The organism is Burkholderia sp. BE17 (genome assembly GCF_009362305.1).
Taxonomy (GTDB): domain Bacteria; phylum Pseudomonadota; class Gammaproteobacteria; order Burkholderiales; family Burkholderiaceae; genus Burkholderia; species Burkholderia pyrrocinia_C.
The window spans coordinates 1-115,343 of sequence record NZ_WHNU01000001.1; the positions used below are offsets into that span (position 1 = coordinate 1).

The 115,343-nt window shown below is 59.9% G+C and carries 104 protein-coding genes and 2 tRNA genes (1 of these 106 running past the window's edge); 46 read left to right on the plus strand and 60 right to left on the minus strand.

Annotated elements, in window-relative coordinates; genetic code table 11:
• Positions 1–142 precede the first annotated feature (142 nt).
• Complete coding sequence (locus tag GD429_RS00005; RefSeq protein ID WP_193727027.1) at positions 143–940, minus strand: DUF2971 domain-containing protein; 798 nt, start codon at positions 938–940, stop codon at positions 143–145.
• Between the two features lie 635 nt (positions 941–1,575).
• Between GD429_RS00005 and GD429_RS00010 the strand changes: the two genes are divergently transcribed.
• Positions 1,576–2,961 (plus strand): tyrosine-type recombinase/integrase, encoded by a 1,386-nt coding sequence (locus GD429_RS00010; RefSeq protein ID WP_152855140.1) that lies wholly within the window; start codon positions 1,576–1,578, stop codon positions 2,959–2,961.
• Between the two features lie 380 nt (positions 2,962–3,341).
• Here GD429_RS00010 and GD429_RS00015 read toward each other — a convergent pair whose 3' ends face one another.
• From GD429_RS00015 to GD429_RS00100, 19 genes are all read right to left on the minus strand, one after another.
• Positions 3,342–4,037 (minus strand): hypothetical protein, encoded by a 696-nt coding sequence (locus GD429_RS00015; protein WP_152855141.1) that lies wholly within the window; start codon positions 4,035–4,037, stop codon positions 3,342–3,344.
• Positions 4,038–4,116: 79 nt separating this feature from the next.
• Positions 4,117–5,094, minus strand: coding sequence for a hypothetical protein (locus tag GD429_RS00020; protein ID WP_152855142.1), 978 nt, complete (start codon positions 5,092–5,094; stop codon positions 4,117–4,119).
• 205 nt (positions 5,095–5,299) lie between these two features.
• On the minus strand, positions 5,300–6,013 hold the full coding sequence (locus GD429_RS00025) for a TIGR02391 family protein (RefSeq protein WP_152855143.1): 714 nt from the start codon (positions 6,011–6,013) through the stop codon (positions 5,300–5,302).
• A gap of 106 nt (positions 6,014–6,119) precedes the next feature.
• Positions 6,120–7,025: an AbiJ-NTD4 domain-containing protein gene (locus GD429_RS00030; protein WP_152855144.1), complete on the minus strand. Its 906-nt coding sequence runs from the start codon at positions 7,023–7,025 to the stop codon at positions 6,120–6,122.
• Between the two features lie 85 nt (positions 7,026–7,110).
• The gene (locus GD429_RS00035; RefSeq protein WP_321574293.1) at positions 7,111–10,110 is read right to left on the minus strand and encodes a DEAD/DEAH box helicase; all 3,000 of its coding nucleotides are present in this window, start codon (positions 10,108–10,110) and stop codon (positions 7,111–7,113) included.
• A 51-nt stretch (positions 10,111–10,161) separates the two neighbouring features.
• Entirely contained in the window at positions 10,162–11,061 is a 900-nt protein-coding gene (locus GD429_RS00040; protein ID WP_152855145.1) for a hypothetical protein, read from the minus strand.
• Between the two features lie 145 nt (positions 11,062–11,206).
• The gene (locus GD429_RS00045; RefSeq protein WP_152855146.1) at positions 11,207–11,401 is read right to left on the minus strand and encodes a DUF2274 domain-containing protein; all 195 of its coding nucleotides are present in this window, start codon (positions 11,399–11,401) and stop codon (positions 11,207–11,209) included.
• A gap of 2 nt (positions 11,402–11,403) precedes the next feature.
• Positions 11,404–12,981 carry a tetratricopeptide repeat protein gene (locus GD429_RS00050; protein ID WP_321574294.1) on the minus strand — a complete coding sequence of 526 codons (1,578 nt, stop codon included), beginning with the start codon at positions 12,979–12,981 and terminating at the stop codon, positions 11,404–11,406.
• A complete protein-coding gene (locus tag GD429_RS00055; protein WP_152855147.1) occupies positions 12,956–13,840 on the minus strand; it encodes a hypothetical protein in 885 nt (294 codons plus the stop codon). Before GD429_RS00055 ends, GD429_RS00050 begins: the two co-directional genes overlap by 26 nt.
• Positions 13,841–14,008: 168 nt before the next feature.
• A complete protein-coding gene (locus GD429_RS00060; protein ID WP_227791507.1) occupies positions 14,009–15,298 on the minus strand; it encodes a DUF746 domain-containing protein in 1,290 nt (429 codons plus the stop codon).
• Between the two features lie 259 nt (positions 15,299–15,557).
• Positions 15,558–15,824 (minus strand): hypothetical protein, encoded by a 267-nt coding sequence (locus tag GD429_RS00065; protein WP_152855149.1) that lies wholly within the window; start codon positions 15,822–15,824, stop codon positions 15,558–15,560.
• A 128-nt stretch (positions 15,825–15,952) separates the two neighbouring features.
• Positions 15,953–16,456, minus strand: a complete 504-nt coding sequence (locus GD429_RS00070) for a hypothetical protein (protein WP_152855150.1) — start codon at positions 16,454–16,456, stop codon at positions 15,953–15,955.
• Between the two features lie 83 nt (positions 16,457–16,539).
• Complete coding sequence (locus tag GD429_RS00075; RefSeq protein WP_152855151.1) at positions 16,540–17,394, minus strand: peptidyl-prolyl cis-trans isomerase; 855 nt, start codon at positions 17,392–17,394, stop codon at positions 16,540–16,542.
• 101 nt (positions 17,395–17,495) lie between these two features.
• The gene (locus GD429_RS00080) at positions 17,496–19,298 is read right to left on the minus strand and encodes a ShlB/FhaC/HecB family hemolysin secretion/activation protein (protein WP_152855152.1); all 1,803 of its coding nucleotides are present in this window, start codon (positions 19,296–19,298) and stop codon (positions 17,496–17,498) included.
• A 2-nt stretch (positions 19,299–19,300) separates the two neighbouring features.
• Positions 19,301–19,438 carry a hypothetical protein gene (locus GD429_RS40195; RefSeq protein WP_193727028.1) on the minus strand — a complete coding sequence of 46 codons (138 nt, stop codon included), beginning with the start codon at positions 19,436–19,438 and terminating at the stop codon, positions 19,301–19,303.
• 1 nt (position 19,439) lies between these two features.
• Complete coding sequence (locus GD429_RS00085) at positions 19,440–21,476, minus strand: filamentous hemagglutinin N-terminal domain-containing protein (protein WP_152855153.1); 2,037 nt, start codon at positions 21,474–21,476, stop codon at positions 19,440–19,442.
• Positions 21,477–21,495: 19 nt separating this feature from the next.
• Positions 21,496–22,065, minus strand: coding sequence for a hypothetical protein (locus tag GD429_RS00090; RefSeq protein ID WP_152855154.1), 570 nt, complete (start codon positions 22,063–22,065; stop codon positions 21,496–21,498).
• Positions 22,066–22,320: 255 nt separating this feature from the next.
• A complete protein-coding gene (locus GD429_RS00095) occupies positions 22,321–22,566 on the minus strand; it encodes a hypothetical protein (RefSeq protein WP_152855155.1) in 246 nt (81 codons plus the stop codon).
• On the minus strand, positions 22,556–30,622 hold the full coding sequence (locus GD429_RS00100; protein ID WP_227791509.1) for a beta strand repeat-containing protein: 8,067 nt from the start codon (positions 30,620–30,622) through the stop codon (positions 22,556–22,558). Before GD429_RS00100 ends, GD429_RS00095 begins: the two co-directional genes overlap by 11 nt.
• A gap of 574 nt (positions 30,623–31,196) precedes the next feature.
• On the opposite strand from GD429_RS00100, the gene GD429_RS00105 reads away from it, so the two are divergent.
• On the plus strand, positions 31,197–31,661 hold the full coding sequence (locus GD429_RS00105) for an H-NS family nucleoid-associated regulatory protein (RefSeq protein WP_152855157.1): 465 nt from the start codon (positions 31,197–31,199) through the stop codon (positions 31,659–31,661).
• Between the two features lie 353 nt (positions 31,662–32,014).
• Here GD429_RS00105 and GD429_RS00110 read toward each other — a convergent pair whose 3' ends face one another.
• Positions 32,015–33,364, minus strand: coding sequence for an alpha/beta hydrolase (locus tag GD429_RS00110; RefSeq protein WP_227791510.1), 1,350 nt, complete (start codon positions 33,362–33,364; stop codon positions 32,015–32,017).
• 464 nt (positions 33,365–33,828) lie between these two features.
• On the opposite strand from GD429_RS00110, the gene GD429_RS40200 reads away from it, so the two are divergent.
• The 11 genes from GD429_RS40200 to GD429_RS00160 all read left to right on the plus strand — a co-directional run bounded on the left by GD429_RS40200 (position 33,829) and on the right by GD429_RS00160 (position 40,979).
• A complete protein-coding gene (locus GD429_RS40200; protein ID WP_193727029.1) occupies positions 33,829–33,978 on the plus strand; it encodes a hypothetical protein in 150 nt (49 codons plus the stop codon).
• Entirely contained in the window at positions 33,971–34,441 is a 471-nt protein-coding gene (locus GD429_RS00115; protein ID WP_152855158.1) for a hypothetical protein, read from the plus strand. The genes GD429_RS40200 and GD429_RS00115 overlap by 8 nt, the downstream gene beginning before the upstream one ends.
• A 95-nt stretch (positions 34,442–34,536) precedes the next feature.
• On the plus strand, positions 34,537–35,505 hold the full coding sequence (locus GD429_RS00120; RefSeq protein WP_152855159.1) for a DUF932 domain-containing protein: 969 nt from the start codon (positions 34,537–34,539) through the stop codon (positions 35,503–35,505).
• Positions 35,502–35,702: a hypothetical protein gene (locus GD429_RS00125; RefSeq protein WP_152855160.1), complete on the plus strand. Its 201-nt coding sequence runs from the start codon at positions 35,502–35,504 to the stop codon at positions 35,700–35,702. The genes GD429_RS00120 and GD429_RS00125 overlap by 4 nt, the downstream gene beginning before the upstream one ends.
• 72 nt (positions 35,703–35,774) lie before the next feature.
• Complete coding sequence (locus GD429_RS00130; protein ID WP_321574296.1) at positions 35,775–36,770, plus strand: lambda-exonuclease family protein; 996 nt, start codon at positions 35,775–35,777, stop codon at positions 36,768–36,770.
• A gap of 11 nt (positions 36,771–36,781) precedes the next feature.
• Positions 36,782–37,009, plus strand: a complete 228-nt coding sequence (locus tag GD429_RS00135; RefSeq protein ID WP_152855161.1) for a hypothetical protein — start codon at positions 36,782–36,784, stop codon at positions 37,007–37,009.
• A 48-nt stretch (positions 37,010–37,057) separates the two neighbouring features.
• Complete coding sequence (locus GD429_RS00140; protein WP_152855162.1) at positions 37,058–37,978, plus strand: phage capsid protein; 921 nt, start codon at positions 37,058–37,060, stop codon at positions 37,976–37,978.
• Positions 37,975–39,057: a hypothetical protein gene (locus tag GD429_RS00145; protein WP_152855163.1), complete on the plus strand. Its 1,083-nt coding sequence runs from the start codon at positions 37,975–37,977 to the stop codon at positions 39,055–39,057. Before GD429_RS00140 ends, GD429_RS00145 begins: the two co-directional genes overlap by 4 nt.
• A 61-nt stretch (positions 39,058–39,118) precedes the next feature.
• Entirely contained in the window at positions 39,119–39,925 is an 807-nt protein-coding gene (locus GD429_RS00150) for a DUF4942 domain-containing protein (RefSeq protein ID WP_152855164.1), read from the plus strand.
• Between the two features lie 102 nt (positions 39,926–40,027).
• The gene (locus GD429_RS00155; protein WP_321574298.1) at positions 40,028–40,327 is read left to right on the plus strand and encodes a hypothetical protein; all 300 of its coding nucleotides are present in this window, start codon (positions 40,028–40,030) and stop codon (positions 40,325–40,327) included.
• A gap of 1 nt (position 40,328) precedes the next feature.
• Complete coding sequence (locus GD429_RS00160) at positions 40,329–40,979, plus strand: hypothetical protein (RefSeq protein ID WP_152855165.1); 651 nt, start codon at positions 40,329–40,331, stop codon at positions 40,977–40,979.
• 199 nt (positions 40,980–41,178) lie between these two features.
• Here the strand turns inward: GD429_RS00160 and GD429_RS00165 are convergent, their stop codons facing one another.
• The 9 genes from GD429_RS00165 to GD429_RS00205 form a co-directional block, all read right to left on the minus strand.
• On the minus strand, positions 41,179–41,832 hold the full coding sequence (locus GD429_RS00165; protein ID WP_193727030.1) for a tetratricopeptide repeat protein: 654 nt from the start codon (positions 41,830–41,832) through the stop codon (positions 41,179–41,181).
• Between the two features lie 412 nt (positions 41,833–42,244).
• Positions 42,245–42,691, minus strand: coding sequence for a hypothetical protein (locus GD429_RS00170; protein ID WP_152855167.1), 447 nt, complete (start codon positions 42,689–42,691; stop codon positions 42,245–42,247).
• Between the two features lie 209 nt (positions 42,692–42,900).
• Positions 42,901–43,305: a hypothetical protein gene (locus tag GD429_RS00175; protein ID WP_227791511.1), complete on the minus strand. Its 405-nt coding sequence runs from the start codon at positions 43,303–43,305 to the stop codon at positions 42,901–42,903.
• A 161-nt stretch (positions 43,306–43,466) separates the two neighbouring features.
• Positions 43,467–43,697: a hypothetical protein gene (locus GD429_RS00180; RefSeq protein WP_152855168.1), complete on the minus strand. Its 231-nt coding sequence runs from the start codon at positions 43,695–43,697 to the stop codon at positions 43,467–43,469.
• A 355-nt stretch (positions 43,698–44,052) separates the two neighbouring features.
• Positions 44,053–44,688, minus strand: a complete 636-nt coding sequence (locus GD429_RS00185) for a hypothetical protein (protein ID WP_152855169.1) — start codon at positions 44,686–44,688, stop codon at positions 44,053–44,055.
• 181 nt (positions 44,689–44,869) lie between these two features.
• Positions 44,870–45,211: a hypothetical protein gene (locus GD429_RS00190; RefSeq protein WP_152855170.1), complete on the minus strand. Its 342-nt coding sequence runs from the start codon at positions 45,209–45,211 to the stop codon at positions 44,870–44,872.
• A 103-nt stretch (positions 45,212–45,314) separates the two neighbouring features.
• The gene (locus GD429_RS00195; RefSeq protein ID WP_152855171.1) at positions 45,315–45,860 is read right to left on the minus strand and encodes a hypothetical protein; all 546 of its coding nucleotides are present in this window, start codon (positions 45,858–45,860) and stop codon (positions 45,315–45,317) included.
• A 794-nt stretch (positions 45,861–46,654) separates the two neighbouring features.
• Positions 46,655–46,960 (minus strand): DUF6881 domain-containing protein, encoded by a 306-nt coding sequence (locus GD429_RS00200; protein WP_152855172.1) that lies wholly within the window; start codon positions 46,958–46,960, stop codon positions 46,655–46,657.
• 118 nt (positions 46,961–47,078) lie between these two features.
• The gene (locus tag GD429_RS00205) at positions 47,079–47,681 is read right to left on the minus strand and encodes a hypothetical protein (RefSeq protein WP_152855173.1); all 603 of its coding nucleotides are present in this window, start codon (positions 47,679–47,681) and stop codon (positions 47,079–47,081) included.
• A gap of 463 nt (positions 47,682–48,144) precedes the next feature.
• Between GD429_RS00205 and GD429_RS00210 the strand changes: the two genes are divergently transcribed.
• Positions 48,145–48,471: a hypothetical protein gene (locus GD429_RS00210; protein ID WP_121862498.1), complete on the plus strand. Its 327-nt coding sequence runs from the start codon at positions 48,145–48,147 to the stop codon at positions 48,469–48,471.
• Positions 48,472–48,894: 423 nt separating this feature from the next.
• On the opposite strand, the gene GD429_RS00215 is transcribed toward GD429_RS00210, so the two are convergent.
• Entirely contained in the window at positions 48,895–49,236 is a 342-nt protein-coding gene (locus GD429_RS00215) for a helix-turn-helix domain-containing protein (protein WP_152855174.1), read from the minus strand.
• A gap of 249 nt (positions 49,237–49,485) precedes the next feature.
• On the opposite strand from GD429_RS00215, the gene GD429_RS40205 reads away from it, so the two are divergent.
• The 4 genes from GD429_RS40205 (at position 49,486) to GD429_RS00230 (ending at position 51,048) form a co-directional block, all read left to right on the plus strand.
• On the plus strand, positions 49,486–49,647 hold the full coding sequence (locus GD429_RS40205; protein ID WP_193727031.1) for a hypothetical protein: 162 nt from the start codon (positions 49,486–49,488) through the stop codon (positions 49,645–49,647).
• A gap of 88 nt (positions 49,648–49,735) precedes the next feature.
• The gene (locus tag GD429_RS00220) at positions 49,736–50,104 is read left to right on the plus strand and encodes a hypothetical protein (protein ID WP_152855175.1); all 369 of its coding nucleotides are present in this window, start codon (positions 49,736–49,738) and stop codon (positions 50,102–50,104) included.
• Between the two features lie 42 nt (positions 50,105–50,146).
• The gene (locus GD429_RS00225) at positions 50,147–50,506 is read left to right on the plus strand and encodes a hypothetical protein (RefSeq protein ID WP_152855176.1); all 360 of its coding nucleotides are present in this window, start codon (positions 50,147–50,149) and stop codon (positions 50,504–50,506) included.
• A gap of 209 nt (positions 50,507–50,715) precedes the next feature.
• The gene (locus GD429_RS00230) at positions 50,716–51,048 is read left to right on the plus strand and encodes a hypothetical protein (RefSeq protein ID WP_152855177.1); all 333 of its coding nucleotides are present in this window, start codon (positions 50,716–50,718) and stop codon (positions 51,046–51,048) included.
• A gap of 55 nt (positions 51,049–51,103) precedes the next feature.
• On the opposite strand, the gene GD429_RS00235 is transcribed toward GD429_RS00230, so the two are convergent.
• Positions 51,104–52,090, minus strand: coding sequence for a restriction endonuclease (locus GD429_RS00235; protein WP_152855178.1), 987 nt, complete (start codon positions 52,088–52,090; stop codon positions 51,104–51,106).
• Positions 52,091–52,752: 662 nt separating this feature from the next.
• Here GD429_RS00235 and GD429_RS00240 point away from each other — a divergent pair.
• The 4 genes from GD429_RS00240 to GD429_RS00255 all read left to right on the plus strand — a co-directional run bounded on the left by GD429_RS00240 (position 52,753) and on the right by GD429_RS00255 (position 56,851).
• Complete coding sequence (locus GD429_RS00240) at positions 52,753–54,486, plus strand: ATP-dependent nuclease (protein ID WP_152855179.1); 1,734 nt, start codon at positions 52,753–52,755, stop codon at positions 54,484–54,486.
• Positions 54,473–55,897, plus strand: a complete 1,425-nt coding sequence (locus tag GD429_RS00245) for a UvrD-helicase domain-containing protein (protein ID WP_321574300.1) — start codon at positions 54,473–54,475, stop codon at positions 55,895–55,897. The genes GD429_RS00240 and GD429_RS00245 overlap by 14 nt, the downstream gene beginning before the upstream one ends.
• A gap of 396 nt (positions 55,898–56,293) precedes the next feature.
• On the plus strand, positions 56,294–56,485 hold the full coding sequence (locus tag GD429_RS00250; protein WP_152855180.1) for a hypothetical protein: 192 nt from the start codon (positions 56,294–56,296) through the stop codon (positions 56,483–56,485).
• 39 nt (positions 56,486–56,524) lie between these two features.
• A complete protein-coding gene (locus tag GD429_RS00255) occupies positions 56,525–56,851 on the plus strand; it encodes an H-NS family nucleoid-associated regulatory protein (RefSeq protein WP_152855181.1) in 327 nt (108 codons plus the stop codon).
• 4 nt (positions 56,852–56,855) lie between these two features.
• On the opposite strand, the gene GD429_RS00260 is transcribed toward GD429_RS00255, so the two are convergent.
• Positions 56,856–57,584 (minus strand): hypothetical protein, encoded by a 729-nt coding sequence (locus GD429_RS00260; protein WP_152855182.1) that lies wholly within the window; start codon positions 57,582–57,584, stop codon positions 56,856–56,858.
• Positions 57,585–57,732: 148 nt separating this feature from the next.
• Between GD429_RS00260 and GD429_RS00265 the strand changes: the two genes are divergently transcribed.
• From GD429_RS00265 to GD429_RS00275, 3 genes are all read left to right on the plus strand, one after another.
• Complete coding sequence (locus GD429_RS00265) at positions 57,733–58,482, plus strand: DNA/RNA non-specific endonuclease (protein WP_152855183.1); 750 nt, start codon at positions 57,733–57,735, stop codon at positions 58,480–58,482.
• Positions 58,472–58,738: a hypothetical protein gene (locus GD429_RS00270; protein ID WP_152855184.1), complete on the plus strand. Its 267-nt coding sequence runs from the start codon at positions 58,472–58,474 to the stop codon at positions 58,736–58,738. Before GD429_RS00265 ends, GD429_RS00270 begins: the two co-directional genes overlap by 11 nt.
• 546 nt (positions 58,739–59,284) lie before the next feature.
• A complete protein-coding gene (locus GD429_RS00275) occupies positions 59,285–59,701 on the plus strand; it encodes a hypothetical protein (protein ID WP_152855185.1) in 417 nt (138 codons plus the stop codon).
• 269 nt (positions 59,702–59,970) lie between these two features.
• Here GD429_RS00275 and GD429_RS00280 read toward each other — a convergent pair whose 3' ends face one another.
• Positions 59,971–62,514, minus strand: a complete 2,544-nt coding sequence (locus GD429_RS00280; RefSeq protein ID WP_152855186.1) for a UvrD-helicase domain-containing protein — start codon at positions 62,512–62,514, stop codon at positions 59,971–59,973.
• A gap of 470 nt (positions 62,515–62,984) precedes the next feature.
• On the minus strand, positions 62,985–64,157 hold the full coding sequence (locus GD429_RS00285; RefSeq protein WP_152855187.1) for an inovirus-type Gp2 protein: 1,173 nt from the start codon (positions 64,155–64,157) through the stop codon (positions 62,985–62,987).
• 735 nt (positions 64,158–64,892) lie between these two features.
• Between GD429_RS00285 and GD429_RS00290 the strand changes: the two genes are divergently transcribed.
• Positions 64,893–65,822: a hypothetical protein gene (locus GD429_RS00290; protein WP_152855188.1), complete on the plus strand. Its 930-nt coding sequence runs from the start codon at positions 64,893–64,895 to the stop codon at positions 65,820–65,822.
• Positions 65,823–66,034: 212 nt separating this feature from the next.
• Here the strand turns inward: GD429_RS00290 and GD429_RS00295 are convergent, their stop codons facing one another.
• The 3 genes from GD429_RS00295 to GD429_RS00305 all read right to left on the minus strand — a co-directional run bounded on the left by GD429_RS00295 (position 66,035) and on the right by GD429_RS00305 (position 68,140).
• Positions 66,035–66,811 carry a hypothetical protein gene (locus GD429_RS00295; RefSeq protein WP_152855189.1) on the minus strand — a complete coding sequence of 259 codons (777 nt, stop codon included), beginning with the start codon at positions 66,809–66,811 and terminating at the stop codon, positions 66,035–66,037.
• Between the two features lie 230 nt (positions 66,812–67,041).
• Positions 67,042–67,118: transfer RNA gene (locus tag GD429_RS00300), tRNA-Arg, on the minus strand.
• Between the two features lie 191 nt (positions 67,119–67,309).
• Positions 67,310–68,140, minus strand: a complete 831-nt coding sequence (locus tag GD429_RS00305) for an undecaprenyl-diphosphate phosphatase (protein ID WP_321574301.1) — start codon at positions 68,138–68,140, stop codon at positions 67,310–67,312.
• Positions 68,141–68,619: 479 nt separating this feature from the next.
• Between GD429_RS00305 and GD429_RS00310 the strand changes: the two genes are divergently transcribed.
• The 5 genes from GD429_RS00310 (at position 68,620) to GD429_RS00330 (ending at position 74,140) form a co-directional block, all read left to right on the plus strand.
• Positions 68,620–69,531, plus strand: coding sequence for an aldose epimerase (locus GD429_RS00310; protein WP_152855190.1), 912 nt, complete (start codon positions 68,620–68,622; stop codon positions 69,529–69,531).
• Positions 69,532–69,663: 132 nt separating this feature from the next.
• Positions 69,664–70,365 (plus strand): peptidoglycan DD-metalloendopeptidase family protein, encoded by a 702-nt coding sequence (locus GD429_RS00315; protein WP_152855191.1) that lies wholly within the window; start codon positions 69,664–69,666, stop codon positions 70,363–70,365.
• A 368-nt stretch (positions 70,366–70,733) separates the two neighbouring features.
• The gene (locus GD429_RS00320; protein WP_152855192.1) at positions 70,734–72,353 is read left to right on the plus strand and encodes an acyl-CoA synthetase; all 1,620 of its coding nucleotides are present in this window, start codon (positions 70,734–70,736) and stop codon (positions 72,351–72,353) included.
• Between the two features lie 73 nt (positions 72,354–72,426).
• Complete coding sequence (locus GD429_RS00325) at positions 72,427–72,750, plus strand: DUF2288 domain-containing protein (RefSeq protein WP_034183291.1); 324 nt, start codon at positions 72,427–72,429, stop codon at positions 72,748–72,750.
• A gap of 10 nt (positions 72,751–72,760) precedes the next feature.
• The gene (locus GD429_RS00330) at positions 72,761–74,140 is read left to right on the plus strand and encodes an MATE family efflux transporter (protein ID WP_152855193.1); all 1,380 of its coding nucleotides are present in this window, start codon (positions 72,761–72,763) and stop codon (positions 74,138–74,140) included.
• A 19-nt stretch (positions 74,141–74,159) separates the two neighbouring features.
• Here the strand turns inward: GD429_RS00330 and GD429_RS40210 are convergent, their stop codons facing one another.
• Positions 74,160–74,336 carry a hypothetical protein gene (locus GD429_RS40210; RefSeq protein WP_174419116.1) on the minus strand — a complete coding sequence of 59 codons (177 nt, stop codon included), beginning with the start codon at positions 74,334–74,336 and terminating at the stop codon, positions 74,160–74,162.
• Between the two features lie 136 nt (positions 74,337–74,472).
• Between GD429_RS40210 and GD429_RS40215 the strand changes: the two genes are divergently transcribed.
• Positions 74,473–74,643 carry a hypothetical protein gene (locus tag GD429_RS40215; protein WP_174419115.1) on the plus strand — a complete coding sequence of 57 codons (171 nt, stop codon included), beginning with the start codon at positions 74,473–74,475 and terminating at the stop codon, positions 74,641–74,643.
• Positions 74,644–74,853: 210 nt separating this feature from the next.
• Here GD429_RS40215 and GD429_RS00335 read toward each other — a convergent pair whose 3' ends face one another.
• Positions 74,854–75,660 carry a GNAT family N-acetyltransferase gene (locus tag GD429_RS00335; protein WP_152855194.1) on the minus strand — a complete coding sequence of 269 codons (807 nt, stop codon included), beginning with the start codon at positions 75,658–75,660 and terminating at the stop codon, positions 74,854–74,856.
• Between the two features lie 170 nt (positions 75,661–75,830).
• Complete coding sequence (sixA, locus tag GD429_RS00340) at positions 75,831–76,292, minus strand: phosphohistidine phosphatase SixA (protein ID WP_152855195.1); 462 nt, start codon at positions 76,290–76,292, stop codon at positions 75,831–75,833.
• A 161-nt stretch (positions 76,293–76,453) separates the two neighbouring features.
• Here sixA and GD429_RS00345 point away from each other — a divergent pair.
• The 9 genes from GD429_RS00345 (at position 76,454) to GD429_RS00385 (ending at position 89,589) form a co-directional block, all read left to right on the plus strand.
• A tRNA-Pro gene (locus tag GD429_RS00345) sits at positions 76,454–76,530 on the plus strand.
• A 428-nt stretch (positions 76,531–76,958) separates the two neighbouring features.
• Entirely contained in the window at positions 76,959–78,527 is a 1,569-nt protein-coding gene (locus GD429_RS00350) for an AAA family ATPase (protein WP_152855196.1), read from the plus strand.
• A gap of 246 nt (positions 78,528–78,773) precedes the next feature.
• A complete protein-coding gene (locus tag GD429_RS00355) occupies positions 78,774–79,349 on the plus strand; it encodes a recombinase family protein (protein WP_152855197.1) in 576 nt (191 codons plus the stop codon).
• Between the two features lie 384 nt (positions 79,350–79,733).
• Positions 79,734–80,858 carry a DNA methyltransferase gene (locus tag GD429_RS00360; RefSeq protein ID WP_152855198.1) on the plus strand — a complete coding sequence of 375 codons (1,125 nt, stop codon included), beginning with the start codon at positions 79,734–79,736 and terminating at the stop codon, positions 80,856–80,858.
• Between the two features lie 10 nt (positions 80,859–80,868).
• On the plus strand, positions 80,869–85,113 hold the full coding sequence (locus GD429_RS00365) for an AAA domain-containing protein (RefSeq protein ID WP_152855199.1): 4,245 nt from the start codon (positions 80,869–80,871) through the stop codon (positions 85,111–85,113).
• Between the two features lie 148 nt (positions 85,114–85,261).
• A complete protein-coding gene (locus GD429_RS00370) occupies positions 85,262–87,142 on the plus strand; it encodes an ATP-dependent nuclease (RefSeq protein WP_152855200.1) in 1,881 nt (626 codons plus the stop codon).
• 121 nt (positions 87,143–87,263) lie between these two features.
• On the plus strand, positions 87,264–87,902 hold the full coding sequence (locus GD429_RS00375) for a hypothetical protein (RefSeq protein ID WP_152855201.1): 639 nt from the start codon (positions 87,264–87,266) through the stop codon (positions 87,900–87,902).
• A gap of 725 nt (positions 87,903–88,627) precedes the next feature.
• Positions 88,628–88,921, plus strand: coding sequence for a hypothetical protein (locus tag GD429_RS00380; RefSeq protein ID WP_152855202.1), 294 nt, complete (start codon positions 88,628–88,630; stop codon positions 88,919–88,921).
• Positions 88,918–89,589, plus strand: a complete 672-nt coding sequence (locus GD429_RS00385; RefSeq protein WP_152855203.1) for a hypothetical protein — start codon at positions 88,918–88,920, stop codon at positions 89,587–89,589. Before GD429_RS00380 ends, GD429_RS00385 begins: the two co-directional genes overlap by 4 nt.
• Positions 89,590–89,622: 33 nt before the next feature.
• Here the strand turns inward: GD429_RS00385 and GD429_RS00390 are convergent, their stop codons facing one another.
• Positions 89,623–89,874, minus strand: a complete 252-nt coding sequence (locus GD429_RS00390; protein ID WP_152855204.1) for a helix-turn-helix domain-containing protein — start codon at positions 89,872–89,874, stop codon at positions 89,623–89,625.
• 211 nt (positions 89,875–90,085) lie between these two features.
• On the opposite strand from GD429_RS00390, the gene GD429_RS00395 reads away from it, so the two are divergent.
• Complete coding sequence (locus GD429_RS00395; RefSeq protein ID WP_152855205.1) at positions 90,086–90,754, plus strand: hypothetical protein; 669 nt, start codon at positions 90,086–90,088, stop codon at positions 90,752–90,754.
• Between the two features lie 288 nt (positions 90,755–91,042).
• Here the strand turns inward: GD429_RS00395 and GD429_RS00400 are convergent, their stop codons facing one another.
• The 4 genes from GD429_RS00400 to GD429_RS00415 all read right to left on the minus strand — a co-directional run bounded on the left by GD429_RS00400 (position 91,043) and on the right by GD429_RS00415 (position 94,689).
• The gene (locus tag GD429_RS00400) at positions 91,043–92,695 is read right to left on the minus strand and encodes a DUF927 domain-containing protein (RefSeq protein ID WP_152855206.1); all 1,653 of its coding nucleotides are present in this window, start codon (positions 92,693–92,695) and stop codon (positions 91,043–91,045) included.
• A gap of 89 nt (positions 92,696–92,784) precedes the next feature.
• Entirely contained in the window at positions 92,785–93,960 is a 1,176-nt protein-coding gene (locus GD429_RS00405) for a phage/plasmid replication protein, II/X family (RefSeq protein ID WP_152855207.1), read from the minus strand.
• A 157-nt stretch (positions 93,961–94,117) separates the two neighbouring features.
• The gene (locus GD429_RS00410) at positions 94,118–94,390 is read right to left on the minus strand and encodes a hypothetical protein (RefSeq protein ID WP_152855208.1); all 273 of its coding nucleotides are present in this window, start codon (positions 94,388–94,390) and stop codon (positions 94,118–94,120) included.
• A gap of 38 nt (positions 94,391–94,428) precedes the next feature.
• The gene (locus tag GD429_RS00415) at positions 94,429–94,689 is read right to left on the minus strand and encodes a helix-turn-helix transcriptional regulator (RefSeq protein ID WP_193727032.1); all 261 of its coding nucleotides are present in this window, start codon (positions 94,687–94,689) and stop codon (positions 94,429–94,431) included.
• Between the two features lie 180 nt (positions 94,690–94,869).
• On the opposite strand from GD429_RS00415, the gene GD429_RS00420 reads away from it, so the two are divergent.
• Positions 94,870–95,631: a hypothetical protein gene (locus tag GD429_RS00420; protein WP_152855210.1), complete on the plus strand. Its 762-nt coding sequence runs from the start codon at positions 94,870–94,872 to the stop codon at positions 95,629–95,631.
• Positions 95,632–95,707: 76 nt separating this feature from the next.
• Here the strand turns inward: GD429_RS00420 and GD429_RS00425 are convergent, their stop codons facing one another.
• The gene (locus tag GD429_RS00425) at positions 95,708–97,078 is read right to left on the minus strand and encodes a tyrosine-type recombinase/integrase (RefSeq protein WP_152855211.1); all 1,371 of its coding nucleotides are present in this window, start codon (positions 97,076–97,078) and stop codon (positions 95,708–95,710) included.
• Between the two features lie 510 nt (positions 97,079–97,588).
• On the opposite strand from GD429_RS00425, the gene GD429_RS00430 reads away from it, so the two are divergent.
• A complete protein-coding gene (locus GD429_RS00430; RefSeq protein ID WP_152855212.1) occupies positions 97,589–98,023 on the plus strand; it encodes a hypothetical protein in 435 nt (144 codons plus the stop codon).
• Between the two features lie 89 nt (positions 98,024–98,112).
• Here the strand turns inward: GD429_RS00430 and ppx are convergent, their stop codons facing one another.
• A complete protein-coding gene (gene ppx, locus GD429_RS00435) occupies positions 98,113–99,627 on the minus strand; it encodes an exopolyphosphatase (protein ID WP_152855213.1) in 1,515 nt (504 codons plus the stop codon).
• A gap of 279 nt (positions 99,628–99,906) precedes the next feature.
• Here ppx and ppk1 point away from each other — a divergent pair, with 279 nt between their 5' ends.
• Positions 99,907–101,970 carry a polyphosphate kinase 1 gene (gene ppk1 / locus GD429_RS00440; RefSeq protein WP_152855214.1) on the plus strand — a complete coding sequence of 688 codons (2,064 nt, stop codon included), beginning with the start codon at positions 99,907–99,909 and terminating at the stop codon, positions 101,968–101,970.
• 126 nt (positions 101,971–102,096) lie between these two features.
• Here ppk1 and phoR read toward each other — a convergent pair whose 3' ends face one another.
• From phoR to GD429_RS00495, 11 genes are all read right to left on the minus strand, one after another.
• Complete coding sequence (gene phoR / locus GD429_RS00445; RefSeq protein WP_152855215.1) at positions 102,097–103,416, minus strand: phosphate regulon sensor histidine kinase PhoR; 1,320 nt, start codon at positions 103,414–103,416, stop codon at positions 102,097–102,099.
• Between the two features lie 57 nt (positions 103,417–103,473).
• Positions 103,474–104,175 (minus strand): phosphate regulon transcriptional regulator PhoB, encoded by a 702-nt coding sequence (gene phoB, locus GD429_RS00450; protein WP_027787869.1) that lies wholly within the window; start codon positions 104,173–104,175, stop codon positions 103,474–103,476.
• Positions 104,176–104,207: 32 nt separating this feature from the next.
• On the minus strand, positions 104,208–104,912 hold the full coding sequence (gene phoU / locus GD429_RS00455; RefSeq protein WP_006758671.1) for a phosphate signaling complex protein PhoU: 705 nt from the start codon (positions 104,910–104,912) through the stop codon (positions 104,208–104,210).
• A gap of 18 nt (positions 104,913–104,930) precedes the next feature.
• A complete protein-coding gene (pstB, locus tag GD429_RS00460; RefSeq protein WP_072435860.1) occupies positions 104,931–105,779 on the minus strand; it encodes a phosphate ABC transporter ATP-binding protein PstB in 849 nt (282 codons plus the stop codon).
• Between the two features lie 15 nt (positions 105,780–105,794).
• Entirely contained in the window at positions 105,795–106,688 is an 894-nt protein-coding gene (gene pstA / locus GD429_RS00465; RefSeq protein WP_034183283.1) for a phosphate ABC transporter permease PstA, read from the minus strand.
• Positions 106,685–107,671, minus strand: a complete 987-nt coding sequence (pstC, locus tag GD429_RS00470; protein WP_152855216.1) for a phosphate ABC transporter permease PstC — start codon at positions 107,669–107,671, stop codon at positions 106,685–106,687. The genes pstA and pstC overlap by 4 nt, the downstream gene beginning before the upstream one ends.
• A 94-nt stretch (positions 107,672–107,765) precedes the next feature.
• A complete protein-coding gene (gene pstS / locus GD429_RS00475) occupies positions 107,766–108,800 on the minus strand; it encodes a phosphate ABC transporter substrate-binding protein PstS (protein ID WP_111017388.1) in 1,035 nt (344 codons plus the stop codon).
• A 453-nt stretch (positions 108,801–109,253) separates the two neighbouring features.
• Positions 109,254–110,609 (minus strand): phosphoglucosamine mutase, encoded by a 1,356-nt coding sequence (gene glmM, locus GD429_RS00480; protein WP_152855217.1) that lies wholly within the window; start codon positions 110,607–110,609, stop codon positions 109,254–109,256.
• A 28-nt stretch (positions 110,610–110,637) separates the two neighbouring features.
• A complete protein-coding gene (folP, locus tag GD429_RS00485) occupies positions 110,638–111,579 on the minus strand; it encodes a dihydropteroate synthase (protein ID WP_321574304.1) in 942 nt (313 codons plus the stop codon).
• Positions 111,580–111,607: 28 nt separating this feature from the next.
• The gene (gene ftsH, locus GD429_RS00490) at positions 111,608–113,506 is read right to left on the minus strand and encodes an ATP-dependent zinc metalloprotease FtsH (RefSeq protein ID WP_034183278.1); all 1,899 of its coding nucleotides are present in this window, start codon (positions 113,504–113,506) and stop codon (positions 111,608–111,610) included.
• A 166-nt stretch (positions 113,507–113,672) separates the two neighbouring features.
• Entirely contained in the window at positions 113,673–114,335 is a 663-nt protein-coding gene (locus GD429_RS00495) for an RlmE family RNA methyltransferase (protein ID WP_111017392.1), read from the minus strand.
• Positions 114,336–114,528: 193 nt separating this feature from the next.
• On the opposite strand from GD429_RS00495, the gene GD429_RS00500 reads away from it, so the two are divergent.
• On the plus strand, positions 114,529–115,056 hold the full coding sequence (locus GD429_RS00500) for a YhbY family RNA-binding protein (RefSeq protein ID WP_069745677.1): 528 nt from the start codon (positions 114,529–114,531) through the stop codon (positions 115,054–115,056).
• Positions 115,057–115,090: 34 nt separating this feature from the next.
• Here GD429_RS00500 and GD429_RS00505 read toward each other — a convergent pair whose 3' ends face one another.
• Positions 115,091–115,343 carry the 3' portion of a DUF4149 domain-containing protein gene (locus GD429_RS00505; protein ID WP_152855494.1) on the minus strand. It continues 206 nt past the right edge of the window, so the window shows 253 of its 459 coding nt (coding positions 207–459); its start codon lies off the right edge, out of view; its stop codon occupies positions 115,091–115,093.

Here is a 115,343-nt window from a genome sequence, read left to right on the forward strand (position 1 = left end):
TATCGCCAAATTGATGAATGGCCGTCCTCGCCAAACCCTGAATTGGAAAACGCCGGAAGAGGCTATGGCCATGGAACTGGCCGCAGCCGGCTTAGCTAAACGTTGCACTTGATTCTTGAGACCGCCAAGTGCCCCAGCACACTTAGCGGAGCGTCTCCAGCCGTAGCTCGTACTTATCCATTACACGCACCGCACGCCGTACCCGCAAATCAGACGCATGTCGGTCCACAATGTCAAGCACGTGGTCTGCGTCACACTGGCAACCGATCACCAGCCCTATCAATGCGCCCGGTTCGAGCCGCAGAATCGAGTCCGCCGTGCGCAGCATGTCCCGCAGGGGGTGAATGCTCTCCTCGGCAATAAGCCGGTACTCGTTCTCGTACGCCCATACGTCAGATTTCGTGAAGATCGGCACGAGCGCGGCGTTCTCCTCCGCGTCGTACACTCGGACGGTCGGGTAGTCGCTGCTGTAATCCACACGGAATGCTGACAACATTTGACCGGCCCGCGCATCGAACTCTAGGGCCACGCCCCGATGATTGTCCCCGTAGTGTGCCCACATGAGCTGGATCAGCGGATCAGGCGAGAGGCAGTACACACGGTAATTTTCGTCAATGGCCCGAAGGTTCCCGTCTCTTACAAGCTCCACCGTCGCACGCAGCAACTCCGGATTAGCGCGCATTTCGTCGGCGTCGGCTGGTTGCACGCTCGCAGCAGCGATCAGCCATTGAAGGTGACGCTCTCGCTCGTCCGGATCATCAAGAATGCTACTGTTGAACCACGGTTTGCTGTCCCACGGATCGTTGAAGCCCGACGGCTTCGACATGCGGATCGTCCGTTCCCGCAGAGTTTGCGTCAGGTAGCCGACGCTCTCGTCCTTGAAGGACTGGTAGTGATATAGGGACCTATGACGTTCAGCCGCCGCGTTAATAACCCGCATGTGTCCTCCGCCGTTCATTGCCCTGTACCCATCAAGTCGGTGCGTGCACGTACGTCTCCACTAGACTAGCAGTTCGGCGCATCTCCTGTTTCTACACAACTGCCCGCAGGGGCAGCGAAATCCGGCAGTGCCTTGGTGGTCGGGGCTTTGACGGATTCGATGATCCTCTTCCCGTGCCACGCCCAAAGTTCGGGGGAAGGACGCTCGGGGACTCAGGCAGTTCACGGCGCGCTGTAGGGTCGTGCAGAAATCTCTATTGAATTTCGGTTCGGCAGTTTGCGCCGGATGTCTTCGAAGGAAGTAGAATCTCGCCACACTCTCGCCACAATGGGAGTGCAGCAGACCTGCATACAATCCTAACCAAGCGGTTAACGCGAAATTGTAAGTGCTTGAATAAGCGAGGAATTCTGGCCCGCCCTACACGATTCGAACGTGTGACCTACGGCTTAGAAGGCAGAAGGACTGGACGTTCTTTGAAGTTGATCAATGTTGACCGACAGCAGTAATCAATTGAATATACTTATATTTTACAAAACCATCGACATCTTCATGTTGACCAAGATTGATCCACTTCCCTAGAATAGGGTTACATGGCGGTTACATGAACCAACCGTCCCCGAACAAGATGGATCGCAATGTCAAAGGTCAACTTCACAGTAGCACGCGTGGACGCACATCAATGCCAGCCCGGAAAATCCCAAGCTTTCATGTGGGACAGCCGGGCACCGGGCCTTGGACTGCGGGCCACCGCTAACGGCGCCAAGTCCTATATCTTTCAGGCCAAAGTTCACGGAAACACGATCCGAGTGACGATCGGCGATCCCCGCAGCCTCACAATCGAAAAGGCACAAGCCGAGGCGAGACGGCTGCAGACACTCGTCAGCGAAGGAAAGGATCCCCGAGAAGTCGCCGCCGAAGAGAAGGAGGAGCGTGCCCGTGCGCGGGCGGAGCGATTGGCGCGCGAAGCGAACGAACAACGACTCGCCGAAGCGGAGCGCTTGCGCACAACACTCCAGGCGCGAACCGCTTGGGACGTCTATCTCGCCGCGCCCCACGAAAAATGGGGCGACCGACATCGTGCAGACCATATCCAAGCTGCGGCACCTGGTGGAGAGCCAAAGAAGCGGGGACCCGGGCTCACCGTCGCCGGACCGCTCGCCACCCTCCTTGACATGCCCCTCTCTCAGATTGATGCGGCGACCGTAAAAGCATGGTTCGTTAGCCAACAAGCCACTCGTGAAACGATGGCCACGAATGCATATCGAAAATTCCGGGCATTCATTCGGTGGTGCGCTGCGTCCGATCAGTTTCGCGCCGCGACAAACGCGGACTGCTGCACTGATCCATCGGTCATGGACGCGATTCCGCGTCAGCGAGCAAAGGAGGGAGATTGCCTTCAGCGAGAGCAATTGCCCGCTTGGTTCGGGACGGTACGCAGCATTCCCAATCCGGTGATTTCCGCATACCTTCAAGGCCTCTTAATCACAGGTGCTCGGCGGGAGGAGCTCGCCTCGTTGCAATGGACTGACGTCGATTTCCGCTGGCGAAGCCTCACTTTGAATGACAAGATCGAAGGGACTGGCGGCCGCACAATCCCTCTCACCCCGTATTTGGCGAGCCTTCTGTTAAACCTCAAGCAGATAAACGAGACCCCACCGAACAGACGACAACTGGCTGATCTGATCGAAAAAGGGAAGTCGTGGGCGCCTTCCGCGTGGGTATTCACCAGCAACAGGTCGGAAGACGGAAAACTTGCCGAGCCCCGAAAAGCCCATAACAGCGCACTGACGGCTGTTGACCTACCTCACCTTACCTTGCACGGTCTGCGGCGGTCGTTTGGCACGCTTTCCGAGTGGGTCGAAGTGCCAACCGGCGTCGTAGCACAAATCCAAGGTCACCGACCGTCTGCAATTGCCGAAAAGCACTATCGCAGGCGCCCGATCGATCTTCTGCGCAAGTGGCACGACTTGAAAGAAGCATGGCTCCTTGAGCAAGCAGGCATCGATATGTGTGGCACATAACGCATTTCGTGCGGCTGTCGATCAAGCCAATGGTCGACGCCCCCCCCACTCGATCATCAACAAGTCTCGCAAACCCACATGATTAAAGGGTTTCGCTGTGATCGACATAGGTCTTTACTGTCGCTTTTACCATCAACGCCACACCTCTTTTGCTGGCGAGAGAGATGGGACTGTTTGGGGGCCGCGACGTTTTCGACTACATGGTCAATCGTCCCAAACCATACCGAGCAAATCACCACGATTCAGCCACATCTCTGACCTGCCTCGGCTGCTTGCGTTCAAACATCACGCAGCACGATGAGTCCGCACTCTGCCCCTTAACCGCGACAAGGTTCTTGAAGGCTGCTCGATGGGACGACAGCTGTCATATCTTCCAGACCTCAAAGCCAGAACTTAGCGCTGAAATTGTTCAATCGGCGCGTGTGTGCATCTAGTTTTACCTGGAAGACTTTCGGAATCTCTCCGCCGTCGCCACCGTCCCTGAAAAAGTCCCTGACCGAGTGGAGCGCCAGGCTCTTGAGGTGCTCCCATTCGCGGTACAGCGTCTCCTGTCGTTCCTGGGCTTGTCGCGCAGCGCTTGGCTTGCGCTTCGGCGGAGCCAGGGTGAAGTCGGGCCGAATATCTACATCATGGAAAATAGTGATGTCGCCATAGGCCCATGGGTCCGCGGCCGAAGGGCGCCACCGATAGTTCACCCGCACGGATATCCTCTCGCCGAACCGATGGGGTGGCATGATCAGGTCATCGACATGGAAGCGCTGCCCCTCTTCCTCTTCCGTAGCCATCCGCTGCTTCATTAGCAGCACCGCGTGTAACAGATCCCTGCCAGCGGAAAGAGCATCGTACCTCGTCTCGGCACGCTTCTTTTCGGCTTTCGCCTTGCTGTACGTATCCAGTGCCTTTTCTAACTCGCGAACTTTCGAGGCGATGTAGGGGCCGCAGTTGTCGAGCCGCAGCGGTCGCAATGCAGAGAGCCGCTCCTCTTGCAGGCACTGGTCGATGAGCTCGTTCAGCACATCGCGCTCAACCGCTCTCAGAGCCTCCTGGTCAGCGCGGGGAATGTTTATCTCACCCATGTAGTTCGACTCTTCAATAAGCTAGCAGCTGTGTCATCGATCGGCCTCCACGAACATCCGACGACGGAATATAGAGAAATCACGCCGGCAGTTGACCAGGAGCGCCGGGAATGCCCAGCAAGATCCTCTGCATCTGCTCATTGAGCTCGTAGGCAATTGTCTGCCCAACCGAATCCTCTCGATCGAGAGGATTTGCCAGTTTAGCCATCTTCAGGATGGTCGGTACTTCATTGCCATTGGGCAGATGTAGCCTGACCACCGCCTGACCAAAATAGAATACCAGCGGCGAGGCCCGGTGCGCGAACAGCGGCTCCCACTCCGAGGCAGGTCTACCGGTCTCGACCGCAGCGATCAGCTCGTCCATTTGCGTGCCCAGCGCTGCTTGCGCTCGGTTCAGCGAGGCGTAGGTGCTTTTCCAGAGCTGTTCGTGCTGCAGTGAGTTCGCGAGACTGATGACAACCATACCTCGATCCGCAGGGCACGCGGCTGCGTCGATCTGCTTCGCAGCCTTCTGGATGTTTTCGAAGATGGTCTGCCCCGCATGCGAGCTCACTGTCTTGATTGCCAAGGCCCAACGAGATGCAGGAAAGCCCTCCGGCTCCACTCTGAACATCACGTCCGGGTTGTCACCCCTGGACGTCACCGGATGATCCAGTTGGACATCGTATGCGAAGTGGATGGCGAGCGAGCCCAGGTATAGCTCGGCCAGCTTTCGGTTGACGTCATCTCGGATGTCGCCGTTCTTCGGCTGTATGGCTGTCGCGAACTCGGCACCTGCCTCGAACAACCTCAAGTGCGGGACGAACGACTTGAATTCAGGCTGGGTCTCGACAGCCAGTAGCTTCGCCGCGAAGTCGTACATACCGCCGGCATCTGCCAGCAACTGGGGATTGCCAGCCAACGCACCGAGATTGCGGGTGGACTCGAGCAACTGCAGCGGCGAGAGGAACTCATCTTCGATTCTGGAGCCGACCGCTGGATCAATGCCGAACGAGTGCAACAGATTGATAAATCGGTCGACGATGTCGTCGGCATCTTCAAAGCTCGTAAAACTCATTCTCCCTCCGTGGTTGATTCGCCAAACGATGGACCTTCGTCACACACCGAGGCCATCGATACCCTGTTCCGCTTTAAAGAGCACTGAGGCGGAAGCACACTCCGAAGTGTTCGACCTTGCACGCCAGCTGCATTCTTTCGCAGGTCATCTCCGAGCCCTGGCCCCTCGCAATCGTAGCGAGAAGCAACAGTCCAACTAGCGCGACTCAGGTCTTCTGAGCATCTTTCGCCTCGTAGATTCTTCGAGCAAGAAGGCTGGCGAAGATCAGATACTGCGCGGCCTTCTGCGAGTCTAGATCATGATTTAGCGAATGAGCCTTGGGATTGCGAATGCCAAGGTAAGCACCGGCCAAAATTTGCATGAACCCTTTCTGGTCATTTCTGCCCGACTCCGTTGCGAGTTCGCTGAGGATCAATTGCGGCTTCTCCAAGCTCAACACTTGTGTTGCCAACGCCGCACCGTCAAGATCCAAGCCGGTGCGCTCTCGCATCAGATCAAAGATTGCAACGACCGAGTTCAACACAGCATCGCGGTAGTGTCCGTCCACATAGTGCTGGAAGGCATGCGCGACGATAACCGGATGCAGCAGTTCCTCGAAGCCCATGTTCGGTTTGGTGCCTGTCGCGTCGCGCACATGCGCTTCTGCCCTCACCTCCACTTGGGGCAGATCGCGCGCAAGAATGTCGTCGTAGTCGTTGGCGTCACCAAATCCGATATGCCTCCCAAGATTTCCCATATCTTGTTCAGGGAATCCTGCGCCGGTCCACAGCGTACGTAGCAGTTGATAGTCAGCTTTCAAATAGCCATTGATCAATTTGGCCCCTGCTTTATCGCCGCTCGCAAGGAGGCCTTGCGCGTCGATCGTTTTCTGACGCATTGCCCGAAACACGGCATTTACCTCCAAGTACCATTCCAGCATCGCGTCTTTCCCCGTTGATCTTTTCCATTTAACAAGGCATCACAGATGCGGCATGACGCCAGGGCGGCCGTCGGCAGCGTCGCGTAACGCACTAGCATTTGTACTTCTACTTTTTTCTCAGCAGCAACTGAATCATGGCGAACAGTCGGTGGAACAGGTAGTCGACCTGATCCACATCGATCACCGGTACCTGACTGATCTCCGAATGTCGAATAAGGTGACTGTTTCCAATCGAGTTCAGCTCTGTCGCTTCTGCTTCCAGTCTCTCCCGCAGCGACGGCACGGAAGTCACCGCGTCGAGGATGATCTTGACCGAGCGCTTCTTGTCGGTCGGGTCAGCCAGTGATTTGAGCCGCTCCCATGCGTCCCATAGCCGCTCCAGCGCTTCGCGCCGCACCAAGGGATTGCGGTCAGAAAACTTAGCTCGGCACTCGTCGAGCATGTTGTCGAGCGTGCGATCCCCGGTATTGAAGAACGTTCGTTTCAGTTCTTCTCCAAGCACCGGCGGAAGCACTCGTTCAATTCGACCATTGAGCAGCATCTCGAACGCAACTCCGTTGCGCGCGAATATGCGATTGACAGTCACGCGGAAATCCTCCTGCCCCGCCTCCTGGTCGAAGCTCAGGTGGTGATGACTGAAGAAGTCGTGATACTTCCCCGAGATCGGCTTTGCTACTGATGCGTGAACGAACTCGATGAAGTCCAAGACAAGCAAAGTGTCCGGCGCAAACGGCTGGCGCTCAGCAAAGTAGCCCTCCCCATCAATGGAGACGGTCTCCAACGGCCAAGCCAGGCCCGGCATTTCTGCTCTTACGGAAGCAGCCAAGGCGTCCGCATCGCCTCCGCAAGTGGCTTGTCCATCCGGACAGCGTTCGGGAAAGCGCAGGCCGAATGCGCCGCTATTGATCAACGCCTGCACCGTTGCCACCAGCCCCGCCCAGACTGTGGGCGAGATTACCTGCTCAGTGCGTGCACGTGGACCGTTCTGACGATCGCTGAAGTAGTCGCTCATCGCGTTGACTCCGTTTCCTGCCGCGACGCGATGGTGGCGAGCTGTCTATCCAAAATTCTCGTTCCCCTGAGCAAGACCATGGTGTTCATCCTTGTTGCCTCAGCAGCGACGTGCTAATTGGACCAATGCATGCTTCTAGCTGCTCTCTGCCCAAATCGTTTACGGCTTCCGGCGTCACGCATCCGACGTTGAAAAGCCCAAGGTATTGCCCCCTAGTCAGAGAGAGCGGCAAGTTTGTGAGCGGCAGCGCACCAGCCGGGAGGCCGAATTCGAGTCGCTGCAAGACCTCGTCGAGTCCCGCCAGGAATGCGGGCTGATCCGGGAAGAGCACCGACAGGATTTGGTGCGCCGAGCGCAGGTGAAATCGGGTTGCGTCGGCGATACCGATGATGTTCCCGTATCCGACGGCGCCACCGAAGGGCGTGGTCGAGAACCGCTTCTCCAACACATCGACGGGGGTGCCCTCGATCCAGTCGTACAAGAGCGCCGCGCGCTTGCATCGGCACCAGAACTTAATCTCGTCCCGGCAGTATCGCTGCAGCGCCTGCGCCATCGCATGACCATAACGCTGCGCCACATCATTAGCGCGCACGCTCTCCGACCTGCCCCGCTTCATGACCGGCGTGTAGATCGCATCCATCTCGTCGAGGACCTGCACCATTGCCAGCACCTGCGTGGGCGACGTCTGTGCAGCGTTCAGTTGTTTCATCAACTCGACCAGCCGCAGGCTCGATTCGAACGACAAAGACGAAGCGCCGCAGGCGCGTCCGAGCAGGGTCAGGTGGATTAACTCAGCCTCGCGCTCGGCCAGCCCCGCCTGCAACAGACGCTCGACCAAAGCGGTGACTTCATGCTCCACCATCGCGATCCATTGCGGGTTTGCGCGTGATGCAGAGTAGCCGCCGAACGTGTTGACCAGGAGGCCAGGAATTTCGGTGGTGCGCAAGCCCCGAACCTGGCTAAGCAAGCGCAATGTCCAGGTTGGCAGGTCGCGATGTTGGAAAGATGACTTCACGTCTTCTGGCACGCCGAGCACGTACTTCTGGAATAGCTGGGCACGTTCCATCGGGGTGTCGGCGAGGATGATGGCCTTGCCGGTCTCGTTGTATCCGAGCCGTCCCGCCCGTCCTGCCATGTTCTTGTACTCGGCGACGGTGAATGGCCGGCCATCCTCACCGACGAACTCATTCTCGGCCAGGATCACCGTAGATGCCGGGGTGTTGATACCGGCCGCCAGCGTCGTGGTGGCCACCAGCGCATGGATACCGCCGCAGGCTTCGCGATAACCTTTCTCGACGGCTTCACGCTCCGCGCGCAAGAGATTGGTGTTGTGGAACGCAGTGCCACCCGCAAGGCATTCGCGCAGATCTTGCGAGGCACCGGTCAAATCCTGAGTCGGCAGCGCGCCCAAGACGGTAGTCGCAGGACCCAGGCCCAATTCCTTGGACAAGTATTTGGCGCAGCCCTGTGCCGGACCGCGCATGTTGCGGAAGACCAGCAACTTTTCGCCATGCGCGACAAGTTGCTGAACCAGCGGCACGATCACGTCTTGCGAGCTGGGTTTGTCGCGACGCTGCACGATGTGATGCGCAGGCAACAGGATTTCCGTTTTGGTGGTGCCGTCCGTATCGACGAACTGGAACGTCCCGCGCCGATCAAGCACGCCCTCGACCAGGGGCACAGGCCGCTCGCGGGACATCAGCAACGGCAGGTCGAGCCAACGATCGAAGCTGTTGAGGTTGCCAATGACCGCCGACAGGATCACCAATTGCGGTTCGATGCCACGCTGACGCGCCCGCAGCAGAAGCGCGAAGATCAACTCGACCGTAATGCCTCGATGCGGGTCCGTGATGAACTGCCCCTCGTCAAATACGACGAGGCCGACCTGGTTGAGTAGGAGCGGCGAGCCGAGCGCCAGATTGAGAAAAGTTTCGTAAGTGAAGAAGCCCAGGTCATAGCGGCCGCCCAACACGGGGCCCGTGCCATCCGTTGCATCACCGCTGCAACGAACCACGCGCAGCCCCGCGGGTCCGTATCGCTCGCTGAACTCCTCGAACTTCTCGTTGACCAGCGCCCGATACGGCAGCAGAAACGCCGCTTTCTTGCCGGCTGTGACTGCCTGAATTGCAGCTAGTTCGCCGATCATGGTCTTACCCGAGCTGGTCGGCGCGACCACCAGCAGCGATCTGCCGGCCAGTACGCCGTGTTCGTTGACTGCCTTGAGTTGCAGCGCGTTGAGGCCTTGCGGGAAGTCCATCGTCCACTGATCAACGATTTCCGGCGGAAAGCCGTGCGCGGAAAATTCCGCAAACGACCCCGACATTTGCTGGACCGCTCTGGCCGGGAACGCAGCCGCGTAGTTGTCGCCGCGCTTGAGAGTCGGAAACACGAGACCGCCCTGGACGTTACCTAGGAATACAGGCGTCTGTGTCACGCTGATACGCTCGGCCTCGACACGCGCCAGCCGGATGATCTCGCCGGCGATTTCCGGAAAGCTGACCGAGTCGCCGACCGCGCCCGTCAACGCTTCGATCACGGCATGCGTGAGCAGTCCGTGTCCGGTCCCCGGCTGCTCCCAGGCGGATTCGTTGGTTGCACAGGCGGCAAGCAGAATTCGCCCTTCGCCGTAAATCCCAGTCAACGCAAATGCGCTTCGCGGGCGCGCTGCGGCCTCCAGCACGCGCGCAGGCGCCTGCCCGCTGAAACAGCAGTCAAGCACGCACAGCACCGCACGCGCCTTCGTCGCCTTGAAAGCATCAGCCAAGCCCGCCATCGACAGCCCAGTACTCGAAAGATCGGCTGCGTTGGTATCGAACAGCACCAGGTTTCCATCGGGAGAACCGTGTCCAGCGAATGTGATGACGACCACGTCGTCCTGGCCCGCAGCCGACAGCGTTCCGAGGATGGCCTGCGACACCTCTGCATGCGTGGCGGCCTCATCGACAAGCAGTCGGCCAGCCAGGCCGTCGACGGTGTCGGTGAACAGCGCCCACAACGCCGTCGCATCGCGGCGGGCCCCGCCCAGTTCGGGGATCGTCGCGTCGAGGTGTTTGTTAATGCCCACGAAAATTGCTTTGATCGCCACGCCGCCCCCAAGATTCGTCGTATCCGCAAATAACGTTCGAACGTCTTTCTATTAGCTCAGTCCATAGAACTTGCTTAAGGCCGCTGCGAGAACCCCTCCAGCAGTCGACACGCTAACTTCCCACCCGCCGGACGCAGCCAGAGAAACCATCTTGCCAATCCACGTGCTTACTTTCGGGCCGAATCCCTTCCCATGAACCGGCTCAGGATCATCCCGCACCGCCAACTCCAGTTCTCGAATCTCGGTATCGCCAACACCTTGATTAGCCAGATAGCGCGCAAGCGAAGAAAAATCCGAAGCCGTGATGTGCTGAGTATTGGTCTGAGTGACCGAACTGCCTTCCACGTTACCCAAGATGCCTTGAAAGTTCTCAATGCGAATGTTTTGACTCTGCATGGCGGTTTGTTTCTCTTTCGAGGAAAATGAAAGTCCATCTCCGAGAATGCCCTCTGACTCGAGGGAAAGTGACCACTCCAAAATGCGCGTACGGACGGTGTTGATGATGGCGATTAGCTTGTTGGAACCAATCGCGCGCAACGGTCGAAGCGGCGCGATGCTGTCTTGCATTGACATCAAAATGCGCTCTTGCTCAGGCGAAAAATAAAACACGAGATACGCATTTTTCGAGCCTTCGATCAACTGCTGAATGGAGGCCACAGATTCCGTTACGTGAGCCAGGGTAATGGAATCATGTATGTCCTGTGGCACGAAGAAAGGCTGCAAACCATGAAAAGGGTTTTGAACTCGCAAATCCCCTTGGATAAGGCGGTAGCCAGGAAGCGGTTCACTGGCAACGCCTGCGTAACCATTCAGCTCAGCGAGAATCCATTCACGAAAAGTCGAGAGATTGAGTTTGGTCGCAACCATCAGCGCCTTACGAAGGAGGTCGCTTATATCGTGATTGCTGTCCGAGGCCAGCTCTTGGAGCTGGATGACAATAGGCTGTGCCATGAAAGCGCGCTATCTCCCAAGTTGATTGGCGGCCCTACAATTCCTTGTCTCCGCCGACGTCTAAGAATACCAGCACCTAGCCACAAACACGGCACTCGAAATATACAAAACTCCTGTCTTCGCCCCATCCAAAGAATGGCGAAGGTCATTTCTCTTGCTCGCGCCGAAATCCCTGATCTCCGGCCATGAGCGCTTCCAGCATGAGTGGGATCAGGCTCGCAGCATCGATTGCCTCTCGGTCGACAGCGGCAACAACATTTCCTTCGTCAACGCCGCGCGACCGCCCCGCTGAATCTCCATTCTTGCCATTCGCATTCCATTGCTCACCGAAATAGTCCATCGTCAATCGCCAGGTGCAAACGGCGCATTGAGATTGAACAGCCTCGTCGCCATGCCGCCAGGCTGTTCCGGTAAAATCACAACGTCCTGATCAATTTGCCACTGAGCCGCAGCCGCGGCCCCGCGCTCAATCTGATCGTGTGACAGCATGAACTTGATTCCGTCCAGATTCGATTTCGCGCTCTCGTTTCCTTGCCTCGCCGCAATGCTCATCCAAACATAGCCACGCACCGGATCTGCCCTCACTTTCCTGCCGTCCACGTATGCGTCAGCCAACCAGAATTGACCATCGGTATTTCCCGCACGCGCGGCCATCGTGAGCCATCGCAACCCTTCCACCTCATTGCGCTCGAATGGCGGCGTACCCCACAAGTAGAAGCGCCCCAACCAGGTTTGGGCGTCGGTATCGCCCGCACCCGCAGCACGAAGCATCCAACCCTTCCCCGTCTCGCCATCCTTAGCGACACCCCGCCCAGTGAGATACAGGCGCGCCACCATGACCTGTGCTGGCGCGAATCCAGCGCGTGCCGCCTTGAGGTACCAGCCGAACGCGCTCGTCGCGTCCTTTGCAACACCGTTACCGTAGAGATACATCCAACCGAGAGCGTTCCAGCCTGCAGGCAGTCCAGCGTTCGCCGCCTTTCGGTAAAAAAAGGCGGCGCGTTCGCCATCTAGCTTACGGCCACCTTTTCCGAGCGCATATAGTGTTCCAAGATCGATCAACGCACTCGCATCACCTGCCGCCGCACCCTTATTCAACCAGTCTTCCGCAAGCGCCGCATCAACAGGTACACCAAGGCCATTGGCATACAAACGACCTATCGCCGACATCGCCAACGCAAACTTCACGTTCGCCGCTCGCTTGTACCACGCCATCGCTTCAGGATAGTCGATCGATACGCCACGCCCCTTCTCGTAAGCGTTGCCGATCGCGAACTCCGCAGCGGACAACTTTGTCTTCGCCGCTTCACGATACAACGCCAGTGCACGCAATCCGTCCCGAGGAACGCCGATCCCGTTGTCATACAACGTCCCAAATAAGTAGAGCCCGAAGTCGTTGTGCTGACCGGCAGACAATCTGATCCAATGCACTGCCTGCTCGAGATCGCGGGGCACACCAATTCCGGTCGTCAAAATCTGGCCAAGTTGCGCTTGCGCTTGTGCATTACCCTGTTCAGCGTACTTGCGCAAAATTTGCGCTGCCTTGGCATAGCTCTCTGGACGAGGATCGACTGAAAGCAACGTAGCAGCCAAGATCACCTGCGCGTCGCTGTTGCCCGTCGCAGCAGCCTGCTCAACCAATTGTCGGCCTTTCGTCAATTCACGTGGCACACCAAGTCCGACGAGATACATCCATCCCAAGTCGGCCTTAGCGTGCGCGTCTCCGGTCGCCGTGAGCCGTTGCAGCTCAACGATGGCATCTTGATAACGACCGGCTTTCACTGCCGATTCGGCGTCTTCGACAGACGCATGGACCAACATAGCGCAACTGACGGTGCTGGCAAGCACAGTCAGTTGCAAGGCTCTAATGATTCTTCTATTCCGGATCATGTCGTCAATCAATTGCCCAGCGATCTGCACGCGTGTTTCGTTTACCTGGTCGAAACACCAAAATCAACGTGCCACCAAGGAGCAGCAAGCACCCTACCCACATCGTTGCTCCGGCCCACGGCACCGCATACCCCACGTAACCGGGACCAAGCGCGCCCACTAGTGCTCGACTATATGGAACGTAGCCTAGCAGCACAAAAAATGCGGACAACCCTGATACGAACAGGAATAAGCCCAGACACCATTGCCGAGCGCCCTTGCGAGTCGCCCGAACGGCAATGAGCGGAATTGCCGGCATCGCGAGGACGACCCATAAGCGTTGCGGACCGTTCGTAATATCAGCTAACCACCCTTTGTTGGTCAACTGCAGAAAGAAGACCGCGTAGAAGTACACTGCAGCAAAGATCCATAGCGCGCCGGCGATAGTGCCACGCTTCGTGGTATCCCTCTCGCACGCCAACACCACACCGTCCTTTAGATACTGCCGGGTACCACGACCATACAACATCGACAACACCAACAACGGCAAGATGGTGCCGCTTAACGCAAGCGGCCACGGCGCTAACACGAATATCGACAGCCCCCAGACAGTCGCTCCGCACGTATACAAGCTACGCCCTACTCGATGTCCCATCGAGATCAAGCTGACCGAAATCAGCGATACCATCGACCACACAATCGTTGTCGACCACAGAGCGACACGAGAAGGAGAATCAAATATCACGCTCCATCTCCCGTAGCTATGTAATAGCCACGTGAGAAAATGGATCATTGCGAAGCCTGACTGTAGCAATACTAAGCAGACGACAATCCAAACAGCTGTATACCGCTGCATACTAGCCTGCTGACAATCCCCATCAACTTCGACTTCCGGTCGTTGGTCCTTCATTCATTTCCCTCGTATTCCTAGCGTCTGTGCGAAGCTAGATCGTGCGTTACTCGCACCCGTAGACAAGTTTCGGCGCCACACCCCTCATCTCACCACAGTGTCCGGCGTTGACGGCGACCATCACTATTCAGGGCAATGTACGTTTTCGAAGCCACCTCTGTTTCTGGTCTACGACGCTACGCCACGCTCAACAAGCGACAACCACGTGCGGCTACAACGCGAACAATTGCCACATCGGAATTTGTATTGGCGCTCGCCGTTTGCCTCCGGCGGCCGATGCGTCGGCCCCAACGGCTGAACCGGTCCAGCACTGCCACATTTCTCGCATGTTCGCACGATAGGTTCGCGACCGATCCCCAGCTTCACGCGCGCTTCCATGTACCCGCTCGGATCGAGCACCAGCAACCATTGACGTAAGCCATACACCCAACGATTGGCAACCGCCGAATCAACGCCGAGCTCAAGGGCAGCAGCCTTACCGGTCTCTCGCCATCCCAACATCCGCGCCAGTTGCAGAGCATGCTTGCGCATGTGCGGGCCATTCAACGGTGTGTTCGATATTCGCGTGAAGTAGGACAAACATGCACGACATCGAAAACCCGGCAGGCCGTTCGGTCGCTGCTGCGGATGATATTCCGTGCATTCACTGCTACACCAGGGACATTCCGGCGGTATCGGATCGTGGCTCAACGCCGTTTCGATCCGTTCGAGCAAGAACTTCGACAGCACCACGTCCTCAACTCTCTCCACGGGCAGCCCGGCGGGCAATCGGCGCTCCGACGGTTTCCGGTCATTCCACAGCGCGCGATCCTGAACCTTCGCCTCGAGAGATGCATCACTGACGCTCGCAATACGGACCACGACTGGCACCGGCATCTTTGGATGCACCTTACGGCGCGCGCGAATCGCCGTGTCGATCGCGTCGTGCATTACTTCGCCTTCAACTGCCTCCCCGTGGCCCTGCAACACATCCAATAGCCGACTGCGCCCGCACTTCGGGCACCGAATACGTCGTCGCCGCTGAGGATCAAACCCGCCCGCCAAGAACCCGCCCACGAAGTCGCATTTTGTACAGCGTGCACGCGGGGCAACCCGCACACCGAGCCGAACATGTGCCTCCCATCGCCCCGACGGGTCGAGTTCGAGAAGGTAGCGCCGAAACGCCAGCAACCACGATAGCACCGCCTTTTGACTGCGCCCCAGCCGTTCGCCCGCCTGCATGAGCGACATCTGTCGCGACAGCAGCGGAATCATTTCCGTGCCCTTTGCCAGGTTCTTGAGGTTCGCAAACGGAGTCCCTGTCAAACGGTTGAAGCTCTTCTTGCACGCGTGGCAAAAATAGACCGGCAGTTTGCTTTTGCCGGAAGGTCGATCGGGACGGATGCGCAGCCCGTCACAATGCGGGCATCGCGGCACCGGCGTCGATGAAAGATGAATCAGATCGTACCAAGCCCGCATTAGGTAGTCCGTCAGGTCCCCGTCCTCGGTCTGCGCGTCATCGACGGGTTCCTTTGCGGTGATCGCGCCAACCGTGGCATCGAAGCGTCGTACTGGTATCGTCTCGCGATTCGCCCGACGCGTACTGCGTGGCTGCGGCTTGTCAGTTCTAGACATGGAGCATTAAGACTCTAGATGTGCACGGCAACGAGCGAATGGCAGTGCGGAACGGGAGCACCCGGTCGTCGCTCACGATCCATCAGCCTATCAACGCGTTGCATCAGCGCCTCGTCCATTTAGCGTCAACCGCTCCCCGGAGCGAGACCGGCAACCCGAGAACGATCAAATGCAGCACAAGCGGTACGAGTACACCGTCATCGACAATGCCAAGTATCGGTATCGCAAGATTGAATGGTTCGATCGCGTACAACGTGACAAGGCCGAGCACCGGGATCAGCCAACTGGGGCGGTCCGGATGACCAAGTGCGAGCCGTAGCACGCGCAAATCGTGTCGCGCAGTCTTCCAGAGCACGAGCAAGTGTTTCATTCAGCGTTTCTCCGATACGGGAAATCGTGCATAAGCGGCAGCCCCTCTCGCGACATTTGCGTCACTATCAGCAATACCAGCTGCGGCGGACGTAGCGTTACCATCGAGCGGTCGTCATGAACATGACATCATTCGAAATGGATGTCGACGGACAGAAGACTGGTCTCGTCAATACGGACAATGCAGTGCCGACCCGTCTCCAGCGTGTTGAGCAGCATGTAGTGCTGCTTCAACTGATCCCGCGAAGCCGTGGGATACGAGTTTCGCATCGCCTCGATCTGCGAATCAGTGACACTGTCAGGTGCAGATAAAACCGGACTGCACTTCAAGCTAATCGGTCGCCCGCTGTATGAGCCATTCACTCCGTCCGTTGTCTCATCGTCGATACCCTTCAAAACGACCGCCCCGTCGGCCTTCACGTCGTACTGGTCATGAGCAAAAAGCCCCTTCTTGACACACAGCGTGAGCGAACCGCTGGGCGTATTTGGCACACCGACGCCCGCAGTGCATGCTTCCTTGCCCGCAACCGGATCGAGTCGAATTGCACCCGGTGCGTCCGCAACCGCAAGTTGCGGCGCCAGCGCGATAGAGACCACGACGGAGATTGCGGAGGCAATTGAAATTGGCTTCATTTTTTCTTACGGGCTAGGTTACTGATGGCACGAGCGTACTCGATCTTCGGTAGATCAGACTTTGTGCGCCCACTCCACATCACTCATTGCTGGATCGCCGCGCTCTTCAGCATCCGGCCAACGAGGTCCGCACTTGCCCTTTCGACGGCGAGCGCCTGCAGTTGCTGCTGAATCACTGGCTTCGCGGCCTCGAACGTCGGCACTTGCGTCGGCCGCTTCGCATCCACCTTGACGATCGCGCGCGGCCCGTTGACGTCGTTGCTAAGCGGAATCGACTCCGGTGTCACGCCGCCAGCCGGCAATTTCGTCATCGCCTGTGCAACCGAAAGCTGCAATCCCTGCGTTTTGCCCTCCATCACCGGCGTCTTGAAGCTGACCCACGGCAGTTCGCCACCGGTGGCGGCAGTCGGTGCCTGGCTGTACTGCCTTGCAATTGCTTCGAACGAGTGACCGGACTTCAGTTGCGCCAGCGCAGTCGCGGCCGTGGCGGCATCCTTCGCGACGATGATGCGCGGCTTGAGCTCTTCCTTGCCCAGGGACGCGACGATTTCGTCGTAGCGCGCCTTGACTTGCGCATCGGTCACCGGCTCGGGTTTCACATTGTCCTTCAGATACAGTTGCGTCTCTGCGCCCGATTTCGCGATCTGCATCGCCTGCTTGACTTCCGGTTTGTCGCCATAGTTGGCCTTCTCGGCCGCTTGCTGGATCAGCACGCGCGCAATCAGCTGATTCTTGATCGCCTGACGGATCTGGGGCGTGTCCGGTTGCTTCGAAGCTTGCAGCACGGCGCGGACCTCAGCCTGCGTGATCGCCGTACCGTTGACCGTTGCGACGGTACCCGCCGGCAAGGATGAGGCCGCGCTTTGTGCGTGGGCGATCCCGCTCAGGGCTCCGGCGACGGCTGCAGCAATCAGCGCGTGGTTTAGCGTCGTTTTCATGATCTTTTCTCGCTACATCGAATAAAAGGGCGCGGCGATCCAATGCCGCGCAAAGGTGCCCCGATTCTCGGAGGGATGAAATCAAGACACGGGGGAAATACTCAGTACAGCCAGTTTGCCGTGCCCAGGACGAGCGTCGCCTTCGAACCCAGTGCGGCGGGTTGAGTCAATGCCCGGCCGACCAGCAGTTCGCCCGATAGCGCCTGCTTGTGCCACTGCCATTGGGCGCGCAGCCCAGCTCCGGCACCCGCGAGCGTCGGGAAACCGGGTACTGCGATCAGGTTCGCTTTGCCGGCGTCAAGGAACAGGTACGGCTCGATCCGCCCATCTTTCCAGGCTGGCGCGTTGACCCACGCGAGCTCGTTGCGCGAATAAAAGCCGCGGTCGCCCGCAATTTCACCCGATCGGAAGCCGCGGATCGTGTCCATGCCACCCAGATACAGTTGCTCTGAACCGAACAGCGCCATGTTCGTGTATTGCCCACCCAGCATTCCGCGATAGGCAAACAGCGCACGGCCGATTTTCGGTAGCGGGAGCGTGAAGGCTGCCGTCGCGTCCACCTTGGTGAACTGGCTGTGCGCGTCCTCGCGCGTGATGCCGTGCGGATCGTGGTTCGCACCAAGCCACGGCAAGCCTTGGGACACGCCGCCGTTAAGTGTGACGTTGCCTTGAGCGTCGTTCATCACGAACTTGTGCAACCAGTTGCCGCCGAGCCGGAACACCGCGAGGCGCTGCGGATCGAGATCGATCCCGTTCACCTCGCGGTCGGTGCGGCGCCACGATAACGTTGCATCGACACTGGTAATGTCGCTCGGCGTTCGGCTCACCAGATAGTTCCAGCCGAAGATGTGCGATAGCGTACGACCGTATTCGAGCGCCGTCGTGCCGATTACCTGCTGATACTCTGAGTCCGAGATCGTGTAACTGAACGTGTTCCGGCCGAACGGCACGGCAAACGAGCCTACGAGCGCATTGCTGTCGAGGCTATCGAGGAAATTCAGGCTGAGCGATTCCTGCAAACCAAGCAGGTTGTCGGCTTCGACGCCAGCACGGTAACGCGTGACGCCCGTCGCCGAACTGCCGTAGTTGTCGACACCCAGGTTGTAGTACAGCCGGTCTCCGGGCGGATTATTGATGGCGACAATCGAATCACCGGCGCTCTGACCCGGCAGGATCTGGATCGTCGCCTGATTGCGCCGCAGCCGGTTGATCTGTGCGACACCCTGATCGATGTCCGTCAGGCGCAACGGATCGCCAGACGCCGCGGGAAACGCATTCTCGTACCCCGCGTCAGTCAACCATCCGCCACCTGCCGAGGACTCCCCCGCCTTCAGACGATGGATCGGCTGGCCATTGACCATGAAGCTCGCAATACGGCCGACCTGAACCGTGACGCTCAGGGTTCTGGTGGCCAGGTTTTGCGGACCAAGCAATGCGCGCGTCGTTACAAAACCGCCCTCAACGAAGACATCGGTGAGCCGCTTCAGCAGCACATTGATGCGGTGCGAACCGAGATCGTGGTTGACGAACGGTCCGATCACCTCAGTGAGCTTCTTTCGCGAGATGCCCCCGGGCGGATCGAACGGTTTGCCATCGGCCCCCTGCAACACGATTCGCTGCACCGAAAAAGTCGGTCCGGATTCGACGATCTCATCGATCGGCGTGCCGAGAGGAATATCCAGCGTGGTTTCGGATGTCGGCGCAATCGTGATCGACGCAGGCGGCTGCTCCAGTTGCCGCTGCCGCGCCTGCTCACGCTGCTGCTCGATAATTAGTTGCGCAGGGTCCTGGACAGGTCGCGCGCCCGGCGGCGCGGTTTGGGCGTGGACAGGGTGAGAGGCAAGCCATCCCACGCAGGCAACCAGAACCGACGTTCCCAACCAGAGCTTCAGCAATACTCGCATCCTCACCTCGCCTTTACCGTCTTTGCTGCCGCGAGGGCTGCCTTTTCCTGCGGGCTCGGCCCCGTCTCCAGGACAATCACCAGTGTCACGATCAATCCGAAGATCACCAGCCCGAACACGCTCAACAGTGTTTTATTCATTTCAGTGCCACCACCACGTCGTCAGGCCCAAATGCTGGTCGATCTGGACAGGTGTGCGCGAAGGGGCGCGTACAGTCGTGATGCCGCCGGCCGCCGTGACGCCCTTCCCACCGCTGAACGAACCGCCGTCGATCACGCCGTCGCCGGTCAGCGTCACGCTGCCGTTCGCGGTGAAACCGCCGCCGACGTCCATCGCGATGATCTGCGCCCATGTGCTGCCGAAGAATGCCTTGAAGCCACGGTGCTGGTTGATCGCCGAGTAGCCGGTCACGCCTTGTGCATATGTGATCGGTGCATCAACCTTGATGTCGCCGGTCGCGAAGACGTTGCCCCCGACGTTGCGGGCGACCGTGCCGGCCTTGATGCCGATGTTGCCGCCCGCCTGGATCGTGCCGCCATATGGCGTGACATTGCTCGACGCGTCGGCGTGGCAGAAGATCCAGCAGCTGCGCGTATAGCTCGCCTGGCCCGTGAAGACGGCGGCGTTGGTGAACGCGTTTTGTGCGGCGATATTGACGTCACCATCGTTCGATTGAACGATCCCACCGGCATTCGTGAAGTTGCGGCTCGTGATCCTCACCGGGCCGTGCACGGCGGCGATATAGGCGAGCTGTTCCGGGTTGCCGACCGTGCCGTAATCGACGTTGACGCCACTCGTCGTATGCGTGAAGAACAGGAAGCTGCCGCCGCGGTCGCTATACGCGGTGGGCTGGCCGCCGTTCGTGCCGCCGGTATGGTCGATGATGTTCTGCACGTCGCCGGCCGCAGTGAGGCTCACTGCGCCATTCGACAGGATGCGCGCGTTGTCGTTGACGATGTTGCCGCCCGCCGTCAGCTTCGTCTGGCCGTTGGCGGCAAACATGATGCCGAGGTTGTTCACGCTCGAGCGGTTCGTGATGTCGCCTGCAGCGGTGAGGATCACATCGCCGCCCGTCGTGGTGCCGTCGCTCGCCGTGGTTCCGGCCTGAATCAGGCTGCCGGTGTTGGTGATCGAGCCGCTACTTGTCAGATAGACCGTATTGCCTGCGCTCAGCGTCGCTGGACCGGTGCTGTCGTCGGTCAATGCGATATTGTCGGCCCGAACGTTCACGTTGTTCGCGGCAGTTACCTGTCCGCCCTGGAACGACACCGTACCGGTGGTCGTGAGTGCTACGTCGCGCTCGGCCTTCAGACTGCCGTCCACGGTCGCGATGTCGCCGCTCGCCGTGACGACAACGTCGCCTGCATTCGCGTAGACCTTGCCGAGACTGTGCACGCCCGCGCCTTGATCGGTGACGATCAATTGGACGCGGCCGGCCGTCAAACCGCCCGCTGCCGTGATATCGACCGCAACGGCGTTGCTTTTCGTACCCGGCGCGGAGATACCGATCAACCAGTCGTGGCCGTTGTCGGAGGGTGAGAAACTGGTGTCGTAGGTCGTCGTGCTGTCACCGGCGATCGCGCGGATGCCGCTCGTCGAGCTGGTGAAATCGTTGGTCACCGGACCGTTGATGCTGAGTTGCTTTGCGATCAGATCGAGGTTGACCAGCGTACCGGACAGACCACCAGGCCCTATTGCGATGCCGCCGCGGTTCGTTGTCAGCATAACGTTGCGTTGCGTCACTCCCGGCGCGATCGTTACGTCGTTGAAGCTAACCTGTCCGGTCGACAACACTACGTGACCCGTGTTCGTGAAGCTGCCTCCATCGACCGTAACCCCGTTCGGATTGGCCAGAATCACGTTCGCGCGCGGACCAAGCACGTTGATGTTGCCCTGGATCAGCGACGGATTCGTGCTCGTGACCTGGTTGACGATCGTGCGCGCATTGATGCCAATGTTGTTTAAATCCGCGCCAGCCTTCGAGACGTTGAACGATGAGTAGGTATTGTTCGAGACGCCGCCAATCGCAGGGGCGATGTTGACAGTCTGACGGCCGCTAGCGCCGCTTATAACAGACGTAGCTGTTCCGCCATCAGGAGTAATGCCAGCCGCAAGCGCTGAACAAGAAACACCTGCCCATGCAGCCCAAAGGCTGCCTCGTAACAATTTGATACGCATATCCGAACTCCGGAGCGTCTTATTCTGGAATCTTCAAATCGAATTCTGGCCCGGCCGCAACATTGAGAGTCAAGCGACCACCCTGCCTCAATAGTTCATAAGCCTCAGGGCCGACCCAGTAGATACCAATCTTTTCTTTAAAAACCTTCTTCATAGCTGATGCGAATTGCCGCATCAATTTCTGCGCAGCAGGATCATCCGACCAAGTTTGAATCAACCCATTTATCAGCGTTCCATCTGACCAAATGCCACCCGATTTGAATTCGATTCCTTTGGTGCAATTTCCGGGTTCATACGCCGTATACCACTTCCCGCCTTCTGGCAAGTTCCTCCCGATAAATCGAGACATCGGGACGACTTCCACTGAACGCTCGACAAGAATGTAATTCTTACATCGCGCCGTATCTCCTTGAGTCCCCAAGCCGATATCTGGAATATCTCGCGCGGTGTTAAACACTGGGGCCTCGGCCCCGCATTCCTGATAAAAGTGATGATGCGACAAAATATATTTTACTTCCTGTCGCCCCTCCACAAAATCAGTCAACGAGAGGCTATCGTCTTTTGTGGCGTAAAAATGAATTCTTTTCATCTCCCGAGTGCAACCTTAATCTCTTATTTAAATTGCCCGGGCGTAGCGCCTTTCGGAATATTGGTCATTCATTTCTAGGTCGGACGCCCTCGTTGGCAATCAATCCATCAAATGCCAATCAAAAAAAATCATCTGCAAAGACTCAAATCGAACTCTCTTCGACTGCGAGCCATCCCAGCCTTTGAAAGGACGAATTTGATAAACAATCGAAGTCCGGGGTCATTGCTCCGATACCCGACTGACGTGTTATCTGCCTCACGAATCAATGCCGAGGGCTACCGGCAAGTCTCTGACAAACTGCTCCCTATTACCATAACTCGGAGCTAAATCAGCACAGCACTGAGCAAATACCTTCCTTTCTCCCATGGACATTTCAAGGAGTTCGCCAGATAGCTGCTCCATCGCCCCAAGTGCGACATCAGCGTCCAAAAGACGCTCATCGGTATACTCCAGAAAAATTGCAAAATCGACAATTGCCTTTACTAAATGCTTATTTTCCATTTGGAACCACCTTTACCGTAATATTTGAAATGCCAAGTTTATTCAGCATATTTTGCGCTCTGGTAGCTTGCTGAGCCGTCGGAACCTCCCATCGAGCGGTAAGACCATTTTGCGTCAATGCATCCGACTGACGTTGAGCTTGATCCATCGACTTACTCGTAGTAACGACGGATACTTTTCGATCAACCATCACGTCACCATCCACACCATCGAATTTAACGAGCCTCGTTGTGCCATCTGGCATGGTTCGCTCGAGGGCAGGGGCCAGACCACTTTGTGTCGCGGAGTCTGATCGTGCGCCAGTCGCGGAATCATTGTAATCGCGAGCTCGTTGATTCATTGCTGCGTTCTCATTTATCCAGCGAATCTTCGAGTCGGCTGCGCCGTTTGACGTACTCCAGCCGCCCGAACTTCCCATGTCAACAGCATCGCTTGCCGTCGACGACGTTGTAGGTGCTGGCTCAACGATCGCCCGCCCACCTGACGACATCGGAACTTCCCCGTCTGCAATACTACCTGCGGGGCCACCAATTCCCGCACCGCCGGGAGTACCGCCCTCCGGAATCAGATCCTTGCCATGAGCAATGTCCTCTGGGTCCTTGACTGCATTGTTCAGCGCCTCGTTCTGTGCGCCCGTTACGCCGCCCGTCGAATTGAAGCCCAACAGGCCCGACAAGCCACCGCCAGCGAGCGTCGCAATCGCTGTCACTGCCGCAGTCTGGCTTGCATCGAGTTGAGTGTGGGTCGGATCGATCTGATCGATCACCAATGGCGACACTACCGCACTCGCAAGACCGCCTACGGCGCCACCTGCGCACCCGTTACCGAGCGCTGCCCCCGCCGCACATCCAAGCGCTGCGTGGGCAAGGTCGTAGCCGATAGACCCCTTCGCAAGTATCGAATCCTTATTCAGACTGGCTGCGCCGATCGCATTTGCGCCAACCGCTGCAATATCGGTGATGACGTTGTTCTTCAGCGCCGTCCCGAAGCTTCCGCCCTGGATCGTCGTCGAGATCGCTGCATTCACCACGCTCTGCTCGCCGATCTGCAACGCGGTGTTGCCGAGATTCGATAACGTCACGGCAGGATCGGACGACACCAGATTGGTGCCAACCGATTGAAAGTCGTTCAGTCCTAATCCTTCATCAATCCCCTGCGTCAAGTAGGCTACCGCCATGTCCTTGGCAAAAGTCCCAAAGCTGAAGTTATCGCTGTCCGCCATGTTCATCAGCGAACCCATCGCGGCGGCAACCATCGGGAAGCCCACCAACGATACGGCGATCTCCATCATCGCCTGTACGACTAGGATCGGCCCCATACCGCCGTCCTCGATGACGTCGGTGTGCAGATTGTTGCTAACCGTGGACTGCGTGAACTGGTTGCCAAGCTGGCCCTTCAGGTTCGCCAGCATCTGCTGCGTTGCAGCCTGATTGACACTGCCGTCGGCGCTGATTTGCTGCAAGGCGCCGCCGATCTGGTTCAGGCTTTGCACGTTCATGTCGTAGTTCATCGCCGACATGAAGCCGCCTTGCTGCGTCACGGTGCCCGTCGTAACCGCGACCCCACCGTCGACCTCCTGATAGATCGTGCCGACATTGGTCGAACGTTGCTCGTTCGTGAGGCTCTGCGTGTTAACCGTCAGATTCTGCGCAGACACAGCCCCGGTATTCAGGATGCTGTTCGCGTAATTGAGCGCAACGTTGGTGCCGGTAATTTCACCATCGGCGTTGACGACTGCATAATTCTTCGGCAACAGCACTTCAGGCATCAGCGCCTGCACCGTCGGACATGCTGCGCCGCCAATCGCCGAGCATCCCGGCTCCGGCACCGTCTGCTCGACGTACCAGAGCATCGGCGCATTGATCTGCGCGAGTTGCGCGTCACTCAACTGCGTGCCGAGCGCAATGTTGTTCTGCTTCGCATACTCGAGCGCGGCACCGTACAACGCCGCCTTGTCGGCATTGTTGATTGACGCCTGGCTCGTGCTGTCCGTCGCGTTCGGCGTACTGTAGAAACTGCTCTTGCCGGTCGCTTGCAGCGCAGCCTGTTCGATCTGCTGGTTCTCGGTATACGGATCGTAGTAGAACGGCACGCTACCCGGCCGCAGGTTGGCTGGCAGGGCGGCGATCAGCGACGCCGATGAAATGGAGTTGACGACCTGCGCAGCCGGGTTGTTGGTCAGATAAGTCGCCGTGACCGTGTCACCGGCGATTGTCTGAACCGTCTTGATGGTTGGCGTAATCGTCTGCGCGACGCTCGGTGCCTTGGGCTTGCCGATCGTCTCTACGCCAACCGGCGTATTCGGCGGCAACCCGGCGGCACCCGTAACCGACGTGCGTTGGCCGTTGAGGTTCGTAACGAAGCCCGCTGCGTTGACCGTCGTCGCCACGCTGCCAGGGACAGCCTGCGGACCGAGTGACACGACCTGGCCAGATACAACCGGGGGCGGGGTATAGACGTTCGGGTTCGTGATCCCGTTCACCAGCTGCGAACCCGTCAGGGCGACGCGCTGACCAATCACATTCCCGGTGTTGGTCAGCGTCGGCGAATTGACCGACAGCGTATTGCCGGCCTGAATCGTGCCCGGCACGAAGTCCGACATTCCGACCGATGACGGCAGCCCGGCCGGATCTTGCGCCGCGCCGCTGCTGTACGCACTCCCGTACAGTTGCTGGCACAGCGCCGGATTGTTCGCGCAGCCCCATGCCGGATAGGACGCGTTGTAGTGCGTCAGATTGCTGGCCCAATACGCGGACAGGTACTGATTGTCGGAGTGTGCCGAGTTCGTCGCATTGATCGTGACGTTGTTCAAGGCAGTCACCAGGCTGCCGGTATTGCTGAACGTGCCCGCACTCAGGTTGACGTTGTGATTGGCGGTGATGGTTGCGGGGCTCGCCGATTGCACATCGACATACGCTTCACAGTTGCTCGTGCAGCCCGTGAACGGTGTTGCGGTTCCGTAGTTCTCGTGGACCTGCGCCGGCGCGGCAATCGTATTCGTGAGCGTCGCTGCATTGATCGTGACGTCGTTCCCCTCAATCGCGCCCGAGGTATTCGTCACGCTGGCAGCCTGCGTCGGGCTGGTCACCGTCGTACCTGCGCCCCCGATGACGACCGTGTTTTTAGCGACCAGGTTCCCGTAGGTGTTGGCGACTTGATCAGCGGCGATGACGAGATTGTTGCCCGCCGTCACGTTGCTGTTGGTCTGCTGGTAACTGTAGGTTTCCGAATTCGGATTGGTCGTGGTCGACCCATTACATCCCGAGAAGCCGGACGCGCACCCCGCCGTGACGGTTTTCGAACCGGTATTCGTGCCTTGGTTCGTGAAACCGGCCGACCGGATCGTTACATCGTTACCCGCGGCAAGCGTCCCGGCATTGGTCAGATTGCCGCCGCCCAGATTCAGGTCATGGCCCGCGATGATCTGGCCTGCTCCGCCCTGCACCGTCACCGATGACGACGTTGACAGCGGCGTCACACCGCCCACGGGGCTGAGCTTGATGCCCGACGGATCGAGGTAGTCGCCCGGATACGGTCCAAGCGTCAACGCGCCAACCGGGCCAAAAAAGTCATTCCAGATCGAAATCGTCGACGGCGCCTGCGACAGGAAACGATTGATCGATGCGAGATCAACCGTGTCCGTCACGGTCGACGTGTAGGTCGATCCTCCATTCGACAGCGACTGAAGGTTCAGATTGGCATCGTTGCCCGCGCTCACGTTGCCGCCCTGGTTCTGGAGCGCATTGGCCGTCAGATTCAAGTTATGTCCGGCGGCAATGGTCGACGCCGCGCCGGCAACGCCCCCCGTGGTCGTCGTTGTTTCCGTGACCGTCGGCAAGGCCACGGTCTTGGTGGCAACCGCCGCGCTTTTATTTGTCGGCGTTTGGACAAACCACAGATTTGCGGTGGTGGGGTTCCCCGTGCCGCTGTTTCCAGTCGGCGCGTTCACCTGCACAAACGTCACCGAACCACTGGTCGCCACCGGCGTGCTATTCGGGACGTTGGGGTCATTGGTGGCCCCCGTCGGCGACAACGCATCGGCCAGTGTAACGGTCTGCGGCGTTTGATATACCTGACAGCAATAGCCGCCTTCGGACCCGTAGAACTCGCTGTGATCCCAAATATCATTCCCGACCACCAACGACATGACGAGCGGCGAATTCGTCACCGTGGTGCTGGTCGTAGTGGTCGTGCCTGCGCCCGTCGCAGCCGAGTTGATGATGTTGTTTGCGGTGATCGATAAGTCGTTGACAGCGGTCAGTTTGCCGCCGGCGTTGATGAGGTCCCCTGACAACGAGATCGTCGCATTGCCGCTACCAGCCGGACCATTGCTCGTTCCAACCTGAGTCGTCCCGTTCGAATTGTCGTAACTCGTACCCGAAATCGTCAGCGCGTTGTTCGCTTGTACCAGACCGGCATTTGTTCCCGATCCATTGAGCGTCAGTGCGTTGGCCGCAACCGTGCCGCTCGCTTGGTTCGCCAGTGAGCCATTGATCGTCAGGTCATTACCATTGATGGCACCGGTGTTGCCGACTGCGCCATTCAGAGCCAGCGACCCGGTACCCTGATTAATGGTGCCGGCGTTATTGAAGCCTTGCGCCGCCGTGACCGTCACGGCCCGTGCGGGCAGCGTCCACGTGCCCGTGTTGTTCACGGCAAGCGCAGACAGATTGACGCCATTGGTACCATCGATCGTCCCCAACGTCCCGGCCGACGGATCAAGCGTCTGGTTCGGCAGATTCAGCGTCGCAACGTTCTGCGCGAGAATCTTGCCGTTGGTGTTGTCGAACGAGCCATTGCCGCCCGTGACCGTCACTGTCGTGTTGCCGATCGCAGCGGTCGGATTGTTGACGTCGCCCGAGAAAATGAGGCCGTTCGCGTTGCTCAAGCTCCCCGTCGTCAGGTTCAGCGCGTTCGTCGCAAGCAAACCACCCGAGTTGACCGTCGCGCCCGACACGTTGAAATTCGCCGTCGGCCCGTAGATCGTCCCCGCGTTATTGAGGTTCGTCGCAGTGACGCTCGCCGTCTGCAGCGACGAGAGGCTGCCCGAGTTCGAGACGGTCGTGCCCGACACGTTCAGATTGCCGGCCGCCATCTGCGTACCGACGTTACTGACCGTGCCGCCTGCCAGCGTCGCATCGCCCTTGAACGCAGCGGTGCCGCCCGTCGTGACGCTCTGCGTGCCGGTGATCTTCGTCGTGCCGCCGACCACCGCGTTTGCCGTTGTGACGTTCGCGCCCGACAGGGTCGCGTTGCCGCCCACCGACAGCGCCGGCGCGGTTGCGCTGAAAGGCTGGTTGAGCTGGCCCGCCGACGTGTCGAGGTTATTCGTTGCCGTCGCAGTCAGATTGCCGCCGGCCGCCACGCCCTGCGTCGTGATGTTGGTCGCCGTGAGGCTCGCGTTCTTCGATGCGGTCGTCTGGCCGTTGAGCGTCAGATTCTGACCCGCGTTCAATGTCGCGCTGCCGGCCGTCGACACCGGACCGGCGGCCGTCAGATTGCCGGACTTCGCGCTCGCGCTCAGATCGCCCAGACTCTTGACGCTGCCTTGCGCGTTCACGTCGGTGCCAGCCGTGATCGTCGTCGCGCCGCCCGAAAGGGCGTCTCCGGCGAGCGTCGCGCTGCCGTTGGTCGCCGTCAGCGTGCTGGTACCGACAGCAGTCGTCGCGCCAACCGACAGGTTCTGGCCAGCCGTCGCGCTGAGATTGTTGCCGGTCTGAATCGCGCCGGAGATGGCAATGTTGTTGCCGGCATTGAGCGTCGTGTCGTTCGCGACGCTGAGCCCGCCCGTCCCGTTGATGTCGCGGCCCGCCGTCACGCTGGCGTTGCCGGTATTGCTGACCGCGAGACCACCGTTCAGGTTCGCATCGCGCGCGGCGGCGATCGTCGTGTTCTGACCGCTCTGGATGCTGCCGGCGACGGTCGCGTCCTGCCCGGCATTGATGTTCACTGCGCCCGGCGTCGACACCGCACCCGCGACCGAAACACTGCCTGCGCTCGATCCGATCGTTGCGTTGCCACCGCTATAGACCGTTCCGCCCAGGTTGGCGCCCTGCCGTCCGCTGGCGTTCAACGCACCGAGCGACACCACGTTGCCGGTCGTCGTCAACGCGCCGCCGTTGGCCGCGAGTGTCATGTCTCCAACCGACGCGGCCGTTCCCTGCACGTTCGTATTGCCGCCCGACGCCACGCTCAGGTTTCCGCCGCTCGTGACATTGCCGCCGAGCGTCGTGTCCTGCCCCGCCCGAATCGTCACCGCGCCTGGCGCGGAAACCGTGCCACCGAAACTCGCGTTCGTGCCCGCCGTCGCATTGACGGTGCTGCCGCTCTGCACGGCGCCATTCAGCGCAATGGCCTGCCCGGCATTCAGGTTCACCGCCCCTTGCGCGGATGAGACGCTCCCCTGGCCTGAGATCGAACCGTTTTGCGCGGCAATCGTCACCGGCCCCTGGGCCTGCACCGTGCCGCCGACAGCAGCGTCCTGGCCTGCCGTCACCGACAGTGCACCGTTCGATTGCGCGTTGCCGTTGACGGTCGCCGACCCCGTCTGCGCGGTGATCGTCGTATCGCCGACGCCCGACACCTGACCGTTCACGGTCGCGTTGCGCGCGCCGCCGAGCGCGATCGCGCTGCCGCCCTGCACGGACCCGTTGACGGTCAGATCCCGCCCTGCCGTGGCCGATACCGTACCCGGTGCGCTCAGACCGCCGACGGTCAGATCGCCGTTGATCGTTTGCAGTGCGATATCGTGCGCCGTCAGGGAACCGATCGTCATCGACTGGCCGGCCGTCAAGCTAGCCGCACCATTGGCCGCAACGGAGGCCGCATTCAGATTGCCGCCCGCGGTCATCGCCACGTTCTGGCCGGCCGATACCGAGCCCGGCGCGTTGATATCGCCGTTCGCAGCGACCGTGTAGTTCTGGTTTGCCAGCCCCGTGCCATTGATCGCCGTATTGCCACCGCTTGTCAGATTGACGTCCTGACTGGCAAAAGTTTGTCCGACCGACACATCGCCGTTCGAATTGACGATCACGTTACCCGCCGTGGCGGACAACTGTCCCTGCGTGTTCACGCCCATTCCAGCCGCGGTGGACACGATATACACGGTCCCTGATGTGACGGAACCATACTGGTTCGCATCTACCGCCACTGTCTTGCCGATCGCACTGGCGGTATTCGTCGCGCCGTTGGCGGAAGTACCATAGGTCGTCCCGCTTGTGCCGCTGGCCGTCGGCATGACGAGTTGACTACCCGTAATGATGTTCACGCGCTGATCGGCACGCAGCGGCGCCGACACGCTCACGCTTTGGCCGATAAGATCGATATTCCCGACCGTACCTTCGATACCTGCACCAGAGCCGTTCACGCCAGCCGGTCCGTCGATCGAGATGTTGCCGGAGCGAACGTCGTATGCGACTGCCCCGGCGTGCGTAAAGTCCGTCGCGGCACCACCAACGCCGGTCAGAAACTGCGGCGTGCCTGTCGTCAACGTCAGCCCCGGAATATTCGTCAGGGCCATTCCGTTCACCGAGATGCCGCCGGGTGCGCTTACGATGACCGTCGCCGGAACGCCGAAAGTCTCCAACGGCCCATTCATCACCGCGACATTGTTGGACGTGACCTGGTTGATGATGGTCGACGCAGAGCGACCGTTCAGGTTCGGGTTCGCGCCCAATGTACCGCCCAGCAACGGAGTCCCCGGAATGGTGCTGTTATTGAGCACGAGGCCTTCGGGGCCTACTCCGAACGTCTGATACTGATTGAGACTGATGCCGTTTGAATTTGGAGCCGCGATATTGACGGCGGGGACGCCCGTGCTGGTCGCGGTCACCGTCGGTTGAAACGCAATCGGTGCGCGCGGATCGACGATGGGCGCCGCGTGTGCTGTTTGATCCGCGAGGAACACTGCCGGACTGAAATACATCACACCCGCCATCACCCAGGCGGTTGCCTTGATCCACAGCGCATGTCCTTCGCTTTTCAGCGAACTGACTTCGAAAGCGATTGCTTGTTTGGCCGCATCTCGTTGAACGAGGCGTTGCTCAATCTCGCGCATGACGCGGCTCATAATTTGGTCTCACTCAGTGCGTTTCGCCGCGATAGTCGCATAGTCGAGACTGAAAGATGGTCAACAAGTGTCAGGACTCCACTCACGAAAATAAATTATTCTTTCAAATACCAAACAAATAAAATATCCATTTGTCAATTAAGACAATTAAACATTCCAGCCAAATTCCATCACTTCAATAACACTGAAAAACAAAGCAAAACCTTTGAAATAAGCTTTACGTCCATCGCGACCGAGCAGGCCTAGTGCCAGCCCTCCTTTACCCATCGACCTCGCCCGCCCTGCGCCCCTCCACACACCTCGATACACCGCAAAATGGAGGGTTTAATTTTTTAAATATTAAAAGTGTCAAACATCTTCACTCCGCATCTCCGAAGCGGCCACCAATTCCGATCGAATGAGCATCAATTCACTCAAAAACACACCGATTCATTACTGGGCGATCGGATGTTCAGCATCCAGGCGACATTGAATGGCTGTTGTATTACGTACACGAGCACTTGACTACACACCAAGCGATCTATGTCATTGAAGAGAATTTCAAGCTTACTTACACCAGCCCATGAAAACGTACAAAGAGCTACTCGAACAGCGTGATTCTCTCGATGGTCTGATCTCCGAAGCCAAATCCAAAGTGCGCACGACCGTCGTCATAGAGGTCCAGCGCTTGGTCGAGGAGTTCGATATTGCTTCCCGGGAGATCTTCGGGGCTATGCCGTCTCAGAGGCCGCGCCCCCAGAAGCGGGCGAAACCGTCGGCGAAATACCGAAATCCGGCGACAGGTGAAACATGGAGCGGTCGCGGACGCCCACCGGCATGGATTGTGGGCCGCGACCGGCTGCAATTCGAGATCGTCGGCACGAACAAACAGCACCCAAGGTGCCATCCCCCGGCTTCAACCACATCAACTAGCGGCGAGCACCAGTCTCTCAATGCGCGACATTCTCTTGACTTACCGATTCCCCGTGATCTCGAGCACCTTGATGCTGCTCGCATGCAGCAATCTCGCCTGCGGCGAATACCGTGAGCAATGGCTCGGTGCAGCCGAAATGCGACAAGAGGCGGACGCTCATCGCGGGGCGGCGTCAAAACCTGCGCGCGCCAGCGGTATTCACGCGCAAGCAAGAAAACAGCGGGCCCAAACGAGCGTACGACATGCTCTCCCCGCTACTGAGGACGATCCGATTGCTGCATTCGCCGGAGCGGGTGCAAAACCCAGTGCCGCAGAACGCCGTAAGCCGAGTGCCAAGCGCGTCGCGTCTTGACCGCCGTTACTAGCGCGACATTGCCACTGCGCTGAAGCGTGCGGCTGTCAATAGCAACTTGGAAGTGCCATCGACGTCGCACGCGTCCGCCGATATTGCTCTGCGGCAATCGCTCTCACTTCGTAAAGACCCAGTAAGATTGGCTACTACCCCACGGGACCTCATGAAGACAGCATCGCTGATTGGCACGCATGTCTTTGCCGACCAGATAAAACATATCGTCAAGCACCGTGCGCTGCCCGTAATACGAGTGTCCCAACAAGTCCGACTGCGCCGCGGATGCGTCAATGGTTTCCATGCCCTTGAGCACGACAAGGTGCGCTGATTCACCCAACCTTGCACCGTTGTGCCAGGCGTTCGAAACCACCAGTGCCTCGTCATGAGAGGACGCATACAGCGTGACAGGTGCATCGAGCTTGAGCAGCCCCGGGGCCACCTGTTCGGTAAACTCGGTCGCCCCGATGTCGGGCGCAGCGAGAATCACCTCCTTGATTAGGCCGACACTGTTGGGATCGGACACGGCCAGCGACGCAAGCGCCCGCGTCAAGCCCCGGTTGCCCATGCTGTGTGCGATCAAGTAAACACTGTCAGCGCCGGACTGCGCGAGGACATCCCGCAGAAACTGCTGGAGATGCGGCTGGGCGTCGATGATTGCCTGCTCGTCCGCCGAGTAAGCGAGCTGGCTCAGTTTTCCTCTGGACGGCCAACTGAAAAATATCGTTGCCCCACGAAATTGCAGGTCATATGCCATTTGCGCAGTCCGGCGAGCGGCATCGTTAAAACTCACGTTAAAACCGTGCACGAACACCAATACGCTTCGCCTGGGGGACGCCTGCAGGTTTTGCCGCAACGCCGACCAGAAAGCGTCGCCCGCGAGCATTGCGGTGCGAAGGACCGTGACGTGCTTTCCCGGGTCGGCGTGTAACTGCAGCAGCCAGACCGCGGGCGATTCCAGTTCGCCCTGTTTATGATTCCGCGGAATGCTGACGTCAACCTCGCCGTAGGTCAGGTGATCCGCGCGTGTCGAGCTAAAAACGGGCGCAGAGGTCGGGCCAGTGGCCAACCGATCGGTGCCAAAATAGACTTTTTGCACCACGTACGCGGGGTAAGAGGACGACATCGCGCCTCCTGCTGGCGCTGCCGCGAGTCCGCCGGGGCTATGCTCATGGGCAGACGCAGGCACAGGAGCGGGAGCCGGCATAGCAACTGGGAAGCTGTTTCCTGGCGCGGCGACAGGTGCGGGACTCGTCACGGTGCCCGACTCGGCGGTTGCTTCGGCATCGGCGCTAACCAAAGTGTCAAGGTTGCCTATCGCGAGCGGCGGCGATAGCGCCAACGGTATATCGCTGGAAATCGGCGCCGACGCGCCGTGATCGCGAACGCCCGTAGCGGAAGGCAAACTACAACCGCTCAGCAGCACCAGCGCAGCGCACAGTCCAACGACGGGAAGCGGAATCTTATTCATTTTCTAGCTCCGGGACACAACGTGAATCCGGACCGCAGACTGTCTCCAGTCGCGGCGCCCGTCCGGGCGCAGGCGAGGCCACCCCAACGCATGCCGGCCGGCGGCTCCGCAACGCGTACCCCACCTGCCCCTGCAGGTGTTGCTGGTACGCGGGCTCACCGGGGCGGGCACTGCACGCCGGCAAACCACTGATATTCAATCAACATAGGAAAGAACTGCCGGATATTCAAACAGATCCGTCTCTTTTACCGAACCATACTGCTGAGCCCCGGCAATTTGCCCGCGCGTCCCAAGCATCCGTCGTGCGCACACGCCCAGCGTAATAGACGCGTGACGTTGTTCGTCCTATCCGCTGGATTCAAAAGAATTTCACGCACATATGACTGCTGCGAGCCCAGGGCCCTCCTGCGGCTTCGCCAGTACGGTCGCGTGCTGGCGTCGTCATCCCTCCCCGGAGTCAAGCGATGCTAACCCCTTCTCCTCTCGACTATCTCGCCGCCTTCGCGCTCACCTTCCTCTGCGGCGCGTTGCTCGCCGCGTGCCACTGCAAGTACGTGGGCAAAATTCGACGCAACGCCCGCGCCCGTGAACGCGAGGCGCCCGTCCATGCCTGAGCGCCCTTCCTTCTTTCCGGATGGTGATGAGGACGAAGACGACGCTTGGCAGCGCAACTGGCACGAGCCGCATTCGCCGCACCAACAGGACACCGGTGAATCACCGCGCTACCGACCGGGTATCGGAGACGTTGCATATCCGTGCCCGTCTTGTGAGTCGTTCCGCACCGAGCAACGCCACATTGCGCGGCGAATCTGCAGCGCCGTCGGTGCCGTGGCGGGCGCAACGAGCACGGTCGCCGCAGCGCTGTCCGGTGCGGAGACCGGCGCGGTCATTGGCGCGCTCGGCGGTCCTCTTGGCGCTGTATGCGGCGGTATCGCTGGCGCGGTCCTCGCCGGGCTCCTGGCTGGCGCAGCCGGCTGCACCACTGGCGCGGCGCTGGGCGAAGCGCTGGACCTCAAGGTTCTGAACAACTGGCGATGCCTCGCGTGCGGACGCACCTTCACCGTCCATCCGGACTGACCCGCCTCGCGTCTTTCCTTCCACTGTTTTTCCCCTCGTCCCGCCCGGCTTCGGCCGGGCTGTATGCCCTCGTCTATTTTCTACAAGGATTTCCCATGCATCTCGTTCAAACCATGGCCTATGTCGGCCAGGAGCCGTGGCACGGTCTCGGCAACCGTCTTACCCCCAATCAATCGATCGAAGACTGGAAGCGCGCCGCCGGCATGGACTGGAGCATCGAAGAAGCCGAAGTGCGCTTCGTCGCTGCCGGCAATCGGAATCTCGGCTCGATCCACGCGTTTCCCGAACAGAAGGTGCTGTACCGCTCCGATACCAAAGCGCCCCTGTCCGTTGTCTCATCGCGCTATGCAGTCGTGCAGCCTACGGAGATTTTGGAGTTTTATCGTGATGTGACTGAGATCGGCGGGTTCGAGCTCGAAACGGCGGGCGTGTTGAAGGAAGGCCGCAAGCTCTGGGCACTCGCCAAGACCGGTCATTCCGGCCTGCTCAAAGGCAAGGACAAAATCGGCGGCTATCTGTTGTTGGCAACCGCCTGCGACGGCACGCTCGCCACCACCGCACAGTTCACGTCCGTCCGTGTGGTCTGCAATAACACCCTGCAAATCGCGCTGGGCGACAGCACGGGCGTTGTGAAAGTCCCGCATCGCTCGCAGTTCGACGCAGCAGCCGTAAAGCGCCAGCTGGGTATCGCCGTGTCGTCGTGGGATGCGTTCATGGTGCGGACCAAGGCGCTCGCCGAACGCAAGATCACTGACTCCACGGCCGAAGCGTTCCTGCGGCGCGTGCTGACGTACTCGACGGCGAACCTGCCGGACCGCGAGACCGTGGCCGTCAACGAGCGCGCGATCAAGGCAGTCGGTCAGCTTTATGCCGGGCGTGGCAAGGGTGCGGATCTGCCTTCCGCAGCGGGTACGGCCTGGGGTTTGTTGAACGCCGTAACGGAATACGTCGATCACCATCGTCGTGCCCGTACCGATAATCACCGGATCGACGCCGCCTGGTTTGGCGCTGGCGCAACGCTCAAGCAGCGTGCCTGGGACGAGGCCATGAAACTTGTGGCATGACCAAGCCCATCCCTCCTCTGGCCGTCGACATGCGGATTCAGATCCCACGCGAAGTCGGATTACGGTTCGGCGGCCGTTTCGCCACGATCCTGCAAATCAAACCCCAGGGTACGACCGTCCACCTCGGAAACGGCAAGCTCGTGACCTTCGCCGGCGACGCGCTGCAAGACGCATTCCGGCGCGCCAACTCAACGTAGCACCGTCCCTGTATTTACTCACCTTCGGCCCGGTCAGATTCGTCTGCCGGGCTTCTTCGTTTTGGAGGTCCCGTGAACGCCCCTCACCCTGAGCCACCGCGCCCGCGAAAGCCAGCGCTGAAGCTCGTCAAGACCCACGATCTGTCGCGCGACGACTGGCTCGCGGTGCGCCGTACCGGCATTGGCGGATCGGATGCCGCCGCTGCGGTCGGCCTCAATCCGTACATGAGCGCGCTGGAATTGTGGCTAGACAAGACAGGACGCGCGGAAGGTCTTCCCCGCCCCGATCCGGCCGACACAACATCGCCGACGTATTGGGGCACGCTGTTGGAGCCCATCATCGCGGCCGTCTACACCCAGCAGACCGGCAACAAGGTCCGCAAGGTCAATGCCGTGCTGCGACACGCGTCGATCCCCTGGATGCTCGCCAACATCGACCGGGAAGTCGTCGGTGTGCCCGATGTCCAAATCCTCGAATGCAAGACGGCCGGCGAGTATGGCGCCCGCCTCTGGCGCGAAGGCGTGCCGGAGTATGTACAGATCCAGGTTCAGCATCAGTTGGCCGTCACCGGCAAGACAGCTGCGCATGTCGCCGTGCTGTTGTGCGGGCAGGCGCTGGAAGTGCATCGGATCGAGCGTGACGACGCATTGATCGGTCGGCTCATCGAGCTGGAGGCACGTTTCTGGCGGTTCGTGGAAACCGATACGCCGCCACCCGCCGATGGATCGGAATCAGCCGATCGCGCGTTGCGCCATCTGTATCCAGGCAACGGCGGGACGATCGATTTTACCGACGACCACGGCCTGTCATCCGTGTTTGCCGATCTGATCGCCGTGCGGGCCGAGATCGAAACGCGCCAGCAGCTCGAAGCGCAGTTCAAGCAGACGATCCAGCAGGCAATGGGTGACGCAATCCGGGCTATATTCGAAACCGGCTCCGTGTCTTTCAAGCGCAGCAAGGATTCGTCGTCGGTCGATCTGGAGCGCCTGTTGGCCGATCACCCATCGTTCGAACAGCAGTACGCCATCTCGAAGCCGGGTTCCCGGCGCTTCCTTGTTTCCACCTGATCCGACCGACCATGACGAACCTCGAATGTCTGACGGACATCATGACCTTCTCGCGGTACGGCGCGCTCGCCCAAGCGTTCGTGATGGACGCACTGAGCAAGCACGCCGAGCGCGTTGCCACCGTACCCCTCGACAAATTGCAGCAGCAATTCGGCGTTCATCCGATGGTCAGCGCTCGCGCTTGGCACGGCGTCGCCCAGGAAATCCACACCAAGCTCGAAGCGCACTTCTCCCGGTAGTCGGCGCATCGCTCGCAGTGCCTCCCCATTTCTATTTTGAGGACCATCATGCTCAAAGGTCTCGCAATCACGCCGCCGGTCGTCGGGCGCATTACTATCGGAAAAATTGTCGAGAAGAACGGCAAACGCCTCCCAGAGAAAGACGATCAGTTCACGCTCACGACGCAAGTACAGCAGCACGGCGAATGGATGCTACACCCGCTGAACGAAGCGCTGCGCAAGGCGACGGCTGGCAAGCTGCGCGCGATTCCAGTCCGTGTGCTGTTCAATGATCCGGACCTGAACCTCCGGTCGGAATATTCCTTGTTCGACCGCGACACCGGACGGCCCGTGTGCGTCGGCAATGGCGAAACGTGTCGTCGTGTAACGGACGCCGGCATCGAGGCCCTGCCCTGCCCCTCGCCGGATGGCTGCACGTTCGGCCGTCAGGGCAATTGCAAGCCGTATGGTCGGCTGAACGTGATCATCGGTGACGACGACGAGATGGGGTCGTTCATCCTGAGAACGACATCCTACAATTCGATTCGAACACTGGCCGCCCGTCTACACTACTTCCGTGCCGTATCGGGCAATCTGCTCGCCTGCCTCCCGCTGGAACTGAAGCTGCGTGGGAAGTCGACCACACAAAGCTTTCGGTCCGCCATCTACTACGTCGACCTAGGTGTACGTTCAGGGAGCAAGCTCGAACAAGCGTTGATCGAGGCAAAGGAACTGGATGCACGCCGTCGGGCAGCCGGATTCGATCAAGCAGCGCTCGACGCCGCAGCGCGACTCGGGTTCGCCAACGGGGCATTTGAGGATAGTCCCGATGAACAAGCGGCCGTCGCAGAGGAGTTCTATCCCGAGCCGATGCCAAATCGTCAGCGTGCTGAGGATGGAGGCGCCGGTGAGACGACCGGAACGCCTCCGTCAACACTGCGGGACAAGCTCGAACGCAAGGCCGTGCTGCTCGGCGGCAAAGCGGCATGAGTTCGCGTCGCTTGGCGCTCGCCCTGGCGACCGGCGCGACCTCCACTGCGCTCTGCCTGTCGGTGCTCGCCGGCTGGCAGCGCGGCGGATCGCTCCCCGAGCGGCTCGTCTGGGTCGCGATTGGCCTGGTGCTCGTCTCGAGCGCGCACCTGTTACCCGCACTCCTCCGGGACACGCCGATCGTTGTCCGCTGTATAGGTAGCGTGTTATGGGGCGCGTGTCTGGCGACGGCTTGTTTCGGTCACGCGCAGTTCTTCGTAATGGCACAGCAGCATGCCGGGGAACATCGCGCGGCGGCGGTGACAGTCCCGACACCGACGCCGTCGCGTAGCCTGACGGCTGTCATGGCAGAGCGCGCGAGTATCTCGGCGCAACTTGCCACGGCGAACGCTCGTTACTGCGTCGGCAATTGCGCAACGCTGGACGCGCGCCGAACGGCGCTCGGTGCGCGACTCGATGCGCGGAACGCCGAAGCCGATGAGGTGCGGCGCCAGCAGGCCGCTGCGGATCGAGTCGCGGTACAACGCGACGCGTTACGCGTCGATCCAGTCACGTCGCGACTCGCCGCGTTACTCAGTACGACCGCGACCAAGATCGATCTGCTGACCGGGCTTGCATTCGCCGCTGTGCTCGAAGGCGTCGCCTGTCTGTTGTGGACCGTCGCGCTTCGGTTGCCGTTACCGAAGCCGTTACCCGTCGTAACTACCGTTTCGCCGTCAGCAGCCACGGCAACGCCAGCCGTGACTCCGTTTGCCGTCGCGCCAGTCACGGAAACGGCTGACATGACTCAGCCGGTAGTCATGCCCGTCACGGCGAGTCACGACGACGAGACCGTTAGTCGCAATTCCGTAACGCCGAGTCACGACCGGACGACCGGCGGTCATGCGCCACGCGACGCCCCGGTCACGTCGTTACCGGCGACGGCTCCCGCCGACGACCACCTCTCTCGACTCATCCGAGATGTCGCGGCCGGCCTCGTCCGCCCCACAGTCGCGGATATACGCCGCCATTTTGGCTGTTCGCAATCACGCGCGGCGGAGCTGCGCCGTCAGCTCACCGAACACATCTCAGTGGCATAGAGCCGGGCCTCGCGCCCGGCTTTTGCTTGTCACTCATTCCACTTCATTTCTGTCATGCGCCATGGACTCGACCGAACTCGTTCCAAGCATCAGCATCGTGAACCTCGCCAACCAGCGCGTCGCCGTCATCGAACGCGTGCGCGCCGCGCTCGACCTGCTCGGCGAAGCCCAACAGCTGGCCAAAGCTGCACATCTCGGCTTCCCCCGGCTCGTCCTTGATGAAAGCTACGGCTGTCGTGGTCGACCGACCGTGACCGGGGACTACGCGAAACGCGACGAAGCCGAAGCCGCGATCGTCCGCATAGTCGACATACGCGGCTGGGATTACCTGCTGTCGGAATCGGGCTTACGTACCTTCATGGACGCGAAAGCCCGCGAACAATGGAGCAATCAGATTGCCGAAGGCGACGTGCCTGAATTGACCACCGCCAACATCGAAGCAACCTTCGCACAGCTCTACGGCGCGCGCGGCGACATGTTCGAGCGCGGCGTGTTGCAGTGCTTCCGGCGACTGTCGTGGGACTACAAGACCAATCAGCCGTTCAAGTTCGGTAAACGCATCATCGTGCGATACCTGCTCAGTTCCGGTTCCCCGAATTTCCGCGTCACCAACGAACTGGACGACCTGATTCGGGTCTTTTGCATCCTCGATGGCAAGCCCGAGCCGGACCATCGGCTCGGCGCGTACAGCCTCGTTTCTGGCACCAGGCAGGATCGTCGCAGCGAAGCTGAGCACGACTACTTCCACCTGCGCTGGTTCAAAAACGGGAACGGCCATCTCACCTTCAAGCGCGCCGATCTGGTCGACCAAATGAACAAGATCCTCGCGAAGCATTACCCGCACGCGCTCGCATCCGAGGCGCGGTAGTGCCGGGACGCGTCCTGCGTCTCGTCTTTCCCCCTTCAATTCAGCGAAATCGGTATCCGGTTCATCCGGAGGCCCGTGCTCGTCCATTACCCGGAGTCTGTTGTGAATCTAACCTCCACCCACCACGCCGGTCCGCGCTTCAAGCTCGGCCAGATCTTCGCGACGCCGGCTGCACTGGAAGCCCTTGACGACGCGCGTGTCTCGATTATCGATCTGCTGATCCGTCACGTTCGTGGCGACTGGGGCGACCTCTCCGAATCCGATCGCCAGCAAAACGAGTTGTCGATCGACGCAGGGCTACGCCTGCTGTCCTGCTACGTTCTTCCCGGCGGGCAAACCGTCTGGGTCATCACCGAGTGGGACCGCTCCTCGACCACATTCCTGTTGCCAGGCGACTACTGACATGTTGATCCAGAAATTTCATCCAGGCATCCGGCTCGGCCAGCAACCTGCTCTCGCCGAATCGGGCAATCCTCTCTTCAGCCGACAAGGGCATTGGGACGGTGGAAGTACGCTCCATTGCGTTGCGATGGCGCTCGGACTGCTCGGCAAGCTGGCTGATCCGGTCTATCTGCCATATCACCCATTCGGCCCCGAACAGATTGTGTGGGATGACGCGTGGCCGCATTACCTGACAGGGCTGGCGCTCGAGGAGTTGGCGGATTTTGTCGCCAACCTGAATCTCGGTTTGCGACCGGCGACCTGCACGGCGTCCGGCATGGGGCTGTTGCGATTTGCGGAACGCGAGCTGCAAGGGGGTTGGCCCGTCGTCGTCGGTTGGAAACAGCGCCACCTAGTGAAGCGGCGAGCCGCGCTGGTCGTAGGGATCGAGGGGCGCCAGAGCGGGCGAGCCTTCGAACCCGATGCACTGCTGTTGCTCGATCCGTCTGGCGATACGCCAGGACTGGCAGGATTCAACGCCCGTCTCGATATACACGACAGCGACCTGTTCTGCCATCGATCACCGTCCGCCGCACGGGCTGTCAGCCTCGTGGGAGCCTTGTCCATCCGCATCGTCAATCCTTCTGCCATCCGCACAGCTGCTGGAACTTGATTCTGGGGTGGCGTCGCCGTGTTCACGCGACGCTCTCCGTTCAACGACGACAAAACGCCTGCACTCAGTCGGAAAGCCGATCTGAAAGTCGGTCGAATTTCTGAAATCGACCCGCTTGGGTCATTCAGCGTCCCGCACAACGGACCTTCAAACGAGCAATTCTGCCCAACTTCAAAAAGCGACGTTGGGAGGCGTTCAACTACGGCCTCGTTGGCCTCACGTCCTCCGGCACCAACGTTCCGACTCTCCAGTTCCGTGCGATTTCCTCGGCAGTCGACAGTGAGTCGTCGGACAGTTCCGGACGATAGCCCAGAAGCCCGACTACCGATCCAGGATGCGTAGTTTCAGCAATCTTTAGCCAGGCATATGCCGCAATCAGATTTTGCGGAACGCCGAAGCCATTTTTTAGCATCAAACCCAGCTTTGTTTGAGCACTCTCATCGCCTTGTATGGCCGCTTTGCGAAGCCATGTCGCCGCCTGAGCGTCGTCTTCGTGCACACCGATTCCGAGGAAGTACAGATTGCCTAGTTCCGACTGGGCCATAGCCTGACCTTGATCGGCCGCTTTGCGGAGCCAGTACGTAGCCGTTACCTCGTCACGTTGGACGCCGTATCCATGGAGGTACATCTCGGCCAGATTGAACTGCGAGTGTCCATAGCCCTGTTCGGCCGCCTTGTGGTACCAAGCTGCGGCTTCGACAAAGTCGCGCTTCACGCCAATTCCGCACCAGTAGATGACACCGAGGTTGTGTTGCGCTGTCGGATCACCTTTCATAGCGACGTCTTTGACGTTCTCGAAACTGGCAATCGTCGCTGTGCTTGCCGCACAAACTGGGTCGACTCGCTGCTTCACCGCAACCGAACCAGAGTCTCGGCCTCCATCAGAAGAACTGACGGAAACTGTCTGAGCTGATGCAGATGGGCATTGAGCTGCGAGGAGGCAAGAGGTCCACACGGCAATGAGGTTAATACAGGTTTTAGTCACGCGAAATTGCATACCGTATCTGCCAAGCGGAGGAACCGGGTCTATGTAAGTCGTATCGATACAAGCACTCAAATCAAGGCGTTCCAGTTCGTGAACGCACTCGACGATGAGCGTGATTGTCGACCATCTTAGCCTCGACGTCGAACGTCCGAAAGTGGCCGACTACTGCCCAACGCGGTTGGCCGTAGCGTACCCATTTCGGTCCTCCACGAAACCTTAGCGCTGACGTTCGGCGGGAGCAGGTGGAATTTGCGGCCACTGATTGTTCGGCACGGCAAAATCAATCTGAGCTGGCTCCGATGAAAATCGTGGCTTTCGAAGCCGCTCGGAACAGGAAAGCAAAGTCCCAGAAAACCGGATAGAAGGGGTGCCCCTCTTCTAGCGTGAACGCCTCGACCTTTATCGTCTGCGATATTGTAAGTCGTAAGTCGGACACCAGCTTTTCGAGCATTCCCGCCAGAACATCCGATTCGATCGCTTCCTTCGATGGCCCAGCAGCATGGTCTCCTGCGTAAAGGAGACTGGATTTTACCGTTTCAATGACTGACTCAACACCTTTCTCGACAAAATCAATTGCAATTACACCCTTTCCGAGCGCTGCCGAGACTATATCGGCAGTTTGAGTCGGTTCGGTAAGCGCAACGGTACAGACCTTGAGAAACACGCAGTAATTTAAACTGCCACCGAATAGCTCGTCGGAAATATCATCGAGCAATAATTGATTCATAGTTATCCTGTTCGCAGGTCGCCACAATTCATCAAGGGCCAGAACAGCCCCCGAACCGATTGTCGACGATCTAGCCTGAGATGTCGAATGATCGAAAGTGGCCGGATGCCGCCCGACGCGTTCGGCGGTAGCCGACCCGAAGCGGACAACTACGATAACCCCGAACGGCGCTTCAAATCAGGGCTCGTCGCCGCACGTCGAATGTATGACTACTGGAGCGCTCGGTAGCCTTGATTCAACAATCGCTGATGTACCCAGGCGCTGCCATGGCGAGCACTGTAGATGTTCTTTGCCATGAAGAGTATCAAAGCCGCAATCAAAAAGGTTGGACGGCCGGAGGAACAGAGAAGACCGGAGGCAGCATCGACAGCGGCCATCCGCCCTCCTTGAACAACCAACCCTTCGGAGTATGCCCAGATTGTGCCGAATATCAGGGCGGACCAGTTGAAACCGCGCTTCACGCGCCGCTCCGGTATTGTCGGATGGATCATTAAGGTTGACGGCATCGTAGGTAGGGAATTGATTACGGCGATATGTCGATTATCGCACTGGAAACGATGTTCTTTAAACGTCCAGTAGCGAATGATCCAATACTGGACGGACAGTGTGGGCAATCCTGACCTCGCCGTCGACTGGCCGCTCATGGCCGGCTAGCGCCCGATGAAAGAGCGCGACGAACACGTCGGGCAGCCGCGCGATGCGACACGACCCAAAGCATACTCTAGCGGGTTGGCCCCGGCGAGTGCCTTTCAGTCTGAAGACTCCGAACAAGAGATCAGCAGAGGAGCGGGCCAAGCTCGACTATGTCTCCGCTTTCAAGGGCGAAATCGAGATTTTGCTTAGGACACAGCTCCGCGCTCCCCCGAAACACGTGGATATCGACCAACTTGTCCTCGCCGCTCGCTTCGTCGATGTAGTGGAAGTATTTGTCACCGAATTTTTCTGCTGCGTCTTGAGCGTCAATGTGAGCTGTGATTCGAACACCAAAATGAATTTCATATTGCATGAGTGCATCGCCAAGGGTCGACGCATCGACCTTTAGTGCCAAGTCGGTATGTGGACATAAGCTACCAGTATATGCATAGCGCGAGTTCTTAGGACCACACAAAAGAGGCATCTCTTTCCTTTTTTCTCGGAATTATCCGGGCGACCACGACGGGTCGGACCGCGCGGGTTGGCGACGAATGCAACCGGCCGCTCCCGGAGCGGTCCTTTAGCGTTCTCGAAAGCGGTCATTTGAGGTGCGCCGACGACACTCTCGCCAGGAGAACTTGTGGGGGAGTTTAGTCCCTTGACTTCCCGCTGGCGCCGGAACGCTGCGCGGAATCGGCCCGCCACGTTCATCAAGACGTAACGGGACACTATGCTGGCGATACTCTGAAGAAAAACGTTTCTGGAGAGCGATCGGTTTCCCAAGGGCAAATGCCAAAGTTCGCGACCAATGCTTCATAGAGCAAGCGCTCGGTCAGATAGTATTCTGGCACGCGCAATTTGCCATTGTCTCCGATATAAATCTTTTGCCACTCATCGCGCGGACAATCGTCTTCTTCGAAGTACGTGGGAGCGGAAAGCCAACGCACCTCAAAGTCCATCGGCGCGCCTACCTCAAGTATCGGCGGCAAACTGGGGACGTCGGTGGTTTGAAGTCTGGAGCGCGTCCGCGTCCCGTGCTCAAAAAACGCATAGCCATAGCTACCTCCCGATTCATACTGACAAAACGCGAGGAGAAGGTCAGGTTTTCCAATCGCTGAAATCAGCGGCTCGACGTTAATTGAGGTATCTGCCAAGATTCCCCAAGCAAGCTCGTCGCTATAGACAAAGCAGATGTCGCCAAAAAACTGGACCATGACATCGCCTCGATTTCTTATGTCGAATTCGCCGACATCCGGCGCCTCTATTTTTTCAAAATTTCGAGTAAACAATTGGGAAACAAGTTTCGTGGTCTCGTCACTCGGAATCTCAGTACGATAAGCAATTCCGGAAAGCGCTACGCCCATTTGCAGATCCTAAAATTTTTTGTTGAAAGTTCACATCGACAACGACTTCTTTCCAACCATCTTTATTAGTCGATATGGCGCGACTGATGCCCCAAGCTTTAGTGGCAGCACATATTGTCGAAAATCTTGGCGGTGACGTCGACCGTCCGCTTCTGGCCGTTAGCAGCACTACATCCAGTGGCTAGGGAGCCAGCCGTGAGTTGTCCGACACCGCAAAAGCGACGCTGCCAAGATTGCGGCAGAGTCTCGTGAGATGTTCGATAAACAGAGCATAGGTCTCATCAGACCAAGCTGTACCAAACCGCAGCGCCACGTGGACAGACGTCACTGGGTCCCCTGCAGTCGAAAATTCCAATGCGAAATTTTCGCCCTTCAAATGGACGCCCCCGGTAGCACCGGGAAAGACGCTGTCGCACTCGCGAAGAACGGTTTCAAGAGTGCCAATAGGGCTTACGTCGTGGACGCTGGTCAAACCGTTCACATCGCTTTCCGTCGGCTTCAAGATAACGATGTCGAAACTCATGTGGGTCTCACGGCTCCCCTCATTGAACGTGGTCGGTACGTTTGAAAGGACTGCAGCAGCAAAGTCGCTATCGGTGCTCGGTTCGCATGGCGTTTAGGGCACGCTATTTCTTCGCACACACGAAGTCGAACACGCATTTTGGCGAGATGGACAGGTGGTAGACGTACTCCCCAGTGCCAGCGTCTTCCTTGAAGTACGAAGAGGGCAGTTGGTCCAGCTCTATTGCGTCCTCGCCAATCTGCCAGCGGAATTCGATGTATCGAAAATCTCCGTTTCTTGTTTCGCCTTTTTTTACCGTGACTATCGGGTTGCCATACCGTTGGAGCAACGCAGCCACCGTGGCCGGATAGATGCGCAGGGGTTCAAGGCCGAAGCCGTAGTAGGCCACCTTGCCTTTACGTTCAGTGATTGACCCCGTGTAAGTGCGGCTATCGGTGGTGTACGAGACATCAAAGCTTGCGGAGTCCTGCGGGTGAACCGATACCTTGACACCCTTCTCTTCCAGAGCACGGAGAAATGCCTGCGTCGGTTCACCAATCGGCATGGTGGCAGGTAACGGGTCAAAAGCGATAGCCGCATGTGCGAATGAACTGGAGGACACAGCGGCAAGTGCGATTACAGTCGTCCCTCGGACCAACATTTTTCTCATCTCTAGTCTCTGCATATAGTTTCCGCACTTTTTTTGGCACCACTGCCTGCGGGCTCCCAAAATTAAACGCCCGCAGCGACAGCGAAACTTTTATCAATTTTGCCCCAAGGGGGCGACTGGCCGGTTTTGGCCGATCTGCGGCGGACGTGACCGAACCAAAAGTCAACTCGACATCAATCCTCGTCCTCGTGCCAGAACCCGACCGATTGCAGCCGGTCAAATTGCCGCAAAAGACTGCGACATGTCACGATCAATGGTTGCACTTGGGCGACATGAGCGCGCGATTAATCAATAACTGTGCGCCGTCGAGCCATTGATCCGGATGAGCATCAAGGTAAGCGCGGACCGCTCTCAGCTCGTCATTCGGTGAACGCAGCCTGGACTCGTCACAGACGAGCCCTAGCGTACGTCCATATTCAGCGCCTCCATGGATGTAGCCAGTGACGTAGGCAGCAAGTTGTGTAGTAGAAGACGTTTTGCTCGTAAGTGCTTGGTCCAGGCCACGCGTCAGTTCGTCAACGGTAAGTGCAGAACAACTCTGCATTACGATCAGTGCCGCGGCAAAAAACCATACTGACTTTCCATGCATCCTCGACATCCCCTCTTAAATCAAGCCCGACGCTGCGGCAATTGCCAAAGAGTCGTTTCGAGCGACAATGGATTTATCGTCGATGATCCCAACGCGCCGAACGATCACACCTCAAGCATCCCTGTGGGGCTGGCCGGCATACCGGGCCAGCTCATGGGTGTTAACGATCTACGGCACTCCGTTGCTTGTCTCAAGATGGCCGAATTCAGTCGAGGTGGTCGATACGTGTCACATGGCGTATCCATAACGCTTCGAATATTTCCAACGTTATCTCTTGCGCCTCGAACTCCGGATCGACGTTGATCTCGACCAACGGGGGCACCGGAACTGTTCCAAGCTCCGTTCCTAGCGACGACCTCGTTTCGTCGGCAAACCCCACTCGGCCATCGCGGAAAAATTCGAGCTTGCGCACCTCATTGCGATCCCGATCAAGCACGGAAACCAAGCGGATTGGCTCCGCGGCGAAAGCGTGCTTCCATAGGACGTCGATTGCGATCCAGTCAATTCTCATCGATCCTTTTCCATGCGCGCCAAAGCAGCCGGATGGCGGTAGTCGACCCGACTCGGCCGGCCACACCTGCTGTAAGCGGATAGTCGCACTTCGTTCAGATGGCTTGCATGCGCTTTCTTTAGCGGCAACTCCCTTCTATCTCGCGCACCACCTCGCACCAGTCTGGGACGCTATGCAATTCGCTCACAATTGCGGCGACTTCCGGTTCGAACTTCGCGCGATGCAATAGTGGGCCTACGGCATACCGCTTTGCTTCATCGGAAACACGGCTGAATTCACGATGGAGATCCGCGATCGTGTGCCCCCGTCCGACCCCCTTCGCTGCCAAGCGAACCAATATCTCGAGGGCGTTACCTTGCGTCCAGTCGTATTCGCCCCAAGCGATTTCACGAAGGACGCCAAGCGCAGACTCTCGGAACTGGAGCAGAATCTCGAAGACGGCGAATTGCCAAGCGGTCAGCCATGCACCAAGACCTCGCACATTGGGTTCGAACGCTTCCGGTATCGGGGTCGTCGGCGTGTGGAGTCGGGAGACCAGCATGTCAATAGCGCCCGGAGTTACCTGCCGGCCGACCACGGTCGCCCGCATGTCAAACGCCACCCGGTCGTCGACAAGTATTGCGACCGAACAGATTGCAGCATTCAGAACATCAGCCTCGACGTTTGCAGTCGCGTGATCGATTCCGCGTCGAGAGGAGAGCATATTGAGTATTTTTCGCACACAACCGTCGCCGAACAGAACACCGAATCCTACACTTGGACCGACCGAAGCGCTCGTCAGGGAATGTCAAAACAAACCTGCACCGGGCAGATTCTAGTGTGTTGCATCGACCGGTTGAATCCGCAGCCGCCAACCGACGGATGCGGCCGGCGGTTGCCGACCCACTGCCGCCGGTCGCCGGGTCGGGCTTTCAGGGGCACCTAACCGAGCGGTCCGGCCATCCAAACAGGCATCTAAAGGACAGCAGCTCAGCTGGAACAGACGTTCGGCACCGTGCCTGCGTGATGAGCGGCAACGCCTATACTGGAAGTCTGCCACCCTTCGACCGGCGCCAGAGCACCGACGCTGCATGCCGGCTGGCTCAAGCGCACGGAGGTGGCAACATTGGCGCCAGAGCAGTACACCGCAAGTGCGCCAGGCTCGTTTTAGAATGTCAGACACGCTTTCACAAAGGAGTGTCACCATGATGCAAGCCAGCGAAATCCAGAAGCGTTTCACGCACCTGCAGCAATCCATCGAGCAGGCTTCGCAAACCTGCCATGCAGACGCCACTCTCCCCAAGGACCTCGTCGAGTGCGTTGATCAGCTAGATCAACAGTCCGCGTCGGCAAAGAAAGTGATGGCTTCGAAAGATCAGGATCGCATGCGCCAATGGGTGGACGATCTTGAGCGGATCGGCAACAGCGCGGAAAAAGCGTGCGAACGCGGTGCCAATATCAATGCCAAGATCAAGAAGGCAGTCAGTTCGGTCCACGCTGAACTGCAAGATCTAAAGAAGCAGCTACATTAATTTCATTTCGCGTCATGTGAGTGGTCACCGCGCGCGTGAGCGACCTGCGGCGGGGACATTCGCGCTGATCTCCGCCGCCCTCGATCCATATTTCAAGCGGTTCTTCCCCCGCTTCGAACCCGATGTAAGTCAAGACGTTTGGCGGGTGCGAGCAGGAGTACTCGTGGAACGACGAGCTGCAAGTCTGCCCAACTCTGGGGCGCCGCGCTCCTGCAAGCGCATACATGCAATTCCCGACCTTCTTTGGCGGAAGACCGCCTAGGGGTAACAGGTCTGCGCACGACCGCAGTTTTATGCCAATCGGCCGTTTGAATGTCCGTTCGAGCATGAAGGCGAATGACTGCACTTGGCCGGCAAGCGACCGATCTGCGCATGACGCATCGAAATGCGATCCGACAGGGACTGTAAACGTTCCCCTCTTAATCAGCGCAATCGCTGACGCTTAATCTCAGGCGGTGTCGCCGCGTTCGCACGACGTTCGCCGGTCGGCTTCAGCGACACACCGTCCAGCGGCGCGAACAGCTCGGCCAACGTCACGTTCAGCGAATAGCAGATGTTCGCCAGTGTCTCGACAGATGGATTGGCAATGCCCCGTTCGATCGATGAGACGTACGTCCGGTCAACGTGCGCCTCGAACGCGAGCGTTTCCTGAGATTTCTCGGCTGCATGACGGCACTCCTTGATCCGCTTGCCTAGGGCAATCGAGATCGGGGCCGGTCGTGCAGCAGGGGTGGTAGAGCGCCTCGTAGTCATGGCGTGCAGCATGCCCGCCCGTCGACTGATTAACGACGCTGTAAACTCATCAAGTATAGTCGTATATACTCTACATTCCAGTCGGCCTGATGGCCCTCGATATGGGGGGCTGGACCGGCCATACCCGATCAGGGTGGACCTTGTTGCATCCCCTATTGTCGAGTAAACACTACATTCCGACAGTGGTCACCAAGAAGCTCGACAGACGATGTTGTGCCCGGTTCTGGCAAGGCACGATAGCCCTCGGATAGCCAGGACCTTTTGCTGACCGGTTCGCCGGTCGGCTTTTTTATTCGCAAGGCCCGGCAACACTCGCTGCTGGATTCACCCAAGCAAGCGTCACTTAAAGAGGAACAGGCCAACGTGAAGGATACGTTTGATGCGGGATTTCGAGGCTGGCGCAACGATCTGAAGATCCCCTGATTCCCACAACCCGCACAACCCAATTCACAACCTTACAGAGAGAGGTTTAAACCGCGCTCTCTGTGGCGCTTTTTCAAGGAGGACTCTCATGCGCGCCTATATTCTCACCATTGCTCTCGCTCTCTCGACTTCCAGCTCTTTTGCAGTCTCCACTTGCGACTCCATGCCGACTAAAAACCAGCGGATGGACTGCTGGTCGAATTTGATTGGCGATTACCAACGCGAAGCCGAAGAGTACGCTTTCGCGGTGCAGGAGTCGAAGAAGGTTCCGGCCAATGTGAAGCATGCTGTAGAAGAAAAGCATCAAGCCATTTCGAACGATGCCAATGCGCGCTGCCGCAAGGACGAACTCGGCTATCCGGAAAACACTTGCTACATCCAGCAGATCCAGATGTTCAAGGATTTCACCTACAAGCAAACGTCGAAATTTGGTGTTCCCGACAAACGACTGAATTGAAGCACCGGGCTATCTGCCGTCACTTCTAAAGGAAACAACACCATGCGTAAATTCCTCTTCTCGGTCACCGCCCTCGCGTTCACGATGTTCGCCACCCAGGCCCAAACCCAGTTTCGAGCCAGCGATATCTGCAACATGAAGCGCAGCCAGTATGAGCGAGACCAGTGTCTCGAATACGGAATGCGAGGCAGTATGTTGCGCGTGAAAGGCAACACCGAACGCCTGCTGGCATCCGACCGTGTTTCCGATTCGGAAAAGGAGAGCATCTTGAAAGCCCACAAAAAGTGGGTCGCTGAGGTCAAGAGCGAATGTTCGGAAACCGAGTGCTTTTGGAACATGTCCAGCAACCGCAACAACGAGATCGAGAAAATCATGGCGAAGTACAACATCGCGCCGATGTAATCCATAGCAAGACATAACCGAGGAGAACGAGCATTACGCTCGCTCTCCTCTATGTCGATTTTTTTTGCCAAAGCAGGTGAGTTTCGTCAGTCCCGCTAGCCTCTTCCAGAGGCCGCATCCGAAACGTGTCCCAACGTGAGCCACCTAATTCTTGAATGCACAAATCTCGGCGACGACGTTGCCGTAATCCAGGCACAACGATACCTACAATGCCCGAATCAATGGATTCACAACGAAGCGATCTGTCTTCCGATGGACCTCTCCATGTCGCTGCTGCTACGCTGCTCTTACTGACAGGTAAAACGGCGTGCGCGAGCGAGGTACCACCATGGGGGCGCGAAAACGCACTCGAACTGCTCGATGCGCTGCTCGCGCTCGCCACGCAGCACGGATTTATGCAGTCAGCGGCGTTGCGCGGAAAGCTGACCACCGGCACCCGCACCCAACGTACGCGACTGCTAGCTGAAGTTGCGTTCGATGCAGTACCGGCATCAGCACTGCTTGACGTCATCCGACAGTCAGGTTTCTATATCGGCGAATAGCGTTGGAGCTCAGCGGCGTGCCAAGGCCGTACTGAAACATTGCGTGGTACCAGTTTTAGGGTGCCAACCGCAGAAAGAATTCCTGCAATTGGGCATCTAGAACGTCGGTCAGCTTCTCTCCATATGACTTTGCACGAACCAGATCCTTGAGTTCCTCATCAGATAACAACAATATAAGCTTGTCCGTCTCCACCCATGCGCGTCGACGGGCCAGGAGCGCCGATTCAGACGGTTGATTTCTGCTGCACAACACTCCGAATGTGCGCATGGCCTTTGAGTACAGATACTGCTGAAGAGATTCAACTTCGCGCTGGCGAACGCTCTCGCTGTGATTTTTGAACTCCGCAACCATGAAACGGGTTGAGCAAATTCGCTTAATCTCTTGCCAGAAGGCATGATCGCTATTGATGGGAAAAACCGCATCTCGAATATCGAGGCCATCCTCACTCCTGCTCTGCACGGAGGGAACACTCAGTTGAGGAATGAACGCGTAGTTTAGAATTTCAACACAAAGATCCTCATATTCCCGGAATACCTCTCTTCCTGGCGGCAAGGACTCCAATCGTTCTATTAACTCCTGCGCTCGCGGATCAAGCGGCGCGGGCTGCTCCAGTCCACGCCGAAAAACGGCTTGAGCGTCCAAAAGTAAACGGAAGTCTTGCTCAATTTCCGGACGAGCGGCTAGCAATTCATTCAGGTGGTGCGCGTCCCAAACGGATATACCCTCACGCGCCTCAATATCATTCTTAAGATTCTGCGGCAGCAGCATTGAAACGATCAGAAGCCCGTTTTGCGCACCTGTCAATTGTTTAGCGGCGTTGAGTTGCACAGCTGCTTGCCGAAGCACCGTTGTTCCGGTTCTCGGTCGTGTAAAGTGCTTGACCTCAGCGATCCACGAGTCCCCCGATGAATCTATGAACGTGAAATCGACTCCAATGTCTTGGCTCCGGGCATTTTGCCGCTGGAGCGTATAGCCGGAGCCTTGTAGCAGGCGCGCACAAAGCATCTCGAACTCTTGCCAGCCAAGCTTTGAGTAATCCATATTTGCCTAGCTCCCCGCGCCTGATAACGCTAGTGTTTTGCGCACTGTGATAGCGCAGCATACTACAACACCCCTCAACGCAGGCCGAGACTTCCTTTCCAACAACTTTGAAACGAAGACCGGCGCTACACTCGTTTACGTCAGTTTCGGCTCAACTAGTCGACTCACCACTTCTGGCTTGATACAGTGCGCCTGCGCGCATGGAAGTGTCTCGACCCCTAACGTACCATCCGCCTGTACATCGTCGTCAATGGCGGCTGAAGGGCTATATACGGTAAGCAGCCGGGACGCTGGAGATTACGTACTGCATCGAAGGCCCTTGCGCGCCCCCTCGGGGCTCTCAAATGCCGCAGTCAGAACGCCGGTTGAGCCCCAGCTGGATCGAAGAAGACTAACGAATCCAGAATGGTCTAAACGGGTGCTAGCCGCCCACCAGCCCGATTGATGGACGACCACTTAGGAACCGTTTGACAGTCGCCACCGCCATGAAGAACATCTAATACAACATCCGTTGTTCTGGCATGCGGTCGGTTAGCGTCTAGACTCTCGGTGACCGTTTGCCACGGAGAGCTAACGTTAGGGAATGCATGGCGAGTAACCGTGCATCCAGCGGGGCAGCTTCTGTCGCGTTGGGATATTTGCCCGACCACCTGAGAGGAAACATGACGCGCGTCCGTCACCTTGAAATTCGAAATTTCCGCTCGATACAGACGCTCGATTGGACACCGTCCAACGGCGTGAACTGCCTTATTGGCCCAGGTGACAGCGGCAAGTCGACTATCGTCGATGCCATCGACCTGTGCCTTGGAGCGCGGAGGAGCGCACCTTTCGGCGACACTGACTTCTTCGGCCTGGACGTCACCCGGACCATCGTGATTGCGGTCACGCTCGGCGCACTACCCGACGCGCTGAAGAACATCGACACCTACGGAGAGTTCCTTCGCGGATTTGACCTCGGCACCGGGCTGCTTGAAGACGAGCCGCGCGCAGGTCTAGAAACGGTTCTGACGCTAAAGCTCGAGGTCAAGGACGACCTCGAGCCGAGTTGGACGCTCTATTCCGACCGGGCCGCTCACCAGCAATTGGAACGGTCTCTGGCTTGGAAGGACCGCAGCCTCCTAGCACCAGCCCGAATCGGCACCTACGCAAACACGAACCTTTCCTGGGCTAGGGGCTCGGTGTTGAACCGGCTCACGGAAGAACGCGCGAACCTTGGCTCGGAACTCGCCGGCGCGGCTCGCGCCGCCCGGGCCACCTTCGGCGCACAGGCTGGCCCTCAACTCGCCCAGACCCTGCAAGTGGTCACCCAGACAGCTACCGGCCTGGGCGTAGCCGTCGGTGCGAGCGCTCAGGCGCTACTTGATGCTCACTCGGTGTCGATTGGCGACGGTGCTATCGCGCTCCACAGCGAGACTGGCATTCCTCTGCGGTCGCTGGGCACCGGTTCGGGCCGGCTCCTTGTCGCGGGGTTGCAAAGGGCCGCAGCGGCGGCCGCCACCGTCGCCCTGGTAGACGAAGTCGAGTACGGACTTGAGCCACACCGGCTCATGCGACTGCTCGACTCACTTGGAGCGAAGGACGCGACTCAGCCGCTGCAGGTCTTTATGACAACCCATTCACCGGTGACGCTCAGGGAGCTCGCTGGCAACCAGCTTTTCGCCGTGCGCCAGCGTTCTGGCATCCACACGGCCACATGCGCCGGTACGGACGACGGCATTCAGGGCACATTGCGCAAGGCGGCCGAGGCCTTCCTGTCCAAGTCCGTCATCGTCTGCGAAGGCGCCAGCGAGGTCGGATTCGCTCGCGGGATGGACCAGTGGTGGGTCCACTGTGGCGCGACGTCATTCCTGGCCCACGGAGGCTCATACGTGGACGCAGGCGGAGGAAGCCCCGACCAATGCTTCACACGAGGAGAGGCGTTCCTCAAGTTGGGCTATCGCGTCCTCGTCTTCGTCGACGCGGACAAGCCTGTTTCAACTGTCGGACTCGTCGAGAGATTCATTGCGGCTGGCGGTCAGTACCTCACGTGGCGGCCCGGCTTGGCACTCGAGGACGAGCTATTCCGCCATTCAAGTAATGACGCGGTGCACGCGCTGCTGAATAAGGCGGACGAGATGGTCGGCCGCGAGCTCATGGCCGAGCACATCAAGTCGAAGTCAAACGGACAAGTTACCTTGGATGCCATAGAGGCCGAACGGCTGAATGGCGGCTACACACCTGCGAGCCGAGCATTGCTCGGACTTGCCGCTCGCAACAACAAGAACGGCTGGTTCAAGTCAGTGAGCGGTTTCAAGGAAATCGCCAAGGACGTCGTCGGCCCCCATTTAGCGAATGCAGAGCCGGGCTTTGTCCAAATAACGAACCAGCTCTGGGGGTGGACAAGTGCCGCCGCCTGAAATCGACATCTTTCAGGCGCGCCTAGGCTCAGTTACCGCCCCAGCCGGATGCGGCAAGACCCAGCTCATTGCGGACGCGCTGAGTCAGCACACCGACAACAAGCCAGTCTTGGTGCTGACGCACACCAACGCTGGAGTCGCAGCTCTACGGGCTAGGCTCCAGCGCGGCGGCGTCCCGAGTTCAGCGTACAGAGTGTCGACCATCGACGGTTTCGCGATGCGGCTGGCGGGCAAGTTTCCGCTCCGTGCGGGCCTCGACGCGCGCATTCTCGAACTGGCCGACCCGAACGCCGATTACCCTGTTATCCGGGGTGCCGTGCAAGGCCTCCTCCAGGCCGGTCACATCAGTGACCCCATAACCTCGACATATTCGCGCTTGCTGGTCGACGAGTATCAGGATTGCAACACCGCGCAGCACGCCATCGTCTGTTCCATCGCGCAGACACTGCCCACTTGCATCCTTGGTGACCCGATGCAGGCGATATTCGGCTTCCGCGACCCACTGGTCCACTGGGAGCATGAGGCTCAGGTTGCGTTCCCACCCATCGGCGCACTGCAGAACCCCTGGCGATGGCAACTCGCAGGCATGGACGCGCTGGGTGCCTGGCTACTTCAAGCCCGCGCATCATTGCAGGCTGGTCAACCTGTGGACCTGCGTGGAGCGCCGGAGGGAGTCCAGTGGGTTCAACTAAACCACGGCACGGAACTGCAGCAGCGTCTGGTGGCCGCCCGCACAGAAGCGCCAAACCGAGACGGCCACGTTCTCGTCATTGGCGACTCCATCAATGTCAATGGTCGCCATCAACTCACCATGCAGACGCCGGGCGCCACTTCCGTCGAGGCGGTTGAACTGAAAGACCTGGTCAACTTCGCCCGCCGGTTCGATTTGGCGAGTCCCAACGCGCTGCGACAAATCGCCGAGTTCGCGACTTCACTGATGACCGGGGTGGGTGCTGCAAACCTCCTCACGCGAGTCGAAACGATACGAGGCGGCCGAGCCCGCACGCCCGCGACGCCTGCAGAAGCCGCAGCAGTGGAGTTCATGGCGGCTCCCAGCCACACGACCTCAATTGACCTGCTCCAGTCCCTCGCGGACCAACGCGATGCGCGCGTCTATCGACCAGAAGTGCTGCACTGCTGTATCTCAGCGCTGAGAGCAGCCGGGGGCGAAGGTGGGTTCATTGGCGCGGCGATTCAGGCCCGCGAGCGAAACCGCCAACTGGGTCGGCCGCTGGGTCGGCGCGCCGTTGGAAGCACGCTTCTTCTGAAAGGGCTGGAGGCTGACGTCGCGGTCATTCTTGAGCCCGAGCGCATGACTGCGCAACACCTCTACGTGGCTCTCACGCGAGGCGCAAGGCGAGTCGTGGTTTGCTCGTCGACGCCTTTGCTTACGCCCGCCGCAGGTCGCTAACGAACGCTCATTCAACAACTGAATTCACGCTATCAATGGTGGCATTCGTGCCCTCGACAGCCGCTCGGCGCGCCAAATCAGACGCCCCCTCCGAACACCGAGCTTCTGCTCTCGCGCTACCAAGCAGATAATGGAGGTCGAGACTCGAGCGGCTGCAGTGGGTGGCGGATTCGCCCGGTCGATACGCTGCGTAAGCAGTGGAGGGGCTGCGGCGTTCCGATTGCGGCAATTGCGCTACAGCATAGTCGGGTGCGCGCACGTGCCCCGTCACCGGAACATCTCTCTCCTTTTTTCCTGTTCGAACGCCAAGCGTGAATGTGGAGTCCTGCCGACCTCCTCCTTTCACACACAGGTAAAATGCCACACGATGCGACCACGTGCCATGTCGGGAGAATTATGGACTACCGCATCAGCTACGAACACAGCCTGAAGAACGATCCGGACGATTACATTGTTCATGTTCCATCGCAACTCGTTGAGGGAGTACCAGCCAATGTACCCCGCGCACTCTTGCCGGAGTACATCACCGAACTGATCCTGAAGCGGTCGCCACAGATCGGAAAAATTCGGCACTTGCGGATTCTTTGATAACGCCAACTCAACTCATCGGACATCCCATTCCACGAAATGACCGACACCAATATTCGTGAACTGCAACAGCAGCTCGGCCATCTCAATCTACTCGTCGAAGAAGCCAAGCAGCGCGAAAAACAGGCCGCACTCGCCGAAATCGGCAACCAGGTCAAGGAGTACGGCATCACAGAGATCGAGTTGCTACGCGCGGCAGGTTTCCTCAAAGCCAAGCGACAGAAAGCACCAGCCAAGTACTACGATCCGGACTCCGGAAACTCCTGGTCGGGCAAAGGCGCTCGACCGAGGTGGCTTGAAGGCAAGAACCTCGACGACTACCTGATTCGTGAGGCGCCTCAGCCGTGGTGGCCGGAACGCAGCTGACCGGTCACCCGATCTTGACGATCGACATGTAGCCTTGCAATGCGAGCGGTGTCTGGCTCTGCGAACCGAGTACTTTCGCGAAGCCCATCCAGAGCGGACTGCCACTGCCCCAACTCTGGACGCCGCTCATCCGTAACGAACCAAGCACCCCGGAAATCGAAGCGCTGCCTACCGGCGCATCTGGGTACTGCTGCACGGCGTACTGGTAGATACCCGGGAATGCATAGTTCTGCCCGACTGCCAAAGCCATCTGCGCCGGCAGCTGATACGTGTCCGTTGCCGGCGCGAGAATCTTGGCGCTACCAGCTACGAGGTAGACACCGGACGGGATGGAGATCGTGCCGTCGGCATTGGCGGTGTATTGAAAGCCGTTGCTCGCACCCACACCTACGCGAAAATCAAGCTGATACCAGTTCCCCATGTCGATGCCGCGACCGCCATTCGCTTGTGCGGAGTGGCCCAGCTCAATCGTCAGCACCGGCAGGATTCCGTGCGGCGCCACCAGATTGGTAAGCTGACTCCCGTCGACCGCGGGCAACCGGCCGTTCGCGTCGAGCACGACTACGTTCCCTGGCCCCGTACCTGCCTGTGATTTGGGGATCGCGGCATCTGCAGTTTCCTGAGCGCTCGTTGCTTTGCTCGAGACGGCTTGCAAACCAGCGCGGAGATTGGCGATCGCCATCGCCAAGTTGTTGTTGAGAAGAGGAATCGGTTGTTGTTGAGAACTCGACATGACACACCTTGAGGAAAACGGCTGAAGGACTATAGGATGTGTCGATCCGCTGCTCTTCGGCTGCCGGTCCTCCTGTGTCGCAATCGACCTGTCTGGGATGCGGCAAATCCAGCCCTATACTTGTCTCCCAACTTTCTTTGTAGGTTCTATGCGGAAATATCTCGCTAGCGCGCTGATTGCGCTTGCAACGCACGCGTTTGCCTCCAATCCCTGCCCGCAGTTCAGCCCGAGCGGCAAAGCGCCGATTCTGACCAACCCCCGGATTGCCGTGACAGCTCGTCTCGTCTGCTATTCGGATTTTGCAGTGCTGCACTCCGGCATCAGCCACGGCCCGCTCTGGTCTGCTGAACATTTGACACGAACCCACTTGGCGGCAGCGAAGAACGAGATTCGCACCAACCGATTCTTCGAAGAAACCCACCTGCCCGCAAGCGAACGCGCGCGACTGTCGGATTACCGCAAGAGCGGCTACGATCGTGGCCATATGAGTCCAGCGGGTGACCGTTGGAACGACCGCGCGATGGCCGAATCGTTTTCGCTCGCGAACATGATTCCGCAAAACCCGGCAAACAATCGTCACCTGTGGGCGCACGTTGAAGAGGCAGTCCGACGGATCAGCATGCGCGCGCCGGACACCTACGTCGTCACGGGACCGATGTTCAAGGGCGCCCAACTGACGACGATTGGCAAATCTGGCGTCATCGTCCCGACTCAGATTTTCAAGGTAGTCTATGTTCCTCAGAAGCGGCTCGCGTTCGCCGTCATCGCGGACAACACCGCAACCAAGCGCTACACGATCACGACAGTACACGAGGTCGAAGCGCAAAGCGGCCTGCGATTTCCCGGCATTCCGGAATCGCTGAAGAACACACGCACTGGAGGTCTGAATGGAGTTTAAAGCGTTTGCAGACGACTCGACCGTCGTGAACATTCACGGTGACGCATTCACCGTGACCAACGATCTCGACCACGTCGTATTGTCAGGCACGTTGGAACTGACGCGAGACAAGGCAGGCCTCACCGCCGCACTTGCACTACAGCACGCCATCGCGAGCGTCGTTGATGTACTTCAGCACGATCCGGCGCTTCCCGAACGTGTCAGCGAGGAGCCTCCTGCACCGACGGGCAAGATCAAGAATCCCTTCACCGGCTAATCGCCTCCCACGCAGCAGCTTCGTCTTCGCTCCACTGCCACTTATCGAGAGATGACCGCATTCAACCTTTCAGACTATCTCGCTTCGGCAGCACTCGTAGCATCAGCGATAAGCGCGCTTTACGCAAAAAGGCAGAGTGAATGGGCGAAGATTTCTTCGACCAATGACTACCGCACTCAGCTCTCTGAGCAACACGCGCGCTATCGACATTTACTTGCTGAGGTCCGGAGAAGGCATAAACCAGACCTATCGCAGCTAAGCGAGTCCGCGGCAGGTGCTTTGACGAGAATTATTAATCGCGCGGACGATCACGACAATCGCGTGGAGAGTTCGGGCGGCCATTTACGCCACGTCCTTCACGAGTGCTCTGAAATGGCATTCTACGCATTCAGGGGGCAGCTTGCTTGGTAAACTGGGCTTAACATTTCGTGGCGCATTTATCACCTAACCTCAGTCGAAGACAACCTTGAACCGGATACCGACTACTTTTCGAAAGGTGACGCTCAAGCATCATTCAGACGTCGCTACTGGGAAGACCCCAATGCAATGCTCGAGATAGATCTAAAACATGATAGACGCTTCTGCAACCTTGTGTCGCAGTTAAAATCCCGCATTGATCCAGAATCACGAATCGATTTTCTCGTTGGAATTCAGGAAGACCTCGCCTCATTTAGAACAACGCACGAGGCAAGTCGAGCTGGGTTTTGCGAAAGTGTTGAGCAGCTCGATGAGATGCTTGAGGAAGGAAAAATTGAACACTTCCCTCTCGAAGAATCGCCCCAGCTCTATAACGCGATACAACGCCAGAAGACTGTGCTCGATACATTGAGCAATCTCAGCATTCCTCTGATTGAACCGGAGGACGCCGTCCACTACCGTAACTACGTTTCGATAGCCGTACATGCCTGCGCGGTTCTACATGCAATCTCACGCGTCCATTCGTGGGGCTGGGATCGCGCATAACGACTGCAACTGCAACATGTCCGGCGACCGAAATAACGAGCTTGGACGGATTGTGGGCAGGTACAGCATCGGTCCGGATGTAAAGCGCGGCATCAAACGAGAAGAGCGGGCGTAACGTTCGCTCTTCTCGTTTATGGTGCTTGTTTTTTCCTTCAGCGGCAAAGGCCATGACGAGTCCGGCAACTATCAGGAACTGCTCTCATTTTTCCTGCTCCGGTCACCACAGCCAATTACTTCGGTACCGCACCTTCCCGACAGCAATCAATCGCCTATGAGGAGCGGGCGACCCGGTTGCGCCTCGTTCCGTCAGCTTCACAAGGCGCCACGAAAGATCGCCCAAATGGAATGGTCCCGAATGCTCCGCCCTCCGTCTTCTTGGCGAACCAGTAGCAGCGCTCCATCGCACGCGTAATCCCGACGTACGCCAGTCGCCTGGACTCTGCACGCTGAGCCTCGTCAAAGCTACCCAGACCGGCCTTGTGATACAGGAAATTCTTCAAGGGATTCACCCCGGAATAGACACAGTCCTCCAACAGCACAACAGATCGAGCCTCCAATCCTTTCGCGGCATGGAAGGTCATGAACTTTACCGACTTCCCCCAGGCAGGTCGCTTCAACTTGCTCAACTTGTGATGGCCTTTTGCCGAGCGTGAAAGCACTAGCATAGGTTCGTCCTCCGTCGCGCCAGTACGCTCCACTTCGGCCATAAGGAGGTGTTGTAGGCGGTCATACGGAAGCTCGCCCTTGGCCTCATGTAGCAAAACGGGCGTCTGCTCGTCCGCCCATCGGCTCATCGGCACGCACGTCTTTGCTTCCATGCCGTCGACATCGGTCAGCACTGACTCCGCACATCGCAATATGTGATTGCTGCTGCGGAAGTTTTCCTCCAGCTTGATGCAACCATGCGTGACCGCCGGAAAGTGCTCCTTGAACCGGACAAAAAACTCCGGTGAGCTACCTCGCCAGCCATAGATGGACTGCCAGTCGTCCCCCACGCACGTGAGCGACCCGGGTAGCCCGCGCTTGACCAACTCACGCTGACAGCCCCGGATCCACTTGACGATCTGCGGCGAAATGTCCTGAAATTCGTCGATCAACAAGTGCTGCATGGCGCCAAGCACGAATGTCGGCACGCTGTCGAAGTTCCCGGGATGCTCCTCCGAAAAATACGAGAATAGTTGATTGAAGGTCCAAATGTCCCGTTCGCGCAGCACCTCTTCGAAGACAGGCCAGAACCTCGCGACAGCCTCTGCAAGCAAGCGCTCAGGCGCCGTCAACCCGCATGCAGCGTCCTTCGACAAAGCCGCGTTCATGGTTGCCGCTACTGGCAACCCAAGGTTCTCTACAAACTGGGCGGCATCGTAGAAGGTTCGAAGCAATGGCTTTCGGCCAAGATCTCCCGGCGCTCTCCATTCAAACATCGGAACTGTTGCGCGCTTCTCTTCGTATGCCTGATACCAGGCAAGCATCGTCGTCAGCTCCGTTAGCTGCTCCACCGTATCAATCCAGACGACGGGCTTCTCGCTGCGGGCGGCCAGTAGCTTGCGCTTGCTGTAGATGAACAGCCGCACGTCATCCCCCTCGGCCTTGTCGGGGAAGTATGTTGCTCCACCCAGGACAATATACGCATCCATCGCGGGTAGAAAGCCATGTACTCGGTACAGATCGCGCATCGAGGTCGAGAGCTGAATCGGCTCTACGACTTGCACAACACCATCAGGAGGCCACATGCCTGGAGCAATCCGGTTTCTCCATGCATCTTCCACCAGCGGGGACATCGCCGCGTCGCGCTCAGCGACCTTCACTTCAAGCGCCCGGGGCCCGTCCTCCTTATGACGCTTTACTTGGAGAAGACTGTACCGGTAGATAGCCGCGACGACAGCCGAAAAATCGGTATCTTTCGTGAATGCCCTCTCGTATGCCAAACGAAGGAGCTTGTCGCGCTCTGGAGTTGTGTCGGATTTCTGCTCACCGCCCGACGCGGGATCAGCCGCGTCAGTGTGCCCGGAATCGTTTCGCAACTCCCGACCTGCATTGGCCGCATCAATACCGGCTTCAAGAAGGTTGTCGATATCGATGTCACGTATCGCCTTGCCTTTCTCCATGTCCATCAGCTCCAGCACCTGCACCGACGGGCTGATGGATCGCGCCATTTTGAACACCATGGAATGAAATGTGCGAACCAGCGAACGCGCCTCATCGAGCGACAGCTCAACGTCCCACTGCTCCATGCACTTTCGCAGTTTTTGCACGAAGTCCTTCCGGCTTTCTCTCGTGAACGTGAAGACGGAAATGCGGCTGCGGTCAATGGCCCGATACAGATTCAGTGCGATCACGCGCAGCACCAGCGACGTTGATTTACCCGACCCTGCTCCCGCGATTACGTACGTCGCGGGATCATTGGACAAGATCATCTCCCACTGCCGCGGTCTTGGATCCTGGCCGGTGCGAGCCTTGACGTCCCGCCGGATTTCCTCTTTCATCCGCGCATCGAGTCCAATAGGCTGATCGCTGACCAGCCATCTGGCGCGCTCCTCGGCCTCCTTCCGTTTGCGCCGTGCCTCATCCTCGGCCTGGATGCGAGCGGCTTCTTCACGCTCCTGACGCTCTAGTAAGCGGCCGGCCTTGACCCCTCGCTCATACCCCTCTCCGTCGCCTTCCGTCTTTCCCGATGCGAAGCTGTCACGCTCGGCCCGGCGCACCGCATGATCGAGCTGTGCCGCGTGGTTCTCTGACAGCGTCGAAACCGCCTGTAAATGCCGTTGCACTGACATCCAGGGAAGGTTTCCCAGCCATCGATCAATCCAACTCATCAGAAATACTCTCCATGATTAAGCTCGCGATTCCTTTCGCCTCGATCTGACGATGACATTCGGATGCGCGATTGCCACTCAGAAGTCGGCCTGGTCGACCTCTCGCTCGAGCGCCTCCGGCAGATATGAGGCCGGCGGGACATGTCGTCATCCGATCAGATCAGGGGGGCGGCACTGTGTATCTGAGCCCGTGCTGGATCGCCTAGCCTCGCGGATCAGCCCGACGGCGATCCAAGCTCTTGTCACGCGGTCAGCAATCGGCCCAATGGCTCCTTTCGCGCATCGCACCGAGCGCTCCATTTGGGGACAGTAACAGGAAATTCGAGATAAGAGAGCCGGTTTCCGCTCAATCAAGGGGCAGCCAGTCCTGGATGGACGCACCGCGGCTATGAAGGCAACTTACAACGGGAGGATTCGAACGCGCTGGCCATACAGCCGAGGCCTCCCGCTCGGCCCGGGTGGAAGATCTGTCAACACGAACGCTTTACCGTCCCCCGGCCCACCGCCATCGTCAAAGCCCTTGATCTGACCGCTGGCTTGACGTGAATGGACTGGTCCTTGTCGCGAGCGAAATAGCTGACCAGATAGTCTGTCAATCGCGTCACCTGACGCTCGTTATGACCGGCAAGCGTATCCAATGCCCATCGCCCCTGCCTTTTCAGTTGTTGTTGGTAATCCGGCGAGTGACAGCTAAACACGAGGCCCCTACCCTGGGTTGCGCGTAACCACCGGCGGCAGATGACGTCAATCACCGCACTCGTCGTGACGCGCGCTGGCCGGTCGGCGTCGAGGAAAAAGCAGCAATGAAAGTGGTTTGCGCCGCGTACTCCCCGCTCCATCTTGCTGATATAGCCGTGCATATACTGAAAGGTTTGTTTGTCCACGTCACGGTAGATGTTGGCGAAAAATCGCGCCCTGTCCTGCATGGCGACCCGGGTGTCAATTCGTGCACGTGACTCTGGTTTGCCTTCTGGGCAGTCAGATTGCACGAATACGTACGCCCACTCGCTGGTATCCGCCACCCATCGTCCGTATGGAAGGGCATCAGCGAGCGCGAAAACGCTCTCCTGGTACTGGAAATCCACCCGGATCGGTTCCAGTCTATCCCCGCGACTTAGCAGTTTCGGCACGTATTCTTCGATCGACTCGGCTTGGCTGCGCTCCGTGTCGCTCTTCCACCTCCGCGTTTGCAGCCATGTGTCCTGCAGTCGCGCACGGGTACGAAGCATTTGAACGAAGTCGTTGAACACCTCCGCTTCAAGCAGTGGCACAACCGGCAGAGGCGAGCTTGGATTTCGGAAGGAGCAATGACGCAACCACGGATGCTGCTGGAAACTTGCTTGAAACAATCGCAAGAGCGGACTGTAGGCATATCCCGGCATCACAATGCTCATGAAATCTTGCATTCCATGAAAATAATAATCCAGCGAATTGAGGCCATGAACAATCAAAGTGTTGGGTGACGCATATTTGGTTGCACCAGCGTGATGAAGCTCGAAAGGTACGTGCTCGGTTGACAGGACAGCCCTTAGAAACGACAACAGCTCGTCGATGACAAAGCCATATTCACCAACCTCCCAGAACCGTGGACTGACAGCAGCCGGTTGCCGCCCACCACATTGGACTGAATTTTTCGCTTGCATGATTCACCTGTGTTTGATCTCTCAGGTGATTCAGTGTCAATGTAATAAACAGCAACGTTGACCATCTCATCTACGGCCAACAATTAAAGCACGTCGCTTGACTCACTCCCTCAATGCAACAGGCATAGGTACTCATTCCAATTCTTCCATATCTTAAATTAGAGATGTAACGAGGAACCCCACGAGAACCAAAACGAATCTCGGTGCAAAGCCGTATGCGTGACGTGTGGTTTTCCGAGGAAATACAGCCTTCCAAGCGATTACCGGAATACCGAGTTATCCCGATTAGCATCTAGTTGGGTGAGTCTCCCGGTGACGGTTACCCGTGCTGCCACTTGGCCCTGGCGCTAGTTCTCCTACCAACCGACGCGGTCGCTCCGAGCAGAATCCAGTCGAAGAATTTGCCGTTGTAGACGCAGCGATCGCCCACGCTCAATCGCGGCGCGTGGTGGCGTGTTGACTTCGGACCCGGCGACCTGACGCTGGGGGACATGCCTAGAGGGCTCTCACAACATGCATTGGATAAGACAACGTCTGGATTCTGACCGTTACCTGGTACCTAATCCGCGAGAAGCCCGAAAACTTGGGGCATCGAGCCACAATCAATACTCTATTGAACATCTAGAGATCCCCTAGGATCAATCCTGTCAGACTCTTGCAGGATTCTTGCAAAAATCCCAAACGATTCCTGTGTAGATTGAGTATGATTCCCTAGTCTACGTTGCGAGATAGAACATGACTATCAAACTGAATGGAGCATTAGGCCGAGTCGCCGAACTGTGGGGTGAGCCGCCCTCGCAGCGAGAGATGAAATGGCTGTGGATGTGGCTGAAGTATTTTTTTCCGCACCGACCGACCCCATCTATACAGCGAGGCGCGCAGCTTGTTGAATCGATAGTTGAGGTCAAATCACTTATTTTGGACGGAGATATTGACGCAGAACTCGAGCAATTACTGAGACAGCAAGCCACATCTATCTCAAGGTTACAGACGGAACGACTATTCAATCAAACGGACGATTTCAACTGGATAGATTCCGACGATCGTCAACTTTACTGGCTGATCGACCACATCCATAATTTTCTTGGAATTCGAGTACCAGATGCTGAAGCCCGCCTCAGCAGACGCGACTATTTTATTTGCTTGATGGACGTTACTCTATTGCCAGTACTTGATAAGCGAAATTATCTTTCACGGCTTCATCAAGCATGGCTTATGCACTTGAAGGATACGCCATATCTGAATTGGTTTAGCGGCGACGACGAGATAGCCCGATGCGATTTCGCATGGCAGATTATCGATTCCCGATTGGGATCTATGATCGGTCAGGAATTCAAGAAATATCAGGGCGGCGCGGGGGTGAAATGTTATTTCGATTCACTCCAGGCATCGGAGTATGAAAAGAGGAGCCACGTCGATCACATCAAAAAACTCTGGGGCCAGCGCAAATATCGTGAAAAATTGGAAAAGAACAAGGTCCGTCAGAGGAATTTTGTCCTGTCCGATGTAACCATAAAGAACTTGGACAAGCTAGCCAAGGAGCTTCACGTATCTCGTACCGAGGCGCTGGAGCGGCTAATTGAACTCGCTGCCAAGCATGGGATGCCCAGTGCACCGGCGTGGTCTAGCGCGACACTCGACTCGCCCGGCGCCGGAAATTATTGACTGCGCGGTCTCGCGCATACCGCGCTGAGCTTGTGGAGGCAATTAGCCCACGTCCGCATTATTTGCCGACGTGGCACCAAGGATTCTGTTCGGTTGTAGGTATCTGCGTGGCGGGGCAAGTGTCGCCGGACATTGTCTCCGCAACGCGCATACACAATGGACTAGGCAACCTGCCCTCTAGGCGACTCAGCTTACCCGCTGACGCGAACCAGCTACTCGTTGCCCAGCTTTTCAAGATTCCGGCCGCCACCGCCCAGTAACCTTCTGACATCTGCTACCGGCCATAGCAACCGACGATTTGGGAGCTTCGTAGGCCTGATACCGAGGTAGCTGCCATCCAGGGAATGACGCTTGCGGATCGATTGAGGATCGATAGCCAGAATAGCCGCCAACTCTTCCGTGGATACGTGATCCCGATTTGCCGGAATCGGCATCGGGACACGAGACGCACTCTTTTCCACCTTGTTCGGCATCGGAGCGCTCACCGATGAATCGCTGGACAACTGTCCTGCAAGGACGTGGATTGCGCGGATCGTCTCTGCCGACTGAGCAGCGTACTCAGCAACAGCAAGCGGAATCAAATCGGGTTGATCGGTTTGCGCCTTGCCGCCACTAATGACGTCGAAAATGAGATGCATCCAATCCGTCTCAATGTCAACGTCCTGACACCAGGCGATGAACTCGTGGGGGGCAAGCTGAGTCGGCGTAATCGTGCCGTCTTCCTCGTCACCTTGGCAGCGCCATTCCCACAGCCTCATGATTTCGCGAGCCTTGACCCACCGGTCGATCACCTCTCCCTCGAACGGCTTGCCGTCGAGTCCGGCTCCAGTGCGCGGGAATTCAGCACATTCCGCCGGCGGCTGAATGCCCGACAAAATCAGCGCACCTTCGACCGGCGTCCACGTTGGTCGGTGGAGATGCTCCTTTAACACGGCATAAAGCTGCCGTGCAGCATCGATGCGCTCTTGAGGTGATTTTGCGTCTTTCATTGCCCCGAGCCGGTAGTCAAAATTGGGGGGCGGCCGCTATCGCCGCCCTGCCTGGCGATTGTAACGTGAGCACCAGCATCTCCCGCCAACAAATGCCCTGATCACTCGCGCCGAAAATCAGCGGGATCCATATTGATCGAGATACCGGCAAAGTGGTTACACAGCGGTTACACGGCGACCACCGAACATACGCTACACGATCAAGGAAATTTGTAAGCACTTGATTTCATTGGCCCGCCCTACTGGATTCGAACCAGTGACCTACGGCTTAGAAGGCCGTTGCTCTATCCAACTGAGCTAAGGGCGGTCGAGGAGAAAAGACACGGCCTGACGCGGACCGCATTCGGCACGGGGGCTTTGAGTAACGGCAACGGCAACGGCTGCGGCAACAGCACCACCCAACTCAACGCCCCGAAACAAAATGGGCCCGGCATGAAACCGAGCCCGAAATTATACCCGATCATCGCGTCACATCACGCGAGACCGGCCATCGCGGCATCAAACCGGCTGCGGATGCAGCATGAACCAGCCGAGACAGAACACGCCGGCGATCACGCAATACACGCCGAACGACGCGAGCCGGCCGCGCCCTTCGAAATAGCGCATCAGGAACCGCACGCTCAGGTACGCGGCGATCGCCGTCAGCACGCCGCCGAGCAGCGCATCGGCGAGCTGGTCGCGCGCATGGAACAGCTTCGGCAGTTCGAGCACGCCCGCCGCGAAGATGATCGGCGTGCCGAGCAGGAACGAGAATTCCGCCGCCTTTTCGGCCGTCAACCCGGCGGCGTTGCCGGCGATCATCGTCAGCCCGCTGCGCGAGAAGCCCGGAATCAGCGCGCCGATCTGCGCGAGGCCCACGAAGAACGCCTGCTTGAACGTCATCTTCTCGGGCGCCTGATGCGCACGGCTGCGCTGGATGCGATCGCCGAGCCACAGCAGCGCGCCGTTCACGATCAGCGCGATCGCGACGATCCGCAGGTCGTGAAACACGCGTTCGATGCGCTTCTCGAGGAGCAGCCCGACGATTCCGGTCGGGATCGTACCGATGATCAGCGCCCACATCAGGTGCCCGTCGTCGTTCTTGCGGCCGCCGAGCTGCGCGAAGAAACCGCCGATCAGCGCGACCCAGCGCGCGCGGAAGTACCACAGCAGCGCCAGCGCGGTGCCGAGGTGGAGCGCGACGAGGAACGGCAGCAGTTGCGGCGCGTGCTTGTCGATATGCATGCCGAACAGCGCCGGCACGAGCAGCGTATGGCCAAGGCTGCTGACGGGGAAGAGTTCGGTGACGCCCTGCAGGACGCTCAGGAATACCAGAAACCAGAGACTCACGCGTCGGTCCTTTTAGTGGAGATTAAGCGGGAAGAAAGACGGACGACGCAATGCGCATCCGAAAAAACGCGCCCCGATTATGCCGAGCCAGGATTACTGCGCCAAGGCATTTGGCCGGATATTGCGGCAATGCACACAAACGCTTGCAATTTGTAAGCGTACAGAAAGCAAAAAGCCCGCCATTTGCATGGCGGGCCTTTCGACTTCGGCAGGAATTGCCGTCAGCGGCCGAGCTGATAGAAAAATAATACCGTGCTGCCGGTGAACATGCCGAACAGTGCGATACCCATTGCCATTGCCAGATCCATGGCCCCCTCCACGAAGTGTCATGACCCGGCAACATCACCGGTTTAGAGGCATTATCCAGACCGTTGGCAGTGTTAAAAACTCGCAATTTCCCGAGAAGGGTTTTCCCCGACCCGCCGCGGCCCGATAATGGAGCGCGCCGTGTCCCGTCCACCCGCCCAACCCGATTCGCCATGCCGATCTTCCAGCAACACGACATTCACGAACTTCACGCCGGCCCGTCGCTCGTCCGGGTCGCCCCGCAATTCGGCGGCCGCCTGCTGTCATGGCACGTCGACGGCGAACCGGTCATCTTCTGGCCGGAAACGGCCGACTGGAGCAACCTCGCGCGCGTGCGCGGCGGCAATCCGCTGCTGTTCCCGTTCCTCGGCCGCCACCGCGTCGACGGCGAACTCGGCCGTTGGCGCGACGCCGCCGGCGTGGTCCGCGACCTGCCGATGCACGGCTTCGCGCGCGACCTGCCGTTCGCCGCGCATCCGTCGGCCGACGGCGCCGCCTTGTCGATGACGCTCGACGCGAACGACGCGCTGCGCGCGAGCTACCCGTTCGATTTCCGGTTCGAAACGACCTACCGGCTGGCCGACGCGCATACGCTCGAGGTCGCGCTCACGACGACCAATCGCGGCGACACGCCACTGCCCTACTACGCGGGCCACCACTTCTATTTCGCGTTGCCGCACGGCGAACGCGCCGACACGACACTCGAGCTGCCGCCGACTCGCATCTGCCAACAACGCGCAGACGGCCCGATCAGCCCGCTCGAACCCGGTGAAGCGCGCTACCGCCTCGACGATCCGGACATACTCGATCGCTTCCACTGCCTCGACGGCGAGCCGTCCGCGCCGGTACGCATCGTGATGCCGGGCCGCCGCCGTGCGATCGAGATCGCGCTCGACGTGCCGGGCTCGATCCCGTGGTACGCGGTCACGACCTGGACCGAAAAACCGGAGTCGGACTTCTACTGCGTCGAGCCGTGGCTCGGCCTGCCCGATGCGATCCACAACGGCCTCGGGCTGCGCATGCTCGCGCCCGGCGCGACCGAAACGGCCACGCTGCAAATCCGCGTGATCCCGCTCGCAGGCTGAAACGGGCGCGCCGAAACAGCGCGCGATGGCGTCGACCACGGCCCCAAACTGCGGTGCGCGGGTCGAACCCGTTAAAATCGGACGTTTTGTGTTGCCTGCCGCGTCGTGCGCGGCAGGGTCTTGCGAGGTTCAATGTTCGGAACAACAACGAAGCGACTCTTCGCAGCCGCCTGCGCCGCCCTGCTCGTCGCGTGCGGCTCCGCGCCCGTCGGCCCCGGGTTCTACCGCGTCGAGCGCGGCGATACGCTCTACAAGATCGCGCGCGACAACCGCACGTCGGTGCAGAACATCGTGCGCTGGAACCAGATGACGAACCCCGATGCGATCGAAGTCGGCCAGGTGCTGCGCGTCGCGCCGCCGGCCGGCACGACCACCGCATCGACGCCGTCGACCACCGGCACCGGCAGCGCGGGCCGCGCCCGCCCCGCGCCTTCCGCGCCGGTCGAATCGGCCGTCAAGCCGGCCACGAGCATTTCGCTGGTCTGGCCGGCGGCCGGCAATGTGGTCCGCCCATTCGACGGCTCGAAATCCAAGGGTATCGACATCGCGAACTCGCCGGGCACGCCGGTGATCGCGGCCGCGCCAGGCGTCGTGGTCTATGCGGGTAACGGGCTGCGCGGCTACGGCAACCTGATCATCCTGAAGCACAACGCCGACTACCTGACCGCGTACGCGCACAACCGCGCGCTGCTGGTGAAGGAAGGCCAGTCGGTCACGCAGGGGCAGTCGATCGCGGAGATGGGCAACAGCGACAGCGATCGCGTCGCGCTGCATTTCGAGTTGCGCTACGGCGGCCGCTCGATCGATCCGTCACGCTACCTGCCGGCGCGCTGAGCGCACGACAACCGGCGCGCGATGCCGGTGTGCATCGCGTGCCGTCTCGGGCAAAATCGGGAAGGTCGAATCAGCGCTTGCGCAGACGGCCGGTAAACCGGCCGGACAGCGGATCGACGTGACGGGCAAACTCCACCAGCACGCCGATTCCGATCAGGCTGAACCCCGCAGCAATCAGAAGCAAATCCATGGTCCTATCACTGTTGTGTCGTGATCTTATGCGTCATTGTGGAATCGTGCACTGAGCCGTGGCTATTGGACGAGTCCGAACATTCCCTATCAGCAGTCACCATTGTCGATTCGTCTGCATGAAACCCTGATGTAATCCGTGCGCCCGACGCCACGCTCGACACCCAGGAGACAACCCGATGCTGCCCGCCGCCGACCGCTACGACGACCTGCTCTCCCGCTTCCGGTGGGCCGTTCCGGCCCGCTACAACATCGGCGTGGACGTCTGCGACAAATGGGCCGACGGCAGCGGACGGCTCGCACTGATCCACGAAACCGCGCAAGGCGACGTGATTCGACTCACGTTCGACGACCTGAGGAATGCTTCTAACCGGCTCGCGAACAGCTTTGCGCGCGCCGGCCTGCGACGCGGCGACCGGATCGGCATCTTTCTCGCACAGGGCCCGGAAACGGCCATCGCTCATCTTGCCGCATACAAGCTCGGCGCAATCGCGGTGCCCCTCTTCACGCTGTTCGGCGTCGATGCACTCGAATACCGGCTCGCGAACAGCGAAGCATCCGCGCTCGTCACCGACGCGGCCGGCTACGCGAAAATCGCGCCGCTGCGCGCGCAACTGCCGGCACTGCATACCGTCTACTGCATCGGCGACGATGCGCCCGACGCGCCGGGCGTGCTGCGCTACGACGCGGCGCTCGCCGCCGAAACGCCCGACTTCGAGCCGGCCGATACGGCCGCCGACGATCCGGCGGTGATCATCTATACGTCCGGCACGACCGGCAAACCGAAAGGCGCGCTGCACGCGCATCGCGTGCTGCTGGGCCACCTGCCGGGCGTCGAGATGTCGCAGCAATGCTTCCCGCGCGACGCGCGCCTGTTCTGGACGCCCGCCGACTGGGCATGGATCGGCGGCCTGCTCGACGTGCTGCTGCCGTCCTGGCATCACGGCGTGCCCGTGCTCGCCCGCCGCTTCGAGAAGTTCGACGGCGACGCGGCGTTCGCGCTGATGGCACGGCATGGCGTGACCCACGCGTTCCTGCCGCCCACCGCGCTGAAGCTGATGCGTGCCGTCGCGGCGCCGCGCGAGCGCTACGCGCTGTCGCTGAAATCGGTCGCGAGCGGCGGGGAATCGCTCGGCACCGAGTTGACGGCCTGGGGGCGCGACGCGCTCGGCGTGACGATCAACGAGTTCTACGGGCAGACCGAATGCAACATGGTGCTGTCGTCGTGCGCGGCGCTGTTCGATGCGCGGCCGGGCGCGATCGGCAAGGCTGTGCCCGGTCATGCGGTCGCGATCGTCGACGCCAACGGCACGCCGCTGCCGCCCGGCGTCGAAGGACGCATCGCGGTGCGCCGCCCCGACCCGGTGATGTTCCTCGAATACTGGCGCAATCCCGGCGCGACACGCGACAAGTTCGCGGGCGACTACCTGCTCACCGGCGATACGGGCGTGATCGACGCCGACGGCTTCGTGCGCTTCGTCGGCCGCGACGACGACGTGATCACGAGCGCCGGCTACCGGATCGGCCCGGGCCCGATCGAGGACTGTCTGCTCACGCATCCGGCGGTGCGAATGGCGGCCGTCGTCGGCGTACCCGACGCGACGCGCACCGAGATCGTCAAGGCGTTCGTCGTGCTGAACCCCGGCCACGTCGGCGACGATGCGCTCGTCAGCGCACTGCAGGCCCATGTGCGCACACGGCTCGCCGCGCACGAGTATCCGCGCGCGATCGCGTTCGTCGACAGCCTGCCGATGACCGCGACCGGCAAGATCGTGCGCCGCGCGCTGCGCGACGCGTGAGCCGCCCACCGCCGGCTCTGCCCGCCCGGTCGGATGGTTTATAGTGGCGCCACGCAGTCTTTCCAAAAAACCGATGTCCTCTGAACGCCAATCCGCCGCGGGCGCGTCGCACAGCCCGCTCTACGCCAAACTCCTCGGCGAGACCGCCAAGATCGACTGGTGCGATCTCGAGCGCTTCTTCGCGCAGGGCAAGCTGCTGTCGGTCGCGCGCGACCTCGATCTTGTCAGCGTCGCGGAAGCGATCGCCGGCGACGAAGCCGAACAGGTCACGCGCTGGCTGTCTGCCGGCCTCGTCGCGCGCATGCCGGCTGAAACCGCCGCCGACTACGCGGCGCGCAACCCGGAGCTGTGGGCGGTCGTCGTGTCGCCATGGGTCTGCGTGCAGGAACGCGCCTGACGCGTCCGCCATGTCCGAATCCGCGTTACCGCACGGGGCCGCCGCTGGCTCGGCCACCGTCACGCACCGGCGCGTCCTCGCGCTCGCCTTTCCGATCGTCCTTGCGAACCTGACCCAGCCGATCCTCGGTGCCGTCGACACGGCCGTCGCCGGCCACCTCGACGGCGCGCAGTATCTCGGCGGCGTCGCGCTCGGCGGGCTGTTCTTCAATTTCGTGTTCTGGGGCTTCGGCTTCCTGCGGATGGGGACGACCGGCCTCGTCGCACAGGCGCACGGCGCCGGCGATGACGCAGGCATCCGCCTGAACCTGCTGCGCGCGTTGATCGTCGCATTCGCGCTCGGTGCCGCGGTGCTCGCGCTGCAGGTGCCGCTGCTGTCGTTCGCGCTGAGCGCGCTCGGCGGCAGCGATGCCGTCCGCGCGACGGCCCTCGCGTACAGCCACGCGAGGATTTGGAGCGCACCGTTCGCGCTCGCGAACTACGTCGTGCTCGGCTACCTGCTCGGCATGCAGCGCGTCCGGCTCGCGCTCGTCGCGCAGGTGTTCATCAATGCGGTGAACATCGGCGCCGTGCTGCTCTACGTATATGGCTTCGGCTGGGGCATCACCGGCATCGGCGCCGCGACCGCCACCGCGGATGCGTGCGGCTTCGCGCTCGGCGCGTGGATGCTGTGGCGGCTGCGGCCGCGCGGCCTCGGGCCAATTGCCGCGCGTGCGCTCGCCGACCGCGTGGCGCTCAAGCGGCTGATAGCGCTCAATCGCGACATCTTCCTGCGCACGCTGTGCCTGCTCGGCGCATTCGGCTGGTTCGCGCACCTCGGTGCGAAACAGGGCGACGCGACGCTCGCGGCGAACGCGCTGCTGCTAAATTTCCAGACCTTCATGGCGTACGGCCTCGACGGCTTCGCGCATGCGGCCGAGGCACTCGTCGGCGCGGCGGCCGGCGCGCGCGACCGCCGCGCATTCCGGCAGGCCGTGCGCGTCACGCTGTTCTGGTCGGCACTCGGCGCGCTGCTGTTCGCGCTCGTTTACTGGGCCGCCGGCGGCTGGATCGTCGCGCGCCTGACCGATCAGGCCGAGATCCGCGCAGTCGCGCTGCGCTACCTGCCGTGGGCCGCGATCTCGCCGGTCGTGTCCGTCTGGGGCTTCCTGCTCGACGGCGTGTTCATCGGCGCCACGCAGACGCAATCGCTGATGCGCGCGATGGTCGTGTCGTTCTCGATCTTCATCGCGGCGACGCTCGCCGCCGTCGGCACGTTCGGCAATCACGGCCTCTGGTTCGCGCTGCTGCTGTTCATGGCCGCGCGCGGCGCGACGCTCGCGCGCTACCTGCCGGGGCTGTTGCGGCGCATGGGCGCCGACGCGCACGCCGCACCCGCGGCCCGCGCCTGACCGCCGGCCGGGCCGACCGTTACTGAGTCGGCTTCGGGGGCGGCGCGTCGAGCATCGACGGCGGCGTCATGTCGGTCGGCACGCCGTGATAGTCGGCCGGATCTTCCGGCGGGTGGCCGCGGCGGGCCTGACGAGGATCGCTGGTGCAGCCGGCGAGAAGCGCTGCGGCCAGCACGGCCAGCATGAAACGGGGCATCGGGTATCACTCCGAAAATCGGCGCGCCCATCGCGCGCCAGGACCGCGCCGAGTCTAGCGGAAATCCGGTTTCGAGGTCGCGCCGCGCATGTCCTACTATGTACGAATGGCGCTGTGCCGAGGAAAGGAGGCTGCCATGTCGTCTGAGGAAATTGCGGGCCTGATCGGCCTGTTCATCGGCCTGATGGTGCTGGCCGCGCTGTCGTACTTCGAGGCGCGCGAATACAAGCGCAGCCATGACGGCGAAGGGATGATCCACCACTGGATGGCGGAACACCACCTGCTCGACTGGCGGCGCAAGCACTGAGCGAGCCGCCCTGCCATCCGGCCGGCGTCGAACCCGAGCCGTTTGCGAACGTGCCGCCCCGTGGCACGGCAGGAGTCGTGCATCGTCGAATTTGACAGGGCTGGATACACTCACGTTGACTGAATACACGAACGCCGTCGCGCGACCGACTGCCGCGCGACGGCGTTCGCATGTGCGCGCCCAGGACGGGCGCGACGCGATTCAGACGGCTCAGCCCAGGAAGTGGCGGGCGTAGCGCGCGTTGATGTCGGACAGGCGGAACAGCGTCAGGAAATCCGCGCAATTGAAATCGGGATCCCAGGCCGGCGCGCCGCAGATCTTCGCGCCGAGGCGCAGGTAACCCTTGATCAGCGGCGGCGGCGCCACGACGGTGCCCGTCTGCAGTTCGTCGACCGGCAGTGCCGTATGCGGGAACGCGCGGTACTCGGGCGCCGTCAGCGAACTCGCCGACAACGACTGGTACAGGTTTGCAGCATAGTGGCCGCCGTCGGCCATCGACACGCTCGCGCAGCCGAGCATCGTCTCGTAGCCGTTCTGCATCATGTACGCGCCGAGGCCACCCCACAGCGCCATGATGACGGCGCCGCTGCGGTAGTCGCTGTGCACGCACGAGCGGCCGACCTCGACCATCTTGCCGCGCAGGTGCGTGAGGCGCGACAGGTCGAATTCGCCTTCGGCATACAGGCGGCCGACACGCGCCGCCTGGTGCGGCGGCAGCACGCGATAGGTGCCGACGACCTTCAGCGTATCGAGATCGCGCACCAGCAGGTGGTCGCAGTACGCATCGAACGGATCGACGTCGAGACCGGAGGGGCCGCTGACCTGCGCGCCCATCTCTTCGGCGAACACGCTGTAACGCAGGCGTTGCGCTTCGCGCAATTCGTCTTCCGTGCGGGCCCACGCAGCGCGCAGGCGATACTCCGATGTGACGGTTTCAGCAGCGCGCGGCAGGCGGCGCCGCGACGTGTCGAGGGGCAGCGAGGCAAAGGGGAGCGTAGGCGTCGGCAGTTCTCGCATTAGGCTTTCCTGGTCGTAAGGAATAGGACGACATGCCCGCCAATGTAGTAATCGGCCGTGACCGTTATGTGGCACGACCGTGTCCTTTCAATGACGTGTCGCCGAAATGACTTTAGCAGAAAGCTTGCGAAACCGTCTGATGAATCCCTTTACCCCCCGTCAGGCCTGCTTCATGCGAGTTCCGGCGCCAATACCGCGCGCAGCACGGCCTGCCGGCTGCCGTCACGCGTGCGGCTCGCGAGCCACACGATTGCGCCCTTCTTGATACTCCAGCTGTCGTCGCTGCCGGCGATCAGTTGCGCGGCGACGCTGCCGAGCGTCGGCTGGTGCCCGACGATCACGACCGTCGGCGCGACGCCTTCCGGCCAGCCGGCTGCCGCCAGCACGTCGTCGACGCTGCCGCCCGGTGCGAGCGCGTCGATGGTCCGGTACTGGTCGGTCAGCGCCTCGGCGGTCTGCACGGTGCGGGCCGCCGGGCTCGCGAGGATCATGGCGTTCGTCTCGAGCCGGCCCCGCAGCCATTTGGCCATCGCCTGCGCGTCCTTGCGGCCACGAACGGTCAGTTGGCGCGCGAGATCGCTCGTCGCGTAGTCTTCGGCTTCCGCGTGGCGCCACAGGATCAGGTTCATCATGATGTTCTCCTTGCTTCGGCGAGCGGCCCCGCGCACGTGCATGCGGGCCGGCCGATCATCGTGCGAATTGTCGCAAATCGTGGCCGGTTCACCGTCGCGGCATTTGCCCGCACATCGCGGTTGACCGAATCAGTAATTAGACGATACAATCTTTGGCTCGTCGGAGCGTAGCGCAGCCTGGTAGCGCATCTGATTTGGGATCAGAGGGTCGTAGGTTCGAATCCTATCGCTCCGACCAAGGAAATCAAGGGGTTACAAGTTTTTTGCTTGTAACCCCTTTTCTTTTTTGCTCCTCGTTACCGTTCTGTTACCGGAAAATGGATCGCACGATCTAAAGCGCTACGGACTTGCGTCGTACCTTATCGGACCTCGCACGTTTTACGCCCCGGTCAACGGCTGCCCGGTGTTCATCGCCGTCGCTAATCTATGTATGCATTGGGGCGTTTTGGCGCTAAGCGTCGCTCTGTGGCTCAAACGCCAAAGCGTGTGCGCACTTCCCATCCTCTCTGCGGCGGTCAACCTTAGTGGGAAGACACGGGCTCGCGTCCAGGTCCCCTCGCTAGGGGGCTTTGCGATGGTACGATGTGATCCGCAAAGGCGGCGACCAGACCGAATTCGGGGAAGGCTTGGCCGGATGGCGCGGCTTACATAAGGACAAAACGCAGCATGCCAGTCAGTCAGCAGGTGACGCACAGCCTGAGTATCAAGAAGCTCAAGGGAATTTCGTCGCTTGACGAGATTCGATTTGACGAAAAACCCCTCACGGCCATCTTGGGTCCGAACGGTTGCGGCAAGTCAACAATCTTGCACGCCTTGGCCTGCTGCTACAAGCCACCAGAGGGCGCGGATCAAGAGAACTGGCAATTCCGGGACTTCTTCACGCCCACAACGGATGCGACGTGGGCGGGAAGCTCCCTTGAAATGGTCCACTCCCACCGGGAGGGTGCCAATCAATTTCTCAACGTCAGAACTGAGTATCGCAAGAGCGCCGATCGTTGGGCTCCGCGTTATGCGAATCGTCCGGAGCGTCACTTGCGCTTCATCGGCATTAAGTCTTGCGTGCCGCGCATCGAAGAAGAGAGCTATACGTCTGCGATCAACTACCAGACAGAAGCTCACGCTGATGCTGGCCTGATCATGGCCAAGATGGGGACGGTCTTCAATCGCGCCTACAACGAGTTGAACATTCATCGGGCCCATATGGGGCGTCGATATCCAGGTCTTGCTCTGGACGGCACCCGGTACTCCGCACTCGCTATGGGCGCCGGTGAGCAGCGCGTGTTGGAAATTCTGTCGGCTGTATTCAACGCGCCTAAATACGGGCTCATCTTGATCGATGAAATCGACCTGTTGCTGCATACCGCCGCATTGACGCAGTTGATCGGCATCTTATTCCAGCGGGCACAGGAGAAATCGCTGCAGATCGTCTTCACCACCCACAGAGAAGCGATCCTTGAGCTGACGGATATGGTGAGCATTAAGCACATTCACACGGTCAAGACCGTGCCGCCGCCGACAGTGCCGCCCACGCCCGCGCAGACCAAGACCTACTGCTTCTCCAACACCAAGCCTGACGCGCTTCGGCGCCTGACCGGGCAACAGGATCGTCCCCTCGAGATTTTCGTCGAAGACGAGATGGCTCTCGCCATCGTCGAACACGAACTGTTCAGGCAGGGAATGAAGCGGGTTGCCAACATCACCCCCTACGGGGCAGCAACGAACTGCTTCACCTTGGCCGCCGGTCTTATCCTTTCCGGCGGACACGATGTGAACAGTCAGTTGTTCCTGCTCGATGGTGACCTGTACTTGACCCAGGAGCTTCAGCTCGAACGCGCCAACGCCGTACTGAGCGGCACGGAAGCACATGCGGTAGCACGCCGACAACGCTGCCTCCAAGGCATCAGAAAACTCTGCGCTCAAGCAGATGCCCCCCTTGCGCCAGAGGCCCAACTTCACAGAATGATCCGCAACTTGCCACAGCAGCAAGATGAGGGGGTGAACGAAATCATCGATCTCGCAGTGGGAATCGAGGCCGTCGACGACACTCACTCGTTCATCGAGCTCATCGTGCAGACGCTCAACGTGCACCGACCTGTAGGCTTGAGCACCATTGTCAACGTCGCGGCCCTGTCGCCGGTCTGGGACCTCTACGTTGCAGAACTGCGCGAGTGGCTCGTGGCTCGACGACCAGCGCTCATTGAAGACGTGAGAGCGGCGGCGCCAGCTGCAGCCTGACAACGTTCGGACGGGAAATAATGCAACTGCGGCGGCGTCGAGCGGCAGCTTTCGGGCGGTTCATTTCGTCCATGCTCACTTCCGGTCTTTTTTTGGGGGGGCTGACCAACCGCGAGAAGCAACGCGGAAATCAATCGTCCGGTTTCTTACCACCGGCCATTCGGTGTTTACAATGGTAAAAAAGTCCTTGTAAACCCATTGATTTCCTGGCATCCTGGCTACCACGTTTAATTACCGGGGTTGCCGATGGCCCGCACGTTCCTGTACGCCCGAGTCTCCACGGCGGAGCAAACTACCGAGAACCAATTGCTGGAAGCCCGCAACGCCGGGTTTGCGGTCCTGCCACGCCATACGATCGAGGAAACCGTCTCGGGCAGCGTCCCCGCTGCAGAACGCCCCGGATTTTCAAAGCTATTGGATCGACTGGATGAGGGGGACAAGCTTGTCGTCACCAAGCTGGACCGACTGGGTCGCAATACGACCGATGTGCTCATGACCATCGAGCGATTGGCAGCTCTCGGCATCTGCGTGCACTGTCTGGCGCTCAAGGGAGTCGATCTAACCAGTGCGTCGGGAAAGCTTCACATGACCGTGCTGGCGGCGGTGTCCCAGTTCGAGCGAGACCTGCTAATCGAGCGTACACACGCTGGACTCGCTCGCGCTAAAGCAGGCGGGAAGAAGCTCGGACGCAAAAACGCGCTCAGTGCGGCGCAAAAGGCGGAAATTCGGGGGAAGCTAGCGAAGGGGGCAACAGCGCGCGGACTGGCAAAGGAATATGCCGTCTCACACCCGACAATTCTGAAAGCTGCGCACCTCGACTAGCCTGTCAGCAGGCTTTGCCTCATCAGATCGACTCAAACTGGAGTTTGATTCGAAAACCCGGACCCAGTGACCACATCGAGCCGCATTGTCGATTTCGCGGACATGCCTCAAAATCTATGCTGACAGCGGTCGAGCTATTTTCGCGTCGTTATGCGTTATGAATAGTTTGTTTCGCGGATGCATATACAAGGAAAGGATCAGGATTATGACCGCGTTAGTGCGGCGCAACGGGCGGGGAACAAGAAGGCCTGTACTGGGGATAGTAGCAGCAGTCTCACGCACCGAGACTGGGACGTTGCGCGGCGCGACGAAGTGTGCCGACGTGAGTGAGCGTGTCGCCGCGATCGCTAGCCGCGAGAAGGTCAAAGCACGCGTGGTGGGATCATGACGCGACCGATGGCATATGATCGCGAGAACGCGCTAAATGCGATTTGTCCATATTTCACAATGTTTCCGCTCGAATACCCGCTCCGGGTATTGAAAAGCCACAGCCAGAACACGCCAGTTGTTATGGATCCATTCTGTGGCCGCGGTACCACGCTATTCGCTGCTCGCAAGCTCGGTTTGGTCTCCCGAGGTATCGACTCGTCGCCGGTCGCCATCGCAATTGCGCGATCCAAGTTAGCGACAGTCGACACTAACGCGGTGCTTGAACTAGCAGCATCCTACATAGAGCAGCATCGCCCGGTCGCAGTGCCTAACTCGGAATTCTTTCAGTACGCGTTCGCACCGACAGTGCTCCGGCAACTATGCGCCATTCGCGAGCAGTTGTTGATGGTGAGGCGTGATAGCGACGCTACCGCAGTGCTCCGCGCAGCCATGCTCGGCTGTTTGCACGGTCCTTTGAATAAGAACCGAGACCGTCTTTCTTATTTTTCCAATCAGATGCCGCGCACCTTTTCGGCCAAACCGGACTATTCGGTGCGGTATTGGCGCGATCATGGGCTGCGCCCACCTGAAGTTGATGTGCTAGCTGTCCTTCGGCGCAAAGTAGAACGCCTCTACAACGAACAACTTCCTCACATAGGTGGCATCGCAAACGCACGACATGGAGATTCTCGATTAGCCAAGTCGGTGCCAATGGCAAGCAGAGACTTTTCGGTCGTCGTAACTTCGCCTCCATATTACGGAATGCGCACATATGTCGAAGATCAGTGGCTGCGTAACTGGTTCTTAGGCGGAAGTGATCAGGTGGAGTATGGCAACGAGTTCCAGCTGGAACACGCTGGCACGGAAACATTTGCGAAATCGCTGGGCCGTGTCTGGAAGAACATGGCGCGGACCAATGCAGACGACCTGGACATGCATGTCCGTTTTGGAATCATCCCATCTGCGAAGGTAGATGCAAAGGCGCTACTACGGGCCTCATTGGAAGAATCACGTGTGACGTGGAGGGAGGTGTCGGTTCGTCCTGCAGACACTGCGTCGTCCGGAAAGCGTCAGGCAGACCACATGTCGGCGGCTTCATCGGCCGCGATCGAGTATGACTTTCATATAAAAAGGATGTAGGGGAATTTTCATGGCAACTGGGCCTGCCGCTGTCTCGCTGAAAGTATCAAAGAGCACGCTGTCGATGTTCCTGCGCACCAGGTGCGACAAAGAATTGTTCTTATCACTTCACGACAAAACAACGATGGCGGCGGCCGGATTGCCGCAACCTATCAAGCGACCGGGAATCGGCGTACTGGCCGTTCAAGGTAAAGAATTCGAAGTAGACCGCAACGATGCGCTGGTCCGGTTGTTCGGCAATGTGGTGCGACTCTCTAAGTCTGGCAGTACTTACCGTGATGTCGATCTACAAGCGGAACTCACACGACTCACAAACTCGCCGACCTTAATTTTGCAAGGTCGCTTTTCCGTTGCCGCCCACCAGGCAACCGTCCTGTCCAACGTAGGGCTTTCGCCAACTGATGCGGCCGTCGTGCCAGTGTTGGCGGACTTCATCCCGGACATCGTGTTCGTGCGTGCAGCGATCGATGGCGAGACAGAAGTGTGCCCAGACGGCACGCGCAAGGCCATAGATCACTCGACGGAGACAAGGCTCGCTCTGAGCATCTTCGACATCAAACACACCGCCGAGGCAAATCCGAGTTACTGCTCAGAGATTGCCATGTACGCGCTAATGCTGTCCAACTGGCTGGCAATGCATCCAGAACTTGCGCGTCGGTATTTTGTTAGCGCAAATGCATACCTCTGGACCCGCTATAAGCAAGGTGACAGCAGACTAGATCAACTTGAACAGGCCGGTGGTGCAACCATTGCACAATTGCTCGAAGCTTTGGTTTCGGATTCGGAGGATGCGCAACTGCGCTACTATCTAGCGGCGATACGCGGATTCTTCGACGACGTTGTCCGAGTCGTGAGAACTGCTAGCACCGCCCCCGGTGGTTGGCAGAATCTTGATTGGCACGTAGCTAACTCCTGTGGCAGCTGCGACTGGCTGGGCGACAAGCGCCACATGGGAAAGAACCAAGCAGATATTGTCGACGCCAATCCGACCCACTACTGCATGCCTTTGGCTGCCGCCACCGGTCACCTCTGCCTCGTTCCTGGTGTCACGCGCGGAGCGAAGAAGGTATTGCGCCTAAATACCGTACCCGATATGACCGCACTCGCTGGTGCGGTCGGACACCCGGCACTTCAGCAGCACACGATTCTCAAGCGAGAAGCCAAGACGCTTCCAGCACGTTCAACGGCCATCATGACAGGTGCGCTGTCCACGGATGCAAGTGCAGTCATCGCCTCGCTAGTGCCTAGCGCGAATTTACTGCTATACGCCAGTATCAACTTCGATTCTAGTTCCGGCTTGCTAACGGGACTGGCGCTATCGGGAACGGCTACGAGCTTTACGGCAGGCCAAGCTCCCCGCCGCTTTCAGGCGGTTCCTTTCGTGGTCGATCAAAAGACGCTGGACGCAGAATGGGTCGCCCTAGAGGCATTTCTCACGCAAATAGCCAATTGCGTCGACGTCGCGGAACACATGGTCACGGGTTCAGTAACTGCCCAAATTCATTTCTGGGAGCTGCGACAGTTTCAGGAGCTTTGCAACGCGATGGGACGCCACCTGCCACGCGTAATGGCACTGACAACACGCAAAGCTAAGGCGCTGGTCTGGGTCTTCCCGCCAGACGAAATGATTGCACGGCCTGATTCGTTAGAGGCTGCTACTGTGGTCGCGGTGGAGGAAATTGTTCGCCGGATGGTGTTTGCGCCGACCCGACACGTCATTACTCTTTTTGACACCGTTGAACATTATCGATTGGGGGCGTCGCCAGCTGTACATGACTCGTACTATCGCGAATATCTTAGCAATGGCATTCCTCGCGAACGCATCTACGAGATTTGGTCGAATAGCACACAAATCAAGCGAGGTAATGGCAATCTGGTGCCTCGAAACACTGTGATCTCGCAGTATTCAGACGCTCTCGCACGCCAGTCGCGCGCTTTAGAGGCAGTCTGCGAGAAGTTGCGCCAAGACTACCGAGGACAGTTTCGGGCGAAAGCGACACGTATTCCGACGTCGATTCCTCGCGGTGCGTCTAACGTTGCTTTTGACGGAAAACTGTGGTTGTGGTGGGACCAGTTAGAGTTCAATGCGTCTCAACTCGAAGCGCACATTCGCCTGTCGATGGATGGGGAACGACTTGAGGCCAGCTACGAGTCCGTCGTCCTCAAGAATGGCGCGCGCGCGGGAAACGACATCTACGACTTCGACGTTAGTGCAAATTCGGCAGAGGCAAAGTTCAAAGAGGATTCAATGCTCACGATCGGCAAACTCGGCCATCCGGGCATGCCTCTGCAGCACGCTGCGCGATTGCTGCGGCCAGGGAGCCCCGGGTATGGCGGTAACACCGATCTGCTGACTCGGCCGTTGTGGTCGGTGTTAGAGGCACGGCTGCTGAGTTTCGACCGAGTGCATCGGCGCGCACGGGTTCAACTGCGTGTAAAAAATGAACCGTTGTTCGTACCCTATCTGATTGCCAATGCATCGGTCCCGTTGTTGGACGATGTTTTTCTTGTGGAAGGCAAGAAGCCCAAACTTTTTAACTGGGCAGAGCACAGCGCCCCCATTTTGGAGGGGATAGGAACTCCTCGGATTGCAGTGCCGGACAACAATGCAGCCGTCGCGATGGGGATTTCACCGTCCGCTCGACGAGGAGGAAGTTCGCTGGAGACCCCGGCAGCGCGCGTGCTGTGGAATCCGGCTGCACTGGAGCAGAAGGTCATTACCGCGCCAGCGACCTCGCTCTCGCTGGCGGGCTATGTGCGCAGACTGGATGGCTTGAACGACTCCCAAGAACGCGCAGTCGCTCATTCCCTTGAACGAGGGCTCACGCTCATCTGGGGGCCTCCTGGCACAGGAAAAACCAAGACACTCGCTGCCATGCTTCATGCGATGGCAGTCCACGCTACCAGCCTGGGGCAGCCACTGCGGATACTCGTAACTGGTCCAACCTACAAAGCGGTAGAGGAAGTGATGCTGCGCTCGGCAAGGGCCGCAAGCAGCGATCCGGCGTCAGTAGCAGACTTTTATATGGGCTACTCACAAGGTCGAGCTATCGGCACAGTGCCCACTGGATTCGCGGGACACGTCAGCTATCAGACGATGGTATTCGACCGATCAGAACCAAATATGCAGAACTGCTTGCGCTCACTTTCCGGAGGCACGGGAGTCACCATTGTCGGCTGCCAAGTTCGTCAAGGTCGGCAATTTGCAAAGTACATGGCGGGCAGTTCGTTGCATCCGGTGTTTGACGTCGTTGTCATAGATGAAAGCTCGCAGGTCTCAGTGCCGCATTCCTTGTCTGCGCTTTCAGGGCTGCAAGACGACTCGCGCCTGATTATTGCGGGCGATCATCTGCAAATGCCGCCAATTGCTTCAATTGAAGCACCGGCAGATGCCGCCTACCTCGTCGGCAGCATCCAGACGTATTTAACCAGGCGAACGTTCAGTGCACCGGTGTTGCCTTGCGTGCTCGAACGCAATTACAGATCGGCAGAGGATATCGTTGCCTTTGCGCGACGCATCGGCTACCCGGCCTCCCTGACGTCGGAGTATGGCGCTACACGCCTACATTACTTGCAGCCGCTTCCGGCCCAAGCTGCCTATCCCGCTCATCTACCCTGGTGCACGGCCTTCAACGAATTACTGAGACCGGAGGCGGTAGTCGCAACGCTCCTGCACGAGGACGAATTGTCGTCTCAGGGAAACGCGTTCGAGTCAAAAGTGGTTGCCGGCATGGTGTGGATGCTAAGACAGTCGATCAGCGCGGAGTTGGACGGCCGTGCGACGGGTATGCCTGCTCATCGAGCACCTACGCCTCAAGAGTTCTGGTCCAATTGCATCGGCATTGTGACACCGCACCGTGCGCAACGAGCACTGGTTATCCGAGAACTCGAATTTCTCTATCCTGGCGAGAGTGATCAGATCGCCGACGCGGTAGACACTGTCGAACGGTTCCAAGGAGGGGAGCGCCATACGATTATCGTTACCTTTGGGGTGGCGGACGTCGACGTGATCGGCGGAGAAGAGGCGTTTCTTATGCAGTTGGAACGGACCAATGTTGCTGTCTCGCGCGCGATGGCCAAATGCATCGTGGTTATGCCAGACGCCTTGGCCTCGCACATTCCTGAAGACAAACGAGCACTTGAGACCGCGCACGCGCTAAAAGACTACGTCGACGAATTCTGCAACCGTCGTGTCGATACGATGGTCGTGGGACCAAGCGAATCCCGCTGGGCACAAGTGCGCTGGCATAGCTAAAGCAAGCTAAACGATGCACGAGACATCGCGCCGCGTCTGCTTCGAGTGCGAGCATGGCGAATGAGCCCGAGAGAGACTGCTCTCTCGGGCAGCGAGTTAGTTTTCGCGACGCACTCTCCGGCGAAATCCTTAAGGAGTTCGATCTGCAATGAAGATCAAATCCGCTCGCATCAAGAACTTCCGCACGTTGAAAGACGTGACGATCCCCTTCGATTCCGTTACGACATTCATCGGGCCGAATGGCGCAGGTAAGTCAACAGTGCTTCGTGCGCTTGACTGGTACTTTAACGGCAAACCAGGCTCACTGACAGAAAAAGACTGCTCCTTTGGGGCAGCTGACGAAGAGATCGAGGTTCAGGTCACATTCACCGACCTCACTGAAAAGGATCGGAACGAGCTTGGCAAGTACGCTCCGGCAGGCGTCACGACGTTCACCGCGTGGAAGCGCAGAGGCCCAGACGGGACCGAAACCCTATCTGCGAACTCAAAGAGCTACCCGCCATTTAACGCCATCCGCAGTAGAGGAACGGCCGCCGAAAAGAGAGCTGCTTACAATGATCTGCGGAACTCTGATGCATCGCTTGGTCTCCCGGCCTGGAGTAATGCCGACGCTGCCAACCAAGCTATGACGACTTGGGAGGCTGATCACACAGACCGACTCGTCGAAGCGCCTGAGCCACTGCAGACCAACTTCTTCGGCTTCAACAGCGGTGGAAAGATGAGTGGACTTTTCGACTTCGTCTTGGTCACTGCCGATCTCCGGGCGAGCGAGGAGTCGATTGACGGGAAGTCAAGCATCATCGGTCGAATCCTTGAGCGTTCAGTCGATCGTACCGCTGCCGATGCGGAGATCGCGAAGATCGTAGAGGAGTCGCGCGCAAAGCAGCAGAATGTCTACGAGGAGAAGTTCAAGGCACAGCTCGACGCCATGACGACGCAGCTCAACGAGGTCGTCACGTCTTACTCGCCTGGTCGAGCTGTCACGGTTTCCCCGGTAGAGGTGGAAATTAAGGCTCCTCGGACCACATTCGCGGTGGCAGTTCTCGATGGCACTACCGAGACCGCTGTGGAACGACAGGGACATGGCTTTCAGCGCACGCTTCTGATCTCTGCGCTCCAACTCTTAGCGCAATCAGGCGCTGCGTCGGCTGAGGGAGTCATCTGTCTAGCGATTGAGGAACCGGAACTCTATCAACACCCGATTCAGGCCCAGACGTTCGGGAAGGTGCTCCGGGCACTCTCCGAAGACACCAGTAAGCGCATCCAAGTAACATATGCGACTCATAGCCCTTACTTCCTTGAGGCAAGACATTTCGACCAGGTCAGGCGGCTGACGAGATCGTCTGATGAGACTCCGGTGGTCACTGTTCACCTCGCTACGGTTGCCGACGTAAAGACAAAGCTGAACGGGATATTGAACGCCGATACAGTCGACCGCCAACTCGACGGCATAGTGGCGAATCAGCTTGCCGTCGCGCTCTTCGCGCATCGCGCTTTCCTCGTGGAAGGCACGACAGAGTCATCGGTTTTCTACGGTATTGGCGACAAGAGCTCTCTCGGCTCGCTTGAGGCCGCCGGCGTGTCCATCGTCCCCGTAGGAGGCAAGACATCCATCCCACTTGCACACGCGATCCTGACGTCGATCGGCATCCCGGTTTATGCGCTCTTTGATGCGGATGGTGGGTTCGAGGCGCGTGCGAAGGCCAATGGGAAGACACAAGAAAAGATCGATGCGGAGCGGAAAGCTCATGTAGCAGCTAATCGCATGGCATTGAAGTACTTCGGGCGACGTGAAGAGGACTTTCCATCTGCCCTCGTTGCCGACGACGTAGCCATCTTCGAGGATCACCTTGAAGCGTTCCTGTCGAAAGACTGGACCGAATGGATCACGTCCTGCAACAACGTCGAGGCCGCTGCAGGGATCAGTCTCGCGAAGAATCAACTCGCGTACCGAACGGCAACACTTAAGGCCGAGGGAGCGGTGCCAGAGATGCTTATGGAAATCTTGGCCAAGGCGGAGGGAAAGTAGTCTGTTTCGGCAGTAGATGCCCCCTCGATCTCAAAGTGCCGCGGAACAATACTGCAAGTGCAGCTCGGAGCGGTCACCTTATGCCTTGTCATAACTGTCGTGTCCGCTGAAGGAGATACGCATGCCCGGAATTGCTCTAGACACTGTTGCTGTATTTCAGCAGAGGGTTGCAACTTTTAGTCCCTCATACATTGCAGACTGGGATGTCTGGCTGGCTACCGCTGCGCAAGCACGTCCGGCACGGCTCGGGAAAATCCTCAGAAAGTGGCAGGCGTGCCGCCCAAATACGATGCGGCGAGATTCGGCAGCGGAAATGCACGAGGCACCGTACCTCGATGATCTTCTTGCACTCGCTGCGCCCCATGTTGCAGTGTTGTCCACGTTCGATCTTGCCGATCCTTCCGTACTCGAAAATCCGTCGACCATCACTGCACTGGGTAGCCTTTGGAGCGTGTTTGAGCAACTTTCCTATCAGGGACGAGCCCGCGGAGGTATTGCGGGGTCTGTCGGAATTTCGAAGGCGGTGATGCTTGTCACAGATGGCAGGGTTGGTCCGGCCTTTGACAATGAGGTTAGAACTGCGTTGGGACTTGGCAAAATCGGTAACCCATCGGAGTGGCACAGTGCCTTACGTATCGCGTCTCACGATATCCAAGCGTTTCACCGTGCTACCGGCGTAGCATTTGCAGCGGCGAAGCCACGCGGTTTCGAGACTCTCGAAAATGGCAGGGTCTATGACATGGCACTTGGGCCGCGCTGAGGCATAACAAAATGGCTCTGCGCAAAGCTTGGTAGGCTGCTAATGCCCCCTATCCAGCCTCGTCCAGCCAGTAACGAGCACTCCGAAAGGTATAGCCAGGATTTCGACAACCGAGAGATGAACTTCGGAGTTCTGAGAACCTGAAACACCTAATTTGCTTAAAATTTGAGCAAATTCGGGCACTTTTCAATAAATTTTGCTCCTGGGGAGCTGATTCAAACGGTGTGGCAAACATTACATTTCTTTCAATTTGGTGGGCTCGCGGCACAGAGCCGCCGCCGACACCCCGACCAGCCCCACCCCTTAGGGCAATGTACGCGGGCCGCTGGTGGGGCGATATACGGGTCGGATGAGGGATTTTGACTTGGAGGACAGGACACGCACACCGTAGTCGACCGAAATCCTGATTTGATGCCGCCCTTTTATTGATTCCGAGCAAATCGTGCTACATTTGTCTCCAGATCGGCGACGCCCCGCAATGTATTTGCTTATTTTTTGAGCAAATTGTCGATTTGTGACGCCAATCTTCGTGTGCCGAGGTGATTTTCTCCTCAACCTGTTCAAGGTCCACTGAAGTATTCGCCCGACCCCGTCTGTAGCACCTTCGCTTCCCTGACACGCACTCGCAACATCCTCGCGTTTCAGCTCTTCGATCCTCTTTGAGCCTGACACCGGACAGCCGTTCGAGGATAACGCTCGCCTTAATAATTTAGGATACCTTAGTTATGACAAACAAATACACCAGAGTACTCTTCGCGCTCGGCAGCACCTACGCAACACCGGGAGCACTCGACCTGATGCAACGCGCTGGAATACAGCCCGCGCAGTTGTTCATGCGGCATCGGTGCGGCGACTGGGGTGAACTTGATGCCGATGACTGCGCGGCAAACGCCCGATCCGTTACAAATGGAATGCGAATACTTAGCGCCTACAGCATCGGACCAAACAACGAGCGCATCTGGCTCATCACGGATGCCGACCGGGCCGCGACAACTGCGCTCCTCCCGAGCGAGTATTGAACGTGAGTTATGTCATACAGCGGTTTCACCCGCTCGTGCGTCCCGGGCTGCATCTCGGCGCTGCCCACTCAGAGATCGCCGTCCATAGCCAACAAAGTCGAATAGATTCAGCGTGCGTGATCCATTGCTTGCTAATGGTGTTGCAGATCGCTGGAGTTATCGACGATCCGTCGAGGATCGCGACTCGACGGCGACGCATCGAAGCGATGCTGTGGCGCAAGACAACCGAGGTCTTCCTGAAAGGCATGATGTTTTCCGAACTGGCGACATTCATTGCCGATCTGGATTGCGAGTTGCACACCAAGCTGCTCGAACGCGGTTCACATCGGGATACGGTCGCATTCGTTGAGCGCGAACTGACACGGAAGCGGCTTGTAATCTGTAGCTGGCGCGAAGTTGGGACGCTGCACAACCATGCAGTGCTCGCGATCGGCGCATCTGGCATCGAGCGCAACCATCGGTTCAAGCCGAGCGCGTTGCTGCTTCTCGATCCAGCGGAAGGGCCGCCGACAACAATGGGGACCTGCAACGCTCAGCTCGATTATGCGAGCTGGGAATCGGGCGAACAGCGCCGATATGCGAGATATACAACGGCCAACGAGACACTATCGGTCGTGCTTAATGGTGCGATCTCAATTGAGGCTGGCGAGCCAAAGAAACCGCCGTAGTTTGGCCTGAGGCCGGACCGTCGCAATCCAAGTTCACGGCCGTTCAAACAACCGAGCGGGCTCGACATCAAGGGCAATCGCCAGACGCTCGATGTTATCGACCGATACGTTGACGCGTGCCCGCTCTACCTGGCTGATGAACGTACGGTCCAGTCCGGCTGCGAAACCAAGCTCTTCCTGAGACAGCGACTTCTCGACTCGATTGACGCGGACGTTGTATGCCAGCACGTCGCGAAGAGAGACGAGTTTGGCTTTCGGATCAGGGCCTCGGAGCGGTGCGGACATGCCCCGATCTTTACGATATGATGCGTTTCGATCTACGGACTTTGCATCACATATCAGGTCACTCTTCGTGGTCTAGTGACAACGTCTGATTTGCCCCACCGCGAAATCCCTCAACCGAAGCGCCGGGCATTAAGGAATTGCCTCCTTACGCACACGCCCAATAAGACTAAACCTCGAACCCTAACAAACAAAATCAAGGAAACCACAGACCATGAATTTTTCGAAGATTTCCGCCGCCATTCTGGTGGCCATTGCTCCCGTCGTCGCACACGCACAGCTAAATCAGCTCCTCGGTGTGATCCATTCGGTTCAGAATGCCGTCACCCAACCCGCGCAGGGGCAGCCTCAGCAGCCCGGGCAAGATACTGCGCAGGACGATCAGCGGCTTGTAGTCCAAGCGCAAGCCCAACAAGCCGGGATGCAGCAGCAAGCGCAACAGCAAGAACAGCAGAACAACGCTGCCTACCGCGCTCAGATGGAACAGAGAGCGGCAGCCGGACGGCAGCAGGCGCAGCGGATGGTTGCCGATCAGGATGCAAAAGACATCGCGGCGTACAAGGCTTCGCAGCAACGCGGCCAGCAGGAAGCGCAGCAGCAGCTAGACGCCGCGCGAAAGATGATTGGGATTTGCCCCGACCTGGCGAACGCGAAGTACAACAGGGCTGAGCAGTTCATTCGTTGTCGGAACAGGGGCATGTCCGAGGAGCAGGAAATGACCTATGTGGGCGGATTTCCGCTTCTTGCACAAGCCTATCTTTCTTCCATGGTCCAAGATGTGTACGAAGATAACGTTACCGAACCGGGCCGCGGTAAGGCGATCACTGACTACTATGTCGCCTGCGCCGACCGCGGAACCCCGTGCGCTCGGCCGAAGTGGTAAGCGAACCCGACAGCTCTAGAGCGATAGACGGCAAGCCTGTCGCTCTCAACGAGGAATACAGATCAGATGTATTTCATGCGAAATCGTCCAGCGTTCGCTGACTGCCTATACATCATTGCAGCCATCCCGCTTGTTCTTCCGGCGTGTTCGAAGCAACCCAAGCCGTTGGCGAGCGGAAGCGGCGGCTAACCAGATGGTTCCGCGTCTCTTCCCGAATCTCGCGTAGATTTGTAGATTCGTAGATCACGTGCCGCGTGTTGATTGACCGACACGCGGCACGTGCCGTTTCTACTCAGCGAAAATCGCGTTCCTGCGCAACGCGTAGGTGCTGGGCTTCAAGTTCTGGTGGCCGGGGACGGTGAACTGACTGGTCGGCCGGCCTTCCAGCCCCGGAATTAACCACCCCCTGCGAAGCAGGGCATCTTTCACCACCTTCTTTCCGTACTTCTCGTTGATCTTTCGCATGGCCGGTGGGAGTAGCAACACCATATCGACATCGTGAAAGACGTAAGTAAATCCGATCTGCGTGTTGCGATCTGCGTCGAGGAACGCGGAGTACGGCGGCAAGCTATTGCGGTGCTTCAACACGATTTCGCGTACCTCCTCAACAATCTCATCCTCCGGAGTCCGCGCATCCGCTTGATACTGCTTCAGCCCGTCTGCGAAGCAGCGGATCATGGCCTCGGCGACATCTCCATACTGGAGGCCGAGCACGCCAGCGTCAATAGCAACGAAACCCGAAAAAGCCGCAAATGCGAAGTGCTCAAGCACGCGCATCTGCACGCCATCCGAAGCATCGAATTTGCAGCCCTCGCTGATGACCGCCTTCAGTTCATGATAGCGATCATCGTGCGCGCTGCGAACCGCCGAGATGTTCGCGGCGACGTACTGGCCGAGCGCGCTCCAAGCGACACCGTGCACTTCGCGCAGCTTCGAGCGAACAAGCGCCGAGAACGCTGCGCCGTTGCTTTCTCCGTGCAGGTTTTCGAACGCACCGTGCTTGCCGTTGACCGGCAATGTAATAAAGCGTGCGAGTTGGCCCGCCATCACTTGTTGCCCGCCACGGCGAATGCGATCAGCAGGGCTTTCCTCGCCTGCCGAAACAATCACGGTCGACAAGCGCGCCTGATCCGCAAGACCGCCACTCGTCGTCGCGCGCAATCTACCGCTGCCGTTCGTCAGGCGATACACCGACTGCCCGAAAGACGCGATATCCGACTGGCCAAGTTCATCAATGATGAGCGGCAAGTCCTTGTGCTGTGCCGCATACGCTTCCAGCCCGTTCGCAGTTGCTTCCCAGTTGGCAAGGTGCTCCGGCGAACCGGTCAGGGCTTGCAACAGGCGCAAGATGGTCGACTTGCCCGTGCTGGAATTTCCAACCAGATTCACACACACGCCGCTGTGACCGAACAGTTTCAGGAGCGCCGACGCAAAGGCAAAACAGAGCGCGACGATCATGAGCGAGTTGCCGCCGCACAGGGCCGTCACTTCGACCCAGTCCGCGAGCGTACCCGCCGACGCGCGTATGTTCGCCTGAGTCCGGATCACGCGTTCGACACGATCGGAAAAGCGTTCGTTACCGAAAACATAGCTGGGCTCTTGCCCGTAGTCGAGCCAGCCGTCACGCTCGGCGCGGAGAAGGGTCTTGCCGCCGTTACAGGTACGCAGGAAGTCTGCCACGTGCTTCGCCGCGTCGTTCGAGTGCAGTTCTACACCATGCACGATCAAATGGCGCGCGAGCTGCGACGGGCTCAGGGTCAAGGTCGCCGGAATCTCGATCTCTTTTGGCACGTCACCTACGCCCTTGAATTCCATCAGATACGCCGGGTGGCCGCCATCCGCATTGACTACGTTCGCGACGAACTTCATTTCCGAGCACGGCAACTTCCACACGCTGGGAGCGGTATCGACTGCCGTGCTGTCATCTTCAATAGGGTTCATGTTGTTTGGTGTTCCGTTTTGCGGCCCGCGTTGCCTCAAGGAAGCGCGGGCCGCGGTTAGGGATTTAGCAACGCTCACTCGTCGCAGCCCTACGTGAGCCTTGACACACGTCCTCTCTTGGGGCGCGGTGGATCGCTAGCTTTATCAGGCACCGGCGCGAATCGGGCATCGACGAGCCACGGCGGCGTCGGCTTGATGCGCGAAGCCGTCAGCACGTCCGTCAGTGGCACCACTTTCTCTTGTGCCGGACAATTCGGGTCGATATTCCGGTTGCGGAACTCAGCGCGATGCCGAGCCATGCTGCGGGTCGAATACACCAACTCCATAGGCACATTCAGCTTATGCAGCGCCATGACGGGCCGCAGACCACGCGGAATGGCCTCAAACTCGGTGGGGTCCAGCCCGGACGACACCACGTTGAGGACGGGCACGTTGCCGTAGTAGCGGTTGAAAATCTCCTTCGGTGCGTTGCCACTCCACGCCTTGACGTTCTGCAAACCCTGCTTCTTCAGCTCCGCGCTCATCAAGCGAACTTCAACGCGCAGCAGACCATCGCACTCGTTGCACAAGTCTTCGATAAATTTCTGCTGCTCGTCGCCTGCGCTCTTTGCTTTGCGCATGCACCTGCGGCGGACTTCCTCCCCCTTGTCGTAAAAAATGATGCTGTAGTAACGACCGTCCTTCGGCGTCCAGTACATGGACGTAACCGCCTTGTGCACCGTGCAATGCTGCTCGATTAGTTGCCGCGCAATCTGCTGCAGGCACGTCTTCACGAACGGCTCCGACTTCAACTCCAGGTTCACGGCAAGATCAACCCGATGCAGCGTCACATGCTCGTAGATGAGTTCGCGCATCGGCACAGCGAACGTAAAGCCCAACTCCTTCTTGAGCGCGTGGATCACGCACGCCAATCCCTTCGCGAGATACTGCGACGTGAAGACGTTCTGGCCGAGAATGAAACCGAACAGCGAACCCTCCACGTACAACATCTTCTTGGTCGGGCTGTAGCGGACCTGCAAGTTATGCATGCCGTACTTGCCGCTGACCGGGAGACGATTCGTGCGATCGAAGAGAAGCGCGCCATCACCGTCGCTGACCAGGCTGCTCGTCTGGCCGGATACATCCCATTCGATGCCGCTGACCGAGAATTCGACGGTGTCGAAGTTCACACGATCAGTCGGGCGGAACGCCATACCGATCTGCACCAACTTCTCTGTCATCGGCTTCAGCGGCGGACTGTCAATTTGACTCGGGCGTTTCTTCATCAGGCACACTCGCTAGGCGAAGCCATCAATTGCGTGATGGGGACGTCGGCACTGCGTGCCAATTTGTCATCCTGCGGTTGCGAACGGATTATCATATTTTCCATTAGTAGACCTACGTACTTAGGAGGATGTCATATAGGGTATATAGGGTATGTAATTACAGACGAGCGGGAACGGGCACGCTGCTGACAGTACACACCCATGCAACCACAGGCCCCATCAACAGCTTCTTCGCCATGAAGAGACGGACCGACAAATTGTCAGTAGCGCCGTTCGGCTGGGCGCTGTTTACAATGTCGGCGGCTTCAACCGTCAAGATGGCCGAACCCGCGCACGTTACCAGTACAACGCCTTTGCCCAGTTCCTTGTTGTTGCCGGATGTGGCCGCTTTTGCTTCGATGTGCTCCGCTTGCGACACGCTGTCGGCCAATGCGACATCAGGTTTCTTCGGGGGGAAGATCGCTATAATTAGTCACCGTGGGCCTCCGCCTTCAGCTTGGCGATGCACTCCTCGATTTCGGCGAGAACCCAGCCGCGAGCACGCTTGGAAAGCGCAATGGGACGCGGCAGTTTCTGTGCCTTGATCAACTCATAAATGGTGGTACGGCCCACCGGGTACATTTGCATGAGGGTGGGCATACGGATAATGCGCGGCAGCGATGTCGCGGGCTCGCTCGTTGATGCAGCGCTAGGTTGCGGAAACGAATCAGGGATGGTGCTCTTTTTCATATGGCGAACTCCGGGGCAGTTGATGGGATGTGGCAGGACGCTGATGAACATCGAGCGTCTGTACGCAGTTTCGTTGCCCGCCTCCCCCCGTAGCGGAATATTCCGGAGGCAAAGCAATTTTCCGGTTGTGCGCAGTTGCCCGTACTCACCATAAGCCCAGTTCGCGACGGAGAATGCAGCATGACGATGAAAGACAAGGCGCCAACTTGGCTTGAACCTTGGCACGAATTCAATCTGGATTCGCTGTCGGCAGACATGCAACAGAAGGTGCTCGCTGAGCGCCAACGTTGGCAGCAGGATGTTGAGGCGCGGCAGCGGGCACGCGAGACCTTGCTAAACAGGCTCGTGGCATCGATTGACATCATTACTTCCACGACCTTACCGAATCAGCCGTTCTTCTCGCTCGACACCACCGTCGATATTACGGCTCGTGCGATCACGGCGGCCCTTCACGACATTCCCACCGATGAAGCACACACATCGGAATACTGGGCCGACACATGTGCGAGACATCGGGAGCGCCTTCGCGCGTTGGTCGAACTGGGGCGACTGCCCGTTTTCGATTTGAGCACCGGCAGCACCTATGTGTACGAGTCTGGACTACCCGACTGGACACAATGCGATGGTCTCGGCCTTGTGCGGTCAGGGGCGGTTGACTTCGCGCGGTGTCAAGGTGTTGAGGTCCGTGATGCTCAGGAATCCCAGCACAAGGGTACCAAGAAGCAAAACACGATGCTCAAAGTGATGGCGGCGCTGATCCAGTTGCGCCACCAACCACGAAGTGAGCTTGCTATCTCAAAGGAGATAGAGAATTGGACTCAGCAGATGGGGGAGCCCGTCTCGGCGAGGACCGTGACTAACTACCTCAGGGAAATCGAGGAAAGTCTCGGCTGGTCTCGGAGGGTGCTCGGACTAAACGACCGAGAGAATACGCCGAACTGAATGTGACTGGGCTTAGAGAGGCGCTGGGCTGAAAGAAGAAAATGGGCCTCGGCGAGACCCGGCCTTCCGGCTGAAATCAAGAGTTCTCTGTTGGAGCATCCGTACTCTCGTTGCTCGTCAAAGCCCCAATTCGCTCGCCCAGTAACTGCCACGCGGCTTTCATTTCACTCGCGTAATCGTGTCGCAGGTAGACTCGATCAAGCTTGTCGGTTCGGGCGTGATTTAGGCACCGATGAACGATGCTTTCGGGTACGCCAAGACTTTGCATTAGGGTTCCGCATGTGCGCCGCAGGTCGTGGCACTTCCACTGGCCGCCGTCCAACGCAAGCGCGTCTACGTGCTCTGTGCGCCCGCGTATCGGCTTGCTATCGATACGTTGACGGTCTGCGAGTGCCTTCCCGACAGTTTGGTTGTTGAGAGCAGCACCACGATCCCGATTAGACGGAAAAACCCATTCGCTGCGCAATTCTTCAGGCAGTGCTTCACGGCACGCCCAAAGCGCCTCAAAGTGCGTGCATGCGAAGTCAGATAATTGCACGTCGAGGGCGACTCCCGACTTTGTATTTTCAACAGGGATGTGCCAAGACTTGTTTTGCAGATCGATATGGGACCACCGTGCAGCAACGGTCTCGCCTACACGCGTCCCGACCGACAACATGATCCATATCGCGGAGCGGATAGCGAGCGAAATATCTGCCTTTGGCACCAGTTGGGCGAGCGTGCGGATTTCTTCTTCGCTCAACACTCTGTCGCGTTCGTTGTCGCGAATAGGATCATAACCACCGCTTACGATATCCTCCGCTCGAATTGCCAAAACGTCGCTGCTCGCAAGTAGACGTTTCCACGGCTGGTTCTGGTCCCCCCAACGAAACATCTGCTTGAGGTCGACGAGCAGGGCCGTCGCTTGCCGATTTGCGCCGCGATCTGCTATGCGAGTCAGGATTGGCCGCACATCTACTGCGTACACTTGCGTAAGTGGGCGGCAGCCAATTTCGCCCAACACAAACTTAGCGAACGTGCGGGCAACCTCTGCGCCGCCATCTTTCCGACCGCGCTTGCCCCGTTTCGTTCCGATGGTTGGAAACCATGCGTCATACAAGTCTTGCACGGTCATGGCATCAGCTCGCTGTTGTTCGCGTTGGCGGCGTTGAGCTTCCAGGTCGTCTTTGACTTTCTGCTGATGGTCAATGCCGCTCCGCGCCAGCGCACGAATTGCAGCTGCTTCATGCCGAGCGTCGGCAAGCGACAAATGCGCATCATCGGTATTGGAGCCGTAGCGACGCGGCAGAGTCACCGTTGTTTCCTTGCCGTCAACTGTGTACCTTATTTGCCACGTTTTCGAGCCGTCTGAGGCTACCCGCAGACGAAGGCCGTCACCGTCTGACAGAAAGTACGCCTTATCCTTACTTTTTGATAACTCTATAGCCCTTACTGTAAGCTTTCCCATGATCTCGTCAGCCGCAACCGTTTGGTTACCGTCATGTTACCGGAAATCGACGGAATTTCATCGCGCACAGTCGAACGCCTGCGAACAAACTAACCGTATAAATCGTTTATAATCAGCGACATACTGAATATGTAGGTATCTTGGCGAACATCGGAGAATTTGGTGGAGATTGATTTGGGATCAGAGGGTCGTAGGTTCGAATCCTATCGCTCCGACCAAAGGAATCAAGGGGTTACGGTTAAACACCGTAGCCCCTTTTCCATTTCTGAATCCTTGAATCGGTCGCCCGGGTTCCCGGTTCGCGGTCATTCTGTTCATTGTAGGGATCGATAGGGGCATCGATGCGACAACGCGCCGACCTCAGCCGCGTCTCGCCCCCCGCACGCGCATCGCTTCAGTTGCGGACCACCGGATCGACCGCAAGCCAGGCTGCCGACGACGCACAAAGCAGCCCGCGCACGGCACTTCCGGGAACACGCGATAATGCGCGTGAACAACCCGCATCTGCGCATGAAAAACAACATTCTCAAGATCGCCCTCTGCGCATCGCTGCTCGCGCTCGCGACCTCCGGCACCGCGTCCGCCAAGGCGCTCGACGACGCGCTCGACTGTCATTCGACCGGCCACAAGTTCGTCGCGCCGCTGCTTGCCGCCGGCGACATCCAGTCGGAGCCGATGCACGTCGAATCGAACTCGGTCAACGCGTTCCGCACGAACCGCTCGCTGACGGCGTACGGCTTCGGCGTCTATGTCGTACTCGGTTACCAGGCGAACGACCCGATCTTCCGTCCGGGCGACGGCACGCCGATCGGCGAATGGGCCTACGGCGTCGTGGTGCGCGGCACGAAGAGCGCGGTGGAGGACGCCGTGCGCAAGGCCGGCAGCGACGCGACCGTCAAGCAGGCGTTCCCGTTCCTGACCGCGATCGTCTGCTCGTCGGATTGAGCGGGCGTCAGGACGATCATGCGGCACGTCTGAGGGGGCCGCCACACGCCCCCCGCCCGAGAGCCCGTCCGGGCCCCGCTATCGGCCTGTTACGCGCCCGTATACACCACGCGATACGGGATACCGACCTTCTCCCACTCGGCAGCCTCCTGGCTGAGGCTGTAGTCGGTCAATGGGTTCTGCTCGACCCACGCGCTCGGCAGGCGCACTTCATACCCGCCCTTCTTCATCTGTGAAACGGAAATGTCCGGCAGCCCCGCATCGGTCCGGCGCCGGCACAGCAGTGCCGCAAGCCGCAGGCAGAACAGCAGCGGCCACTCGACGTCGCGCGCCTGCGACAGCTTGCCGAGCTTGCCCGCGTGACCGAGCACGAGCGCGGCGAGCCGCGCCTGGTCGGTGCGCGAAAAACCCGGCATGTCCGCATTGCTCGCGATATAGGCGGAATGCTTGTGATAGGAGCTGTGCGAGATCGACAGGCCGATCTCGTGCAACGCGGCCGCCCAGCCGAGGAACATCCGGCCTTCCTCGCGCGCTTCGTCGTCGGCTTCGTCGAGTTCGTCGTAGGAACGCGCCGCGAGCGCGCCGATCCGTTCGGCCTGTGCACGATCGACCCCGTAGCGGCGCGTGAAGCCCTCGACGGTCACCGCGCGCATGTCTTCGTGCTGCGTCCGGCCGAGCAGGTCGTACAGCACGCCGAGACGCAGCGCACCGTCGGTCGTATCGACATAGTCGACGCCGAGCTCCTCGAACACCGCGAGCATGATCGCGAGGCCGCCCGCGAGCACCGGCACGCGGTCGGGCTTCAGCGCGACCAGCTTCAGCCGGTTGACGTTCTCCGACTTGATCAGCGCGCGCTTCAGGCGCTCGAGGCCGCCGCGCGAAATACCGTGCGCGACGCCCGGATCGTTGAAGCCGTTCGCCTCGACGAGCTCCGCGAGCGCGCGCGCGGTGCCTGACGAACCGATCGCCTGATCCCACCCGGCCTTCTTGTATTCGCTCGAAATGATCTGGATCTCGCGCTTGGCCGCGAGTTCGGCTTGCCGCATCGTGTATTCGTCGACGTTGCCGGCCGGAAAGAAGGCGCGGCTGTGGCTCACGCAGCCGATATAGAGGCTCTCCATCACGATCGGCGTGTAGTGCGAGCCGATGATGAATTCGGTCGAGCCGCCGCCGATGTCGACGACGAGCCGCTTGCCGGCGCTCGCCGGCACCGAGTGCGCGGCGCCCGCATAGATCAGCCGCGCTTCTTCGCGGCCCGCGATCACTTCGATCGGGAAACCGAGCGCCGCTTCGGCCTCGCCGAGAAATTCGGCCGCGTTCTTCGCGACGCGCAGCGTGTTGGTCGCCACCGCGCGCACATGATCGGGATGGAAATCGCGCAGGCGCTCGCCGAACCGCTTGAGCGCCTCCCAGCCACGCTCCTGCGACGCGCGATCGAGCATCTTGTCGCTCGACAGGCCGGCGGCCAGCCGAACGGGCTCGCGCAGCGCGTCGACGGGATAGATCTGGCTGCCTGCCGGCGTTTCCTCGACGCGACCGACAATCAGCCGGAAGCTGTTCGAGCCGAGATCCACGGCAGCCAGCAAGTGGGGGGTTGTAACCATCAGATTGGGGCTCCGTGCGCGTTCGCCCACGGCAGCCGGTCCGGCAACACGGGGCAGTCAATCAAAGGCGACATTTTAAGCGTGGAACGCTTGCCATTACCACGCTTCACGGGCATGCACACCGCTCGAGTGTATATGGCCGAAACATTTATGCGACGAATCGGTTACAGCGTAGAATTTGCCGATATAAATACATTCTCGTCATCAGCACGTCATCGTACCGTGAGAGTTTCCGAGCGTCCTTTCGAATCATCGCCTGAATCATCCCCTACTCTGCCGATGTCCGTCCGCTACCCGCTTCTCAATCGTGAACTCGGCATCCTCGGTTTCAACGAGCGCGTGCTGGCCCAGGCAGCCGATCCGCAGGTTCCGTTGCTCGAGCGCCTTCGCTTCATCTGCATCACCAGCAGCAACCTCGACGAATTCTTCGAAGTCCGGATGGCCGGCCTTCAGGAGCAGATCCGCGACAACCCCGGCGCGCTGACGCCCGACGGAATGTCGTTACAGCATGCTTACGATCTCGTCGTCGAACGCGCGCAACGGCTCGTCCATCGACAGTACACGATGCTGCACGAAACCGTGCTGCCCGCGCTCGAACAGGAAGGCATCTACTTCCATGCGAGCGACTCGTGGAACGACGAGCAGCTCGAATGGGCGCGACACTACTTCCTCGATGAACTGCTGCCCGTGCTGACGCCGATCGGCCTCGATCCGGCCCACCCGTTCCCGCGCGTGCTGAACAAGAGCCTGAACTTCGTCGTCGAGCTCGAAGGCCGCGACGCGTTCGGCCGGCAGGCCGTGATGGGCATCGTGCAGGCGCCGCGCGCGCTGCCGCGCGTCGTGCGCATGCCGCACGCGCTGTCGGGCTTCGAGCACGGCTTCGTGTTGTTGAGCTCGTTCATGCAGCGCTTTGTCGGCGAACTCTTCCCGCAACTCGTCGTGAAGAGCTGCAACCAGTTCCGCATCACGCGCAACAGCGAGCTGTTCGTCGACGAGGACGAAATCACGAACCTGCGCGTCGCGCTGCAGGGCGAACTGCCCGCGCGCCACCTCGGCAACGCGGTGCGCCTCGAGGTGTCGGCCGATACGCCGACGCACATCGTGCGGCGCCTGCTCGAGGAAAGCGAACTCGGCGACAAGGATTGCTATCGCGTGACCGGGTCGGTGAACCTCGTGCGCCTGATGCAGATTCCCGATCTCGTCGACCGCCCCGATCTGAAATTCGCACCGTTCACCGCATCGACCCCGGCCGCGATCGCGAACGCGCCGACGATGTTCGATGCGATCGACGACGGCGACATCCTGCTGCACCACCCGTACGAGAGCTTCCAGCCCGTGCTCGAACTGCTGCAGCAGGCCGCGAAAGATCCGAGCGTCGTCGCGATCAAGCAGACGATCTACCGCACCGGCACCGATTCGCCGCTGATGGACGCGCTGATGGAAGCCGCGCGCAACGGCAAGGAAGTGACCGTCGTCGTCGAGCTGCTCGCGCGCTTCGACGAGGAAACCAACATCAACTGGGCGTCGCAGCTCGAAGCCGTCGGCGCGCACGTCGTGTACGGCGTGGTCGGCCACAAGTGCCACGCGAAGATGATGCTGATCGTGCGGCGCGTCGTGCAGGCCGGCAAGGCGACGCTGCGCCGCTACGTGCACCTCGGCACCGGCAACTACCACCCGCGCACGGCGCGCCTCTACACCGACTTCGGGCTGATGACGGCCGACCAGAAGATCTGCGAGGACGTCCATCACGTATTCCAGCAACTGACCGGGATCGGCGGCGAACTCACGCTGCACGAGCTGTGGCAGTCGCCGTTCACGCTGCATCCGCGCATCGTCGAATCGATCCGTGCGGAGATCGACAATGCGCGTGCCGGCAAGCGCGCGCGCGTCGTCGCGAAAATGAACGCGCTGCTGGAGCCGACGGTGATCGCCGCGCTGTACGAAGCGTCGCAGGCCGGCGTGAAGGTCGACCTGATCGTGCGCGGCGTCTGCGCGCTGCAGCCCGGCGTGCCGGGTTTGTCGGAAAACATCACGGTGCGCTCGATCGTCGGCCGCTTCCTCGAGCACCACCGGATCTACTATTTCCACGCGGGCGGCGCCGAGGACGTCTATCTGTCGAGCGCCGACTGGATGGACCGCAACCTGTTCCGCCGCGTCGAAGTCGCGTTCCCGATCCGCGAGCGCAAGCTCAAGCGGCGCGTGATCGCCGAAGGCCTGTCGGTGTGCCTCGGCGACAACCAGTCGGCCTGGCAGATGCTCAGCGACGGTCACTACCGCCGGCGCCGCGCAGGCAAGACGATCCGCAACGCGCAACTCGGGCTGCTCGCGAAATTCTGCTCGTGAGCCCGCGGCGCGGCGCGAGTCGCGCGCCGCACGGCCAATAAAAAAGCGCAGCTCACACACGAGTTGCGCTTTTTTATTACCTGACGCGCCACCGCCCGCCGAACGAGCGATGGAAGCGTTACGCGATCATGCCTCGTACGCGGCCGGCCGGATCGCGATGATGCGCGAGCCCGGGAACCGCGCGGTGAACGTGCTGCCGCGCCCTTCCTCGCTTTGCACGTACAGGTGCGCGTCGTGCCGCTGCAGCACGTGCTTGACGATCGCAAGCCCGAGCCCCGTGCCGCCCGTATCGCGCGAGCGGCTGCGGTCGACGCGATAGAAACGCTCGGTCAGCCTCGGCAGGTCGGCGGCCGGAATGCCGAAGCCGCTGTCCGTGACGGAAAACACGCCCTGCGCGCCTTCGCGCCGCCACGACACGACGATCTTGCCGCCGTCCGGCGTATAGCGAATCGCATTCGTGACGAGATTCGCGAACGCGCTGAACAACTCCGTCTGCGCGCCGGTGACGCCGAGCGTCTCGTCGATCGAGAACGCGATGTCGTGATGCCCGTTCGACAGCGTCTGCGCGTCCTCCTTCAGATGATCGAACACGGCACGCATGTCGATCGCGCGATCGACCGGCGGCTTGCTCTCGCCTTCCAGCTTCGCGAGCACCAGCAGGTCGGTGACGATGTGCCGCATCCGCGACGCCTGCTGCTCCATCATCTCGAGATAACGCGTGCGGTCTTCCTCGTTCAGCGGCAGTTCGCGCATCGTCTCGAGGAAGCCCGACAGCACGGTGAGCGGCGTCTTCAATTCATGCGACACGTTCGCGACGAAGTCGCGCCGCATTGCGTCGGTACGCTCGAGTTCGGTGATGTCCTGCGTGAGCAGCAGCTTGCGGTTCTCGCCGTACGGAAACACCTGCACGGCCAACACGTTCTGCCGCGCGCCGCCCATGCCGCGCATCACGAGCGTCTCGTCGTAATGCTGCGCGTTCAGGTAACGAACGAAATCGGGATGGCGCACCAGGTTGGTAACGTGCTGGCGCAGGTCGCGCTTCGCATCGAGGCCGAAATGGACCTCGGCAATCGCGTTGCACCACTCGATCTGGTCGTGGTCGTCGAGCATCGCGACGCCGTTCGGCGACGCCTGGATCGCCTGGATGAAGCGCGAATGCTGCTGTTCGACCTGCCGCACCTGCGCATGCCACTGCTTCGCGAGCTTGTGCAGACGGTAATAGATCTCGCCCCAGATGCCCGGCGCGCTCGGCACTTCACCGTAGACGGGCGCATCGAGCAGTCGCCACAGACGCTGCGTATGGAAGGTGCTGAAAAAGCCCTGCGCGATCAGCATCACGGCCACGAACACGAGGCCCGCGGTCGGGCCGGCAAAGACGCCGACCAATACGCCGATCAGCACGAGCAGCACGAGCGACACGAGAAAGCGCGCCCAGATGATGTTCATGATTCAGCGCCCGAAAGAATGAACGGCATGCCGTGGCACACGGCATGTCCGGATACGTTACGCGTGCTTGGCGAGCCGGTAGCCGCTGCCGCGCACGGTTTCGATCATCGCATCGCAGCCGGCCGGTTTCAAGGCTGCACGCAATCGTTTGATGTGCACGTCGACGGTGCGCTCTTCGACGAACACGTGGTCGCCCCACACCTGGTCGAGCAGTTGCGTGCGGCTGTGCACGCGCTCCGGATGCGTCATGAAGAAATGCAGCAGGCGGAACTCGGTCGGGCCGAGATCGAGCTTGATCTCGCTGCCTTCCGCATGCGCGGCGACGCGATGCGTGGCCGGGTCGAGGCGCAGCCCGTTGATCGACACGACGTCCTCAGTCAGCTGCGGTGCGCGACGGCGCAGCACGGCCTTGATGCGCGCCATCAGCTCCTTCGGCGAGAACGGCTTCGTCACGTAGTCGTCCGCGCCGATCTCGAGGCCGAGCACCTTGTCCTGCTCGTCGCCGCGCGCGGTCAGCATGATGATCGGGATGTGTTTGGTCCGTTCGTTGTTGCGCAGGTCGCGCGCGAACGCGATACCGGACTTGCCCGGCAGCATCCAGTCGAGCAGCACGAGATCGGGCAGCACGTCGCTGATCAGGTTCTGCGCCTGTTCGGCGTTGTACGCGCGGATCGGGCAGTGACCGGCGTGCTGGAGATTCACCGAGATCAGTTCGGAAATCGCGGGCTCATCTTCAACGACGAGAATGTTGCTGGGCATCGGCACCTCTTTTCTTCCTGTACGTTGTCGCGTTAACTGTTGGCTTCGCGGTCGAGCGTGTCGCGCGGCTGGTGCCGCACGTCCGTGCCCTTCACGATGTAGATGATGAATTCGGCGATGTTCTTCGCATGGTCGCCGATCCGTTCGATCGCCTTCGCGATGAACAGGTAATCGAGGCCGACCGAGATCGTGCGCGGATCTTCCTGCATGTACGACACGAGCTTGCGCACGAACGCACGGAATTCCATGTCGATTTCCTTGTCGTCCTTGACGATCTGCGCGGCGGCCACCGTATCGAGGCGCGCAAACGCGTCGAGCGCGCGGCGCAGGATCGTCACGGCCATCTCGCCCGACACCTTGATCTCGGCGATGTTGACCGCGCGCGCGGCCGGCTCGTCGACCAGGCGGCGCACGCGCTTCGCGATCTTCTCGGCCTCGTCGCCGGCGCGCTCGAGGTTCGTAATCGTTTTCGAAATCGACATCAAAAGACGCAGGTCGCGTGCGGCAGGCTGCCTCCGCGCGATGATGTTGCCGCATTCCTGATCGATGTCGACTTCCATCGCGTTCAGCGTTTCCTCGGCCGTGATCACCTTCTCGGCCGCATCGCGATCGAATTCGTTGAGTGCGTGCATCGCGCCGACGATCTGCGACTCGACGAGCCCGCCCATTTCCAGCACTTTCGACGACACGGCATTCAGGTCCGCGTCGAACTGGCTCGACAGATGTTTATCCGACATGGCTGTTGTTCTCCGTCATCAACCGAAGCGGCCGGTGATGTAGTCTTCCGTTTCCTTGCGTACCGGCTTGATGAAGATCTTCTCGGTTTCACCGAACTCGATCAGCTCGCCCAGGTACATGTAGGCCGTGTAATCCGAGCAGCGTGCGGCCTGCTGCATGTTGTGCGTGACGATCACGACCGTGTAGTCGCTCTTCAGCTCCGCGATCAGTTCCTCGATGCGGCCCGTCGAGATCGGGTCGAGCGCCGAGCACGGCTCGTCGAGCAGCAGCACTTCCGGACGGATCGCGATGCCGCGCGCGATGCACAGACGCTGCTGCTGGCCGCCCGACAGGCCGTAGCCGCTCTGGCCCAGCTTGTCCTTCACTTCGTTCCACAGCGCGGCCTTCGTGAGCGCCCACTCGACGCGGTCGTCCATTTCCGAGCGCGTGAGCTTTTCGAACATCTTCACGCCGAACGCGATGTTGTCGTAGATCGACATCGGGAACGGGGTCGGCTTCTGGAACACCATGCCGATGCGCGCGCGCAGCAGCGAGATGTCGCGCTTCGTCGTCAGCAGGTTCTCGCCGTCCATCAGGATTTCGCCTTCGGCGCGCTGCTCCGGATAGAGCGCGAACATCTTGTTGAACGTGCGCAGCAGCGTCGACTTGCCGCAGCCCGACGGGCCGATGAACGCCGTCACCTTCCCTTCGGGAATGCGCAGGTTGATGTTCTTCAGCGCATGGAACTTGCTGTAGAAGAAATTGAGGTTGTTGACCTCGATCTTCGCGTTCAGCGGCGCGAGCGGGCGGTCGTTCGCCGCGTCGTGCGTGCCGGCGGGCGCTGCGGTGCGCTCGACGGGATTCAGGTGGCTCTCTGCCATATTCATCGGATTGCTCCGCCGTTACTTTTTCGAGAAGACCGAGCGCGCCAGGATGTTGAGTCCGAGCACCCCGAGCGTAATCAGGAACACGCCCGCCCATGCGAGCGACTGCCATTCCGCGAACGGGCTCATCGCGAACTTGTAGATCGTCACGGGCAGGTTCGCCATTGGCTGGCTCATGTCCCACGAGAAAAACTGGTTCGACAGCGCGGTGAACAGCAGCGGCGCCGTTTCGCCGGCGATCCGCGCGACCGCGAGCAGCACGCCCGTGATGATGCCGCCCACCGACGCGCGCAGCGTGATCTTCAGCACCATTCGCCACTTCGGCGTGCCGAGCGCGAAGGCTGCTTCGCGCAGCGCGTTCGGCACGAGCTTCAGCATGTTCTCGGTCGTGCGGATCACGATCGGGATCTGCAGCAGCGCGAGCGCGATCACGCCGGCCCAGCCCGAGAAGCGCCCCGACTTCGCGACGACCAGCGCGTACACGAACAGGCCGATGACGATCGACGGCGCGGACAGCAGGATGTCGTTGATGAAGCGGATCGTGCTCGCCAGCAGGTTCTTCTGGCCGTATTCGGCGAGATAGACGCCCGCGAGGATGCCGATCGGCGTGCCGACCAGCGTGCCGAAACCGCACAGCAGCAGGCTGCCGACGATCGCGTTCGCGAGACCGCCGCCTTCGGTGTTCGGTGCCGGCGTCGATTCGGTGAACAGCTGCAGCGACAGGCCGCCGATACCGAGGTGCAGCGTCGTGTACAGGATCCACACGAGCCACAGCAGGCCGAACGCCATGGCGCCGAGCGATGCGGCGAGCGCGATCGCGTTGATGGCCTTGCGCTTGCGCTGCAGGCGCTCGCGCATCGCTTCGAGCACGGCGCCGTCCGGCCCCGGGAAATTCATGATGGGCTCGCTCATTTCTTGCCCTCTCCCTTCTCGAGACGAAGCAGCAGCAGTTTGGAGATGGACAGCACGATGAACGTGATCACGAACAGGATCAGGCCGAGTTCCATCAGCGCGGACGTATGCAGCCCCGGTTGCGCTTCCGCGAATTCGTTCGCGAGCGCCGACGTGATGCTGTTGCCCGGCGCGAACAGCGACACGCTGTCGAGCAGGTTCGTGTTGCCGATCACGAACGTCACGGCCATCGTTTCGCCGAGTGCGCGGCCGAGGCCGAGCATCACGCCGCCGATCACGCCGGTCTTCGTATAGGGCAGCACGACCTTCCACATCACTTCCCAGGTCGTGCAGCCGATCCCGTACGCCGATTCCTTCAGCAGCACGGGCGTGACCTCGAACACGTCGCGCATCACCGACGCGATGTACGGGATGATCATGATCGCGAGAATCACGCCGGCCGCGAGGATGCCGATGCCGATCGGCGGGCCGGACGTCAGCGGCCCGAGCACCCACACGTCCTTGAGCAGGCGGCCGAGCGGCTTCTGGAAGTATTCGGCGAAGATCGGCGCGAACACGAGCAGCCCCCACATGCCGTACACGATCGACGGAATCGCGGCGAGCAGCTCGATCGCGATGCCGAGCGGACGGCGCAGCCACACGGGCGACAACTCGGTGAGGAACAGTGCGATGCCGAAGCTGACGGGCACCGCGATGACGAGCGCAATGACCGACGTCACGATCGTGCCGTAGATCGGCACGAGTGCGCCGTAGATGTCCGAGTTGGGATCCCACTCGGATTGCCACAGGAAGCCGAGGCCGAACTTCTGGATGGTCGGCATCGACGCAATGATCAGGGAAACGATGATCCCGCCCAGCAGCAGCAGGGTCACGATCGCGGCGAGCCGTGCGAGGCCGCCGAACACAACGTCCCCGAGACGGCTCGGCGCGCGTTGCGATGCACCGTCGGCGGACCGTGAGGACGTATAGGAAATATCAGACATGGGTGCCTGCTTTTGAGTGCCGGGCGCCGTGACGCCCGGCTTTACCGCACACACTGCCCGACCGGCGCAGCCGGGCAGTGAACCGCTGCATTGCTTACTCGGCGGCGACCGGCTTGCCCGACGCGTCCGTCACCTTCGTCTTCCACTGCTTGCGGATTTCCGTCTCGACCGTCGCCGGCAGCGAGATGTAGTCGAGGCTGTCCGCAGCCTTCTCGCCGTTCTTGAACGCCCAGCTGAAGAACTTCAGCGTTTCCGCGCCCTGCTCCGGCTTGTCCTGCTTCGCGTGCAGCAGCACGAACGTCGCGCCGACGACCGGCCATGCTTCCTTGCCCGGCTGGTTCGTCAGGATCTGGTAGAACGACTTCGACCAGTTCGCGCCCGCAGCAGCGGCCTTGAACGTTTCCGTCTTCGGCTCGACCACCGTACCCGTCGAGTTCTTCAGCGCGGTGTAGGTCATGTTGTTCTTCTTCGCGTACGCCCACTCGACGTAGCCGATCGCGCCCGGCAGGCGCTGCACGAAGGCCGCGACGCCGTCGTTGCCCTTGCCGCCCGTGCCCGTCGGCCAGTTGACCGTCGTGCCTTCGCCGATCTTCGACTTCCACTCGTCGTTGACCTTCGACAGGTAGTTCGTCCAGATGAAGCTGGTGCCCGAGCCGTCAGCACGGCGAACGACCGCGATGTCCGTATCCGGCAGCTTGACCTTCGGGTTCAGCGCGGCGATCGCCGGGTCGTTCCACTTCTTGATCTTGCCGAGGTAGATGTCGCCGAGCACCGGGCCCGACAGCGTCAGTTCACCGGCCTTCACGCCCGGCACGTTGACGACCGGCACCACGCCGCCGACCACCGTCGGGAACTGGAACAGGCCTTCCTTCGCGAGCTCTTCATCCTTCAGCGGAGCGTCCGAACCGGCAAAATCGACCGTCTTCGCGTTGATCTGCTTCAGGCCGCCCGACGAACCGATACCCTGGTAGTTGACCTTCGCACCGCCGGACTGCTGGTAGTCGGCAGCCCATTTCGTATAGATCGGCATCGCGAACGTGCTGCCTGCGCCCGTGATGTCGGCAGCTTGCGCGGCAACGGCGAAAAGCGCGCCAGCCAGGCCGGCAATCGCGGTTTGCATCAATTTCATGAGACCTCCAGTGTGTGAGCGGATGACTACGGCACCGCGAAGGTTAGGGGCTCCTCATGACGGTAATGTGACAATCGATGAAACTGGCGTGACAGTAACATGACTGGTTGAAAGGGAGTATCGGGTGCGGCGCGGGCGGCGCCTGCGGGCACCGGAACGGCAGAGGCGGCAAGAATTGCCTGCCTGGCAAGGACGGGGGGACACCCGTTTTTCGGGTGCGCGGGCGGATCGTAGCGCAGTGTCGGCGGGACGGGAAGTCCTGCCAGCGGTGGGCGCGATATCAGGGGTCGGAAGACATCTTCATGTCAGGCGATGCGTTGGTCGACGCGACACGCTATATAGGTATCGCAAACCTTTGCGTCTGACGAAATTGCGGCGCCCGAAGGCGCCGCATGCCGATTCACCGGAGAGCCGGCGCGCGGGCGGCACGCCGCCCCGCGCCGCTATCGTGCGTCAGGTCGTCGCCGCGCGCACCGCGTCGGCGATCGTCTCCGCATGGCGGACCGCATCCGCCGCCTGCTGCGCTTCGACCATCACGCGCAGCACGGGCTCGGTGCCCGATGCGCGGATCAACACGCGGCCGCTGCCGGCGAGCGCGGCTTCGGCTGCGTCGATCGCGGCGCGGATCGACGTGCTGCCCTTCCAGTCGGCGCCCGGCTTCATCCGCACGTTGATCAGCTTCTGCGGAAACAGCGTGACGCCATCGAGCATCTGCGCGAGCGTTCGGCCGCTGCGCTTCAGCGCGGCCAGCACCAGCAGCGCCGACACGATGCCGTCGCCGGTCGAATGCCGGTCGAGCGACAGGATATGGCCCGAGCCTTCCGCGCCCAGCTGCCAGCCGTGCTCGCGCAACTGCTCGAGCACATAGCGGTCGCCGACCGCCGCGCGGACGAACTTCACGCCCTCGCGCTGCAGCGCGACTTCGACGGCGAGGTTCGTCATCAGCGTGCCGACCGCACCTTCGACCTTGCCGTCGGTCGCGATCCGGTCCTTCACGAGCACATAGAGGAGCTCGTCGCCGTTGTACAGGCGGCCGGTCGAATCGACGACCTGCAGGCGGTCCGCATCGCCGTCGAGCGCAATGCCGAGATCGGCGTGGTTCGCCCGCACCGCGCGCACCAGCGCGTCGGGCGCGGTCGCGCCGACGCCGTCGTTGATGTTGAAGCCGTTCGGCGCGACGCCGATCGGGATCACGTCCGCGCCGAGCTCGTGGAACACGTGCGGCGCGACCTGGTACGCGGCACCGTGCGCGCAATCGACCACGAGCTTCAGCCCGCGCAGATCGAACGCGGCCGGGAACGTGCTTTTGCAGAACTCGATGTAGCGGCCGGCCGCGTCGTCGAGGCGGCGCGCCTTGCCGAGGCCGTCGGACGACGCGCACTCGAGCGGCTTGTCGAGCCACGCCTCGATCGCGGCTTCGGTGTCGTCGGGCAGCTTGTTGCCGTCGGCGGAGAAAAACTTGATCCCGTTGTCGTGGTACGGGTTGTGCGACGCGCTGATCACGACGCCGGCCGACAACCGCAGCGCACGCGTCAGATATGCGACACCCGGTGTCGGCATCGGGCCGGCCAGCATCACGTCGACGCCGGCCGCCGAAAAACCGGCCTCGAGCGCGGCTTCGAGCATGTAGCCCGACACGCGCGTGTCCTTGCCGATCAGCACGGTCGGCCGCGAGCCTGCCGCGACGTCGGCCGAGCTGGCCAGCACCTTGCCGGCTGCATAACCGAGGCGCAATACGAAATCCGGCGTGATGGGCGCCTCGCCCACCGTGCCGCGAATGCCGTCCGTGCCGAAATATCGACGTCCCATAGCGAATCTTCCTCCTTCGTCTTCTGACTTATCGTTGCCGCGCGGCTTCGCGCACGGCATTCCAGACTTTCAGCGCATCGACCGTCGCCGCGACGTCGTGCACGCGCACGATCGCCGCACCGCGCTCGACCGCGCACAACGCGGCCGCCACGCTCGCCGCGACGCGCTCCACCGGCGGTTTGCCGCCGATCACCGCGCCGAGCATCGACTTGCGCGACATGCCCGCGAGGATCGGATAAGCGCGCCCGTCGGGCCGCGCGGGCGCCGTGTCCGGCAACGCGGCCAGCAGCGCATAGTTGTCGTCGACGACCGCCTTGCCGAACCCGAAGCCGGGATCCACGCAGATCCGCTCCGGCGCAATGCCCGCGTCGCGCAGCGCCTGTGCGCGCGCCGCAAGAAAATCGCGCACGTCGGTCACGACGTCGCCGTAGTCGGGCTCGCCGACCTGCATCGTCTGCGGCTCGCCGAGCATGTGCATCGCGCACAACCCGCAGTTGCCGTCGCGCACCGCGTCGATCGCGCCCGGCTGGCGGAACCCCCAGATATCGTTGATCAGGTCCGCGCCGGCGGCCAGCGCCGCGCGCATCACGGCCGGCTTGTAGGTGTCGATCGACAGCGGCACGTTCAGCGGCCGCAGCGCCTCGACGAGCGGGATCACGCGCGCGAGCTCCTCGTCGAGCGGTACGGGCGGCGCGCCGGGGCGCGTCGATTCGCCGCCGATATCGAGGAGGTCCGCGCCTTCGGCGATCATGCGCTCGGCCTGGCGCAGCGCATCGTCACGCGCGAGGAAGCGGCCGCCGTCGGAGAACGAATCGGGCGTGGCGTTGAGAATGCCCATCACGAGCGGGCGCTCGAACGTCAGTGCGAAGCGGCCGCACTGGAGCGGCGCGGGAATGGATGGAGTAACAGCGGAATCGGACACGAGCGACTGGCGTGGTTGAATGCAAAACGGGCCGGTGTGAAGCCACACCAGCCCGTGAACGGTGCTAAAGCGGAGGTTATGCCGCCGGCGAAGCAGGCGCCGGCGCGTTGCCGGGCTTGACCTCGGCGCTGCTGCCACCGCCCGACGAATCGCCGCCGACGGCCGGCGAGCTCTTCGGCGAACGCGGCGGACGGCCTTCCATGATGTCGTTGATCTGATCGGCGTCGATCGTCTCCCACTCCATCAGCGCGGCCGTCATCGCTTCGACCTTGTCGCGGTTCTCTTCGAGCAGGCGGCGTGCGAGGTTGTACTGATCGTCGAGCACGCGGCGGATTTCCGAATCGACCTTCTGCTGCGTCGCTTCCGAGATCGTGCGCGTGAAGCCGCGGCCGAACGGCGACGCATCGTTCTCGTCGTCGACGTAGACCATCGGCCCGAGCGCATCGGTCATGCCGAAGCGTGCCACCATCGCGCGCGCCGTCTGCGTTGCCTTGTTGAAGTCGTCCGATGCGCCGGTGCTGACGAGATTCATGAACAGCTCTTCCGCCACCCGGCCACCGAACAGGATCGCGAGGCGGTCCAGCAGGTAGTCCTTCGAATACGTCTCGTTGTCATGCTCCGGCAACTGCCACGTGACGCCCAGCGCACGGCCGCGCGGAATGATCGTGACCTTGTGCACGGGGTCGGCCTTCGGCAGCAGCTTCGCAACCACCGCGTGGCCCGACTCGTGGTAAGCGGTCGCGCGCTTCGCTTCCTCGCGGATCACGGCCGACTTGCGCTCCGGACCCATGAAGATCTTGTCCTTCGCGTCCTCGAAATCCTGCATCTCGACGATGCGCTTGCCGCGGCGTGCCGCGAACAGCGCAGCCTCGTTCACGAGGTTCGCGAGATCGGCGCCCGAGAAGCCCGGCGTGCCGCGTGCGATGACGGCCGCATCGACGTCGTTCGCGATCGGTACCTTGCGCAGGTGCACGCGCATAATCTGCTCGCGGCCGCGGATATCCGGCAGACCGACGTAGACCTGGCGGTCGAAACGGCCCGGACGCAGCAGCGCCTTGTCGAGCACGTCGGAGCGGTTGGTCGCTGCGATCACGATCACGCCCGAGTTCGCCTCGAAGCCGTCCATCTCGACCAGCATCTGGTTCAGCGTCTGTTCGCGTTCGTCGTTGCCGCCGCCCATGCCGGCGCCGCGATGACGGCCGACCGCGTCGATTTCGTCGATGAACACGATGCACGGTGCATGCTTCTTCGCCTGCTCGAACATGTCGCGCACACGGGCCGCGCCGACGCCGACGAACATTTCGACGAAGTCCGAACCCGAGATGCTGAAGAACGGCACCTTCGCTTCACCCGCGATCGCGCGGGCGAGCAGCGTCTTGCCGGTACCCGGCGGGCCGACGAGCAGCACGCCGCGCGGAATGCGACCGCCCAGCTTCTGGAATTTCTGCGGATCGCGCAGGAAGTCGACGAGCTCGGACACTTCTTCCTTCGCTTCGTCGCAGCCCGCGACGTCGGAGAAGTTCACCGCGTTGTTGTTCTCGTCGATCAGCCGCGCTCGCGACTTGCCGAACGAGAAGGCGCCGCCTTTGCCGCCCCCCTGCATCTGCCTCATCATGTAGAACCAGAACACGATGATCAGGATCGTCGGCCCGAGGTAGTACAGCGCGGACATCAGCGCGTTCGGCTCGTCGTCGGCCTTGCCGCTGACCTGCACGCCGTACTTCATCAGGTCGCCGACCATCCAGATGTCGCCGGGCGACACGATCTGGTATTTCTGGCCATCAGCCGGAGTGACGGTGAGGTTGCGCCCCTGAACGATGACGTTCTTGACCTTGCCGTTCTTGGCGTCGTCCATGAACTGCGAATAGGACACGCCTTCCTGGACGCGGGGCTTGTCGAACTGCTTGAACACCGTAAACAGCACCAGTGCGATCACTAACCACACCGCTGCCTTCGAAAACATATTGTTGTTCAAAGCACCACTCCTTCACTCGTAGACGAGCGCCTACATTTTCCTTGCGGCGCCCCTCGGTCATTCTAATCCAGTCCGACCACCCTCGCCATAAGCATTGACAACCGCCGCGATAGCGCTTCGCTTGTCTGGCAAGGGCCGGAGCCCGTTTGCGGCACCCCGCTCCGCATCAGCGCGGATGCTTCAGATGCCGACCCAAAATGAACGTTTCGGACGATTTGTCGCGGGACGCCTTGGGCTTGCGCGGCGCGACGGTCTTAAACTGCTGTTTGAATTTCTCGACGATCTGGCTGTAGCCGCTGCCGTGAAAGCATTTCACGAGCAGCGCACCATCCGGCTTCAGATGGTTCTGCGCGAACTCGAGCGCCAGATCGCAGAGATGCTCGATGCGCGCCGCGTCCGCCGAGGCTACGCCGGAGAGGTTGGGGGCCATGTCCGAAATAACAAGGTCCACCGCGCGGCCTTCGAGCACTTCCTCGAGTTGGTGGAGCACTTCGTCCTCGCGGAAGTCGCCCTGGATGAAGTGGACGTCGGCGATCGGCTCCATCGGCAGCAGGTCGAGCGCGATGATCGTGCCGTCGATGCCGCCCTCGCGCTCGGTGTCGCGCTTCTTGCCCTGCGCGAGCTTGTTGCGGGCATACTGGCTCCAGCTGCCCGGCGTCGCGCCGAGATCGACGATCACCTGGCCCGGACGGATCAGCTTGTCCTGCTCGTCGATTTCCTTCAGCTTGTACGCGGCACGCGCGCGATAGCCCTCCCGCTGCGCCATTTTGACGTACGGGTCGTTGATGTGATCGTGCAGCCAGTGCTGGTTAAAGCGGTTTTTTGCCATTCGAGAGAGAGATTGCTGCCATTTGCTTCGTGAAGCCGCGCTTTTAGCGGATAATACGCGTCTTCTTCGCGCGGCTGCGGCCCCTTTTCAGGCCCAAGCCGCGATTTTACGTGGTTTCGGCGCCCGGCTGACGCGGTAACTTCCCGCGATCGCTTTTCAGGCCGCGCGCCCTTATTTAGATTTCGACATTTCCATGCCCGCCCTTTCGCTTTCTCCCGCCGAGCGCTCCGCGCTGCGCTCCCAGGCCCATGCGCTCAAGCCCGTCGTGCTGATCGGAGCCGAAGGGCTGACCGACGCCGTGCTGAAGGAAATCAAGGTGCACCTCGCCGCGCACCAGCTGATCAAGATCCGTGTGTTCGGCGACGAACGCGACGAACGCGTCGCGATCTACGACGAGATCTGCGACCGCCTGAGCGCGGCGCCGATCCAGCACATCGGCAAGCTGCTGGTGATCTGGAAACCCGAAGCCGCCGCAGCGGCCCCGGCCCGCGGCCGTCGTGCCGGCACGCTGCCGAGCGCGGCCGAAGCCGCCGACGACAGGAAGGGCCGCGCACCGCGCACCGTCAAGGTCGTCAAGGTGTCGCCGAACGCGAGCCCCGTGCGTCGTCCGAAGCCGACGAAGGTTGTCGTGCGCGGTAACGAGCGCGTGACGGCGGGCGGCAACGTGAAGCGTGCGAAAAAGCGCCAGGCAAGCACCAAGCGGCCGTTCCAGGACAAGTAAAACGCGTACGCGGCACGGTCACGCCGTGCCGCGCTCAGGCGTCGCGCGCCGGCAGACGCCAGATCAGCATCAGCCCCAGCACGCTCTCGACGAGATAGAACACGCTCGAGACGCCGTGCAGCATCCCGAAGCGACTCGCGTACGGCGAGTTCGCGATATCGGTGCCCGCGTCCATCGCGGCCACCCGCAGCGCGTTCATGAACGGCTGCAGCGCGAAATACCCGGCCAGCACGCACACGACCATCGCGGCGACGATCCAGCGCACGCGGCGATATTCGCTGCTGCCG

What these genes read in the sequence shown, in the direction of transcription:
- GD429_RS00120 (WP_152855159.1), top strand. Translation starts at nt 34,537, where the DNA reads ATGCATCTCGTTCAAACCATGGCCTATGTCGGCCAGGAGCCGTGGCAC.
- GD429_RS00370 (WP_152855200.1), top strand. Translation starts at nt 85,262, where the DNA reads ATGAAGATCAAATCCGCTCGCATCAAGAACTTCCGCACGTTGAAAGAC.
- GD429_RS00240 (WP_152855179.1), top strand. Translation starts at nt 52,753, where the DNA reads ATGACGCGCGTCCGTCACCTTGAAATTCGAAATTTCCGCTCGATACAG.
- pstB (WP_072435860.1), bottom strand. Translation starts at nt 105,779, where the DNA reads ATGAATATGGCAGAGAGCCACCTGAATCCCGTCGAGCGCACCGCAGCG.
- GD429_RS00040 (WP_152855145.1), bottom strand. Translation starts at nt 11,061, where the DNA reads ATGGCACAGCCTATTGTCATCCAGCTCCAAGAGCTGGCCTCGGACAGC.
- GD429_RS00495 (WP_111017392.1), bottom strand. Translation starts at nt 114,335, where the DNA reads ATGGCAAAAAACCGCTTTAACCAGCACTGGCTGCACGATCACATCAAC.
- GD429_RS00335 (WP_152855194.1), bottom strand. Translation starts at nt 75,660, where the DNA reads ATGCGAGAACTGCCGACGCCTACGCTCCCCTTTGCCTCGCTGCCCCTC.
- GD429_RS00285 (WP_152855187.1), bottom strand. Translation starts at nt 64,157, where the DNA reads ATGCAAGCGAAAAATTCAGTCCAATGTGGTGGGCGGCAACCGGCTGCT.
- GD429_RS00080 (WP_152855152.1), bottom strand. Translation starts at nt 19,298, where the DNA reads ATGCGAGTATTGCTGAAGCTCTGGTTGGGAACGTCGGTTCTGGTTGCC.
- GD429_RS00315 (WP_152855191.1), top strand. Translation starts at nt 69,664, where the DNA reads ATGTTCGGAACAACAACGAAGCGACTCTTCGCAGCCGCCTGCGCCGCC.
- GD429_RS00150 (WP_152855164.1), top strand. Translation starts at nt 39,119, where the DNA reads ATGGACTCGACCGAACTCGTTCCAAGCATCAGCATCGTGAACCTCGCC.
- GD429_RS00260 (WP_152855182.1), bottom strand. Translation starts at nt 57,584, where the DNA reads ATGTCGAGTTCTCAACAACAACCGATTCCTCTTCTCAACAACAACTTG.
- GD429_RS00030 (WP_152855144.1), bottom strand. Translation starts at nt 7,025, where the DNA reads ATGAGCGACTACTTCAGCGATCGTCAGAACGGTCCACGTGCACGCACT.
- GD429_RS00275 (WP_152855185.1), top strand. Translation starts at nt 59,285, where the DNA reads ATGCTCGAGATAGATCTAAAACATGATAGACGCTTCTGCAACCTTGTG.
- GD429_RS00170 (WP_152855167.1), bottom strand. Translation starts at nt 42,691, where the DNA reads ATGAATCAATTATTGCTCGATGATATTTCCGACGAGCTATTCGGTGGC.
- sixA (WP_152855195.1), bottom strand. Translation starts at nt 76,292, where the DNA reads ATGATGAACCTGATCCTGTGGCGCCACGCGGAAGCCGAAGACTACGCG.
- phoU (WP_006758671.1), bottom strand. Translation starts at nt 104,912, where the DNA reads ATGTCGGATAAACATCTGTCGAGCCAGTTCGACGCGGACCTGAATGCC.
- pstC (WP_152855216.1), bottom strand. Translation starts at nt 107,671, where the DNA reads ATGTCTGATATTTCCTATACGTCCTCACGGTCCGCCGACGGTGCATCG.
- GD429_RS00185 (WP_152855169.1), bottom strand. Translation starts at nt 44,688, where the DNA reads ATGGGCGTAGCGCTTTCCGGAATTGCTTATCGTACTGAGATTCCGAGT.
- GD429_RS00060 (WP_227791507.1), bottom strand. Translation starts at nt 15,298, where the DNA reads ATGCGGGCTTGGTACGATCTGATTCATCTTTCATCGACGCCGGTGCCG.
- GD429_RS00070 (WP_152855150.1), bottom strand. Translation starts at nt 16,456, where the DNA reads ATGAAGCCAATTTCAATTGCCTCCGCAATCTCCGTCGTGGTCTCTATC.
- GD429_RS00255 (WP_152855181.1), top strand. Translation starts at nt 56,525, where the DNA reads ATGACCGACACCAATATTCGTGAACTGCAACAGCAGCTCGGCCATCTC.
- GD429_RS00025 (WP_152855143.1), bottom strand. Translation starts at nt 6,013, where the DNA reads ATGCTGGAATGGTACTTGGAGGTAAATGCCGTGTTTCGGGCAATGCGT.
- pstS (WP_111017388.1), bottom strand. Translation starts at nt 108,800, where the DNA reads ATGAAATTGATGCAAACCGCGATTGCCGGCCTGGCTGGCGCGCTTTTC.
- GD429_RS00135 (WP_152855161.1), top strand. Translation starts at nt 36,782, where the DNA reads ATGACGAACCTCGAATGTCTGACGGACATCATGACCTTCTCGCGGTAC.
- phoB (WP_027787869.1), bottom strand. Translation starts at nt 104,175, where the DNA reads ATGCCCAGCAACATTCTCGTCGTTGAAGATGAGCCCGCGATTTCCGAA.
- GD429_RS00065 (WP_152855149.1), bottom strand. Translation starts at nt 15,824, where the DNA reads ATGAAACACTTGCTCGTGCTCTGGAAGACTGCGCGACACGATTTGCGC.
- GD429_RS00115 (WP_152855158.1), top strand. Translation starts at nt 33,971, where the DNA reads ATGCCTGAGCGCCCTTCCTTCTTTCCGGATGGTGATGAGGACGAAGAC.
- GD429_RS00105 (WP_152855157.1), top strand. Translation starts at nt 31,197, where the DNA reads ATGAAAACGTACAAAGAGCTACTCGAACAGCGTGATTCTCTCGATGGT.
- GD429_RS00235 (WP_152855178.1), bottom strand. Translation starts at nt 52,090, where the DNA reads ATGGATTACTCAAAGCTTGGCTGGCAAGAGTTCGAGATGCTTTGTGCG.
- GD429_RS00430 (WP_152855212.1), top strand. Translation starts at nt 97,589, where the DNA reads ATGAAAAACAACATTCTCAAGATCGCCCTCTGCGCATCGCTGCTCGCG.
- GD429_RS00250 (WP_152855180.1), top strand. Translation starts at nt 56,294, where the DNA reads ATGGACTACCGCATCAGCTACGAACACAGCCTGAAGAACGATCCGGAC.
- GD429_RS00280 (WP_152855186.1), bottom strand. Translation starts at nt 62,514, where the DNA reads ATGAGTTGGATTGATCGATGGCTGGGAAACCTTCCCTGGATGTCAGTG.
- GD429_RS00295 (WP_152855189.1), bottom strand. Translation starts at nt 66,811, where the DNA reads ATGAAAGACGCAAAATCACCTCAAGAGCGCATCGATGCTGCACGGCAG.
- GD429_RS00180 (WP_152855168.1), bottom strand. Translation starts at nt 43,697, where the DNA reads ATGCAATATGAAATTCATTTTGGTGTTCGAATCACAGCTCACATTGAC.
- GD429_RS00420 (WP_152855210.1), top strand. Translation starts at nt 94,870, where the DNA reads ATGACGATGAAAGACAAGGCGCCAACTTGGCTTGAACCTTGGCACGAA.
- GD429_RS00160 (WP_152855165.1), top strand. Translation starts at nt 40,329, where the DNA reads ATGTTGATCCAGAAATTTCATCCAGGCATCCGGCTCGGCCAGCAACCT.
- GD429_RS00195 (WP_152855171.1), bottom strand. Translation starts at nt 45,860, where the DNA reads ATGAGAAAAATGTTGGTCCGAGGGACGACTGTAATCGCACTTGCCGCT.
- GD429_RS40200 (WP_193727029.1), top strand. Translation starts at nt 33,829, where the DNA reads ATGCTAACCCCTTCTCCTCTCGACTATCTCGCCGCCTTCGCGCTCACC.
- GD429_RS40215 (WP_174419115.1), top strand. Translation starts at nt 74,473, where the DNA reads ATGTCGTCTGAGGAAATTGCGGGCCTGATCGGCCTGTTCATCGGCCTG.
- GD429_RS00200 (WP_152855172.1), bottom strand. Translation starts at nt 46,960, where the DNA reads ATGAGAATTGACTGGATCGCAATCGACGTCCTATGGAAGCACGCTTTC.
- pstA (WP_034183283.1), bottom strand. Translation starts at nt 106,688, where the DNA reads ATGAGCGAGCCCATCATGAATTTCCCGGGGCCGGACGGCGCCGTGCTC.
- GD429_RS00110 (WP_227791510.1), bottom strand. Translation starts at nt 33,364, where the DNA reads ATGAATAAGATTCCGCTTCCCGTCGTTGGACTGTGCGCTGCGCTGGTG.
- GD429_RS40195 (WP_193727028.1), bottom strand. Translation starts at nt 19,438, where the DNA reads ATGAATAAAACACTGTTGAGCGTGTTCGGGCTGGTGATCTTCGGATTG.
- GD429_RS00220 (WP_152855175.1), top strand. Translation starts at nt 49,736, where the DNA reads ATGCGCGCCTATATTCTCACCATTGCTCTCGCTCTCTCGACTTCCAGC.
- GD429_RS00290 (WP_152855188.1), top strand. Translation starts at nt 64,893, where the DNA reads ATGACTATCAAACTGAATGGAGCATTAGGCCGAGTCGCCGAACTGTGG.
- GD429_RS00325 (WP_034183291.1), top strand. Translation starts at nt 72,427, where the DNA reads ATGTCCTCTGAACGCCAATCCGCCGCGGGCGCGTCGCACAGCCCGCTC.
- GD429_RS00045 (WP_152855146.1), bottom strand. Translation starts at nt 11,401, where the DNA reads ATGGACTATTTCGGTGAGCAATGGAATGCGAATGGCAAGAATGGAGAT.
- GD429_RS00365 (WP_152855199.1), top strand. Translation starts at nt 80,869, where the DNA reads ATGGCAACTGGGCCTGCCGCTGTCTCGCTGAAAGTATCAAAGAGCACG.
- GD429_RS00230 (WP_152855177.1), top strand. Translation starts at nt 50,716, where the DNA reads ATGCCCGAATCAATGGATTCACAACGAAGCGATCTGTCTTCCGATGGA.
- GD429_RS00215 (WP_152855174.1), bottom strand. Translation starts at nt 49,236, where the DNA reads ATGCTGCACGCCATGACTACGAGGCGCTCTACCACCCCTGCTGCACGA.
- GD429_RS00355 (WP_152855197.1), top strand. Translation starts at nt 78,774, where the DNA reads ATGGCCCGCACGTTCCTGTACGCCCGAGTCTCCACGGCGGAGCAAACT.
- GD429_RS00310 (WP_152855190.1), top strand. Translation starts at nt 68,620, where the DNA reads ATGCCGATCTTCCAGCAACACGACATTCACGAACTTCACGCCGGCCCG.
- GD429_RS00390 (WP_152855204.1), bottom strand. Translation starts at nt 89,874, where the DNA reads ATGTCCGCACCGCTCCGAGGCCCTGATCCGAAAGCCAAACTCGTCTCT.
- GD429_RS00125 (WP_152855160.1), top strand. Translation starts at nt 35,502, where the DNA reads ATGACCAAGCCCATCCCTCCTCTGGCCGTCGACATGCGGATTCAGATC.
- GD429_RS00330 (WP_152855193.1), top strand. Translation starts at nt 72,761, where the DNA reads ATGTCCGAATCCGCGTTACCGCACGGGGCCGCCGCTGGCTCGGCCACC.
- GD429_RS00405 (WP_152855207.1), bottom strand. Translation starts at nt 93,960, where the DNA reads ATGAAGAAACGCCCGAGTCAAATTGACAGTCCGCCGCTGAAGCCGATG.
- GD429_RS00020 (WP_152855142.1), bottom strand. Translation starts at nt 5,094, where the DNA reads ATGAGTTTTACGAGCTTTGAAGATGCCGACGACATCGTCGACCGATTT.
- GD429_RS00095 (WP_152855155.1), bottom strand. Translation starts at nt 22,566, where the DNA reads ATGGAAAATAAGCATTTAGTAAAGGCAATTGTCGATTTTGCAATTTTT.
- GD429_RS00415 (WP_193727032.1), bottom strand. Translation starts at nt 94,689, where the DNA reads ATGAAAAAGAGCACCATCCCTGATTCGTTTCCGCAACCTAGCGCTGCA.
- phoR (WP_152855215.1), bottom strand. Translation starts at nt 103,416, where the DNA reads ATGAACATCATCTGGGCGCGCTTTCTCGTGTCGCTCGTGCTGCTCGTG.
- GD429_RS00010 (WP_152855140.1), top strand. Translation starts at nt 1,576, where the DNA reads ATGTCAAAGGTCAACTTCACAGTAGCACGCGTGGACGCACATCAATGC.
- GD429_RS00085 (WP_152855153.1), bottom strand. Translation starts at nt 21,476, where the DNA reads ATGCGTATCAAATTGTTACGAGGCAGCCTTTGGGCTGCATGGGCAGGT.
- GD429_RS00270 (WP_152855184.1), top strand. Translation starts at nt 58,472, where the DNA reads ATGGAGTTTAAAGCGTTTGCAGACGACTCGACCGTCGTGAACATTCAC.
- GD429_RS00380 (WP_152855202.1), top strand. Translation starts at nt 88,628, where the DNA reads ATGACAAACAAATACACCAGAGTACTCTTCGCGCTCGGCAGCACCTAC.
- GD429_RS00090 (WP_152855154.1), bottom strand. Translation starts at nt 22,065, where the DNA reads ATGAAAAGAATTCATTTTTACGCCACAAAAGACGATAGCCTCTCGTTG.
- GD429_RS00005 (WP_193727027.1), bottom strand. Translation starts at nt 940, where the DNA reads ATGCGGGTTATTAACGCGGCGGCTGAACGTCATAGGTCCCTATATCAC.
- GD429_RS00360 (WP_152855198.1), top strand. Translation starts at nt 79,734, where the DNA reads ATGACGCGACCGATGGCATATGATCGCGAGAACGCGCTAAATGCGATT.
- GD429_RS00225 (WP_152855176.1), top strand. Translation starts at nt 50,147, where the DNA reads ATGCGTAAATTCCTCTTCTCGGTCACCGCCCTCGCGTTCACGATGTTC.
- GD429_RS00425 (WP_152855211.1), bottom strand. Translation starts at nt 97,078, where the DNA reads ATGGGAAAGCTTACAGTAAGGGCTATAGAGTTATCAAAAAGTAAGGAT.
- ppx (WP_152855213.1), bottom strand. Translation starts at nt 99,627, where the DNA reads ATGGTTACAACCCCCCACTTGCTGGCTGCCGTGGATCTCGGCTCGAAC.
- GD429_RS00015 (WP_152855141.1), bottom strand. Translation starts at nt 4,037, where the DNA reads ATGGGTGAGATAAACATTCCCCGCGCTGACCAGGAGGCTCTGAGAGCG.
- GD429_RS00100 (WP_227791509.1), bottom strand. Translation starts at nt 30,622, where the DNA reads ATGCGCGAGATTGAGCAACGCCTCGTTCAACGAGATGCGGCCAAACAA.
- GD429_RS00190 (WP_152855170.1), bottom strand. Translation starts at nt 45,211, where the DNA reads ATGAGTTTCGACATCGTTATCTTGAAGCCGACGGAAAGCGATGTGAAC.
- GD429_RS00320 (WP_152855192.1), top strand. Translation starts at nt 70,734, where the DNA reads ATGCTGCCCGCCGCCGACCGCTACGACGACCTGCTCTCCCGCTTCCGG.
- GD429_RS00265 (WP_152855183.1), top strand. Translation starts at nt 57,733, where the DNA reads ATGCGGAAATATCTCGCTAGCGCGCTGATTGCGCTTGCAACGCACGCG.
- GD429_RS00500 (WP_069745677.1), top strand. Translation starts at nt 114,529, where the DNA reads ATGCCCGCCCTTTCGCTTTCTCCCGCCGAGCGCTCCGCGCTGCGCTCC.
- GD429_RS00210 (WP_121862498.1), top strand. Translation starts at nt 48,145, where the DNA reads ATGATGCAAGCCAGCGAAATCCAGAAGCGTTTCACGCACCTGCAGCAA.
- GD429_RS00395 (WP_152855205.1), top strand. Translation starts at nt 90,086, where the DNA reads ATGAATTTTTCGAAGATTTCCGCCGCCATTCTGGTGGCCATTGCTCCC.
- GD429_RS00145 (WP_152855163.1), top strand. Translation starts at nt 37,975, where the DNA reads ATGAGTTCGCGTCGCTTGGCGCTCGCCCTGGCGACCGGCGCGACCTCC.
- GD429_RS00350 (WP_152855196.1), top strand. Translation starts at nt 76,959, where the DNA reads ATGCCAGTCAGTCAGCAGGTGACGCACAGCCTGAGTATCAAGAAGCTC.
- glmM (WP_152855217.1), bottom strand. Translation starts at nt 110,609, where the DNA reads ATGGGACGTCGATATTTCGGCACGGACGGCATTCGCGGCACGGTGGGC.
- GD429_RS00075 (WP_152855151.1), bottom strand. Translation starts at nt 17,394, where the DNA reads ATGAAAACGACGCTAAACCACGCGCTGATTGCTGCAGCCGTCGCCGGA.
- ppk1 (WP_152855214.1), top strand. Translation starts at nt 99,907, where the DNA reads ATGTCCGTCCGCTACCCGCTTCTCAATCGTGAACTCGGCATCCTCGGT.
- GD429_RS00140 (WP_152855162.1), top strand. Translation starts at nt 37,058, where the DNA reads ATGCTCAAAGGTCTCGCAATCACGCCGCCGGTCGTCGGGCGCATTACT.
- GD429_RS00375 (WP_152855201.1), top strand. Translation starts at nt 87,264, where the DNA reads ATGCCCGGAATTGCTCTAGACACTGTTGCTGTATTTCAGCAGAGGGTT.
- GD429_RS40210 (WP_174419116.1), bottom strand. Translation starts at nt 74,336, where the DNA reads ATGCCCCGTTTCATGCTGGCCGTGCTGGCCGCAGCGCTTCTCGCCGGC.
- GD429_RS00055 (WP_152855147.1), bottom strand. Translation starts at nt 13,840, where the DNA reads ATGAAGGACCAACGACCGGAAGTCGAAGTTGATGGGGATTGTCAGCAG.
- GD429_RS00400 (WP_152855206.1), bottom strand. Translation starts at nt 92,695, where the DNA reads ATGAACCCTATTGAAGATGACAGCACGGCAGTCGATACCGCTCCCAGC.